General features: G+C 64.2%; 102 protein-coding genes, 1 tRNA gene and 1 pseudogene. 75 read left to right on the forward strand and 29 right to left on the reverse strand.

Translation table 11 applies throughout. From position 1 onward, the window contains the following. Positions 1 to 10 precede the first annotated feature (10 nt). From ACVWY1_RS06995 to ACVWY1_RS07005, 3 genes are all read left to right on the forward strand, one after another. Complete coding sequence (locus ACVWY1_RS06995) at positions 11 to 214, forward strand: ParD-like family protein (RefSeq protein ID WP_046856862.1); 204 nt, start codon at positions 11 to 13, stop codon at positions 212 to 214. Beyond that, positions 211 to 1,023 carry a type I methionyl aminopeptidase gene (map, locus tag ACVWY1_RS07000; protein WP_111531746.1) on the forward strand — a complete coding sequence of 271 codons (813 nt, stop codon included), beginning with the start codon at positions 211 to 213 and terminating at the stop codon, positions 1,021 to 1,023. The genes ACVWY1_RS06995 and map overlap by 4 nt, the downstream gene beginning before the upstream one ends. 79 nt (positions 1,024 to 1,102) lie before the next feature. Continuing rightward, a complete protein-coding gene (locus ACVWY1_RS07005; RefSeq protein WP_457378016.1) occupies positions 1,103 to 2,209 on the forward strand; it encodes an NADH:flavin oxidoreductase/NADH oxidase in 1,107 nt (368 codons plus the stop codon). Between the two features lies 1 nt (position 2,210). On the opposite strand, the gene ACVWY1_RS07010 is transcribed toward ACVWY1_RS07005, so the two are convergent. From ACVWY1_RS07010 to ACVWY1_RS07020, 3 genes and pseudogenes are all read right to left on the reverse strand, one after another. After that, positions 2,211 to 2,543: a type II toxin-antitoxin system HicB family antitoxin gene (locus ACVWY1_RS07010; protein WP_102681598.1), complete on the reverse strand. Its 333-nt coding sequence runs from the start codon at positions 2,541 to 2,543 to the stop codon at positions 2,211 to 2,213. Further along, positions 2,540 to 2,674: pseudogene (locus ACVWY1_RS07015) on the reverse strand (type II toxin-antitoxin system HicA family toxin); the annotation flags it as partial. The gene ACVWY1_RS07010 and the pseudogene ACVWY1_RS07015, both read right to left, overlap by 4 nt. Before the next feature lie 420 nt (positions 2,675 to 3,094). Then, positions 3,095 to 4,519, reverse strand: coding sequence for a gamma-aminobutyraldehyde dehydrogenase (locus tag ACVWY1_RS07020; RefSeq protein ID WP_102681599.1), 1,425 nt, complete (start codon positions 4,517 to 4,519; stop codon positions 3,095 to 3,097). Between the two features lie 183 nt (positions 4,520 to 4,702). Between ACVWY1_RS07020 and ACVWY1_RS07025 the strand changes: the two genes are divergently transcribed. The 12 genes from ACVWY1_RS07025 (at position 4,703) to ACVWY1_RS07080 (ending at position 16,312) form a co-directional block, all read left to right on the forward strand. Next, on the forward strand, positions 4,703 to 5,386 hold the full coding sequence (locus ACVWY1_RS07025) for a tellurite resistance TerB family protein (RefSeq protein WP_110697738.1): 684 nt from the start codon (positions 4,703 to 4,705) through the stop codon (positions 5,384 to 5,386). A gap of 128 nt (positions 5,387 to 5,514) precedes the next feature. Next, on the forward strand, positions 5,515 to 7,137 hold the full coding sequence (locus tag ACVWY1_RS07030; protein ID WP_038705554.1) for a methyl-accepting chemotaxis protein: 1,623 nt from the start codon (positions 5,515 to 5,517) through the stop codon (positions 7,135 to 7,137). Positions 7,138 to 7,142: 5 nt separating this feature from the next. Continuing rightward, positions 7,143 to 7,664, forward strand: a complete 522-nt coding sequence (locus tag ACVWY1_RS07035) for a chemotaxis protein CheW (RefSeq protein ID WP_457378017.1) — start codon at positions 7,143 to 7,145, stop codon at positions 7,662 to 7,664. Continuing rightward, on the forward strand, positions 7,661 to 8,905 hold the full coding sequence (locus ACVWY1_RS07040; protein WP_102681602.1) for a CheR family methyltransferase: 1,245 nt from the start codon (positions 7,661 to 7,663) through the stop codon (positions 8,903 to 8,905). Before ACVWY1_RS07035 ends, ACVWY1_RS07040 begins: the two co-directional genes overlap by 4 nt. Next, a complete protein-coding gene (locus tag ACVWY1_RS07045) occupies positions 8,902 to 9,567 on the forward strand; it encodes a chemotaxis protein CheW (RefSeq protein WP_256591220.1) in 666 nt (221 codons plus the stop codon). The genes ACVWY1_RS07040 and ACVWY1_RS07045 overlap by 4 nt, the downstream gene beginning before the upstream one ends. After that, positions 9,564 to 11,864, forward strand: a complete 2,301-nt coding sequence (locus tag ACVWY1_RS07050; protein WP_457378018.1) for a response regulator — start codon at positions 9,564 to 9,566, stop codon at positions 11,862 to 11,864. The genes ACVWY1_RS07045 and ACVWY1_RS07050 overlap by 4 nt, the downstream gene beginning before the upstream one ends. Further along, on the forward strand, positions 11,861 to 12,874 hold the full coding sequence (cheB, locus tag ACVWY1_RS07055; protein ID WP_110697746.1) for a chemotaxis response regulator protein-glutamate methylesterase: 1,014 nt from the start codon (positions 11,861 to 11,863) through the stop codon (positions 12,872 to 12,874). Before ACVWY1_RS07050 ends, cheB begins: the two co-directional genes overlap by 4 nt. Positions 12,875 to 12,925: 51 nt before the next feature. Then, positions 12,926 to 13,930, forward strand: coding sequence for a response regulator (locus tag ACVWY1_RS07060; protein ID WP_102681604.1), 1,005 nt, complete (start codon positions 12,926 to 12,928; stop codon positions 13,928 to 13,930). A 137-nt stretch (positions 13,931 to 14,067) separates the two neighbouring features. Beyond that, entirely contained in the window at positions 14,068 to 14,790 is a 723-nt protein-coding gene (locus ACVWY1_RS07065) for an FKBP-type peptidyl-prolyl cis-trans isomerase (RefSeq protein WP_038705560.1), read from the forward strand. Between the two features lie 281 nt (positions 14,791 to 15,071). Then, positions 15,072 to 15,512 carry a YkvA family protein gene (locus ACVWY1_RS07070; protein WP_102681605.1) on the forward strand — a complete coding sequence of 147 codons (441 nt, stop codon included), beginning with the start codon at positions 15,072 to 15,074 and terminating at the stop codon, positions 15,510 to 15,512. Positions 15,513 to 15,602: 90 nt separating this feature from the next. Further along, positions 15,603 to 15,947 carry a helix-turn-helix domain-containing protein gene (locus tag ACVWY1_RS07075; protein ID WP_102681606.1) on the forward strand — a complete coding sequence of 115 codons (345 nt, stop codon included), beginning with the start codon at positions 15,603 to 15,605 and terminating at the stop codon, positions 15,945 to 15,947. After that, the gene (locus ACVWY1_RS07080) at positions 15,944 to 16,312 is read left to right on the forward strand and encodes a hypothetical protein (RefSeq protein ID WP_023629774.1); all 369 of its coding nucleotides are present in this window, start codon (positions 15,944 to 15,946) and stop codon (positions 16,310 to 16,312) included. The genes ACVWY1_RS07075 and ACVWY1_RS07080 overlap by 4 nt, the downstream gene beginning before the upstream one ends. Positions 16,313 to 16,366: 54 nt before the next feature. On the opposite strand, the gene ACVWY1_RS07085 is transcribed toward ACVWY1_RS07080, so the two are convergent. Continuing rightward, positions 16,367 to 18,124, reverse strand: a complete 1,758-nt coding sequence (locus tag ACVWY1_RS07085) for a bifunctional diguanylate cyclase/phosphodiesterase (protein ID WP_457378019.1) — start codon at positions 18,122 to 18,124, stop codon at positions 16,367 to 16,369. A gap of 108 nt (positions 18,125 to 18,232) precedes the next feature. Further along, positions 18,233 to 20,314: a carboxy terminal-processing peptidase gene (locus ACVWY1_RS07090; RefSeq protein WP_172670906.1), complete on the reverse strand. Its 2,082-nt coding sequence runs from the start codon at positions 20,312 to 20,314 to the stop codon at positions 18,233 to 18,235. Between the two features lie 144 nt (positions 20,315 to 20,458). Between ACVWY1_RS07090 and ACVWY1_RS07095 the strand changes: the two genes are divergently transcribed. Beyond that, the gene (locus tag ACVWY1_RS07095; RefSeq protein ID WP_102681608.1) at positions 20,459 to 21,421 is read left to right on the forward strand and encodes an NAD(P)H-quinone oxidoreductase; all 963 of its coding nucleotides are present in this window, start codon (positions 20,459 to 20,461) and stop codon (positions 21,419 to 21,421) included. Positions 21,422 to 21,514: 93 nt separating this feature from the next. Here ACVWY1_RS07095 and nadB read toward each other — a convergent pair whose 3' ends face one another. Next, entirely contained in the window at positions 21,515 to 23,128 is a 1,614-nt protein-coding gene (gene nadB / locus ACVWY1_RS07100) for an L-aspartate oxidase (RefSeq protein ID WP_046856844.1), read from the reverse strand. A 436-nt stretch (positions 23,129 to 23,564) separates the two neighbouring features. On the opposite strand from nadB, the gene rpoE reads away from it, so the two are divergent. The 10 genes from rpoE to pdxJ all read left to right on the forward strand — a co-directional run bounded on the left by rpoE (position 23,565) and on the right by pdxJ (position 33,632). After that, a complete protein-coding gene (rpoE, locus tag ACVWY1_RS07105) occupies positions 23,565 to 24,146 on the forward strand; it encodes an RNA polymerase sigma factor RpoE (RefSeq protein ID WP_010220971.1) in 582 nt (193 codons plus the stop codon). A gap of 31 nt (positions 24,147 to 24,177) precedes the next feature. Continuing rightward, a complete protein-coding gene (locus tag ACVWY1_RS07110) occupies positions 24,178 to 24,768 on the forward strand; it encodes a sigma-E factor negative regulatory protein (protein ID WP_102681609.1) in 591 nt (196 codons plus the stop codon). Positions 24,769 to 24,780: 12 nt separating this feature from the next. Beyond that, positions 24,781 to 25,743, forward strand: coding sequence for a MucB/RseB C-terminal domain-containing protein (locus ACVWY1_RS07115; protein ID WP_457378020.1), 963 nt, complete (start codon positions 24,781 to 24,783; stop codon positions 25,741 to 25,743). Positions 25,744 to 25,944: 201 nt separating this feature from the next. Further along, complete coding sequence (locus ACVWY1_RS07120; RefSeq protein WP_371918089.1) at positions 25,945 to 27,351, forward strand: DegQ family serine endoprotease; 1,407 nt, start codon at positions 25,945 to 25,947, stop codon at positions 27,349 to 27,351. A gap of 270 nt (positions 27,352 to 27,621) precedes the next feature. Continuing rightward, on the forward strand, positions 27,622 to 29,421 hold the full coding sequence (gene lepA, locus ACVWY1_RS07125) for a translation elongation factor 4 (RefSeq protein ID WP_038705563.1): 1,800 nt from the start codon (positions 27,622 to 27,624) through the stop codon (positions 29,419 to 29,421). Between the two features lie 5 nt (positions 29,422 to 29,426). Continuing rightward, entirely contained in the window at positions 29,427 to 30,281 is an 855-nt protein-coding gene (gene lepB / locus ACVWY1_RS07130) for a signal peptidase I (protein ID WP_110697764.1), read from the forward strand. 160 nt (positions 30,282 to 30,441) lie between these two features. Continuing rightward, the gene (gene rnc / locus ACVWY1_RS07135) at positions 30,442 to 31,131 is read left to right on the forward strand and encodes a ribonuclease III (protein WP_023630413.1); all 690 of its coding nucleotides are present in this window, start codon (positions 30,442 to 30,444) and stop codon (positions 31,129 to 31,131) included. Continuing rightward, on the forward strand, positions 31,124 to 32,026 hold the full coding sequence (gene era, locus ACVWY1_RS07140; RefSeq protein WP_031315023.1) for a GTPase Era: 903 nt from the start codon (positions 31,124 to 31,126) through the stop codon (positions 32,024 to 32,026). The genes rnc and era overlap by 8 nt, the downstream gene beginning before the upstream one ends. A 137-nt stretch (positions 32,027 to 32,163) precedes the next feature. Continuing rightward, positions 32,164 to 32,847 carry a DNA repair protein RecO gene (gene recO, locus ACVWY1_RS07145; protein ID WP_102681613.1) on the forward strand — a complete coding sequence of 228 codons (684 nt, stop codon included), beginning with the start codon at positions 32,164 to 32,166 and terminating at the stop codon, positions 32,845 to 32,847. A gap of 62 nt (positions 32,848 to 32,909) precedes the next feature. After that, a complete protein-coding gene (gene pdxJ / locus ACVWY1_RS07150) occupies positions 32,910 to 33,632 on the forward strand; it encodes a pyridoxine 5'-phosphate synthase (RefSeq protein ID WP_457378041.1) in 723 nt (240 codons plus the stop codon). Positions 33,633 to 33,704: 72 nt separating this feature from the next. Here the strand turns inward: pdxJ and ACVWY1_RS07155 are convergent, their stop codons facing one another. Both ACVWY1_RS07155 and ACVWY1_RS07160 read right to left on the reverse strand, forming a co-directional pair. After that, entirely contained in the window at positions 33,705 to 35,090 is a 1,386-nt protein-coding gene (locus ACVWY1_RS07155) for a heavy metal sensor histidine kinase (RefSeq protein ID WP_457378021.1), read from the reverse strand. Further along, positions 35,087 to 35,761 carry a heavy metal response regulator transcription factor gene (locus ACVWY1_RS07160; RefSeq protein ID WP_457378022.1) on the reverse strand — a complete coding sequence of 225 codons (675 nt, stop codon included), beginning with the start codon at positions 35,759 to 35,761 and terminating at the stop codon, positions 35,087 to 35,089. Before ACVWY1_RS07160 ends, ACVWY1_RS07155 begins: the two co-directional genes overlap by 4 nt. A 276-nt stretch (positions 35,762 to 36,037) precedes the next feature. Here ACVWY1_RS07160 and ACVWY1_RS07165 point away from each other — a divergent pair, with 276 nt between their 5' ends. Continuing rightward, a complete protein-coding gene (locus ACVWY1_RS07165; protein WP_102681617.1) occupies positions 36,038 to 36,241 on the forward strand; it encodes a hypothetical protein in 204 nt (67 codons plus the stop codon). Between the two features lie 70 nt (positions 36,242 to 36,311). Here ACVWY1_RS07165 and cmoB read toward each other — a convergent pair whose 3' ends face one another. The 7 genes from cmoB to ACVWY1_RS07200 all read right to left on the reverse strand — a co-directional run bounded on the left by cmoB (position 36,312) and on the right by ACVWY1_RS07200 (position 47,307). Further along, a complete protein-coding gene (gene cmoB, locus ACVWY1_RS07170; RefSeq protein ID WP_102681618.1) occupies positions 36,312 to 37,268 on the reverse strand; it encodes a tRNA 5-methoxyuridine(34)/uridine 5-oxyacetic acid(34) synthase CmoB in 957 nt (318 codons plus the stop codon). Next, the gene (gene cmoA / locus ACVWY1_RS07175; protein WP_277503072.1) at positions 37,265 to 38,008 is read right to left on the reverse strand and encodes a carboxy-S-adenosyl-L-methionine synthase CmoA; all 744 of its coding nucleotides are present in this window, start codon (positions 38,006 to 38,008) and stop codon (positions 37,265 to 37,267) included. Before cmoA ends, cmoB begins: the two co-directional genes overlap by 4 nt. 89 nt (positions 38,009 to 38,097) lie before the next feature. After that, on the reverse strand, positions 38,098 to 38,490 hold the full coding sequence (locus ACVWY1_RS07180; RefSeq protein WP_457378023.1) for a protease inhibitor I42 family protein: 393 nt from the start codon (positions 38,488 to 38,490) through the stop codon (positions 38,098 to 38,100). 169 nt (positions 38,491 to 38,659) lie between these two features. Then, positions 38,660 to 41,080, reverse strand: a complete 2,421-nt coding sequence (lon, locus tag ACVWY1_RS07185) for an endopeptidase La (protein WP_277503073.1) — start codon at positions 41,078 to 41,080, stop codon at positions 38,660 to 38,662. Between the two features lie 154 nt (positions 41,081 to 41,234). Beyond that, positions 41,235 to 43,646 carry a glucose/quinate/shikimate family membrane-bound PQQ-dependent dehydrogenase gene (locus ACVWY1_RS07190; RefSeq protein WP_457378024.1) on the reverse strand — a complete coding sequence of 804 codons (2,412 nt, stop codon included), beginning with the start codon at positions 43,644 to 43,646 and terminating at the stop codon, positions 41,235 to 41,237. A gap of 31 nt (positions 43,647 to 43,677) precedes the next feature. Further along, positions 43,678 to 45,024, reverse strand: a complete 1,347-nt coding sequence (locus ACVWY1_RS07195; RefSeq protein ID WP_457378025.1) for a carbohydrate porin — start codon at positions 45,022 to 45,024, stop codon at positions 43,678 to 43,680. A 234-nt stretch (positions 45,025 to 45,258) separates the two neighbouring features. Then, positions 45,259 to 47,307, reverse strand: a complete 2,049-nt coding sequence (locus ACVWY1_RS07200) for a TonB-dependent receptor (protein WP_457378026.1) — start codon at positions 47,305 to 47,307, stop codon at positions 45,259 to 45,261. A 321-nt stretch (positions 47,308 to 47,628) separates the two neighbouring features. Here ACVWY1_RS07200 and ACVWY1_RS07205 point away from each other — a divergent pair, with 321 nt between their 5' ends. Together ACVWY1_RS07205 and ACVWY1_RS07210 are read left to right on the forward strand one after the other, a co-directional pair. Further along, the gene (locus tag ACVWY1_RS07205) at positions 47,629 to 47,850 is read left to right on the forward strand and encodes a VF530 family protein (RefSeq protein ID WP_102681624.1); all 222 of its coding nucleotides are present in this window, start codon (positions 47,629 to 47,631) and stop codon (positions 47,848 to 47,850) included. Continuing rightward, positions 47,850 to 48,476 (forward strand): Pr6Pr family membrane protein, encoded by a 627-nt coding sequence (locus ACVWY1_RS07210; protein ID WP_102681625.1) that lies wholly within the window; start codon positions 47,850 to 47,852, stop codon positions 48,474 to 48,476. The genes ACVWY1_RS07205 and ACVWY1_RS07210 overlap by 1 nt, the downstream gene beginning before the upstream one ends. A 430-nt stretch (positions 48,477 to 48,906) precedes the next feature. Here the strand turns inward: ACVWY1_RS07210 and fdxA are convergent, their stop codons facing one another. From fdxA to ACVWY1_RS07225, 3 genes are all read right to left on the reverse strand, one after another. Then, on the reverse strand, positions 48,907 to 49,230 hold the full coding sequence (fdxA, locus tag ACVWY1_RS07215; protein ID WP_023629582.1) for a ferredoxin FdxA: 324 nt from the start codon (positions 49,228 to 49,230) through the stop codon (positions 48,907 to 48,909). Between the two features lie 139 nt (positions 49,231 to 49,369). Then, a complete protein-coding gene (gene mutS / locus ACVWY1_RS07220; protein WP_457378027.1) occupies positions 49,370 to 51,943 on the reverse strand; it encodes a DNA mismatch repair protein MutS in 2,574 nt (857 codons plus the stop codon). Between the two features lie 121 nt (positions 51,944 to 52,064). After that, positions 52,065 to 52,268, reverse strand: coding sequence for a hypothetical protein (locus ACVWY1_RS07225; RefSeq protein WP_198754688.1), 204 nt, complete (start codon positions 52,266 to 52,268; stop codon positions 52,065 to 52,067). Positions 52,269 to 52,380: 112 nt separating this feature from the next. Between ACVWY1_RS07225 and ACVWY1_RS07230 the strand changes: the two genes are divergently transcribed. The 40 genes from ACVWY1_RS07230 to recX all read left to right on the forward strand — a co-directional run bounded on the left by ACVWY1_RS07230 (position 52,381) and on the right by recX (position 83,057). Next, positions 52,381 to 53,127, forward strand: coding sequence for a LexA family transcriptional regulator (locus ACVWY1_RS07230; protein WP_046856822.1), 747 nt, complete (start codon positions 52,381 to 52,383; stop codon positions 53,125 to 53,127). 467 nt (positions 53,128 to 53,594) lie between these two features. Further along, on the forward strand, positions 53,595 to 54,248 hold the full coding sequence (locus ACVWY1_RS07235; protein WP_277503078.1) for a hypothetical protein: 654 nt from the start codon (positions 53,595 to 53,597) through the stop codon (positions 54,246 to 54,248). Then, entirely contained in the window at positions 54,249 to 54,587 is a 339-nt protein-coding gene (locus tag ACVWY1_RS07240) for a hypothetical protein (RefSeq protein WP_102681629.1), read from the forward strand. Positions 54,588 to 54,616: 29 nt separating this feature from the next. Further along, positions 54,617 to 54,970 (forward strand): phage holin family protein, encoded by a 354-nt coding sequence (locus tag ACVWY1_RS07245; protein WP_102681630.1) that lies wholly within the window; start codon positions 54,617 to 54,619, stop codon positions 54,968 to 54,970. Between the two features lie 13 nt (positions 54,971 to 54,983). Continuing rightward, complete coding sequence (locus tag ACVWY1_RS07250) at positions 54,984 to 55,166, forward strand: hypothetical protein (RefSeq protein WP_102681631.1); 183 nt, start codon at positions 54,984 to 54,986, stop codon at positions 55,164 to 55,166. An 84-nt stretch (positions 55,167 to 55,250) separates the two neighbouring features. After that, a complete protein-coding gene (locus ACVWY1_RS07255; protein WP_102681632.1) occupies positions 55,251 to 55,742 on the forward strand; it encodes a phage tail tube protein in 492 nt (163 codons plus the stop codon). 14 nt (positions 55,743 to 55,756) lie between these two features. Continuing rightward, entirely contained in the window at positions 55,757 to 56,107 is a 351-nt protein-coding gene (locus ACVWY1_RS07260) for a phage tail assembly chaperone family protein, TAC (RefSeq protein WP_457378028.1), read from the forward strand. A 29-nt stretch (positions 56,108 to 56,136) separates the two neighbouring features. Next, on the forward strand, positions 56,137 to 56,391 hold the full coding sequence (locus tag ACVWY1_RS07265; RefSeq protein ID WP_277503080.1) for a phage tail assembly protein T: 255 nt from the start codon (positions 56,137 to 56,139) through the stop codon (positions 56,389 to 56,391). A gap of 66 nt (positions 56,392 to 56,457) precedes the next feature. Beyond that, positions 56,458 to 57,723 carry a phage tail tape measure protein gene (locus tag ACVWY1_RS07270; RefSeq protein ID WP_457378029.1) on the forward strand — a complete coding sequence of 422 codons (1,266 nt, stop codon included), beginning with the start codon at positions 56,458 to 56,460 and terminating at the stop codon, positions 57,721 to 57,723. A 15-nt stretch (positions 57,724 to 57,738) separates the two neighbouring features. After that, positions 57,739 to 58,071, forward strand: a complete 333-nt coding sequence (locus ACVWY1_RS07275; RefSeq protein ID WP_277503082.1) for a phage tail protein — start codon at positions 57,739 to 57,741, stop codon at positions 58,069 to 58,071. Between the two features lie 18 nt (positions 58,072 to 58,089). Next, the gene (locus ACVWY1_RS07280) at positions 58,090 to 58,842 is read left to right on the forward strand and encodes a phage minor tail protein L (protein ID WP_277503083.1); all 753 of its coding nucleotides are present in this window, start codon (positions 58,090 to 58,092) and stop codon (positions 58,840 to 58,842) included. Positions 58,843 to 58,845: 3 nt separating this feature from the next. Then, complete coding sequence (locus ACVWY1_RS07285; RefSeq protein ID WP_277503084.1) at positions 58,846 to 59,610, forward strand: C40 family peptidase; 765 nt, start codon at positions 58,846 to 58,848, stop codon at positions 59,608 to 59,610. Positions 59,611 to 59,674: 64 nt separating this feature from the next. Beyond that, positions 59,675 to 60,292, forward strand: coding sequence for a tail assembly protein (locus tag ACVWY1_RS07290; RefSeq protein WP_277503085.1), 618 nt, complete (start codon positions 59,675 to 59,677; stop codon positions 60,290 to 60,292). 22 nt (positions 60,293 to 60,314) lie between these two features. Then, positions 60,315 to 60,437, forward strand: coding sequence for a hypothetical protein (locus tag ACVWY1_RS07295; protein WP_277503086.1), 123 nt, complete (start codon positions 60,315 to 60,317; stop codon positions 60,435 to 60,437). A 61-nt stretch (positions 60,438 to 60,498) separates the two neighbouring features. Next, positions 60,499 to 64,326 carry a phage tail protein gene (locus ACVWY1_RS07300; RefSeq protein ID WP_457378030.1) on the forward strand — a complete coding sequence of 1,276 codons (3,828 nt, stop codon included), beginning with the start codon at positions 60,499 to 60,501 and terminating at the stop codon, positions 64,324 to 64,326. After that, a complete protein-coding gene (locus ACVWY1_RS07305) occupies positions 64,323 to 64,616 on the forward strand; it encodes a hypothetical protein (protein WP_277503087.1) in 294 nt (97 codons plus the stop codon). The genes ACVWY1_RS07300 and ACVWY1_RS07305 overlap by 4 nt, the downstream gene beginning before the upstream one ends. After that, complete coding sequence (locus ACVWY1_RS07310) at positions 64,613 to 65,347, forward strand: hypothetical protein (RefSeq protein WP_277503088.1); 735 nt, start codon at positions 64,613 to 64,615, stop codon at positions 65,345 to 65,347. The genes ACVWY1_RS07305 and ACVWY1_RS07310 overlap by 4 nt, the downstream gene beginning before the upstream one ends. A gap of 129 nt (positions 65,348 to 65,476) precedes the next feature. Next, on the forward strand, positions 65,477 to 66,088 hold the full coding sequence (locus ACVWY1_RS07315) for a hypothetical protein (RefSeq protein WP_431196993.1): 612 nt from the start codon (positions 65,477 to 65,479) through the stop codon (positions 66,086 to 66,088). Between the two features lie 2 nt (positions 66,089 to 66,090). After that, complete coding sequence (locus ACVWY1_RS07320) at positions 66,091 to 66,633, forward strand: tail fiber assembly protein (RefSeq protein WP_277503089.1); 543 nt, start codon at positions 66,091 to 66,093, stop codon at positions 66,631 to 66,633. A gap of 29 nt (positions 66,634 to 66,662) precedes the next feature. Next, on the forward strand, positions 66,663 to 67,160 hold the full coding sequence (locus ACVWY1_RS07325; RefSeq protein ID WP_277503090.1) for a hypothetical protein: 498 nt from the start codon (positions 66,663 to 66,665) through the stop codon (positions 67,158 to 67,160). Next, complete coding sequence (locus ACVWY1_RS07330; RefSeq protein WP_277503091.1) at positions 67,157 to 67,714, forward strand: phage baseplate assembly protein V; 558 nt, start codon at positions 67,157 to 67,159, stop codon at positions 67,712 to 67,714. The genes ACVWY1_RS07325 and ACVWY1_RS07330 overlap by 4 nt, the downstream gene beginning before the upstream one ends. 46 nt (positions 67,715 to 67,760) lie before the next feature. Then, complete coding sequence (locus tag ACVWY1_RS07335; protein WP_277503092.1) at positions 67,761 to 68,972, forward strand: phage tail fiber protein; 1,212 nt, start codon at positions 67,761 to 67,763, stop codon at positions 68,970 to 68,972. 103 nt (positions 68,973 to 69,075) lie between these two features. Then, positions 69,076 to 69,402, forward strand: coding sequence for a GPW/gp25 family protein (locus ACVWY1_RS07340; RefSeq protein WP_277503093.1), 327 nt, complete (start codon positions 69,076 to 69,078; stop codon positions 69,400 to 69,402). After that, positions 69,399 to 70,280: a baseplate assembly protein gene (locus ACVWY1_RS07345; protein WP_277503094.1), complete on the forward strand. Its 882-nt coding sequence runs from the start codon at positions 69,399 to 69,401 to the stop codon at positions 70,278 to 70,280. The genes ACVWY1_RS07340 and ACVWY1_RS07345 overlap by 4 nt, the downstream gene beginning before the upstream one ends. A 1-nt stretch (position 70,281) precedes the next feature. Continuing rightward, on the forward strand, positions 70,282 to 70,890 hold the full coding sequence (locus ACVWY1_RS07350) for a phage tail protein I (protein WP_277503095.1): 609 nt from the start codon (positions 70,282 to 70,284) through the stop codon (positions 70,888 to 70,890). After that, entirely contained in the window at positions 70,883 to 72,517 is a 1,635-nt protein-coding gene (locus ACVWY1_RS07355) for a phage tail-collar fiber domain-containing protein (protein WP_277505562.1), read from the forward strand. Before ACVWY1_RS07350 ends, ACVWY1_RS07355 begins: the two co-directional genes overlap by 8 nt. Before the next feature lie 8 nt (positions 72,518 to 72,525). Beyond that, positions 72,526 to 73,233, forward strand: coding sequence for a tail fiber assembly protein (locus tag ACVWY1_RS07360; RefSeq protein WP_277503096.1), 708 nt, complete (start codon positions 72,526 to 72,528; stop codon positions 73,231 to 73,233). A gap of 102 nt (positions 73,234 to 73,335) precedes the next feature. Then, on the forward strand, positions 73,336 to 74,502 hold the full coding sequence (locus ACVWY1_RS07365) for a phage tail sheath family protein (protein ID WP_277503097.1): 1,167 nt from the start codon (positions 73,336 to 73,338) through the stop codon (positions 74,500 to 74,502). Between the two features lie 13 nt (positions 74,503 to 74,515). Beyond that, complete coding sequence (locus ACVWY1_RS07370; RefSeq protein WP_457378031.1) at positions 74,516 to 75,025, forward strand: phage major tail tube protein; 510 nt, start codon at positions 74,516 to 74,518, stop codon at positions 75,023 to 75,025. A gap of 12 nt (positions 75,026 to 75,037) precedes the next feature. Continuing rightward, positions 75,038 to 75,340 carry a phage tail assembly protein gene (locus tag ACVWY1_RS07375; RefSeq protein ID WP_277503098.1) on the forward strand — a complete coding sequence of 101 codons (303 nt, stop codon included), beginning with the start codon at positions 75,038 to 75,040 and terminating at the stop codon, positions 75,338 to 75,340. Positions 75,341 to 75,676: 336 nt separating this feature from the next. Beyond that, positions 75,677 to 77,431 (forward strand): hypothetical protein, encoded by a 1,755-nt coding sequence (locus ACVWY1_RS07380; RefSeq protein ID WP_457378032.1) that lies wholly within the window; start codon positions 75,677 to 75,679, stop codon positions 77,429 to 77,431. Positions 77,432 to 77,442: 11 nt separating this feature from the next. Next, on the forward strand, positions 77,443 to 78,288 hold the full coding sequence (locus ACVWY1_RS07385; RefSeq protein WP_277503100.1) for a phage tail protein: 846 nt from the start codon (positions 77,443 to 77,445) through the stop codon (positions 78,286 to 78,288). Beyond that, entirely contained in the window at positions 78,263 to 78,469 is a 207-nt protein-coding gene (locus tag ACVWY1_RS07390; RefSeq protein ID WP_277503101.1) for a tail protein X, read from the forward strand. The genes ACVWY1_RS07385 and ACVWY1_RS07390 overlap by 26 nt, the downstream gene beginning before the upstream one ends. A 16-nt stretch (positions 78,470 to 78,485) precedes the next feature. Further along, positions 78,486 to 79,520, forward strand: a complete 1,035-nt coding sequence (locus tag ACVWY1_RS07395) for a phage late control D family protein (RefSeq protein ID WP_457378033.1) — start codon at positions 78,486 to 78,488, stop codon at positions 79,518 to 79,520. Positions 79,521 to 79,612: 92 nt separating this feature from the next. Next, entirely contained in the window at positions 79,613 to 79,822 is a 210-nt protein-coding gene (locus ACVWY1_RS07400; protein ID WP_102681660.1) for a Com family DNA-binding transcriptional regulator, read from the forward strand. Beyond that, positions 79,809 to 80,360 (forward strand): glycoside hydrolase family 19 protein, encoded by a 552-nt coding sequence (locus ACVWY1_RS07405; protein ID WP_102681661.1) that lies wholly within the window; start codon positions 79,809 to 79,811, stop codon positions 80,358 to 80,360. Before ACVWY1_RS07400 ends, ACVWY1_RS07405 begins: the two co-directional genes overlap by 14 nt. 32 nt (positions 80,361 to 80,392) lie before the next feature. After that, complete coding sequence (locus tag ACVWY1_RS07410; protein ID WP_102681727.1) at positions 80,393 to 80,854, forward strand: lysis system i-spanin subunit Rz; 462 nt, start codon at positions 80,393 to 80,395, stop codon at positions 80,852 to 80,854. A gap of 59 nt (positions 80,855 to 80,913) precedes the next feature. Continuing rightward, a complete protein-coding gene (locus tag ACVWY1_RS07415; protein ID WP_102681662.1) occupies positions 80,914 to 81,396 on the forward strand; it encodes a CinA family protein in 483 nt (160 codons plus the stop codon). Between the two features lie 104 nt (positions 81,397 to 81,500). After that, a complete protein-coding gene (gene recA / locus ACVWY1_RS07420) occupies positions 81,501 to 82,577 on the forward strand; it encodes a recombinase RecA (RefSeq protein ID WP_028690616.1) in 1,077 nt (358 codons plus the stop codon). Between the two features lie 9 nt (positions 82,578 to 82,586). After that, on the forward strand, positions 82,587 to 83,057 hold the full coding sequence (gene recX, locus ACVWY1_RS07425; RefSeq protein ID WP_102681663.1) for a recombination regulator RecX: 471 nt from the start codon (positions 82,587 to 82,589) through the stop codon (positions 83,055 to 83,057). Between the two features lie 69 nt (positions 83,058 to 83,126). On the opposite strand, the gene ACVWY1_RS07430 is transcribed toward recX, so the two are convergent. Next, the gene (locus ACVWY1_RS07430; protein WP_094010100.1) at positions 83,127 to 84,245 is read right to left on the reverse strand and encodes an LOG family protein; all 1,119 of its coding nucleotides are present in this window, start codon (positions 84,243 to 84,245) and stop codon (positions 83,127 to 83,129) included. Positions 84,246 to 84,548: 303 nt separating this feature from the next. Here ACVWY1_RS07430 and ACVWY1_RS07435 point away from each other — a divergent pair, with 303 nt between their 5' ends. Further along, complete coding sequence (locus ACVWY1_RS07435; RefSeq protein WP_457378034.1) at positions 84,549 to 84,755, forward strand: hypothetical protein; 207 nt, start codon at positions 84,549 to 84,551, stop codon at positions 84,753 to 84,755. Between the two features lies 1 nt (position 84,756). Here ACVWY1_RS07435 and ACVWY1_RS07440 read toward each other — a convergent pair whose 3' ends face one another. Beyond that, complete coding sequence (locus ACVWY1_RS07440; RefSeq protein ID WP_046856783.1) at positions 84,757 to 85,176, reverse strand: quorum-sensing-regulated virulence factor family protein; 420 nt, start codon at positions 85,174 to 85,176, stop codon at positions 84,757 to 84,759. A 214-nt stretch (positions 85,177 to 85,390) separates the two neighbouring features. On the opposite strand from ACVWY1_RS07440, the gene ACVWY1_RS07445 reads away from it, so the two are divergent. The 3 genes from ACVWY1_RS07445 (at position 85,391) to ACVWY1_RS07455 (ending at position 87,452) form a co-directional block, all read left to right on the forward strand. Continuing rightward, on the forward strand, positions 85,391 to 86,101 hold the full coding sequence (locus ACVWY1_RS07445; RefSeq protein WP_457378035.1) for a tRNA-uridine aminocarboxypropyltransferase: 711 nt from the start codon (positions 85,391 to 85,393) through the stop codon (positions 86,099 to 86,101). Between the two features lie 257 nt (positions 86,102 to 86,358). Next, entirely contained in the window at positions 86,359 to 87,009 is a 651-nt protein-coding gene (erdR, locus tag ACVWY1_RS07450; protein WP_023631045.1) for a response regulator transcription factor ErdR, read from the forward strand. Positions 87,010 to 87,086: 77 nt separating this feature from the next. Beyond that, the gene (locus tag ACVWY1_RS07455) at positions 87,087 to 87,452 is read left to right on the forward strand and encodes a diacylglycerol kinase (protein WP_023631044.1); all 366 of its coding nucleotides are present in this window, start codon (positions 87,087 to 87,089) and stop codon (positions 87,450 to 87,452) included. Between the two features lie 3 nt (positions 87,453 to 87,455). On the opposite strand, the gene finR is transcribed toward ACVWY1_RS07455, so the two are convergent. Next, positions 87,456 to 88,382, reverse strand: coding sequence for a LysR family transcriptional regulator FinR (gene finR, locus ACVWY1_RS07460; RefSeq protein ID WP_023631043.1), 927 nt, complete (start codon positions 88,380 to 88,382; stop codon positions 87,456 to 87,458). Positions 88,383 to 88,502: 120 nt separating this feature from the next. On the opposite strand from finR, the gene fpr reads away from it, so the two are divergent. Continuing rightward, positions 88,503 to 89,282: a ferredoxin-NADP reductase gene (gene fpr / locus ACVWY1_RS07465; RefSeq protein WP_046856781.1), complete on the forward strand. Its 780-nt coding sequence runs from the start codon at positions 88,503 to 88,505 to the stop codon at positions 89,280 to 89,282. A gap of 130 nt (positions 89,283 to 89,412) precedes the next feature. On the opposite strand, the gene tsaA is transcribed toward fpr, so the two are convergent. From tsaA to rimO, 5 genes are all read right to left on the reverse strand, one after another. Then, the gene (gene tsaA / locus ACVWY1_RS07470) at positions 89,413 to 90,105 is read right to left on the reverse strand and encodes a tRNA (N6-threonylcarbamoyladenosine(37)-N6)-methyltransferase TrmO (RefSeq protein ID WP_277503102.1); all 693 of its coding nucleotides are present in this window, start codon (positions 90,103 to 90,105) and stop codon (positions 89,413 to 89,415) included. 6 nt (positions 90,106 to 90,111) lie between these two features. Then, positions 90,112 to 90,573, reverse strand: a complete 462-nt coding sequence (locus ACVWY1_RS07475) for a YehS family protein (protein WP_046856779.1) — start codon at positions 90,571 to 90,573, stop codon at positions 90,112 to 90,114. A 50-nt stretch (positions 90,574 to 90,623) separates the two neighbouring features. Next, the gene (locus tag ACVWY1_RS07480) at positions 90,624 to 91,334 is read right to left on the reverse strand and encodes an rRNA pseudouridine synthase (RefSeq protein WP_277503103.1); all 711 of its coding nucleotides are present in this window, start codon (positions 91,332 to 91,334) and stop codon (positions 90,624 to 90,626) included. A 121-nt stretch (positions 91,335 to 91,455) separates the two neighbouring features. Beyond that, positions 91,456 to 91,914 (reverse strand): GNAT family N-acetyltransferase, encoded by a 459-nt coding sequence (locus tag ACVWY1_RS07485; protein WP_277503105.1) that lies wholly within the window; start codon positions 91,912 to 91,914, stop codon positions 91,456 to 91,458. An 88-nt stretch (positions 91,915 to 92,002) separates the two neighbouring features. Next, complete coding sequence (gene rimO, locus ACVWY1_RS07490; protein ID WP_102681668.1) at positions 92,003 to 93,334, reverse strand: 30S ribosomal protein S12 methylthiotransferase RimO; 1,332 nt, start codon at positions 93,332 to 93,334, stop codon at positions 92,003 to 92,005. A 235-nt stretch (positions 93,335 to 93,569) separates the two neighbouring features. On the opposite strand from rimO, the gene ACVWY1_RS07495 reads away from it, so the two are divergent. Then, complete coding sequence (locus ACVWY1_RS07495; protein WP_457378036.1) at positions 93,570 to 95,480, forward strand: potassium transporter Kup; 1,911 nt, start codon at positions 93,570 to 93,572, stop codon at positions 95,478 to 95,480. 102 nt (positions 95,481 to 95,582) lie between these two features. Here ACVWY1_RS07495 and ACVWY1_RS07500 read toward each other — a convergent pair whose 3' ends face one another. The 3 genes from ACVWY1_RS07500 to ACVWY1_RS07510 form a co-directional block, all read right to left on the reverse strand. Beyond that, a complete protein-coding gene (locus ACVWY1_RS07500) occupies positions 95,583 to 96,875 on the reverse strand; it encodes a virulence factor family protein (protein ID WP_457378037.1) in 1,293 nt (430 codons plus the stop codon). Then, positions 96,875 to 99,517: a bifunctional lysylphosphatidylglycerol flippase/synthetase MprF gene (gene mprF, locus ACVWY1_RS07505; protein WP_457378038.1), complete on the reverse strand. Its 2,643-nt coding sequence runs from the start codon at positions 99,515 to 99,517 to the stop codon at positions 96,875 to 96,877. Before mprF ends, ACVWY1_RS07500 begins: the two co-directional genes overlap by 1 nt. A gap of 247 nt (positions 99,518 to 99,764) precedes the next feature. After that, positions 99,765 to 99,841, reverse strand: a tRNA-Met gene (locus tag ACVWY1_RS07510). Positions 99,842 to 100,025 lie beyond the last annotated feature (184 nt).

The following is a 100,025-nucleotide window of genomic DNA, read 5'->3' on the forward strand; positions in this document are numbered from 1 at the left end:
GTAATCGCACATGGGCATCGTCAAGATCGCCGACGACCTCCACGAAGACCTGCGCGTGGCCAGCGCCGCGCTGTCGCGCTCGATCAACGCCCAGGCCGAGCACTGGATCCGCATCGGCATGCTGGCCGAGTTGCACCCGCAGGCCACCTACCAGGAACTGCTGCGCCAGTTGCTGCGCCAGGAGCAGGCCAATCTCAAGGAGCTGCTGCAATGAGCAAGGTCATCCTCAAGGACGCCGCCCAGCTCGAATTGATGCGCCGTGCCGGCCAGATGCTGGCCCGGGTGTTCGCCGACCTCGACGGTTTCATCCGCCCCGGCGTGACTACCATGCAGATCAACGACCGCGCCGAGGCCTTCATCGTCCAGACCCTCAAGGCGCGGCCGGCGAGCAAGGGCCAGTATGGTTTTCCCTTTGCCCTGAACACCTCGGTGGACCATGTGGTCTGCCATGGCATGCCCAAGGCCGACGAGGTGCTGAAGGAGGGTTCGATAGTCAACGTCGACATCACCCTGGAGCAGGGCGGCTATATCGCCGATTCGTCGAAGATGTACAGCATCGGCCAGATCGGCGAAGAGGCCCGGCGGCTGGTGGACACCACCTATGCCGCGCTGTGGAAGGGCATCGAGCAGGTGCGCCCCGGCGCGACCCTCGGTGATATCGGCCACGCCATCCAGGCCCACGCCGAGGCCGCCGGCTACAGCGTGGTGCGCGAGTATTGCGGGCACGGCATCGGCACGCAGATGCACGAGGCGCCGGAGGTGCTGCACTACGGCCAGCGTGGCACGGGCATGAAGCTGCAACCAGGGATGGTGTTCACCATCGAGCCGATGATCAACCAGGGTGGGCGCGGGACCCGCGGTTTGCGCGATGGCTGGACGGTAATTACCCGTGACCGGAGCCTGTCGGCGCAATGGGAGCACACCGTGGCGGTGACGCAGAGTGGCGTCGAGGTGCTGACCTTGCGCGAGGAGGAACGAGCGGCGCAGGGCGATGGGCAAACGCCCCTCGGAGCCATGGTCTAGGCTGAAACCTACCGGTACCGGCCCACGCCCCACTACAAATGCCGGCCCGGCAACCATTGGAGTCCCTGGGAGGTGCGCCATGAGCCTGCTGCTCGAACCCTACACCCTGCGTCAGCTGACCCTGCCCAACCGTATCGCCGTTTCCCCCATGTGCCAGTACTCCGCCGTCGACGGCCTGGCCAATGACTGGCACCTGGTGCACCTGGGCAGCCGCGCTGTCGGTGGCGCCGGCCTGGTGATCAGTGAAGCGGTCGCGGTCACCGCCGATGGGCGCATCACTGCAGAAGACCTCGGCCTGTGGAACGACGAGCAGATCCCCGCGCTGCAGCGCATCACCCGCTTCATCACCGCCCAGGGCGCCGTCCCCGGCATCCAGCTGGCCCACGCCGGACGCAAGGCCAGCACCCACAGGCCGTGGCTGGGCAAGCACGGCAGCGTCAAGCTTGAAGACGGCGGCTGGCAGCCGGTAGGACCCTCCAGGATTGCCTTCGACCCCGAGCACACCGTCCCCCATGAACTGAGCAAGGACGAGATCCAGCAGGTCGTCAGCGCGTTCGTCGCCGCCACCGAGCGGGCGTTGAAGGCCTGCTTCAAGGTCGTCGAGATCCACGCTGCCCACGGCTACCTGCTGCACCAGTTCCTCTCGCCGCTGAGCAACCAGCGCCGCGACGAGTACGGCAGCTGCTTTGAAAACCGTATCCGCCTGACCCTGCAAGTCGCCGAGGCGGTGCGCCAGGCCTGGCCACAGGAGCTGCCGCTGTTGGTGCGGGTGTCGGCCACCGACTGGGTCGAGGATGGCTGGAACCCGGACGAGACCGTGGAACTGGCCCGCCGGCTACGCGCCTTGGGCGTCGACCTGATCGACGTGTCGTCGGGAGGGACCTCGGTCAATGCAGAAATCCCCACTGGCCCCGGCTACCAGACCCGTTTCGCCGAGCGGGTGCGCAAGGAGTCGGAGATCGCCACCGGCACCGTCGGCATGATCACCGAGCCGGCCCAGGCCGAGCATATCCTGCGCACCGGCCAGGCCGATGTGATCTTCCTGGCCCGCGAACTGTTGCGCGACCCTTACTGGCCATTGCACGCCGACGACGACCTGGGCGGCAACAAGGCGACCTGGCCGGCGCAATACCAACGCGCGACAAGCCGGGCCAACCCGATCCACGAATCGGACCTGCGCGACTGACTCAGCTGCAGGCGGCCTGGCTGAGGATGTCGCTGACCCACTGGTTGATGCTCTTCTGCGCCAGCTCGGCCTTGGCCGCCACGCTGGCGTGGAGAGCAGGCTCCAGGCGCAGGCTGAGTTTGCCGGAGTAAGTTTTCTGCGGTTCACGCCCCAGGCGCCGACAGGTTTCGAGGTAGTCGTCGACAGCTTCCTCGAACGCCTGGCGCAATTCACTGATCGACTCGCCATGGAAGCCGATCACGTCGCGGATCCCGGCGACATGGCCGATCAGCAACTGGTCTTCGTCGCTGTATTCGATGCGCGCCGAGTAGCCGCGGTAATTCATCACATTCATGGTGTAACTCCTGCCTGCTCCAGGAACTGGCGGGCATCGCGCACCTGATAGGGTTTGGCGTGCCGGTCGGGGTGAGGGCGATGAAAGGTCGCAACCTCACCGTTGAGTTCGAAGCGCACACGCGAGCCTCGACGCTAGTGTGGTGTTTCACAAATAACGACCATAACTCGCGGCGCTTTTTGCGCTCATGCAGCGTTGTCGCTCCTCGCCGTAGCTGGGCTACGACTCGTCGCGACGCCTTGCCTGAGCGCAAAAATCGCTCACGAGTTATTGGTCGTATTTGCAAAACACAACACTAGATAACCCGGGCACCGAGCGAGACCAGCAGGGACTCCAGGCGCGACCAGTCCAGCGTTCGGGGAACGGGCTTGTTGAAGACAAGTTCGAGTAACGCACGTTGACGATTATTCATGGTATCAGTCTGTGATACCAGCGCCATTGAACTCAATAGATCGGCGGTAGGGTGTAGTTCAGGCGATAGGCAGGAAAAATCGCGTTGCTTTGCAGGAAAAAAGCCGGTGGGTGTTTTGCCCCCACCGGCTAGTCATGCATCAGTGCTTGAACATCACATGGCGCACACAGGTGTAGTCCTCCAGCCCGTACATCGACATGTCCTTGCCATAGCCGGAATGCTTCTGCCCGCCGTGCGGCATCTCGCTGACCAGCATGAAATGCGTGTTGACCCAAGTGCAGCCATATTGCAGCCGTGCGGCGAGGCGGTGGGCGCGTCCGCTGTCACGGGTCCACACCGACGAGGCCAGGCCATACTCCGAGTCGTTGGCCCACTCCAGCGCCTGGGCTTCGTCGCTGAAGCGGGTGACCGACACCACCGGGCCGAACACCTCGTGGCGGACGATTTCATCGTCCTGCAGCGCATCGGCCAGCACGGTCGGGGCGAAGAAGAAGCCATCACCGGGCAGTGCCTTGCCACCGGTGACCAGGCGGATGTGCGGCTGGGCGATGGCGCGGTTCACCAGGCCGGCGACCTTGTCGCGATGCTGGGCGCTGATCAACGGGCCGAGTTCGGTGTCGGCCGCCTGCTGTGGGCCTGGCTTGATGCTCGCCACCGCCGCGCCCAAGCGTTCGACGAAGCGTTCGTAGATGCCGTCCTGCACGTACAGCCGGCAGGCGGCGGTGCAGTCCTGCCCGGCGTTGTAGAAGCCGAAGGTGCGGATGCCATCGATGGCAGCGTCGAGGTCAGCGTCGTCGAACACCAGCACCGGTGCCTTGCCGCCCAATTCCATGTGCATGCGCTTCACGCTGTCGGCGGTGGCGCCAATGATGTGCGCGCCGGTGGGGATGGAGCCGGTCAGCGACACCATGCGCACCTTGGCATGGGTGACCAATGGGTTGCCGACGGTCTGGCCACGGCCGAAAAGGATATTGAGCACGCCGGCCGGCAGCAGCTCACGGACCAGCTCACCAAGACGCAGGGCGGTCAGCGGGGTGAGCTCCGATGGCTTGATGACCACGGTGTTGCCGGCGGCCAACGCGGGGGCAATCTTCCAGGCCAGCATCATCAGCGGGTAGTTCCAAGGCGCGATGGAGGCGACCACGCCCAGCGGGTCGCGGCGGATCATCGACGTGTGCCCGGGCAGGTACTCGCCCGCCGCCAGGCCACCCAGGCAGCGTGCGGCACCGGCGAAGTAGCGGAACACATCGGCGATGGCCGGGATCTCGTCGCCGAGCGCCGCGGCATAGGGCTTGCCGCAGTTGTCCGATTCCAGCCGGGCCAGTTCCTCGGCGTGTCGTTCGATGACCTCGGCAATGGCCAGCAATGCGCTGGCGCGCTCCTTCGGCGTGCTCTGCGACCAGTGCTCGAAGGCTTGGTCGGCGGCGCGCACGGCGATGTCGACCTGGGCCTCGGTGGCCTCGTTGATCTGTGCCAGGGCACTGCCCTTGGCCGGGTCGAGCACGGTCCAGGCCGGGCCTTCGCCGTTCACCAGGTGACCGTTGATCAGCATTCGGGTTTGCATGGAGCGGTTCTCCTTGTGGTACTCGAGCGCACTGTGCCGCAGTGACGCTACAGATTAGAAGCGACTGGCCGTGGCAACAAACCGAGGAGGGCAACATTCGGATGCAAATGCGTTAAGCGAGGCTTCAGCTTGTCGGCCTACTCTGGGGCCTTCTCAACCGTGAATGTTTGCGAGGCCTGTCAGATGAACACGCGTGGTCTGCTCGATCAGCTTTTGAAAACCGGTCAATCCCTGCTGCAGAACCAGCAGGGCAAGGGCGTCAGCGACAAAGGTTCGGGGAACCTTGGCAGCCTGTTGTCCGGTGCGGGCGGTGGCGCGTTGGCAGCGGGGGCCATGGGCTTGCTGCTGGGCAACAAGAAGGCCCGCAAGTACGGCGGCAAGGCCCTGACCTACGGCGGCCTGGCCGCGCTCGGGGTGCTGGCCTACAAGGCCTATGGCAACTGGCAGGCACGCCAGGGCGCCGGCGATCAGCAGCCGCAGACGCTGGATCGCCTGCCGCCGGCCCAGGTCGAGCAACACAGCCAGGCAGTGCTGCGGGCGCTGGTGGCGGCAGCCAAGTCCGACGGCCATATCGATGACCGTGAGCGGGCCCTGATCGAAGGCGAGTTCACTCGCCTGGACAGCGACCGCGAGTTGCAGCACTGGCTGCACGCCGAACTGAACAAGCCGCTGGATCCGGCCGAAGTGGCCCGCGCCGCGCAGACGCCGGAAATGGCCGCCGAGATGTACCTGGCCAGCGTGATGATGGTCGACCAGGAGAATTTCATGGAGCGCGCCTACCTCGACGAACTGGCGCGCCAGCTGCGTCTGGACCCTGCCTTGCGCCTGGAGCTGGAGAACCAGGTCAGGCTTGCCGCGGATCAATGAGCCTGCAATTGGCCATATCAATGGGCACGGAGGCCTGAATACAGCAGCATTCAGCCGCAAATACGTAGGAAGCCTGGGCTATACTTCGGCGATTTTTCCCGCTCGTATCGAATTCCTGAGGGCTGAATGTGAAGAACTGGACCTTGCGCCAACGGATCCTGGCAAGTTTCGCCGTGATCATCGCCATCATGCTGCTGATGATCGTGGCCGCCTACTCGCGGCTGGTGGCGATCGAGTCCAGCGAGGAGGCGGTAGGGTCCGACAGCATTCCCGGGCTCTACTACAGCTCGATGATCCGCAGCGCCTGGGTCGACAGCTACGTGACCAGCCAGCAACTGGTCGGCCTGTCGAACCACCGCGAGTTCACCACGACCGATGCCGAGTTGTTCAAGAGTTTCGACGACCGTCTGAAGCAGCATATGGCCAGCTACCAGGGCACTATCCGCGACCCGGCCGACCAGGCCGCGTTCGACGATTTCACGCGCCAGGAAGAGGCTTACGTCAAGATCGTCGATCAGGTCCTGGAAACCTATCGCCAGAAGAACTACGCCGAAGCCCAGCGCTTGATCGCCGAGGTGCTGACGCCCGCCTGGAGAGAAGGGCGCCTGCATCTGAACGAAGTGATCGAGCGCAACCGGGAGTCGGCCGACAACGCCACCAATGAAATCGTCAGCGCCGTGGCCACCGCCAAAGGCAGCATGATCGTCTCGCTGCTGCTGGCAATCGTCGCCGCCGGCGTTTGCGGCCTGCTGCTGATGCGCGCGATCACCGCCCCCATGCAACGCATCGTGCATGCCCTCGACGGCCTGCGTTCGGGAGACCTGAGCATGCGCCTGAGCCTGGACCGCAAGGATGAGTTCGGCGCGATCGAGGGTGGCTTCAACGAAATGGCCGAATCCCTGGCCAACCTGGTGTCGCAAGCCCAGCGCTCGTCGGTGCAGGTGACCACCTCGGTCACCGAGATCGCCGCCACCTCCAAGCAGCAGCAGGCCACCGCCACCGAGACAGCCGCCACCACCACCGAGATCGGCGCCACCTCGCGGGAAATCGCCGCGACCTCGCGGGACCTGGTGCGCACCATGACCGAAGTCACTTCGTCGGCCGACCAGGCCTCGAGCCTTGCCGGTGCCGGCCAGCAGGGCCTGGCGCGCATGGAGGAGACCATGCACCAGGTGATGGGCGCCGCCGACCTGGTCAACGCCAAGCTGGCGATCCTCAACGAGAAGGCCAGCAATATCACGCAGATGGTGGTGACCATCGTCAAGGTTGCCGACCAGACCAACCTGCTGTCGCTCAACGCCGCCATCGAGGCAGAGAAGGCCGGTGAGTACGGTCGCGGTTTCGCCGTGGTCGCCACCGAAGTACGCCGGCTGGCCGACCAGACCGCCGTGGCCACCTATGACATCGAGCAGATGGTGCGCGAGATCCAGTCGGCGGTGTCGGCCGGGGTGATGGGCATGGACAAGTTCTCCGAGGAAGTGCGCCGCGGCATGTTCGAGGTGCAGCAAGTGGGCGAGCAGCTCAGCCAGATCATCCATCAGGTACAGGCGCTGGCGCCGCGGGTGCTGATGGTCAACGAGGGCATGCAGGCCCAGGCCACCGGCGCCGAGCAGATCAACCAGGCACTGGCCCAGCTCAGCGATGCCAGTACCCAGACCGTGGAATCGCTGCGCCAGGCCAGCTTCGCTATCGACGAACTGAGCCAGGTAGCCGCCGGGCTGCGTGGCGGTGTTTCGCGGTTCAAAGTCTGACGACGATGAACGAACCGTCCCCTCGCGAGGATCGCGAATCAGCCGGCAAGGGCGTGCTGTACCTGCAATTTCGCATCGCCGACCAGCGCTTCGCCCTGGACGTGCGTGAGGTGATCGAAGTGCTGCCGTGCCGTACCCTCAAACCCATCGCCCAGGCGCCGGGCTGGGTGGCCGGCGTGCTCGCCCACCGTGGTGCGTTGGTACCGGTGATCGACCTGTCGGCGCTGAGCTTCGGCATGCCGGCACAGTCGCGCAGCAGTACGCGGATGGTCCTGGTGCACTATCGCGCTGACCCGCGCCGTCCTGACCTGCAACTGGGGCTTGTCCTGGAGCAGGCCACCGATACGCTGCGCTGTGCCCCCGAGGAATTCCAGCCATACGGCCTGGACAATGCCGACGCGCGCTATCTCGGGCCGGTGCGCCAGGACGCCCGCGGTTTGTTGCAGCGCATCCAGGTGAATGACCTGTTGTCGGACACGGTGCGTGAGCTGCTGTACCCCGTCGAGCCCGGGCAGGAGCCAGCATGAGCGAGCAACGTTTCTTCCGTTTCCTGCAGGAACGTATCGGGCTGGACGTGGAGTCGGTCGGCGCAGCGATGGTCGAGCGCGCACTGCGCCAGCGCTGCACGCTCGTGCAGGCTGCGGATCTCGACGACTATTGGCTGCGTTTGCAGCAGTCCAGCGATGAGCAGCAGGCCTTGATCGAGGCGGTCATCGTTCCGGAGACCTGGTTCTTCCGTTACCCCGAATCCTTCACCGCGCTGGCGGGGCTGGCGCACAAGCGTGCGGCAGAACTTGCCGGCGCACGGCCCTTGCGTATCCTCAGCCTGCCGTGCTCGACGGGCGAGGAGCCCTACTCGATCGCCATGGCCTTGCTCGACGGTGGCCTGAGCCCGGGCGCTTTCCGCGTCGATGGCATTGATATCAGCCCCAGTTCGGTGGCCAAGGGCGAGCAGGCGCTTTACGGGCGCAACTCCTTCCGCGGCAGCGAGCTGGCCTTTCGCGAGCGGCACTTCAGCCCAAGCGGCGATACCCATCGCCTGGATGAGCGGGTGCGCCAGCAAGTCAGCCTGCAGGCGGGCAACGTGCTCGACCCGGCGCTCAAGGCGCGTGAAGGGTTGTACGATTTTGTGTTCTGCCGCAACTTGCTGATCTACTTCGATGTTCCGACCCAGCAGCGGGTGTTCGAGGTACTCAAGCGCCTGATCCACGCCCAGGGCGTGCTGTTCATCGGCCCCGCCGAGGGCAGCCTGCTGGCGCGCCTGGGCATGCGCCCGCTGGGGATTGCCCAGTCATTCGCCTATGTGCGCCAGGATGATGCCCCACCGCCTGTTGCCAAGCCGTTGCCGGTTGCGCGCCAGCCGGTCGCGCCGCCGCCGCCGCGTCTCGTGGCACTGCCGCCCCGAGCCGCCAGGTCGAGCGCCGTGCCAGCGGCGCCGGTCCCGGCGCAGGGCGAAGCGCAGTTGCTGGCCCTCATTGCCCGGCAGGCCAATGCCGGTGAAAACCAGCAGGCCAGGGCGGACTGCGAACGCTATCTGCGCCAGTTCGCCCCCAAGGCGCAGGTCTATTACTGGCTGGGGTTGCTCAGTGACACCGAAGGCGATGCCGCGCAGGCCATCACCCATTATCGCAAGGCGCTCTACCTCGAGCCGCAGCACCCTGAGGCACTGATGCACCTGGCCATGCTGCTGGCCGCGCAGGGGGACGATGCCGGTGCCCGGCGCCTGCAGGAGCGTGCCGCCCGAGCTGGCAGGGAGTCTGAACGATGAGCGGCGGATACCATATGCAACTGATCGCCAATGACGACCAGCCCATCGATGATTGCTGGAACCGCATCGGCGTGCATGGCGACAAGCAGTGCCCGTTGCTGGAGCGGCATGTGCACTGCCGCAATTGCGAGGTGTATGCCGACGCGGCCACGCGCCTGCTGGACCGCTATGCGCTGGTCCAGGACGAGCAGGTCGAAACGGCCATCGTGGAGGAATGCGCGGTCGGCCGCTCGATGCTGCTGTTCCGCCTGGGCGAGGAGTGGCTGGCCCTGGCCACCGCCTGCCTGGCCGAGATCGCCCCGGCGCAGCCGGTGCACTCGTTGCCGCACCAGCGCTCGCGTGTGCTGCAGGGCGTCGCCAATGTGCGCGGTGCGCTGGTGCCTTGCCTGTCGCTCGCCGACCTGCTGGGCGTGCCGACGCAAGCGGGCGCGGAGCGCACCGGGCGGAGCATGCCGCGCATGCTGATCCTGGCGGCCGAGGGCGGGCCGGTGGTGGTGCCGGTGGACGAGATCGACGGCATCCATCGTCTTGACCTTGCGGGCCAGGACAACGGCCGCGATGCGGCGCATTTCACCGCTGCCGTGTTGCAGTGGCGAGGGCGCAGCGTGCGAGTGCTGGATGAACAACACCTGATGTCAGCCGTGAAGCGGAGCCTGTCATGACCCCGGAGCAAATGCGCGATGCGTCGCTGCTCGAGCTGTTCAGCCTGGAGGCCGAGGCCCAGACCCAGGTGCTCAGCGCCGGCTTGATGGCGCTGGAGCGCAACCCTGCGCAACCCGATCAACTCGAGGCCTGCATGCGTGCGGCGCACTCGCTCAAGGGGGCGGCGCGCATTGTCGGCATCGATGCCGGGGTCAGCGTCGCCCACGTCATGGAAGACTGTCTGGTGGCCGCTCAGGAGGGCCGCCTGCTGCTGCGCCCGGAGCATATCGACGCCTTGTTGCAAGGTACCGACCTGTTGATGCGTATCGCGACCCCTGGAGATCAGGGCGGCGAAGCCGCCGTGGCGGTGTTCCTGGCACAGATGACAACACTGCTCGACCCTTCGGCTCCCGTGTCGGTGATCGCGCAGGCTGGCGTTCCAAGCGCGCCGCCCGCTGCCATGCCAGCGCGGCCAGAACCCGAGCCAACGCTCCAGGCCCCCACGGAGCCTGAACCGGAAGCTGAGCCCGTGCCTGCCCGCAAGGCCGGCAAGCGCGGTGGCGAGGGGGGAGAGCGGGTATTGCGGGTGACCGCCGACCGTCTGAACAGCCTGCTGGACCTGTCGAGCAAGTCGCTGGTCGAGACCCAGCGGCTGAAACCCTACCTGGCCACCTTGCAGCGCCTGAAGCGCATGCATGGCCAGGGCATGCGCGGCCTCGATGGCCTGAAGGCCCAGCTGGAAGAGAGCGGGCAGGGGCCGGAGGTGCTGGAAGCGCTGGCCCAGACCCAGCAGTTGCTGGCTGAAACCCAGCAGATCCTCTTGCAGCAGGCGGCCGATCTCGACGAATTCGGTTGGCAGGCCAGCCAGCGCGCGCAACTGCTGTACGACACGGCGCTGGCCTGTCGCATGCGTCCGTTCGCCGATGTGCTCACCGGCCAGAGCCGGATGGTCCGCGACCTCGGGCGCTCACTGGACAAGCCGGTGCGCCTGTTGATCGAGGGCGAGAAGACCCAGGTCGACCGTGACGTGCTGGAAAAGCTCGAGGCACCGCTGACGCACCTGCTGCGCAACGCGGTCGATCATGGCATCGAACTGCCCGAGCAGCGCTTGCTGGCCGGCAAACCGAGCGAGGGCACCGTGCGCCTGCGCGCCTCGCACCAGGCCGGGCTGCTGATCCTCGAACTGTCTGACGACGGTGCCGGCATCGATCTGCAGCGCTTGCGCGAGAGTATCTTCGAGCGCGCATTGTCACCGGCCGAGACGGTGGCGCAGATGAGCGAGGCCGAGCTGCTGACATTCCTGTTCCTGCCGGGGTTCAGCCTGCGCGACACGGTCACCGAAGTGTCCGGGCGCGGTGTCGGCCTGGATGCGGTGCAGCACATGGTCCGTGAGCTGCGCGGCTCCATCGAGTTGACTCAGGTGGCCGGCCAGGGATGTTGCTTCCATGTGGAAGTGCCGTTGACCTTGTCGGTGGTTCGCAGCCTGGTCGTCGAGGTGGGCGGCGAGGCCTACGCCTTTCCGCTGGCGCATATCGAGCGCACCGTCGACGTGGCGGCCGAGGCCATCGTGCAGATCGAAGGGCGGCAGCACTTCTGGCACGAAGGGCGACACATCGGCCTGGTGGCCGCCAGCCAGCTTCTCAACCGGCCGGCGGCCCAGGGCGACGAACAGAGCCTGCGGGTGGTGGTGATCCGCGAGCGCGAGCAGCTCTATGGGGTGGCCGTCGAGCGGCTGATCGGCGAGCGGGTGCTGGTGGTGATGCCGCTGGATCCCCGCCTGGGCAAAGTCCAGGACATCTCCGCCGGGGCCTTGCTCGACGACGGTTCGGTGGTGCTCATCGTCGATGTCGAGGACTTGCTGCGCTCGGTGGACAAGCTGCTCAGCACCGGCCGCCTGGAGCGTATCGAGCGCGGTGGGCGGGGCGCCAAGGGTGCGGTGCGCAAGCGCATCCTGGTGGTCGACGACTCGCTCACCGTGCGCGAGCTGCAACGCAAGCTGCTGGGCCACCGCGGCTACGAAGTGGCGGTGGCCGTGGATGGCATGGACGGCTGGAACGCGCTGCGCAGCGATGATTTCGACCTGTTGATCACCGACATCGACATGCCGCGCATGGACGGGATCGAGCTGGTCACCCTGGTGCGGCGCGACAACCGCCTGCAATCGCTGCCGGTGATGGTGGTGTCCTACAAGGATCGCGAAGAAGACCGGCGTCGTGGACTGGATGCCGGTGCCGACTATTATTTGGCCAAGGCCAGCTTCCATGACGATGCGTTGCTGGATGCGGTCGAGGAGCTGATCGGAGGTGCCCAGGGATGAGAATCGCCATTGTCAACGACATGCCCATGGCCGTCGAGGCCCTGCGCCGGGCGTTGGCATTCGAGCCTGCGCACCAGGTGATCTGGGTCGCCGGCAATGGCGCCGAGGCGGTGCGCCTGTGCGCCGAGCAGACGCCGGACCTGATCCTCATGGACCTGATCATGCCGGTCATGGACGGCGTGGAAGCGACCCGGCGAATCATGGCCGAAACCCCCTGCGCCATCGTCATTGTCACCGTGGATCGCAAGCAGAATGTGCACCGGGTGTTCGAGGCCATGGGCCATGGCGCCCTGGATGTGGTCGACACCCCGGCATTGGGCGCGGGCGATGCACGCGAGGCAGCCGCGCCACTGCTGCGCAAGATCCTCAATATCGGCTGGCTGATCGGCCAGCAGCGGCCCAGCACCGCTCGGGCCGTGGCCGTGCCGCTGCGCGAGGCCTCGCAGCGTCGCGCGCTGGTGGCCATCGGCTCGTCCGCGGGTGGGCCGGCTGCCCTGGAGGTACTGCTCAAGGGGCTGCCGCGCAGTTTTCCGGCGGCCATCGTGCTGGTCCAGCATGTTGACCAGGTATTCGCCGCCGGCATGGCCGAGTGGCTCAGCAGCGCCTCTGGCCTGCCGGTGCGCCTGGCCCGCGAGGGTGAATCGCCGCAGCCGGGGCAGGTGCTGCTGGCCGGCACCAACCACCATATTCGCCTCCTTAAGAATGGCGAGCTGGCCTACACTGCCGACCCCGTCAACGAAATCTACCGGCCCTCGATCGATGTGTTCTTCGAGAGCGTGGCGCGTTGCTGGTCCGGCGATGCGGTGGGCGTGCTGCTCACCGGCATGGGGCGCGACGGCGCCCAAGGTCTGAAACTGATGCGCCAGCAGGGTTTCCTGACCATCGCTCAGGACCAGCAGAGCAGCGCGGTGTATGGCATGCCCAAGGCCGCCGCGGCGATCGACGCGGCGGTGGAAATACGTCCGCTGGAGCGAATCGCCGGACGACTGATGGAAATCTTTCCGAAATGACGATATGTATTGAGTCGTGCCGCGTGGCCGGCAGTAGACGGGTGATTACGCATGAATGATCTACCGATCGAAGGTTTCACGACCATCAACGAAAGTGCGGCGATGGTCCTGCTGGTCGACGATCAGGCCATGATCGGCGAAGCGGTGCGCCGTGGCCTCGCCCATGAAGAGAACATCGACTTCCACTTCTGCGCCGACCCGCACCAGGCGGTGGCCCAGGCCATGCGCATCAAGCCCACGGTCATCCTCCAGGACCTGATCATGCCGGGCCTCGATGGCCTGACCCTGGTGCGCGAGTACCGCAACAATCCGACCACCCAGGACATTCCGATCATCGTCCTGTCGACCAAGGAGGACCCGCTGGTCAAAAGTGCGGCCTTCGCCGCCGGGGCCAACGACTACCTGGTCAAGTTGCCGGACACCATCGAGCTGGTGGCGCGTATCCGCTACCACTCGCGCTCCTACCTCACCCTGTTGCAGCGCGACGAGGCCTACCGCGCGCTGCGCGTGAGCCAGCAGCAGTTGCTCGACACCAACCTGATGCTGCAGCGGCTGATGAACTCGGACGGCCTGACCGGGTTGTCCAACCGCCGTCACTTCGACGAGTACCTGGAGCTGGAATGGCGCCGGGCGATTCGCGAGCAGCAGCAGTTGTCGCTGCTGATGATCGACGTCGACTATTTCAAGGCGTTCAACGACAGTTTCGGCCACCTGGCCGGCGACGAGGCCTTGCGCAAGGTGGCCGAGGCCATTCGTGGCTGCTGCTCGCGTCCTACCGACCTGCCGGCGCGTTATGGCGGCGAGGAATTCGCCCTGGTGCTGCCCAACACCTCGCCCGGTGGCGCGCGCCTGGTGGCCGAAAAACTGCGCCAGACCATCATGGGCCTGAAGATCGCCCATACCGTGCCCGAGGCTGCGTCGCACCTGACCGTGAGCATCGGCCTGGCGACCCTGACCCCGAGTGTCGGCAGCCATTGCCGGCAGCTGATCTCGGCGGCGGACAAGGGGCTGTACCTGGCCAAGAACAGTGGGCGCAATCAGGTCGGGATCGCCTGAGTCAGTTCCTGCAGGGGCTCACCCAGGAACTTCCAGCCCCCAACCCGCTCTTATGCCGGTAGCCATTGGTCGCGGCCGCCTGCTAAGCTCGCGGCTTTACCCTGATTGCCCTCATGGCGCATGAACAAGGAAATTACATGAAACAGCATCGTTTGGCGGCCGCGGTTGCCCTGGTAGGCCTGGTCCTCGCCGGTTGCGACGCCCAGACCAGCAGCGTCGAGCTGAAGACCCCAGCACAGAAGGCCTCCTACGGTATCGGCCTGAACATGGGCAAGAGCCTGGCCCAGGAAGGCATGGACGACCTCGACTCGAAGGCCGTCGCCCAAGGCATCGAGGACGCTGTTGGCAAGAAGGAACAGCGCATCAAGGACGAAGAGCTGGTCGAAGCCTTCACTGCCTTGCAGAAGCGCGCCGAAGAGCGCCTGACCAAGGCCAGCGAGGAAGCAGCCGCCGCCGGCAAGAAGTTCCTCGAGGAGAACGGCAAGAAACCTGGCGTGATCACCACCGCCTCGGGCCTGCAGTATGAAGTGGTGAAGAAGGCCGATGGCCCGCAACCCAAGCCGACCGACGTCGTCACCGTCCACTACGAGGGCAAGCTGACCGACGGCAAGGTATTCGACAGCTCCGTCGAGCGCGGCAGCCCGATCGACCTGCCGGTCAGCGGCGTGATCCCGGGTTGGGTCGAAGGCCTGCAACTGATGCATGTCGGCGAGAAGTACAAGCTGTACATCCCGGCCGAACTGGCCTACGGCGCCCAGAGCCCGAGCCCGCTGATTCCGGCCAATTCGGTCCTGGTGTTCGACCTGGAACTGCTGGCTATCAAAGACCCGGCCAAGGCCGGCGAAGCACCGGCCAAGTAACAGCCGTCGTGTTGCATGAAGACGCCCCGTTTCGACGGGGCGTCGTCGTTTTCAGCAGCGCTTGACGCGAACCGTTGGCGTCATTCACTGTCGCAAGCAGTGTCCGGCCTGAATACAGGTGCCTTTGTCGCAAAACGTTTGCGCGCTTGAAACGGTTGTGTAAAAAACGCCCGATTCGTACCCGGCCCTTGCCCGGTGGGCACCACGCGGCATCAATGCCGCCCTGTTCACAAGGTTATCCACAATAAATGTGGATAACCTCCGGCTCCCCTGGAGGCCCCATGAGCGCACCTTGGAATTTCACCCGCTTCCTGCCCCTTGCCGAACGCTTGCTCAGCCGCGGCAGGCTGCCGGCATTGCTGTTCGCAGTGGCGCGCAAAGGGCCGAGGCTGGGCCAGCTGCGCGAGGACCTGCGCCTGATGCAGGCGCTTTGCCTGGCCTGGTGGCGTGGCGAGTACCGCGCTGTCAGCCCCAAGGCACTGGTGACCATCGTCGCCGGGCTGCTCTACTTCGTCAGCCCACTGGATGCCATCCCCGACTGGCTGCTGGGTGTCGGCCTGCTCGATGACATCGCCGTGCTGGGCTGGGTGCTCAAGACCGTGGCTGATGAGCTGGGCCGCTTCAAGGCCTGGCGCGACAGCCAGGCGCCGGAGCGGCTGCGCGTGGTCGAACGGTTGCCGGAAACCCCCGAAGCGCTGCGCCTGGAACGGCCCGGTAGCTGATTCCGCACAGACCCCCGAGGTTGGTAATATAATTGGCATAAGGGTTATGCCTACGGATTACATGCCGTAATCCAACGTCAAGGGGGTTGTATGGGTATTCAGGTCATCAGCCGGGACGGTCAGCCCGAGTACGCAGTGGTTCCCTGGGAGCAGTATCAGGCGTTGCTCGCGGCCGCAGGCCAGGCACCGGCCAGCGCACCCGTCACCGAAAGCAATGTTGCCAACACTCAACCAAGCGCCAGCCTGTCCTCACTGGCTGAGCTGGCGTCCTTGCGTCAGGCCAAGGGGCTGGCGCCGGAGCAGTTGGCACGCAGTGTCGGCATCAGCCCGGCATACCTGGCCATGATCGAGTCCGGGGAGCGCCGCCCCGACGCGGCCATTCTACGCAGCCTGGCGTGGCACTTGGGCGTGGCCGGCTGGAGCGAGCCGTCATGAGCCAGGTCAGGATCAGCCGTCAGCAATGGCAGGGCCTGCTGAGCGAGCTCGACCTGGCCCGCCGGCAACGCCATCTGCTGACCTACCGGGCACTGCTTGAGCGTTTGCAATTGCCCAGCCCGGCCATGCAGACCTTGACCGCGGCCCTTGAGTACCTGGCGGTGCTCGACGCCCGGGCCGAGCAGCCGCTGCGCAGTTCGCTGGTGATCAGCCAAGGCGCCAGCCGCCTGCCACGCACCGGGTTTTTCGAGTGTGTCGAGCGCCTGGGACGGTTTTCCGGGCCGGTGGACGGCATGGAGGCGGCGTCCTGGCATGCCTCGGAAGTGGTGCGGGTGTTCGAGTATCGCTACCCGGAAGAGGCCTGAAACCGGGGGAGAGGGCTACCTGGCGCGGTAGCGGTTGCCGGAGCCTGCCAGGGTTTACTCCAGTACCGTTGTGTCGATCAGGCTCAGGCTCGCCCCGCCGGTTTCCTTGGCCTTTCTTTTCGCCTGTGAGGCGAGCTCGGCCAACTGGCCGGCATCCAGCCCGGCGCAGCTTCCAGACTTGAGCCAGACCACGCCGATCGACAGCGACAGCAGTTCGAAGGTTTCCCGTTGACCCTGACGGTTATGGGCAATAAAGCATCCGGCCTCCAGGTGTTCACCGCGGTAGAAGCGCCGACATTGCCGGGCAAATGCTTCCAGTAGCAGTTCAAGCCGCGCTCGCCAATCTGCCGAGCCCAATACCAGCATGAAATCATCCCCACCGATATGGCCGACGAAATCCCTGCTGGGGTCGACGCAGTCGCTCAGGCACTGCGCCAGGCACAGCAGCACTTCGTCGCCACGGGCATAGCCATAGATATCGTTGAAGGGTTTGAAGTTGTCGATGTCCACGTAGCATACGGCGGCCTCGCGCCGTTGCAGCAGCAGGCGCGCCAGGCACTGCTGGATCGGCACGTTGCCGGGCAGCAGGGTGAGTGGGTTGGCGTGCCTGGCCTGCTGGATCTTCTGTTCGGTGATCAGCTTGAGTACGTCGATCACCCGCCCCAGGCCCAGGTAACGCCCACTCTGGGTGATGATGAAGTCTTCCTCGATACGCTGGCGGGCGCGGCTGGTAAGCAGCCGGCTGACCTGCTGCAGCGACTGGCTGCGCTCGACGGCGAGAAAGTCCTGGCTCATCAACCGGCTGATCGGCTTGCGGGCGAACAGGTCGGTACCAAAAGGCTTGAGCAGGGCGTCGGCAAGTGAATGGCGGTGGACGATGCCACAGGGTTTGCCACGTTCATCCAGCACTGCGAGCGAATTGAGGTTGGCTTGGCGGTGGAACGCCTCGAGCACCTGCTGGATGGGAGTATCGCGCGTGACCGAGGGTTGCAGGATGAGCAGGGCGCTGAGATCGCTGCTGTCCTCGTCCAGCGCCACGGCGGTATCCGGCGCCGGGGGCAGCAGGCCGAGGCTGTCCCCCGGGGGAAACTCCTGGGGGCGCCCCAGCAGGTAGCCCTGGACCAGGTCCACGCCCATGTCACCCAGTATCGCCAGTTCCTCGCCCAACTCGATACCTTCCGCGATCACCTGGGCACGGGAAGCACGGGCAATCTGCAGGATCGAACCGACGAACTCACGCTTGAGCGGGTCCTGGTGGATGCCGTCGATGAAATGGCGGTCGATTTTCACGTAGTCCGGGCGCAGCTCCGACCACAGTCGCAGGCTGGAGTAACCAGCACCCAGGTCATCCAGGGCGATGGAAAAACCCATGTCGCGATAATGGTGCAGGGCGTTGTACAGCAGCTGGAAGTCTTCGGTGGGCGTCTGCTCGGTCAGTTCGATGACCACCCGGCTGGGGGCCAGGCCGACCTGTTCGAGCATTTGCAGGGTGCGCCCGGAAGGGTAGTTGGGTTCTACCAGGGACTCGGGCGAGACGTTGAGAAACAGCTGGCCCGCCAGATTCAGCTCGCTGAAGCGTCGGCAGGCGGTTTCCCTGCACAGCACTTCCAGTTCACCCAGGCGACCGGCCTGGCGGGCGATGGCGAACAGGTTCAGGGGTGAGTGCAAAGGGCTGTTGGAGGGGCCGCGGCTCAGGGCCTCATAGCCGAGGATGCGCCGTTCGGAGAGGCAGACGATGGGTTGGAACAGACAGTGGATGCTGCGTTGAGCCAGGATGGCACTCAATGCGCTGAGCTGTTCGGTGACGGTCATGGACTGCTTCCTGAATTGAAAAGGGCCAAACGCTTGCACGTTCGGCCCTTCCATTTCACGACAGTCCGATGACTGTTTGATGACAGGTCACATTATTTTGCCATCACTTCAGTGCTTGGCCACCGAGGTGCTGAGGCTCAGGTAGTCGAGCAGGATGCGACCGGTCTCGGACAGGTAGGCATCGTCCTCGGGCTTGGTGTCGTCCGGCTCGGCGGGCAGGGCGTCCTCGTCCTCTTTCTTCAGTTCCTTGAGCGGCTCTTCGCCCTTGGCCTTGCGCCGGATGTTCTCCAGCGCCAGCTGCTTGGCTTCGATCTCGTCGTGGCGGGCGCGACGCTGCTGCTCGTTAAGGCTGACGGTCTTCTCGTTCATCAGCTTCTGGGTCAGTGCCAGGCGGTCGCGGATGTAAACGAACTCGGCATCCTTGTCACTGCGCGCTTCATGCTGCGCTTTGAGCTGGGCGAGGAACGGCTTGAACGGATCGGAGGCAGGCTTGACCACTGGACGGATGGTGTCCCACGGCATGGCTTCAGGCAGGGCGCTTTCACCGATTTCCTTGGTGTCGATGATCGACGGGTAGGCGATGTCCGGCAGCACGCCCTGGTGCTGGGTACTCTGCCCGGAGACCCGGTAGAATTTGGCCAGCGTCAGCTTGAGTTCGCCATGGTTGAGCGGCTGGATGGTCTGCACGGTGCCTTTGCCGAAGGTCTGGCCACCGATGATCAGCGCACGGTGGTAGTCCTGCATGGCGCCGGCGAAAATTTCCGAGGCGGACGCCGACAGGCGGTTGACCAGCAGTGCCAGCGGGCCTTTGTAGAAGGCGCCGGGGTTCTCGTCCTCGAGCACGTCGACGCGCCCGTCGCTGTTGCGCACCAGCACGGTCGGGCCCTTCTCGATGAACAGGCTGGTCAGCTCGGTGGCTTCTTGCAGCGAGCCGCCACCGTTGTTGCGCAGGTCGATGACCACGCCGTCGACTTTCTCTTTCTGCAGCTCGGTGAGCAGCTTCTTCACGTCGCGGGTGGTGCTCTTGTAATCCGGATCGCCAGCGCGGTATGCCTTGAAGTCCAGGTAGAAAGCCGGGATCTCGATGATGCCGAGCTTGTAGTCACGGCCATCCTGCTTGAGCTTGAGCACCGACTTCTTCGCCGCCTGCTCCTCGAGCTTGACCGCTTCGCGGGTGATCGAGACGATCTTGCTGGTCTGGTCGTTCGGCGCGTTGCTGGCCGGGATGACCTCCAGGCGCACCACCGAGCCTTTCGGGCCGCGGATCAGCTTGACCACTTCGTCAAGGCGCCAGCCGACCACGTCGACCATTTCCTTGTTGCCCTGGGCGACGCCGATGATCTTGTCGGCCGGCGCCACCTGTTTGGTCTTGGCGGCCGGGCCGGCCGGTACCAGGCGTACGATCTTGACCTGGTCGTTGTCGCTCTGCAGCACCGCGCCGATGCCTTCGAGCGACAGGCTCATGTTGATGTCGAAGTTCTCGGCGTTGTCCGGCGACAAGTAATTGGTATGCGGGTCGTAGGACTGGGCGAAGGTGTTGATGTAGGCCTGGAAGATGTCTTCCGCGCGGGTCTGGTCCAGGCGCGCCAGCTGGTTCTTGTAGCGCTTGGTCAGGGTTTCCTGGATCTGCTTGGGATCCTTGCCGGCAATCTTCTGGCGCAGCACTTCGTCCTTGACGCGCTTGCGCCACAGGTCGTCGAGCTCGGCCTGGTTCTTCATCCACGGGGCGTCCTTGCGGTCGACCAGCAGGTCTTCCTTCACCGTGAAGTCGATCTTGTCGGCACCCTTGGCCAGCTCCGCCAGGGCGAAGTCCAGGCGCGACTTCACGCGGTCCAGGTAACGCTTGTAGATGGTGAAGCCCGGCTCGAGGTTGCCACTTTTCAGGAAGTCGTCGAACTGGGTCTTCCATTTGTCGAATTCGGCGATGTCGGCTGCGGTGAAGTAGCTGCGCGAAGGGTCGAGCAGCTTGATGTAGCTGTCATAGATGATGACCGAACGGGCGTCGTCCAGCGGCGGCTTGCTGTAGTGGTGGCGCTTGAGCAGCTCGACGATGTTGAGGCTGGCGACCACTTCGTCGCGGTCCGGCTGCAGGCTGTCCCACTTGTTGGCGGCGGCCGCATTGCCACCGAGCGTGAGGCTGCCCAGGCCGATCATGAGGGCGAGGGCGGTGCTGGGGAGGAAATGCTTCATGCTGATTCGACGTGGAGGCAATTGATCACGCATAGTAGGCCGTCTTATCCGTTCGCCGGTTCCATCGGAGCCGGACGCATACTGCAAAAAGCCTGGGACTTGGCGTGCCCAGGCTCGGTCATATGATTCAACTATGGAGGCACTGTGAAGGCATTGCAAGGCGTTGACGGACATGTGGCGTGGGTCGAGGCCGAGCGCCCGGCCTGCGATGCCGGGCAGGTACGTATCCGCGTGGCTGCCGCGGGCCTGAACCGCGCCGACCTGCTGCAGCGGGCGGGGCTGTACCCGCCGCCTCCTGGTGCCAGCCCTTATATGGGGCTGGAATGCGCCGGCGTCGTCGAGGAAGTCGGAGCGGGTGCCGATTGGCGTGTGGGCGACCGGGTCTGTGCATTGCTCGCCGGTGGTGGCATGGCCGAGGAGGTGGTGGTCGACGCCCGTCATGTGCTGCCGGTGCCCGAAGGGTTGAGCCTGCAGGAAGCCGCTGCGATTCCCGAGGTGTATGCCACGGCCTGGCTGAACATCTTCCAGCTGGGGGCATTGAAGGCTGGCGAGAAGGTATTGGTGCATGCCGGGGCCAGTGGTGTGGGCTCGGCGGCGATCCAGCTGTGCAAGGCCTTCGGCAACCCGGTGTGGGTCAGCGTCGGCTCGCCGGAGCGGCTGGCCTACTGTGAGTCGCTGGGGGCCGCAGGTGGCGTGGTGCGCAATGGCAACCTCGATGATCTCAAGCAGCTTGGTCCATTCGATGTGATTCTGGACCCGGTGGGCGCCAGTTATGCGCCGCTCAACCTGCAGCTGCTGGCCCGTGACGGGCGTTGGGTGATCATTGGCCTGATGGGCGGACGCAAGGTCGAGCTGGACCTGGCGCTGGTGTTGGGCAAGCGCCTGGAAATCACCGGCTCCACGCTGCGCAACCGTGATGACGGGTTCAAGGCCGAATTGTTGCGCGAATTGCGCCAGCAGGTGTGGCCGTTGTTCGCCGAGGGGCGACTGTCGCCACAGTTGGTCGATACCTATCCGGTCGAATTCGCCGAAGCGGCCTATGCGGAACTGGCAAGCAACCAGGTTTCCGGGAAGCTGGTGCTGGTGATCGATCCAACCCTCGTTTGATGGCGGTTCGTGGGAGCGGGCTTGCGCCGCGATGACGATACAGAGGCTGTCATCTCTTCGCGGTGCAAGCGCGCTCCTGCGCCTGTCCAGGCCTTACTCGTGGTTCGGTGGCACCAGGATCGTGTCCCTGGCCTCAGGCAGCATCCCTGGATAATCCAAGGTGTAATGCAGGCCCCGGCTTTCCTTGCGCTGCATGGCCGAACGGATCATCAACTCGGCCACCTGCGCCAGGTTGCGCAGCTCGATCAGGTCACGGCTGACCTTGTAGTTGCTGTAGAACTCGTCGATTTCGTCCAACAGCATGCGCACCCTGTGCTCGGCCCGTTGCAGGCGCTTGCTGGTGCGCACGATGCCCACATAGTCCCACATGAAGCGCCGCAGTTCGTCCCAGTTGTGCGCGATGATCACGTCCTCGTCCGAATCGGTGACCTGGCTTGCGTCCCAGCAGGGCAGGGCGCGGGGCATGGCGACCTGGTCCAGGCGCGCCTCGATATCGGCGGCGGCGGCGCGGCCATAGACGAAGCATTCGAGCAGCGAGTTGCTGGCCATCCTGTTGGCGCCATGCAGGCCGGTGAAACTGGTTTCGCCGATGGCGTACAGGCCAGGCACGTCGCTGTGGCCGTGCTCGTCGATCATTACCCCGCCACAGGTGTAATGGGCCGCAGGCACCACCGGGATAGGCTGGCGGGTGATGTCGATACCGAAGGTCAGGCAGCGTTCGTAGACCGTCGGGAAATGGCTCTTGATGAAGTCGGCCGGCTTGTGGCTGATATCCAGATAGACGCAGTCCACCCCCAGGCGCTTCATCTCGTGGTCGATGGCGCGGGCGACGATATCCCGTGGCGCCAGCTCTTCACGTGGGTCGAAGCGCGGCATGAAACGCTCGCCGTTGGGCAGGCGCAGCAGGGCGCCCTCACCGCGCAGGGCCTCGGTGATCAGGAAGCTCTTGGCCTGCGGATGGTACAGGCAGGTTGGGTGGAACTGGTTGAACTCCAGGTTGGCCACCCGGCAGCCGGCGCGCCAAGCCATGGCGATGCCGTCGCCGCAAGCACCGTCGGGATTACTGGTATAGAGGTAGACCTTGGCCGCGCCGCCGGTGGCCAGCACGGTGAAACGGGCACCGAAGGTGTCCACCTCGCCGGTGTTGCGGTCCAGGACGTAGGCGCCAAGGCAGCGATCTCCGTCCAGGCCCAGGCGCCGCTCGGTGATCAGGTCGACGGCCACGCGCTGTTCCAGCAACTGGATGTTCGGCCGCTTGCGCGCCTGCTCCAGCAACGTGGTGAAGATAGCGGCACCGGTGGCGTCGGCGGCATGGATGATGCGCCGGTGGCTATGGCCCCCTTCGCGGGTCAGGTGGAACTCGAATCCACCGTCGTCGACGCTGTAGTGTTCGTCGCGGGTAAACGGCACGCCTTGCTCGATCAGCCACTGGATGGCCTCGCGGCTGTGCTCGACGGTGAAGCGCACGGCATCTTCATGGCACAGGCCGCCACCGGCGTTGAGCGTGTCCTCGACATGCGACTGCACGGTATCTGTGTCATCGAGCACCGCGGCGACACCGCCCTGGGCCCAGAAGGTAGAACCGTTGGCCAGGTCGCCCTTGCTCAGCACGGCAATGCGCAGGTGGCCGGGAAGGTTCAGTGCCAGGCTGAGACCGGCGGCACCGCTACCGATCACCAGGACATCATGTTGGAATTGTTGGCTCATGTCGGGACACTAGTAATCTTTGGAGGGGGCACGGCACAATAGTCGGGCGCCGATGGCATTGTGAAACTATCGTGAAACCGGGTCGGGGTGCCTTTATAGCAGCCCCGGGCGCCTGATTTCCAATGGCACTTGCGGGTGGGTGGCGATCTTTGTGGGAACTTTCCGATACCCCTGGAAATCCTATACAGGCTGCCCGTACGCCACAGGTTGCTGCGGCGACGCAAGGCGCCGGCTCTATTCTGGGCTGGCACCTGCGTAACGAAAACTGATTATCGGCGCAGCCGGCCGTGACCGCGTTGCGTCTTCCGTGCGAGCCGACCAAGGGCCGCAGGAAACTTGCTTGGAGGGGAGAACTTTTGCGAAAAGCCCGAGTCTATGGTTGCAAGCCTGAACGATGGCTGTTGCAACGCTCCTTCGAGATCACTGAGGAGTGTTCATGCTAACCCAGGAAGAGGATCAGCAGCTTGTCGAGCGCGTGCAGCGTGGCGACAGGCGAGCGTTCGATCTGTTGGTGCTGAAGTATCAGCACAAGATTCTCGGGTTGATCGTGCGTTTCGTACACGACACCCATGAAGCGCAGGACGTGGCGCAGGAAGCCTTCATCAAGGCATACCGTGCGCTTGGGAATTTTCGCGGTGATAGTGCGTTCTACACCTGGCTGTACCGCATCGCCATCAATACGGCGAAGAACTACCTGGTATCCCGTGGAAGACGGCCACCAGACAGCGATGTGAGCTCCGAGGATGCGGAGTTTTACGACGGCGATCATGGTCTCAAGGATCTCGAGTCCCCAGAGCGCGCGTTGTTGCGGGATGAAATCGAAGGCACTGTCCATCGAACCATTCAGCAACTGCCCGAGGACTTGCGCACGGCACTGACCCTGCGCGAGTTCGACGGACTGAGTTACGAAGACATTGCCAGTGTCATGCAATGTCCGGTGGGTACCGTGCGCTCTCGAATCTTCCGCGCTCGGGAGGCCATAGACAAAGCCCTGCAGCCTTTGTTGCAGGAAACCTGAGACAGCGGCGATAGCCAAGAGAGGAACCGCCATGAGTCGTGAAGCTTTGCAGGAATCGCTGTCCGCGGTGATGGATAACGAAGCGGACGAACTGGAACTGCGTCGCGTGCTGAACGCCGTCGACGATGCCGAAACCCGTGCCACCTGGTCGCGTTACCAGGTTGCCCGTGCAGCCATGCACAAGGAGCTGCTGCTGCCCAAGCTGGACATCGCCTCGGCGGTTTCCGCGGCGCTGGCCGACGAGGCCGTGCCGGCCAAGGTCAAGCAGGGCCCGTGGCGCAGCATTGGCCGCCTGGCCGTGGCCGCTTCGGTGACCGTTGCCGTACTGGCGGGCGTGCGTTTCTACAACCAGGACGAGATCACTGGCGCCCAGCTGGCCGCCCAGCAGCCAGCCCAGCAGGGCCTGAGCATGCCGCAGGTGCAAGGCCCGGCCGTATTGGCAGGCTATAGTGAAGGCAACGAGCAACCGACCGGGCCGATGGCCAACGGTGTGCTGCAGAACCAGGCCGGCTGGGATCAACGCCTGCCAGGCTACCTGCGCCAGCACGCCCAGGAGTCCGCGCTGAAGGGCAACGAAACCGCGCTGCCTTACGCCCGCGCCGCCAGCCTGGAAAACCGCTAAGTAAGGAGGATCATGCGCGCGCTACCTCTCCTGTCGCTGCTGCTTGGCAGCAGCCTGACGGTACAGGCCCTGGCCGCCAACTCTTCGCCCGAGGCGAGCGAGTGGCTCAACAAGCTGGCAAGGGCCGAGCAGCAGAGTTACCAGGGTTCCTTCGTCTACGAACGTAACGGCAGTTTCTCATCCCACGATATCTGGCATCGCGTCCAGGACGGCAAGGTCAGTGAGCGGCTGCTGCAGCTCGACGGCTCGGCCCAGGAAATCGTGCGGGTCGACGGCAAGGTGCAGTGCGTCAGTGGCAACTTGGTCAGTAGCGTGAGCGCCGCGCCGGACACTGCCGCGCGGGTGCTCGATCCCCTGAAACTGATGAGCTGGTATGATCTGAGCGTGGCAGGCAAGTCACGCGTCGCCGGGCGCGACGCGGTGATTGTCTCGCTCACCCCGCGTGACCAGCATCGCTATGCCTTCGAATTGCACCTGGATCGGCGTACCGGCCTGCCTCTACGCTCGTTGATGCTCAACGACAAGGGCCAGTTGCTCGAGCGCTTCCAGATGACCCGCCTGGACACCGACGACGTGCCGACCGACGCCGACCTCAGCGCCGGTGCTGCCTGCAGGCCGGTCGAACAGGTCGCCTCCGGCACCTCCGAAAGCGCTGCCGGGTGGCGTTCCGACTGGTTGCCGCCGGGTTTTGAGCTGGTCAACAGCTCGGTGCGGCGCGACCCCGAGCGCAAGAGTACCGTCAGCAGCCTGATGTATGACGATGGCCTGGCCCGTTTTTCGGTGTTCCTCGAGCCGATCGGCAACGAGCCCGGTATCGACACCCGTGCCCAGCTCGGCCCTACTGTCGCAGTGTCGCGGCGCCTGACCACGCCCAAGGGCAAGGTGATGGTCACGGTGGTCGGCGAGATTCCGCTGGGCACTGCCGAGCGTGTCGCCTTGTCGATGCGGGCCCAGGATGCCCAGGCGCGTCAATGACTGAGCAGTGCCCTGACAGCTCTTGTTACACAGAGCTGACATGAAATTAAGGCATTGTCATTTGCAATCCTGCCGCAAATTTTCTATAGGTCAGGCTTCTCGGAGTCTGGCCTTTCCTGCGTCTGCGGGAACCTTACTGCTAACTACGCTCGTTGTGACGGGAGCCGTATGTCAATACCACGCTTGAAAACCTACCTATCGATGTTCGCTGCCGTGCTGATGCTCGGCCAGGTGCTCAGTGCCCAGGCCGAGGAGTCCCTGCCGGACTTCACCACCCTGGTCGAGCAGGCCTCGCCGGCGGTGGTCAACATCAGTACCAAGCAGAAGCTGCCGGACCGCCGTGTCGCCGCCGGGCAGATGCCCGACCTGGAAGGCCTGCCGCCGATGTTCCGCGAGTTCTTCGAGCGCAACATGCCGCAGCAGCCGCGTTCGCCGCGCGGTGATCGCCAGCGTGAGGCGCAGTCGCTGGGGTCGGGCTTCATCATTTCCAGTGACGGCTACGTGCTGACCAACAACCATGTGGTGGCCGACGCTGACGAGATCATCGTCCGCCTGTCCGACCGCAGCGAGCTGCAGGCCAAGCTGGTGGGTACCGACCCACGCACCGACGTGGCGTTGCTCAAGGTCGACGGCAAGAACCTGCCGACCGTCAAACTGGGCGATTCGGAAAAGCTCAAGGTCGGTGAATGGGTGCTGGCCATCGGTTCGCCGTTCGGCTTCGACCACTCGGTGACCAAGGGTATCGTCAGCGCCAAGGGCCGCACGCTGCCCAACGATACCTATGTGCCGTTCATCCAGACCGACGTGGCGATCAACCCGGGCAACTCCGGTGGGCCGCTGTTCAACATGAAAGGCGAGGTGGTGGGCATCAACTCGCAGATCTTCACCCGTTCCGGCGGCTTCATGGGCCTGTCGTTCGCCATCCCGATCGACGTGGCGATCGATGTATCGAACCAGTTGAAGAAAGACGGCAAGGTCAGCCGCGGCTGGCTGGGCGTGGTGATCCAGGAGGTCAACAAGGACCTGGCCGAGTCGTTCGGCCTGGACAAGCCGGCCGGTGCCCTGGTGGCCCAGGTCCTGGAAAACGGCCCGGCAGCCAAGGGCGGCCTGCAGGTGGGCGACGTGATCCTGAGCATGAATGGCCAGCCGATCGTCATGTCCGCCGACCTGCCGCACCTGGTGGGCAGCCTGAAGGATGGCGAGAAAGCCAAGCTTGAGATCATCCGCAATGGCAAGCGCCAGAACCTGGATGTGACCATCGGCGCATTGCCCGAGGATGACGCCGACATCGGCATGGGTGCGGGTGCCGATGGCAGCGCCGAGCGCAGCAGCAACCGTCTGGGCGTATCTGTCGCCGACCTCAGTGCCGAGCAGAAAAAGTCGCTCGAACTCAAGGGCGGGGTGGTCATCAAGGAAGTCCAGGATGGCCCGGCGGCCATGATCGGCCTGCGTCCGGGCGATGTGATCAGCCACCTGAACAACCAGGCCATTGCCTCGGCCAAGCAGTTCACCGAGATCGCCAAGGAACTGCCGAAGAACCGTTCGGTGTCCATGCGCGTGCTGCGCCAGGGGCGTGCCAGCTTCATCACCTTCAAACTGGCTGAATAAGCGGATTGCAAGGTAGGAAAGGGCAGCCTCGGCTGCCCTTTTTCTTGAGCAAGCAGGAGTAAAGGTCCTGCGTGGGAGCGGGCTTGCCCCGCGATATTGTCAGATCAGGCAACAATTTCAACTGATCGGACGCCATCGCGGGGTAAGACCGCTCCCACGCTAACCGATAGGCAGGTGACAAGGGTTCTCCCATATCCCTGCGGCTTGAGGTACAATTCCCGGCTATTTTTCGGCGGGCGTCCGGCTCGCAGCCTTTTCGAGTGTTGACCTGTGAGTGATTTGAGTCATATCCGCAATTTCTCCATCATCGCCCACATCGACCATGGCAAGTCGACGCTGGCCGACCGTTTCATCCAGATGTGCGGTGGCCTGTCGGCGCGCGAAATGGAAGCCCAGGTCCTCGATTCCATGGACTTGGAGCGCGAACGCGGTATCACCATCAAGGCCCACAGCGTCACGCTGCACTACAAGGCGCAGGATGGTAAAACCTACCAGCTGAACTTCATCGACACCCCCGGCCACGTTGACTTCACCTATGAAGTCTCGCGCTCGCTGGCGGCGTGCGAGGGCGCGCTGCTGGTGGTCGATGCCGGCCAGGGCGTCGAGGCGCAATCGGTGGCCAACTGCTACACCGCCATCGAGCAGGGCCTGGAAGTCATGCCCGTGCTGAACAAGATGGACCTGCCCCAGGCTGACCCGGACCGCGTCAAGGACGAGATCGAGAAGATCATCGGCATCGACGCCACCGACGCCGTGGCTTGCAGTGCCAAGAGCGGCATGGGCGTCGACGAGGTGCTCGAGCGCCTGGTACATACCATCCCCGCTCCGACCGGTGAGATCGACGCCCCGCTGCAGGCGCTGATCATCGACTCCTGGTTCGACAACTACCTGGGCGTGGTCTCGCTGGTGCGTGTGCGCCAGGGCCGCGTCAAGAAAGGCGACAAGATCCTGGTCAAGTCCACCGGCAAGGTGCATCTGGTCGACAGCGTTGGTGTGTTCACCCCGAAACACACCCAGACCGCTGATCTGAAAGCCGGTGAAGTGGGCTTCATCATTGCCAGCATCAAGGACATCCATGGTGCGCCGGTGGGCGACACCCTGACCCTGTCCAGCACCCCGGAAGTCGAAATGCTGGCGGGCTTCAAGAAGATCCAGCCGCAGGTTTACGCGGGCCTGTTCCCGGTCAGTTCCGACGACTTCGAGGACTTCCGCGACGCCCTGCAGAAGCTGACCCTGAACGACTCGTCGCTGCAATACATGCCGGAAAGCTCCGACGCCCTGGGCTTCGGCTTCCGTTGCGGCTTCCTCGGCATGCTGCACATGGAGATCATCCAGGAGCGCCTGGAGCGCGAATACGACCTGGACCTGATCACCACCGCGCCAAGCGTGATCTACGAGCTCGAGCTCAAGACCGGTGAGACCATCGTCGTCGACAACCCATCGAAGCTGCCGGACGTCTCGTCCGTCACCGACTTCCGCGAGCCGATCGTCACCGCGACCATCCTCGTGCCGCAGGAGCACCTGGGCAACGTCATCACCCTGTGCATCGAGAAGCGTGGCGTGCAGCGCGACATGCAGTTCCTCGGCAGCCAGGTGCAGGTGCGCTACGACATGCCGATGAACGAAGTGGTCCTGGACTTCTTCGACCGGCTCAAGTCCACCAGTCGCGGCTACGCGTCGCTGGACTACCATTTCGACCGCTACCAGTCGGCCAACCTGGTCAAGCTGGACGTGCTGATCAACGGCGACAAGGTCGATGCCCTGGCCCTGATCGTGCACCGCGACAACGCCGCCTACAAAGGCCGTGCGTTGACCGAAAAGATGAAGGAACTGATCCCTAGGCAGATGTTCGACGTGGCGATCCAGGCAGCTATCGGCGGCCAGATCATTGCGCGGACAACCGTCAAGGCGCTCAGAAAGAACGTACTGGCCAAGTGCTACGGTGGCGACGTCAGCCGTAAGAAGAAGCTGCTGGAGAAGCAGAAGGCCGGTAAGAAACGCATGAAGCAGGTAGGTAACGTGGAGATTCCACAGGAAGCCTTCCTCGCTGTGCTCAGGTTGGATAGCTAGGTCCTATGTCGCTAAATTTCCCGCTGTTGCTCGTCATCGCCGTCGCTGTCTGCGGTCTGTTGGGTCTGATCGACCTGCTGTTCCTGGCCCCGCGCCGGCGGGCGGCGATCGCCAACTACCAGGGCAGCGTCAGCCAGCCTGAAATGGCCGTGGTCGAACGCCTGAACAAGGAACCCTTGCTGGTTGAATACGGCAAGTCGTTCTTCCCGGTGCTGTTCATCGTGCTGGTGCTGCGTTCGTTCCTGGTCGAGCCGTTCCAGATCCCTTCGGGGTCGATGAAGCCGACGCTGGAAGTGGGCGACTTCATCCTGGTGAACAAGTTCTCCTACGGCATTCGCCTGCCGGTGATCGACAAGAAGGTCATCGAGGTGGGTGATCCGCAGCGCGGGGATGTGATGGTGTTCCGCTACCCGAGCGACCCCAACGTCAACTACATCAAGCGTGTGGTCGGCCTGCCGGGCGACGTGATCCGCTACACCGCCGACAAGCGGCTGTTCGTCAATGGCCAGGCGATTGCCGAGCAGTTGGTCGGCAGCGAGCCGGGCACCCTGGGCAGCGCCGAGCTGTACAAGGAAAAGCTCGGTGAAGCCGAGCACCTGATCCGCAAGGAAATGACCCGCTATCGCATGCCGCCGGACCAGCAGTGGACCGTGCCGTCCGGTCACTACTTCATGATGGGTGACAACCGCGACAACTCCAACGACAGCCGCTTCTGGGATGATCCGAACATTCCCAAGGAACTGCATGGCATGGTTCCGGACCGGAATATCGTCGGCAAGGCCTTTGCGGTCTGGATGAGCTGGCCAGAGCCGAAACTCAGCCACTTCCCGAACCTGTCGCGGGTCGGGCTGATCCATTGAGTAACGACGGCGCTGTCCACGGACGGCGCCGATTGCATTTCTGACATAGGCTGTGTTCTCAGGGAGCGAGGCTTTCGCCGTTTCCGGCGTCTGACCACAGTCAAACCGTCTTTCAGGATGTTGATTTGAACAACGCGTTGAACATTGCCGGGGTCGCCCCATGAGTGGTTCCCTTGCACGCCTGGAGCGCAAGCTCGGCTATACCTTCAAGAATCAGGACCAGATGCTGCTGGCCCTGACCCATCGCAGCTACGCCGGGCGCAATAACGAGCGCCTGGAGTTCCTGGGTGATGCCATCCTCAACTTCGTGGTCGGCGAGGCGCTGTTCGAGCGCTTCCCGCAGGCGCGTGAAGGCCAGTTGTCGCGTCTTCGCGCCCGCCTGGTCAAGGGCGAGACCCTGGCGCGGCTGGCCCGCGGCTTCGACCTGGGCGAATACCTGCGCCTGGGTTCGGGTGAGCTGAAAAGCGGTGGCTTCCGTCGCGAGTCGATTCTTGCCGACGCTCTCGAGGCCCTCATCGGTGCGATCTACCAGGACGCCGACATGCAGACCGCACGCGAGCGAATCCTCGCCTGGCTGACCGACGAGTTCGATGGCCTGACCCTGGTCGACACCAACAAGGACCCCAAGACGCGCTTGCAGGAGTTCCTGCAGTCGCGTGCCTGCGAGTTGCCACGTTACGAAGTGGTGGATATCCAGGGCGAACCGCACTGCCGGACCTTCTTCGTCGAATGTGAAGTGGTCCTGCTGAACAAGAAAAGCCGCGGCCAGGGCGTGAGCCGGCGTATCGCCGAGCAGGTCGCCGCCGCCGCCGCATTGATCGCCCTGGGCGTGGAGAATGGCAATGACTGAGAACACTTCGACCCGCTGCGGCTATGTGGCCATCGTCGGTCGCCCCAACGTGGGCAAGTCCACGCTGCTCAACCACATCCTCGGCCAGAAGCTGGCGATCACCTCGCGCAAGCCGCAGACCACCCGCCACAACATGCTCGGCATCAAGACCGAGGGTGACGTGCAGGCGATCTACGTCGACACCCCCGGCATGCACAAGGCCAACGACAAGGCGCTGAACCGCTACATGAACCGCAACGCCTCGGCAGCCTTGAAGGACGTCGACGTGGTGATCTTCGTGGTCGACCGCACCAAGTGGACCGACGAGGACCAGTTGGTGCTGGAGCGCGTGCAGTACGTGACCGGCCCGCTGATCATCGCGGTCAACAAAACCGACCGCATGGAAGAGAAGGCCGAGCTGATCCCGCACCTGCAGTGGCTGCAAGAGCAGCTGCCGAACGCCGAAGTGATGCCGATTTCCGCGCAGCAGGGGCACAACCTCGAAGCGCTGGAAGCACAGATCGCCAAGCACCTGCCCGAGAACGATCACTTCTTCCCCGAAGACCAGATCACCGACCGTAGCAGCCGCTTCCTGGCCGCCGAGCTGGTGCGCGAGAAGATCATGCGTCAGCTCGGTGCGGAGCTGCCGTACCAGATCACCGTGGAGATCGAGGAATTCAAGCAGCAGGGCCATGTGCTGCACATCCATGCGCTGATCCTGGTTGAGCGCGACGGCCAGAAGAAGATCATCATTGGCGACAAGGGCGAGCGCATCAAGCGCATCGGCTCCGAGGCGCGCAAGGACATGGAAGTACTGTTCGACTCCAAGGTCATGCTCAACCTGTGGGTCAAGGTGAAGGGCGGCTGGTCCGACGACGAGCGCGCCCTGCGTTCGCTGGGTTACGGCGACCTGTAAACCCTTCGGCGGCACTGCCTCTGCTCCTGTGGGAGCGGCGATGCGGCGGCCCGACTTGCCTCGCGGTGGTGAACGCGGGGCAAGTCGGGCTCCTCAACGCCGCTCCCACAGTCATGTCCGATATCGAGTGGTCTGTGATGGAACAACCCACCCCCCAGCCGGCCTACGTGCTGCACAGCCGCGCCTACAAGGAAACCAGTGCGCTGGTGGACTTTCTTACCCCGCAAGGCAAGGTACGCGCCGTGCTGCGCCGGGCGCGGGGCAAGGGCGGTAGCCTGGTGCGGCCGTTCGTGCCGCTGGAGGTGGAGCTGCGCGGGCGCGGCGAGTTGAAGAACGTCGGCCGTCTGGATGCCGTCGGTATTTCAGCCTGGTTGCACGGTGACGCGCTGTTCAGCGGGTTGTACCTCAACGAACTGCTGATGCGCCTGCTGCCCGCCGAGGCGCCGCATCCGGCGCTGTTCGAGCACTACACCCTGACCTTGCAGGCCCTGGCCGCCGGGCGTGCGCTGGAGCCGCTGTTGCGCTCCTTCGAATGGCGCCTGCTGGATGAGCTGGGTTATGCCTTCACCCTGGACCATGACGTCAACGACAGCCCTGTGGTCGCCGAAGGCCTTTATCGCCTGCAGGTGGATGCGGGCCTTGAGCGGGTCGAACTGTTCCAGCCCGGTTTGTTCAAGGGCGGCGAACTGCTGGCCCTGGCCCAGGCCGACTGGGAGGCGCCTGGCGCCTTGCTTGCCGCCAAGCGCTTGATGCGCCAGGCACTGGCGGTCCACTTGGGGCCTAAGCCATTGGTCAGCCGGGAACTGTTTCGCAAGCGCTGAGCACGACGTATGCTGTGGCCCTCAACTTTCAGGAGTGCCCCTTCGTGACTCACAGCAACCGCATGCTTCTCGGCGTCAACATCGACCACGTGGCGACCCTGCGCCAGGCCCGGGGCACCCGCTATCCAGACCCGGTCAAGGCCGCCCTGGACGCCGAGGAAGCGGGTGCCGACGGCATCACCGTGCACCTGCGCGAAGACCGCCGGCACATTCAGGAGCGCGACGTGCTGCTGCTCAAGGACGTGCTGCAGACCCGCATGAACTTCGAGATGGGCGTCACCGAAGAGATGATGGCCTTCGCCGAGAAGATCCGCCCGGCGCATATCTGCCTGGTGCCGGAAACCCGCCAGGAACTGACCACCGAAGGCGGCCTCGATGTCGCCGGCCAAGAGGCGCGGATCAAGGCGGCTATCGAACGCCTGTCGCGCACCGGTGCCGAGGTGTCGCTGTTCATTGATGCCGACGAGCGGCAGATCCAGGCCTCGCGCCGTGTCGGCGCGCCGGCCATCGAGTTGCACACCGGCCGTTACGCTGATGCCGAGACACCGACCGAAGTGGCAGAGGAACTCAAGCGCATCGTCGATGGCGTGGCGTTTGGTGTTGGCCAGGGCCTGATCGTCAATGCCGGTCATGGCCTGCATTACCACAACGTTGAGGCGGTGGCCGCGATCAAGGGCATCAACGAGCTGAACATCGGCCATGCGCTGGTGGCCCATGCGCTGTTCGTCGGCTTCAAGGCCGCGGTGGCCGAGATGAAAGCGCTGATCGTCACCGCTTCGCGCTGAGTCAATCGCGAGGTAAGTCCCTCCCACAGGCTTGCTGGAGCTTCTGTGGGAGCGGGCTTGCCCCGCGTAGCTTTACTCGGCCTTGAATACCAAGGTGAACCGCGTCGGCCCTTCGACCCGGCTCCTCACCTCGACCCGCCCCCCATGCAATTGCATGATCGACTTGACGATCGCCAACCCCAGCCCGGTTCCGCCCTCCAGCCGTGAACGCCCGGCTCCTGCCCGGTAAAAGCGTTCGAACAGGTGCGGCAGGTGCGTCTCGTCTATCCCCGTGCCCTGGTTCTGCACCCACACGGCAATCTCGTTGCCCAGCCGCTCGATACCCACGGCGACCGGCTTGCCCTCTGGTGCATGGCGAATCGCATTGCTCAGCAGGTTCGACAGCGCCCGCTGGAACATCAACCGGTCCACCAAAGCCGTGCCCCAGCCTTGCAGGTGCAGGGAAATGCCCTTGAGCTCGGCACTGAAGGCGAACAGTTCACTCACCCGGGCCACTTCGTCCGCCAGCGTCAGTGGCGTCAGGGCAACCTGGGTCTGCGGCTGGCTGACCTGGGCGAGGAACAGCATGTCGTTGATGATGCGGTTGAGGCGGGTCAGTTCCTCGACGCTGTCTTCGAGCGCTTCGCGGTACTTGTCGCCGTCACGCTCGCGGGCCAGGGTCACCTGGGCCTTGCCCATCAGGTTGCCGATCGGTGTACGCAGCTCGTGGGCCAGGTCGTCGGAGAACTGCGACAGTTGGCGCACGCCCTGGTCGAGCCGGTCGAGCATGACGTTGATGGCGCGCGCCAGGTCGGCCAACTCACTGGGCAGACCTTGGTCGGGCAGGCGGTGTGCCAGGTCCTGGGCCGAAACCTGCCCGGCGATCCGGCGAAAGTGCCGCAACGGGCGCAGGCCGCGCTGCACCAGTTTCCAGGCGGCGATGCCGATCAGCACCAGCAGCAGCGGCAGGGCCAGCAGGGTCGAGTGCAGGTAGGCTTGCAGCAGGCTGTTGTCATCGCTGCGGTTGAGTGACATCAACACTTTTACCGGGGTGTCGTCGCGCAGGCGCATCAAGCGGCTGGCGGTGAGGATCTGATTGTCGCCGTCGTCGCGCCAGGCATGGAAGGTCAGCCGTTCGTCCGCTTCGAGGTTCAGCAAGTGCTGGGACTGCATGGCCGGGCCAAGGCTGAGCAGCGCTGGATGGCGGCCATTGACGGCCAGCACGCTGAGGCTGAGGTTGTCATGGCCCATGACCAGGTCGAGCAGGGGGTGGGCCCGGGCGCTGAGGTCGTCGCTGCGCAGGTCCACCCGCAGGTTGTGCTCGACCTGCTGCATCTTGCGCGTCAGGTCCTTGCGTGCCCGGCTATCCAGTTCATGGTCGAGGGCGAATACCGCCAGGCACGCCAGCAGCAGCACCAGCGCCGCGCCCAGCAGGGTGACGCCCAGGCCCAGGCGCAACGACAGGCTGGGGCGCTTCACGCCCGCGCCTCGAGCACGTAGCCGACGCCGCGCAGGGTATGGATCAGCTTGTCGTCGAAGGGGTCGTCGATCTTCGCCCGCAGGCGGCGGATCGATACCTCCACCACGTTGGTGTCGCAGTCGAAGTTCATGTCCCACACCAGCGAGATGATCTGGGTACGTGACAGTACTTCGCCGCTCTGGCGCATCAACAGGTGCAGCAAGGCGAACTCCTTCGCCGTCAGATCGATGCGCTGGCCGTTACGCCAGGCGCGGTGTCGGCCGGGGTCGAGCTCAAGGTCGGAGACCTTCAATGTGCTCGGCTGCAGGCGCTGGTCGTTGCGCCGGAGCAGGCTGCGGATACGCGCCAGCAGTTCGGGGAATTCGAACGGCTTTAGCAGGTAGTCGTCCGCGCCCAGGTCCAGCCCCTTGACCCGATCGGCGAGCCGGCCGTGGGCGGTGAGCATCATGATCCGCGTGGACGACTCGGCGCGCAGGCGCTGTAGTACGCCCCAGCCATCGAGCCCGGGCAGGTTGACGTCGAGGATCACCAGGTCGTAGGGCTGCTGGCGGGCCAGGTGCAGGCCGTCGGTGCCGGTGTAGGCGCAGTCGACCACATAGCCGTTTTCGCGCAGGCCTTGCTGCAGGTAGTCAGCGGTACGGGGTTCGTCCTCGATGATCAGTAGGCGCATGGTCGGGCTCTGTGTGGAAAGGGGGCGATTCTCGACCCTGTAGTGACATCAGGGTCAAGCGGCGAGGATGTTACTGGATGCGAATGGCGATAAGAGGAGGATTGCTGATTTGTAATCTGCAGGTCATATGGGCGACAGGCTTGTCGTCATCGCGGGGCAAGCCCACTGCCACGAGTTTCTGTGGGGATTTCAGGACTGTAATGTCCGCCTCACCTTGCTGTTAGCTGCGCCTTGCCATGATGGCCCTGTCGATACGGTTATCACGAGGAAAGCACGATGAACCTGACCAAGTACTTGCTGCTGGCGATCCTCGCCCTGGGCAGCACCAACGTTTTCGCCGAGGGTGGCGCGGAGCGTTCCAAGCAATTCTGGCAAGCCTTCCGCGAGGACCAGGCGCGCCTGCATGGCGACAAGCAGCAGGCCGTGGCCGAGCGTGAGCGCAAGGCCGAAGAGAAGGCCCGCGAGCTGGCCAAGGATTGAGCACCACACGCCTGCGCCGCGACAGCTCCTCGGCGCAGGTGAGCCTGGGCGCCCGAATGGGCGCCTTTTTTTATTTGCGCGCCAGCAATGTGGCGCGGCGTGGCGCCGGCAGGCCTTCAATGGTCTTGCCGTGGTCATTGGGGGCGAGGAAATCGCCAAGCGACTGGTAGCGCATCCACTCGGTGCTGCGTTGTTCCTCGACGCTGGTGACGCTGACATCGACGCAGCGCACATCGCTGAAACCGGCGCGGCGCAGCCAGCGCTCCAGGGCCGGCACCGACGGCAGGAACCATACGTTGCGCATCTGCGCGTAGCGGTCCTCGGGCACCAGCACCTGGTTTTCGTCGCCCTCGATCACCAGGGTTTCCAGTACCAGCTCGCCACCCTTGACCAGGCAATCCTTGAGCGCCAGCAAATGCTCGATGGGCGAGCGGCGGTGGTAGAACACGCCCATGGAGAATACGGTGTCGAAACCTTCGAGGTTGGCCGGCAGCTCTTCGAGGGCGAACGGCAGGTGCCACGCCGGCAGGTCCGGCAGGTACTGCTGCACGGCCTGGAACTGGCAGAAGAACAACCAGTTGGGGTCGACGCCGATGACCATGTCGGCGCCGGCACCGAGCATGCGCCACTGGTAGTAGCCGTTACCGCAACCCACGTCGAGCACGCGTTTGCCCTTGAGATCCAGGTGCGGGCCGACCCGCGACCATTTCCAGTCCGAGCGCCATTCGGTATCGACATGCACGCCGAACAGGTCGAACGGGCCCTTGCGCCAGGGCGAAAGGCCCATCAGCGCCTGGCGCATCTGCGCCCGGGTGGCATCGTCGCAGGCGCAGTCCAGGCGCAGGCCGTCGACCAGGTCGATTTCGCTCGGGGTCAGCTGCGGCAGTGCGTCGAGGGCGCCGCGCCAGCGATCGAGGTCGCCGTGGCCCTTTTCCAGCTTGCTTTCGAGTTGTGCCTGCAGGCCTTGGGACCAGGTGGCAAGGGGCGTGCCGGCCAGGCGGCGGACGAGGGGGGACAGATCGATCATGGCAGGGCTATCAGCGAGGCGAAGTTGAGGCATTGGAACCAGGGCACGACCTTGGAGAAGCCGGCAGCGCGCAGGCGCTTTTCATGGGTTTCCAAGGTGTCGGGTTTCATCACGTTCTCGATGGCGCTGCGTTTCTGGGCGATTTCCAGTTCGCTGTAGCCATTGGCACGCTTGAAGTCCAGGTGCAGTTCGTTGAGCAGTTCCTGCTCCTGGGCGTCGGTGAAGCGCAGTTTCTCCGAGAGAATCAACGCGCCGCCCGGCAAAAGTGCCTGGCGGATGCGGCCAAGCAGGTCCAGGCGCTGTTCGGGGGCGACGAACTGCAGGGTGAAGTTCATTGCCACGACCGAGGCCGGCTCGAAGGGCAGGGCCAGAATATCGGCCTCCAGCACCTGCGCCGGCAGCAACTCCTGGAACATCGAGTCCTGGGCTGTGAGGTACTGTCGGCAGCGCTCGACCATGGCCGCCGAGTTGTCCACCGCGATCACCCGGCAGCCGTCTGCGCGCACATGGCGACGCAGCGCCTGGGTCACTGCGCCCAGCGAGGCGCCGAGGTCGTACAGCGCGGAGTTGGGTTGGGCGAAGCGCGCGGCAAGCACGCCGAGGTTCTCGACGATGGTCGGGTAACCGGGCACCGAGCGCTTGATCATGTCCGGGAACACCTGCACCACGTCTTCGTTGAAGACGAAGTCGGGCACCTGCTCCAGGGGTTGGGCGAATAGGCGGTCGGGTTGTTTGCTCACGGTGGGTCCAGGCGGCTGGCAATCTACAGGGGCGGCATTCTAGCCAAACCACGGCAAGCTTGCATGACTGGCTGACCGGCGCCGTGCGCTCAGTTGACCCGAATGGCGCAATCGAAGGTCTGTACGGGACGTACTTCCGGGGCCCAGGGCTGCTGGTAGACCAGGATCAGGTGGCCCTCACCAGCGGCCTTGGCCTGGAAGCGCCAGCTGGACAGGCCGCCGCTGCCGACGATGCCGGCTTGCTCCGGAGAGCTGTACACCTCAGGGCCGAGGCTGCGCAGGATCTCCGAAGCCGGGTTCTGCACCAGCCAGCGGTAGCCGGTGGTGGGGTTGCTTGGCAAGGTGAGGGTCAGGGTCTGGCCGACCTCCAGGCGCTTGGGGCATTCGCTTTCGCCGTCCAGTTCGACGGTGCGTTGCGGTTGCTGGGCGCAGGCGGTGAGCAGGGCCAGGGCGGCGGGGACGAGCAGGCGAGGGAGGGACATGTTGGCTCCTGAAGCTGGAATGGCCTGAGGATAACCGAAGCTGTCGGAAGTTTGTGTGGTCTGCGCGGGCTCTATCGCCGGCAAGCCGGCTCCCACAAGTAGGATACATGCCGCACTGTGTGGGAGCCGGCTTGCCGGCTATAAGGGCCGCAACGCGGCCCGGTCCTCTTTAGAACAATACTTTCGCCACGTCGGCGAAGCGCTTGGCGAAATGTACGCTCAGCCCGTCCTTCAGATACTCGGGCAATTCTTCGAAATCGCCACGGTTGGCCTCCGGCAGGATCAGTTCGAAGATCTTCTGTCGCCGCGCGGCGATCACTTTCTCGCGGACCCCGCCGATCGGCAGCACCTGGCCGGTCAGGGTCAGCTCGCCGGTCATGGCCACGCCTTTCTTCGGCGGCTGGTCGCGAGCCAGCGACAGCAAGGCACTGGCCATGGTCACGCCGGCGCTGGGGCCATCCTTGGGGGTTGCGCCCTCGGGCACGTGCAGGTGAATGAACGCCTCGTTGAAGTAGCCGGGCGTGCCACCGAACTGCTTGAGGTTCGAGCTGATGAAGCTGTATGCGATCTCCGCCGATTCCTTCATCACGTCACCCAACTGCCCGGTGAGCTTGAGACCGCGGTTGAGGCTGTGGATGTGGGTGGCCTCGATCGGCAGGGTGGCACCGCCCATGCTGGTCCAGGCAAGGCCGGTGATAACGCCCTTGCCGGCCAGCACCTGCTCGCTGCGGAACACCGGCATGCCCAGTGCGGGCTCGAGGTCCTTGGCGGCAATCTTGAGCTTGGCGTCCGGGTCTTCCAGCAGTTTGACCACCGACTTGCGCACCAGCTTGCCCAGCTGTTTCTCCAGCTGGCGCACACCGGCTTCGCGGGCATAGCCCTCGATCACCGCGCGCAGCGCGGCGTCGTTGATGCTCAGGCTGGTCTTGGCCACGCCGGCCTTGTCCAGCTGCTTGGGCCATAGGTGGCGCTTGGCGATGGCCAGCTTCTCTTCGGTGATGTAGCCGGAAAGGCGGATCACTTCCATGCGGTCGAGCAAGGGGCCGGGGATCGAGTCCAGGGTGTTGGCGGTGCAGACGAACAGCACCTTGGACAGGTCCAGGCGCAGGTCCAGGTAGTGGTCGAGGAAGTCGACATTCTGTTCCGGGTCGAGGGTTTCCAGCAGCGCCGAGGCTGGGTCGCCCTGGTAGCTCTGGCCCATCTTGTCGATCTCGTCGAGCATGATCACCGGGTTCATCACCTCGACCTCCTTCAGCGCCTGCACCAGCTTGCCCGGCTGGGCGCCGATGTAGGTGCGGCGGTGGCCCTTGATCTCGGCCTCGTCACGCATGCCGCCGACGCTGAAACGGTAGAACGGCCGGCCCAGGGATTCGGCGATGGACTTGCCGATGCTGGTCTTGCCTACCCCGGGCGGACCCACCAGCAGGACGATGGAGCCGCTGATCTCACCCTTCCAGGCGCCGACGGCAAGGAATTCGAGAATGCGTTCCTTGATGTCGTCGAGCCCGGCGTGGTGGCGGTCGAGTACCTTGCGCGCGTGCTTGAGGTCGAGCTTGTCCTTGCCGTACACACCCCAGGGCAGCGCGGTGGCCCACTCCAGGTAGTTGCGGGTGACGGCATACTCCGGCGAGCCGGTCTCGAGGATCGCCAGCTTGCCCATCTCCTCGTCGATGCGTTTTTTCGCTTGCTCGGGCAGGGTCTTGCCCACCAGGCGCTGCTGGAACTGCTCCACATCGGCGCTGCGGTCGTCCTTGGTCAGGCCCAGCTCCTGCTGGATGACCTTGAGCTGTTCCTTGAGGAAGAATTCGCGTTGGTGCTCGCCGATCTGGCGGTTCACCTCGGCTGAGATCTCGTTCTGCAGGCGGGCGACCTCGACCTCCTTGCGCAGCATCGGCAGGACCTTTTCCATGCGCTTGAGCATGGGCACGCAGTCGAGCACTTCCTGCAGCTGGTTGCCGGTGGCCGAGGTGAGGGCGGCGGCGAAGTCGGTCAGTGGCGACGGATCGTTGGGGCTGAAGCGGTTGAGGTAGTTCTTCAGTTCTTCGCTGTACAGCGGGTTGAGCGGCAACAATTCCTTGATCGCGTTGATCAGGGCCATGCCGTAGGCCTTCACTTCGTCGGTGGGCTCCGCCGGCTGGCGTGGGTAGTCGACCTCCACCAGGTAGGGCGGGCGGTGGTGCTTGAGCCAGGTGCGGATGCGCACGCGGGTCAGGCCCTGGGCGACGAACTGCAGCTTGCCGCCTTCGCGGCTGGCGTGGTGGACCTTCACCAGGGTGCCGTATTCGGGCAGGGCCTTGGTGTCGAAGTGGCGGTGGTCCTCCGGTGGGGTGTCCATGAAGAACAGCGCCAGGGAGTGGTGCGGGGTCTTGGCGACCAGATCGAGGGTTTCGGCCCAGGGTTCTTCATTGACGATCACCGGCAGCACTTGCGCGGGGAAGAACGGGCGGTTGTGGATCGGGATCACGTAGACCTTGTCCGGCAGTTGCTGGCCGGGCAGGGCGAGATGGTGACCGGGGGCGGTCGCGGGATCGAGATGTTCGACTTCGCTGTGTTCGTCGGGGTGTTCCGGGAAATCCTGCTGGTCGCTCATGGGGCACCTGCGTGAATGGCTATGGTGCTTAGATGGGGCGGTGGTTGGCAGGTTTCAATGGTAGACGAAGGGGGGAGAACTGCGGAGGGAAACAATAGCGGGGCAAGCCCGCTCCCTCGATGGGAGTGGGCTTGCCCCGCGACAGGCGTGATGCTTACTCAGCCAATTTGTAAGCGATGATGTAGTCGCCCATTTTCGTGCCGAGCGAGCCATGGCCGCCTGCAGTCACCAGCACGTACTGCTTGCCATCCTTGCCGGTGTAGCTCATCGGCGTGGCCTGGCCGCCTGCCGGCAGGCGAGCCTTCCACAGCTCCTGGCCGTTCTTCACGTCGTAGGCGCGCAGGTACTGGTCGAGGGTGCCGCTGAGGAAGCCGACACCGCCGGCAGTGACGATCGAGCCCCCCATGCTTGGCACGCCCACCGGCATGCCGATCGGTACCGGGGTGCTGTCACGGGTGGTGCCGTTCTTGTGCTTCCACACCACTTTGTTGGTGAACAGGTCGATGGCTGCCACGTAGCCCCAGGCCGGCGCCTGGCATGGAATGCCCAGCGGCGACATGAACGGATGCATGGTCACGGCGTACGGCGCACCGGTGTTCGGCTGCACGCCGCTGGTTTCGCTCTCGCGCTTGCTGCCTTCGGCGACCTGCTCGCGTGGGACCATCTTCGACACGAAAGCCATGTAGTTCGGCGAGGTGAAGAGGATCTGGCGCACCGGGTCGACCGAGACGCTGCCCCAGTTGAACACGCCGACGTTGCCCGGGTAGACCAGGCTGCCCTGCTCGGAGGGCGGGGTGTACTGGCCTTCGTAGCGCAGGCTGCGGAACTGGATGCGGCAGAGCATCTGGTCGAACGGCGTGGCGCCCCACATGGCCTGTTCGGTCAGGTCAGGGCCGAGCAGGTTGAGGTCGGAACGGGCCTGGGTCGGTGCGGTGTGGTCGCCCTTGACCGCGCCTTGGGGGACCGGGATCTCGCGGATCGGCACGATCGGCGTGCCGTCGCGGCGGTCGAGTACGTACAGGCTGCCTTGCTTGGTCGGCACGATGACCGCCGGCTTGACGCCGTCGTCGGTCTTCAGGTGCACCAGGGTGGGCTGGCTGCCGACGTCCATGTCCCACAGGTCATGGTGGGTGAACTGGTAGTTCCAGCGCGCCTTGCCGGTGGCCAGGTCCAGGGCGACGATGCCGGCGCTGTACTTCTCGGCGCCAGGGGTGCGGTCGGCACCCCACTGGTCGGGCGTCTGGTTGCCCAGCGGCAGGTAGATCATGCCGAGGTCTTCGTCGACGCTGGCGATCGACCACATGTTGGCCGAGTTGCGGCTGTAGAACTTGCCGTCGGCCAGGGGCTTGGTGTCTTCGGGGTTGTTGCTGTCCCAGTTCCACACCAGATGGCCGTCGTGCACGTCGTAGGCGCGGATCACGCCGGACGGTTCGTTGGTCGATTCGTTGTCGGTCACATGGCCGCCAATGATCACCAGGCTGCGGGTGATCGCGGCCGGCGAGGTGGAGTAGTAGCCACCGGCGGTGAACGGGCCGATGCCGCGGGTCAGGTCGATCACGCCCTGGTTGGCGAAACCTTCGCAGACCTTGCCGGTGTCGGCGTTGATGGCGATCAGGCGGGCGTCGGCAGTAGGCAGGTAGAGGCGGCGCGGGCAGGCCTGGGCCACGGCCTGGCCTGCGTCGGTGATCTTCGGCGCGGGGCTGCCATCGCGGCTGACGTAGCTGTTCTCGTCATAGTACGAGACGCCGCGGCAGGTCATGTGGGCGAAGCCCTTGAACGTGCCGGTGGGGCTCTTGACCTGCGGGTCGTAGCGCCAGATCTCGGCGCCGGTGTCCGGGTCCAGCGCCAGCAGGCGGCTGTGGGCGGTGCAGGCGTAGAGCATGCCGTTGACCTTCAGCGGCGTGTTCTGGTTGGTCAGCTCCACCGGGTCGTTCTCGGTCGGCAGGTCGCCGGTGCGAATGCGCCAGGCTTCTTCCAGGCGGTAGGCGTTCTGCGGGGTGATCTGGCGCAGCGGCGAGTAGCGGTCGCCATGCTCGGTGCGGCCGTAAGCCTGCCATTCACCGTCGGGCATGGCCGGGGCGGCGCTGCCCATTTCGCTGTTGTCGCGGGTGAACTCGCCACGGATCTCGCCCGGGTGGGTGAACTGGCTGGCCAGGGCGGTGGCGCCGGAGGCGACCACGGCGACGCTGAGCAGGGCAGTGTTGACCTTCGATGCAGGGCCCACCAGTGGGCGGCGCGCCCACGGCAGCAGCAGGACCACGCCGATGGCGAACCAGATGGCCAGGCGAGGCACCAACTGCCACCAGTCAAGGCCCACTTCCAGCAGCGCCCAGGCGGTGCTGCCCAGCAGTACCAGGCCATACAGGCCCAGGGCAATGCGACGCTTGGCCAGCAGCAGGATGCCGGACAGGGCGAAGCCGATACCGGCAATCAGGTAGTAAAGCGAGCCGCCCAGCTGGCTCAGCTTGATGCCGCCGGCCAACAGGGCCAGGCCCATCATCAGCAGCAGCACGCCCATCAGGCGCGGTAGCCAGCGGGTTCCATTCTTGGCACCGTCAGTGCTCATCGTCTGTTCTCCGTAGTGTGAAAGGGTCGGGTTAGAAAGTGCTCTGGATCTTCAGGCCGCCGATCAACGCGTCGTCGACCCGCGACACCCCGCCCGGATGGCGGATGTACTGCAGGTTCGGGCGTACGGTGAGCCAGTCGGCCAGGTGGATGCCGTAATAGAGTTCGGCGCTGTACTCGGTGTCCTGCACGGGCAGGAAGCCGGGGTTGTCGTAGTTGTCCAGACTGTTTGCCTGGTTGATGAGGCGGGCGTTCTTGCGGTAGCCGGGGTTGACGTGCACGCGGGCCAGGGCGAAACCGATGTCGTCCTTGGCGCGGGCATCGAACGGCCCTTTGTAAACCACACCTGCCTGCACATAGTTGTCGATGGCATTGGTCTTCTTGTCGTGCATCGTGGCGTTGGCGAACAGGCTAAGGCCGCGCGACTGGTCGGAGGCCAGCGCGGTCACCTGCTGCTGGGCACCGAGCCACAGGCCGTGCTTGCTCGAGCTGCTGCGATAGGCGGCGCCGCTGATGGCGGCCGGCGTACCGTTGCTGTCCTTGAGTACATCCTGTGCCTTGGCATTACTGTAGTAGTAGCCGGCGCGATATTCCCCTTTCAGGCCATTGACCCGTGGGCTCCAGACCAGTTCGATCGGCATCACCGCGCCCTGGGTGCCGCTGCCGCTGAGCTTGAAGCCGTTGCCGCTCTCCAGGTTCGAAGGGTTCTGCTCGAACACGCCGACCTGGGCGTAGAGCGCCTCGTTCAGGTTGTAACGCACGCGCAGTGCCCACTGGCTGACCGGCCAGTTGTACCAGATGCCGCCGACCCAGTTGCCCACCTGCGAGCCGCAGAACGCCAGGTTCTGGAAATCGCAGGGGAAGCTGTTGAAGTCCTCGCCTTCGCCGAAGCGGCCGAATTTCACGTCCAGCGCGCCATCGAAGTATTTCTGCTTGATCCACATCTGCGTCAGTCGCCAGGTCTGGCCACGGCCCCAGACTTCCTGGGCCGAGGTGAAGCCGCCGACGCGCGGGTCATTGATCCGGTCGTTGCTGATGTTGTTGCCGTGGCGTTCGGTGACGGTCAGCTGCACCTCGGTGTCGTGCCAGCCGAGGATCTTCTGCAGGTCCATGTTCACGCCGAAGGTGAACTGGTCGCTGTAGCGTACGGCGCGGTCGTGGCTGTAGCCACCGTGCAGGTTGCTGCCCATCTCGCCGGTGTAGCCAAGGGTGAAGTCGTAGCCCCTCTCCAGCAGTTCGCTGCGGGTACCGCCCCAGTCGCCGAGCATCCACTTCGAGTCCTTGGCGAACATTTCGCTGGCACTGGTGGTAGGGGACAGGGCACCGAGCAGGGTGGCGAGGGCGAGGCCGGAGTAACGGGTATTGGGCAGCTGGAGCATGAGATAGCGCTATCTTTTGATTGTTGAGGAAACGGCAAGCGCAACGAAGTACGAGGTCTTCGAAGGAAATGGCTGCGATGGGTATCGAGTGAAGCGATTCAGCTTGCGGCGGGGAGGATATAGGGGAAGTTGTAAGAAAAAAAGACAAAATGTCGCAGGGGATTGTTGCTGATGGGGTAACAGTTCATCGGCCCATCGCGGGGCTAGCCCGCCCCACGGTGGGCTGCGATGCCGTCAGAACGAGGTGCGCAATCCAACCTGCACACTACGCCCCGGCGCCGGCGCGATATCGCGCAGGATCGAGCTGGCATAGCGCACGGTCTGGTCGGTGAGGTTCTCGCCGCGCACGAACGCCAGCCATTCACTCTGGCCGATGTCGAAGCGATACCCCAGGCTTGCGCCAAGGGTGGTGTAGCCGTCGGTGCCGGTTTCGTTGGCCGGTTTGCGCCGTTGCGACGCGGCATGCTGCACATCGACCCGCGCTTGCCAGCGATCCAGTTCCCAGACCAGGCCGCTGTTCAGGCGCAGCGGTGCGATACGCGGCAGTGGCTCGCCGCTGTCGAGGTTCTTGGCCCGGGTGTAGTCGCCGGACAGTTCCAGGGCGAAGCTGCCGTAGCGATTCTCCAGCAATTTCCAGCGGTCCTGGGCCTCGATACCGTAGAAGCGTGCGCGCACACCCTGGTAGGCATACTCGGGGATATCACCGTGATCGTGATCATGGTCGTGGTCATGATCGTCGCCATGGTCGTGATCATGGCCTTCACGCAGGTTGCCGGTGCCGATCAGGCCGATGTAGTTGCGAAAATGGCTGTAGAACACACCGACGCTGCCCTTGTGGGTGCCGTTGTCGAAGCGCAGGGCCAGGTCGCCGGAGATGGCCTTTTCCTTGTTCAGGTTCGGGTCACCGATCTCGTAGGCGCCGGTCGCCACGTGGGCGCCGTTGGCATACAGCTCGTAGAAAGTTGGCGCGCGCTCGGTGTAGCCGAGGTTGGCGGCCAGCGACCAGATCGGGTCGAGCTGGTACACCGCGCCCGATGATAGGCTGAAGGCGTTGAAGCTGCTGGCGCTGTCGGCTCCGGCAAAGGTTTCGTTGCCCTTGGCATCCGGATCGACCCGGGTGTGTTCCATGCGCGCGCCCAGGCTCAGGTTCAGGCGCTCGCTGGCCTGCCATTGTTCGAGCAGGAACAGCGCCAGGCTGTCGGTGTCGGTGTGCGGGACAAAGGCTTCCTCGCCCAGTGCGGAGAACTCGTTGCGGCTGACCTGAGCACCGATCACGCCCTCGACCGGCCCCAGCGGCTGGTGGCGTGCCTCTATGCGTGCCTCGTAGCCCTTGTTCTTGAAGGTGGTGTGCACTTCACCGCTTTCGATCTCACGGTGCTGGTAGTCGGTGTAGCCGGCATCGACCTTCACCGAGCTGAATGGTCCGTCGAGATCGCGCAGTTCCGAGGCGAAGCCGTAGTGGTCCTGCTGCATGTCCAGGCGTACGCCGGGCTCGGCTACCGAGCCGTAGTTGCTGTCATAGCGGCTGTAGGACAGACCGGTATACCCGTGATCCCAATGATAGGAACCACCGATCGCGCCGCCGTCCTGGCGTCCGTCGCTGTTCTTCAGGCGGTGCTTGCTGCCGGGCTCGTCGGCGTCGCGCACCTTCGAGCTGCGGGCATAGCCGGGGATGCGCAGGTCGTTGAACTGGCGGCTGTTGGCATCCAGGTGCAGGGCGAAGACGCCGTTGCCGGCCTCCAGTTTGCCGGCACTGCTGCGCGTGGTGTCGGCGCCGCCGTAGCGCAGTTCGCCCGCGCCATGGATGCCTTCAATGGGCGAGTCGGGGATACGGTTGTCGAAGGTGTTGACCACGCCACCGATGGCGTTGCCGCCGTAGAGCAGGGCGGCCGGGCCGCGGACGATCTCGATCCGCTCGACGGTCACCGGGTCCAGCGGCACGGCGTGGTCGTAGGACAGCGACGAGGCGTCCAGGGCACCGACGCCGTTGCGCAGGATACGAATGCGGTCACCGTCCAGGCCGCGGATCACCGGGCGGCTGGCGCCGGGGCCGAACCAGGTGGAGGCGACACCAGGCTGTTTGTTGAGGGTCTCGCCGAGGCTGCCCTGTTGCTGCTGCAGTAGGTTGTCGCCTTCAAGGACGGTGCTCGGGGCAGCCAGCTGGGCGTTGCCCAACGGGTTGGCGGTAATCACCTGGGGTTGCAGTTCCACGGCCTGGCTGGAAGTCGAGGCCAGCCAGAGCGCTATGGCAAGCGGGGAGAGGTGCAGCGGCATGTGACGCATGGGGATGTGGCGTTCCTTGGCAGATTCTTTGTGTTGTTACAATATAACATCACTATTTCAGCACAAGGCTTCCCGTGCTTGCCAGTGGTTTTTGTCCAGTGCTCCGGTCGTGCCGCTTGGGAGCCTCTGAATCGCGGCGGGCAACCATGGCCCATCAGGTTCGGCACGTTGCAACGAATGTAGGAGCGGATTCATCCGCGATGCGCCGCGTGGGCGGCGCTCGATTGTCCGGACGCCGCAGTTTTGTCGACGAACGCATCGCGGATGAATCCGCTCCTACACTCATGTAAGGTGCGCACCTTCCCGAACCTGGAGCACTGCATGAGCACGGCCAACCATAACGCGCTGCACGGCAAGACCCTCGAACAGATCCTCACCGAGCTGGTGGCGCACTATCAGTGGCAGGGTCTGGCCGAACGCGTCGACATCCGCTGCTTCAAGAGCGATCCGACGATCAAGTCGAGCCTGACCTTCCTGCGCAAGACCCCATGGGCACGGGAGAAGGTCGAGCAGCTGTACGTGAAGCTGCAGCGCAAAGGCTGATGCCGCGCCGGCCTTGGCTTGCCCTGGCGGCTGTGCTCGGCTGGGCGGGGCTGGCGATCCAGCTGTACCTGGTACTGCTGGCACGTTGGCAGGAGCAGGCCAGCCTGGTCGGCGGGATGGTCAACCTGTTCTGCTATTTCACCGTGCTGAGCAACACGCTGGTGGCCACGGTGCTCAGCCATGCCGCATTCGGCCGCGACTCGCCGGCCAGGCGCTGCTTCCTTTCACCTGTGGTCAGCTCGTGCGTTGCAGCCAGTATCGTGCTGGTGGCGCTGGCCTACAGCCTGCTACTGCGCCACTTGTGGCAACCCCAGGGCTGGCAATGGCTGGCGGACGAACTGCTGCACGACGTGATGCCGCTGCTGTTCACCCTGTACTGGTGGTTCGAGGTGCCCAAGGGGCGGCTGCGGCTCTGGCATCTGGCAGCCTGGGCACTGTACCCGATGCTGTATTTTGCCTTCGTGCTGCTGCGCGGGCATGAGATCGGGGTGTATCCCTACCCGTTCGTCGACGTTGCGCGGCTGGGCTATGGGCAGGTACTGATGAATGCAACAGGGGTGCTGGCTGGGTTCTGGGCGATCGGGCTGGTGCTGCTGGGGCTGGACCATTGGCGAGGACGGCATTGAGGCAGCAGCACCCTCGGCAAAACTGTTTATTTCGCCACCCTCGTAGTATCGCGTGTAAGCATTCGCTTACTCGTTATGTAAGTGATTGCTGTAGGGATCAGTAAATCAATGTCGTTTCCAGTGGCGTAATTTTTCCAAGTAATTGAAATATATATTTTTTATAAATATCAGAAGATGTTACGCCTGAATCATCCTGAGATATTCGTTGCTTGTCCCAAGGCGGGGAATCGCTAGTATTCGAACTGTGTCTACGGACTGACACAGGCTCTCACGGATGATGGCCAAGGACATCGCGGGATGCGATTCATCAGGACGATGATTGGGACATACAGGGACTACGGAAAAAATGTGGGCGGGTCAAACCGCCCCTTTTTTTGTCTGCTGAAAATGAAAAAAGGCCCTCGCGGGCCTTTTTCGTACCTGGGCGCTGTCAGCGCTCCAGATCGGCAATCTTGCCAGGCTTGCCATCCCACTCTTCGGCGTCCGCCAGGGCGTCTTTCTTCTCGGTGATGTTCGGCCAGATTTCGGCCAGCTCGGCGTTCAGCTCGATGAAGTTCTCCATGCCGGACGGCACTTCGTCTTCCGAGAAAATCGCCTGGGCCGGGCACTCAGGCTCGCACAGCGCACAGTCGATGCATTCGTCCGGGTGAATCACCAGGAAGTTCGGGCCTTCGTAGAAGCAGTCCACCGGACAGACTTCCACGCAGTCGGTGTACTTGCATTTGATGCAGTTGTCGGTGACGACGAAGGTCATTTCTAATTCTCTCCTCAGGCGACGGCAGCTTGCCCTTCCTTCCAGGGCAGCGCGGTTCACGGTGCTGGCTGCAGACCAGGCTAATAACCTGCAGCCTTCGCAAACCGCGCCGGATTCTACCAGCTTGCGCGGTGGGCCGTTATAACAGGTTTTTCAGTTGATATAGCATTTCGATAGCTTGGCGCGGCGTCATGTCGTCCAGCTCCAGCTTGCCCAGCTTCTCGATGGCCGGGTGTGGCAGGCTGGCGAACAGGTCGCTCTGGTGCGGCACGTGAGGCGTATTGTCGCGCGGCATTGCAACCGGCGCTTCATGGGGCAGGCTGGTGGTCTCCAACCGGCCCAGGTGCTCGCGGGCACGCTGGATCACCGCCGCCGGCACGCCCGCCAGTTGCGCCACGGCCAGGCCGTAGCTTTGGCTTGCGGGGCCCGGCAGCACATGGTGCAGGAACACGATGCGTTCATTGTGTTCGGTGGCATTCAGGTGCACGTTGGCCACCAGCGGCTCGCTGTCCGGCAGCACGGTCAGTTCGAAGTAGTGGGTGGCGAACAATGTGTAGGCGCGCAGCTGGGCCAGGCGCTCGGCGGCGGCCCAGGCCAGCGACAGGCCATCGAAGGTGCTGGTGCCGCGGCCGACTTCGTCCATCAGCACCAGGCTGCGGTCGGTGGCGTTGTGCAGGATGTTGGCGGTTTCGCTCATCTCGACCATGAAGGTCGAGCGCCCGCCGGCCAGGTCGTCGCTGGAGCCGATACGGGTAAAGATACGGTCCACCGGCGACAGCTCGCAGGCGGCTGCCGGGACGAAGCTGCCGATGTGCGCCAGCAGCACGATCAGCGCGGTCTGGCGCATGTAGGTGGACTTACCGCCCATGTTCGGGCCGGTGATGATCAGCATGCGCGTGCTGTCGTCCAGGCCCAGGTCGTTGGCCACGAATGGCGTGGTCAGCACCTGCTCGACGACCGGGTGGCGGCCCTGCTCGATGCGCAGGCACGGCTCATCGACGAAGCTTGGGCAGTTCAGGTCCAGGTTCAGGGCGCGTTCGCCCAGGTTGCTCAGCACATCCAGCTCGGCCAGCGCCGCGGCGCTGTCCTGCAGTGGCGCCAGGTGCCCGATCAGGGTTTCGAGCAAGGCATCGTAGAGCATCTTCTCGCGCGCCAGGGCACGGCTCTTGGCCGACAGCGCCTTGTCCTCGAACGTTTTCAGCTCGGGGGTGATGAAACGTTCGGCGCCCTTGAGCGTCTGCCGGCGGATATAGTCGGCGGGTGCCTGTTCGGCCTGCTTGGTCGGCAGCTCGATGAAATAGCCATGCACGCGGTTGTAGCCGACCTTGAGGTTGGCCAGGCCCGTGCGGGCCTTCTCGCGGGCTTCCAGGTCGATGAGGAACTGGCCGGCGTTCTCGCTGATCGACAGCAATTCGTCCAGTTCGCTGTCGTAGCCGGTCTTGAGCACGCCACCGTCGCGGATCACCGCCGGCGGGTTATCGATGATCGCCCGCTCCAGCAGGCCGGCCAGCTCCGGGTAGGTGCCGGTGATCGCGGCCAGGCGCGCCAGGTGCGGTGCCTCCAGTTCGGCCATGGCGTTCTGCAGCTCGGGCAGGGCGCCGAGGGCGTCGCGCAGGCGCGCCAGGTCACGCGGGCGGGCGTTGCGCAGGCCGATGCGCGCGAGGATCCGCTCGATGTCGCCGATTTCCTTGAGCTGCGGCTGCAGCTTTTCGAAGCGATAGCCGTCGAGCAGGCAGCGGATCGAGTCCTGGCGCGCCTTGAGCACCTTCAGGTCGCGCAGCGGACGGTTCAGCCAACGGGTCAGCAGGCGGCTGGCCATGGCGGTCTGGCAGCGGTCGATCACCGATTGCAGGGTGTTGTCGCGACCACCGGCCAGGTTGATGTCCAGCTCCAGGTTGCGGCGGCTGGCGGCATCGAGGATGACGGTATCGTCAAGGCGCTCGTGGCGCAGGCTGCGCAGGTGGGGCAGGGCGGTGCGTTGGGTTTCCTTGGCATAGCTCAGCAGGCAGCCGGCGGCGCCGATGGCCAGGGTCAGCTTGTCGCAGCCAAAGCCCTTGAGGTCCTGGGTGGCGAACTGCTGGCAAAGGCTCTTGCGTGCCGAATCACGGTCGAAGTCCCACGGGGCGCGGCGCCGTGCGCCACGGCGCTTCTCCGCTGGCAGGCCCTGCGGCCAATCATCCGGGATCAGCAGCTCCACCGGGTTGATGCGCTCGAGCTCGGCCAGCAGGTTCTCCCAGCCCTTGATCTCCTGCACGGTGAAATTGCCGCTGGTGATGTCCAGCACCGCCAGGCCGAACAGCCGCTCGTCGCCGAGCAAGGCGGCAATCAGGTTGTCGCGACGCTCGTCGAGCAACGCCTCGTCGCTGATCGTGCCCGGGGTGATGATGCGCACCACCTGGCGCTCCACCGGGCCCTTGCTGGTAGCCGGGTCGCCGATCTGCTCGCAGATCACCACCGACTCGCCGAGCTTGACCAGCTTGGCCAGGTAGCCTTCGAGCGAGTGGAACGGAATCCCGCACATGGGAATCGACTGGCCCGCCGACTGCCCGCGGGCGGTCAGGGTGATATCCAGCAGTTTCGCGGCTTTCTTCGCATCTTCGTAGAAGATCTCGTAGAAGTCGCCCATGCGGTAGAACATCAGCTGGTCCGGGTGCTGGTTTTTCAGCTTCCAGTACTGCTGCATCATCGGGGTGTGTGCGGAGAGATCAGACATTCAGGGCCTTACAGCGGGTGGTCTGGTGGCAAATTTCGAAACCGTCAATGGTACAGGCTTTTTCCGCTGGGCGCAGGTTGGATGGGTGGGGCAAATCTGCGCGGGCTGTCAGGCGTTGGCCTCAGCCCGGGTGGCCAAAGAACTGGTTGAGGAGGATCAGTTCCATGATCACCACCAGTACGCAGAACATCACGAAGCCTCGGCTAAAGACCCGTCGTGGCCTTTCAAAGGACGGCCAGTCCTGTATGTTCAGGGCTCCCATCAACGCAATGATCAACCCGACAAACAGGTAGGTGGGCCAGCGGCGTCGCGGCGAAAGGTCCATGCCGTTTTCCGATCCATGGTGAGAAATCGCGACGATAGCGATGGCCCGTGGGAGGGGCAACCTTTGTTTTCTGCTTGCCTGGCCATTGCATTTGCGCTGCCACGGATGCATTATGCGTATTATGCAAAAACGCAACGTAGCCTCCGTACTCAGAGAACTGCTCGCCCGCCACGGCCTGTCCCCCACAGAGCTGCATCGGCGCACGGGTGTACCTCAATCCACCCTGTCGCGGATTCTCAGCGAGAAGATCGTCGATCCTTCGGACAAGCACGTCTCGAAGATCGCCGAGTACTTCGGCGTGAGCACCGACCAGTTGCGCGGCCGCGTCGAACTGGGCGAATCCCGTGACGCGGCCCCTCTCACTCAAGGCCATGCGGCCCTGAGCGACATCAGCCTGTGGGACGATGAAACACCCGTCGAGGACGACGAGGTGTCCGTGCCTTTTCTTCGTGAGGTCGAGTTGGCAGCAGGATCAGGAAGATTCGTCATCGAGGAAAGCGAGAATGCTCGCTTGCGTTTCGGCAAACGCAGCCTGCGCCACAATGGCGTGCAGTTCGACCACGCCAAGTGCGTGACGGTGCGTGGCAACAGCATGTTGCCGGTGCTGCGCGACGGCGCCACGGTCGGGGTCAACACCGGTAAATGCACCATCGGTGACATCATCGACGGCGACCTTTATGCCATCAACCACAACGGCCAGCTGCGGGTTAAACAGGTATACCGCCTGCCTACCGGCATTCGCCTGCGCAGCTTCAACCGCGACGAACACCCTGACGAAGACTACAGCTTCCAGCAGATGCAGGAAGAACAGATCAGCCTCCTCGGCCACGTCTTCTGGTGGGGCATGTACGCTCGTTGATACCGATCCTCGATAAAAACCCGCCTCGGCGGGTTTTTTTTCGTCCTCAGAAAAACCCTACACACCGCATCCGATAAGGCCTTCATGCATTTCGGCAAATGCCCGTGCATAAATATTTCTAGAAATGCATTGACTGCATATGCATGCATGCATAATCTGTGTCTCAAGCCGGTCAGCAACCGGTTGTTACACAGGCAGCGATGAACAGGCCTCGACTGTTCAGAGGGTTGGCAACTGGCCCGGGTGTGCAGCGTAAAGCACCACGATCAGTTATCCGGCGGGCAGGCGGCCGCGGTCGGAGTCACTAATTTGAAGCGGAGCCGTGCGGCGTCACCAGTCGTGGCCGGCGGTTCGACAACGCATTACTGAAAAGCCTGCGAAGCGGGTTTTTTGGAATGCCGAGGCAAATGCGCGGGTCAACACCCCGCCAGCTTCATTCCTACGGAATTCATCGCAACGGAGGTGAAATGGGTTTCGAAATCATCAACATGGGCACGGCGCCCACGGGCGTCGGCGGCGACACGGTGCGCACCGGCTTCGACAAGGTCAACCGTAACCTGGCGCTGATCAGGGATCGAGCGTTGCAGGCGAACTACTCACCACTGGTGGGCCAGCTATACCGTGAAGTGGGCGTGGCGGCGTCACACACCATCGTGTCCAGCTTCACGCTGCGGACAAAAATGCCTGCCGAGGATGGAATTGCTCCGCTGGTAAGGCTGCATGGCTGTGTGAACGGTTATACCTCGCCCATCACCATCGATATGAGCTGGTACTTCTATCTGGGCCAGGTCAATACCGCGGTGGCCTTGGTCAATACGTCGTCGCCGAACATAGGTTCCCTGGCATCTGGGGGCGGGCTGAAGATCACCGTCTACGCCGAGAACGGCAAGGCAAATCTGCACTTCAAGCTGCCTATGGGCATTTACCTGCCGCGCTTTGCCGTGAGTTGTACCAACCCTGGGGCATTGTCCGTGGACAACGGTCTGGAGGCGGGCTGGACCGTCGTCTTCGATGCCCCTGCGCCACCCAGCAACCTGGTGCAGGCACCGTTTAACGTCGTCACCACCCTCAACACAGCCAACTGCAAGGTTGGCAACGATGGCACGATCAAGGTGGCCTGAATGCGCGCAATCATCACGCTGCTCAATGATGGCAGCACCCACGATATCACCCCTGCCGACGCCCTCCTGGCTTCGACACTGGTTAGTGAAGGTGTCTTCCGGGTGACTGGCAGCCTCGGCCTGGTGCCTTTCCCCCCCGTCAGCGTTGGCTGGGGCTACTCGCTCAGCCAGATGGACAGCAAGGCTGACGTGGCGGTTGAACATGATGAAGTCTCCGGCGACCTGCTGGTGACCGTGACCCGCGACGGCCAGCCCTATCGGCTGGTCAGCACGTTGATGCTGCATGTCCTGGCCGAGGATCTTCCCGTCGTGCCGATCATCCAGTCGATGGAGGGTTGAGCGTGGCTTTATTTCAAGGAGACAGGACTTTGACAAGTGAACAACAGGCATTGCTCGACATGCCGCTCTGGCTGGTGATCGTCCTGGCATTGCTGGGCGGCCTGTCAGGCGAAATGTGGCGGGCCGACAAGGCCGGTGCTCGTGGCTGGGCATTGCTGCGCCGCCTGGCGCTGCGCTCCGGCGCCTGCATGGTCTGCGGCGTGTCGACGGTAATGCTTCTGTACGCCAGCGGCATGTCGATCTGGAGCGCCAGTGCCTTCGGCTGCCTCACCGCCATGGCTGGCGCAGACGTCGCCATTGGCCTTTACGAGCGCTGGGCGGCTCGCCGCCTGGGCATCGAACAACCGGTGTCAGGCGTAGACGCTGACGATCGCCGGCCGTGAGCAGGGAGTTTTCATGAACGAAACACAACTGGCGCAACTGCTCGCCGCACTAAACAACCAGGCAGCGGTGCAGACGGCCCTGGGGCAGTCGATCGAACGCCTGGCGCTCAGCAACGAGCAACTCGTGGCATATCTGAAAAGCCGTGAGCCTGATCCTGACGCCCCTCCTTACCTAGATGGCTCCAAGCCAGCCTGAATTCTTTCCGTACTTGCAGCTGCTGTACCCGCCCGTCCGGGATTCCCCGCGACGGCTTTCATCATGTTCAAGGAGAACACCCTTATGTCGATTCTTACCCAAGGCACCCAGATCTATGCACTGGTTCCGCCGGTTTCCGGTACTGGCCCGCTCAGCGTGCTGGAAGTCGAGCATGTGACCTCGTTCGAGCCGGGCGGTGCGCCGGCGGAGCAGATCGAGGACACCACCCTCGATGCCGCAGAGCGTACCTACCAGAAAGGCCTGCGCACCCCGGGTACCGCCACCCTCGGCTTGAACGCCGACCCGACCAATGCCAGCCACATTCGCCTGCACCAGCTGTCCGAGGCCAAGGGCAGTACCACCGTCAAGTGGGTAGTGGGTTGGTCCGATGGCAAGGACGTGGCGCCGACCGTCAACAGCAAAGGCGATGGCTTCGAGCTGCCGGCCACCCGCACCTGGTTCGCCTTCGAAGGCTACGTAGCCGACTTCCCGTTCAACTTTGCGCTCAATTCGGTGGTTACCACCTCGGTGAGCATCCAGCGCACCGGCGGCTCCACCTGGGCGAAAAAGGCCTGAGCCCGGAGGACTGAATGAACATCAATCAACTCAAGGCCCTGGGCGGCATCGTCGACAGCCAGCGGGTACGCAAGGAAGTGGTCTGGAACCGGCCTGATCCGCAGACCGGGGAAATGCTGGCCCAGACCCTGGTGGTGCATGTGCGCCGTCATTCGTTCGGGGTGATCGAGCGTCTGTTCGCTGAACAGGCGTCGTCCCATAGCCGCAACGCGCATTACCTGGCCGCGTCCATCAGCCTCGGCGAGGAGGGGGAGGAGCCGTTAGGCGTCGAAGACGCGTTCAACCTCGAACCCTCACTGGGCTTCGTGCTGCTCAACACCATCAACGAAGTCAATGGCACCGGTAATACCCCGGCAAAGAACTGACGGCCGCCGATGAGTTCTGGCATGAGCTGGTGCTCAATGGCATCGGCGGCCGCACGATCAGCGAAGCCAAGGAACGGCTGAGCTACGCAGAAGCCAGGGACTGGGCGCAGTACATTCAGCGCCATGGCTCGTTGCACGGCGGTCGCCGGCTGGAGGCCAGCATCGCCATGTTGGCGCTGCAGGCCAACCATCAAGCCGGCGGCACCGCCGAGTTGATCGATTTCATGCCTCACGAGCGGCGCCAAGGCGTCTCGCTCGAGAGTGCCATGCAGCAGTGGTGCTGATGATCGGCACCACCTTCTTCACGAAGCCCGCCACGGCGGGTTTCACCATGATCAGGGAGTAGGCCCATGGCAACCAACCTTGCCAGTTTCAGCCCGACGATCGACCTCTCCAGCCTCGAACGGGCACTGTCCAGGGCCTCGGCCCTCAGTGACCGCACCCTGCGCGAGATGCAGAAGAACGTCGAGGCTTTCAATACCAAGTACCTCAAGAGCGTAGGCGCGGTCGCCGATTCGAGCCTGGACATCTCGAGGAGAGCGCTGGATCGCTTCCAGTCCGCCTACGCGCCACCGAGCTGGGAGCAGGCCGTGCAGGATGCCCCCGAGCGGCCCTACAGCGAGGCGCTGCGCAAGCAGCACGCCAGCGTCGAGCTCGAGGTGGCGAAGATGAGCATGAGCAAGCGCCAGGGCGGGTTGGCCGACCAGCTGTTCAAGGTGGACGAAGGCTACTACGCCGAACGGGCTCAGTTCGAGCAGGCCAACCCGCTGGGCGCCGCAGGCCCCGATGGCGCGAATTACCAGCAGCAGTTGGAGGACATGCGCGCCCGGCATGCCGACATGACCAACCAGGTACTCAACGACTACGACATGATGAGTCAGGCGCGTGGCGACTGGATGGTCGGCGCCTCTGCGGCTTGGGAGGAGTATCTGGAGACCTCCGGCAACGTCGCGGCGCAATCGCAAGCGGTCTTTGCCAGCGTCTTCGATCGCATGGGCAATGCGGTGCAGACTTTTGCCACTACCGGCAAGCTGTCGTTCTCTGACTTCGCCAAGTCGGTGATCGCCGACATGGCCGCGCTGGCCGCCAAGACTGCAGCCTCCAAGGCTCTGAGCAGTCTGCTCGGGTTCGGCATGAACCTGGTCGGTTCGTGGTTCAGCGGTGGCGCCGCGCCAACCGCCACCAGCATGTCCGTGGGTGGCACCAGCACCACCTTCACCCCGCAACTCAACGCCTCAGGTCTGACCTATGGCGGCTCCGCCTTCGCCAAGGGGGGCGCCTTCACCAACAGCGTTGCCAGTACGCCGACCTTGGCGCCCATGGCGCTGTTCGGCGAAGCCGGGCCGGAAGCCATCATGCCGCTGACCCGTGGCGCCGATGGTGCATTGGGTGTGCGTGCGCTCGGTGCAGGGGGCGGTGCCGGCCATACCAGCGAAGTGGTGATTCAGCAGACCATCAACGTCCCGGCCGCCAGTGGCTCGAACTCCGGCGGTGAGGCGGGTGCCCAGCGCCTGGCCAGTGCCTACGCCGGAGCCGCCCGGCAGGGCGCCAGCGACCAGATTTCCCGCGAACTGATGCCCGGTGGGCAGATCTGGGCGGCGATCCACGGCCGCTGATCAAGGAGAGTATTCATGGAAACCTTTACCTGGAGCCCCAGGATCGAACCGGTGGGCAGCGTTGAATACCGTGTACGCACGGTGCAGTTCGGCGATGGCTATCAGCAGGCGGTGGGCGACGGTATCAACAACCGTAGCCAATCCTGGCCACTGATATTCACCGGTGATGAAGCAAAGATCCGTGCCATCGCGGCCTTTCTCGACCGTCACGCGGGCAGCCGCGCCTTTCGCTGGACAGCCCCGCTGGGCGACCCCGCGCTCTACCGCTGCAAGGGTTATCAGCCGACCGCCAAGGGTGGTGGTCTCTATAGCCTCAGCGCGACGTTCGAGCAGGCATTCCATCCATGAGCCGGGAGGGCTTGAGCCTTGGCTTTGATCACTGATATCCAGACACTCGAACCCGGCGCGCAGGTTGTCCTGTTCGAGATCGATGGTAGCGAATTCGATGCCGACACGCTGCGTTTCCACGGCCATGCCATTGCCCATGAGCCCGGCGAGCTGCTTGCCGTGGGCGATGATGTCGCCCAGTTGCCGGCCCGGTCGATCTGGTGGCAGGGGCTGGAGTACAAGGCCTGGCCAGTACAGATCGATGGCATCGGCGCCAACAGCAATGGCCGGGCAACCCGGCCAACGTTCACTGCTGGCAACGTCGATGGTCGTGTCACCGCCCTTTGCCTGGCGTTCGAAGACCTGCTCAAGTTCAAGCTGACCGTGCGCCAGACCCTTGGCCAGTACCTGGACCCTCGCAACTTCGTTGCCGGCAACCCCCTGGCCGACCCGACCCAGGAGGCGCTGGAGATCTGGTTTCTCGACCAGAAGACCCAGGAGGACGATGAGCAGGTGCAGTGGCAGCTCTCGTCACCCGGTGAGATCGACAGCCATGGCCTGCCCGGACGGCAGATGACCGCCTACTGCCATTGGGCGATGACCAACGGCTATCGGGGCCCTAACTGTGGTTACACCGGCAGTCGTCTGTTCGATGACGAGGATCGGCCAGTGGATGACCCGGCGAAGGATCGCTGCAAGGGGGGGCTGAGTTCGTGCACGTTACGCTTTGGCGAGGCGGCGGAGCTACCCCATGGCGGCTTCCCAGCCGTCTCGCTGATCGCCCGGAACTGAGCCATGGACGCCCAGTTGCTTGAAGCGTTGCGCGAGCATGCGGCAGCCGACTACCCCCGTGAAGCCTGCGGCCTGGTGGTTGAGCGCGCGGGGCAGCAGCAGTACCACCGCTGTCGCAATACCGCGGCCGAGCCCAGCGAAGAGTTCCGCATCGACCCGCGCGATTATGCGGCGGCGGAAGACCTGGGTGAGGTGGTCGCGGTGGTGCACTCGCACCCCGATGCCAGCAGTCGGCCATCCAGTCGGGACCTGGCCATGTGTGAGGCCACTGGTGTGCCCTGGCACATCCTGTCCTGGCCGGAGGGCGATCTACGGACGCTGTTGCCACAGGGCGGCACCCCCTTGCTGGGGCGGCCCTTTGTCCATGGCTTGTGGGATTGCTGGCAAGTCTGCGCCGATTGGTATCGGCGCGAATGGGGGCTGACGTTCCCAGCCTACGAGAGGGAAGACGGCTGGTGGGAGCAGGCCGATGGCCCGAGCCTTTACGAGCAAGCCTACGAAGTGGCCGGGTTCGTCCGGGTTCAGGCACCTCAGCGTGGCGACCTGATCGTCATGGCCATCGGCCGAACGGCACACCCCAATCATGCTGGCATCTACCTGGGCAGCGACCCGCGGTTGCCGGACGAGCCGTGGTCGCCCTGTGGTGCCGGACCGTTCCTGCTGCACCATCTTTATGGTCGCCCCTCGGAGGTCATCGTTTTCGGTGGCCCCTGGCTCGAACGTACCCGCCTGGTGCTGCGCCATCGCGATGCCGCTGCGGCGGACTGAGCGTACGCAGCCGTTTCTCATCTTCGCGGCCCAGAGGCCGCCGCTTCGTGCAGAAGGAGTTGCAATGTCAGCTGCAGCCATTATTCACCCACCGCTGACCACTGTCCGGCTCAGCGGCCAATTGCGCCAGTTCGGCAAGACGTTCGAACTGGCAGTGCGCACCCCGCGCGAGGCGATCAAGGCGCTGTGCGTCCAGTTGCCGGGGTTCGAGCGTTTTCTCGCCAATGCAGGTTCCCGTGGCCTGGCGTTCGCCGTCTACAGCGACAAGCGCAATGTCGGCGCGAGTGAGCTGGATTTCCAGGCCCGGGAAGAGGTGCGGATTGTGCCGGTGGTGGCCGGCAGCAAGCGCGCCGGGGGCCTGCAGACCATCCTTGGCGTGGTCATGATCGCGGTGGCCTCGATTGCTACCGGTGGCGTAGGGGCGGCCTTTGCCGCCCCGGGTGCCTGGGGAGCGGTCGCCGCGATGGGAGCATCCATGGCCCTGGGCGGTGTGATGCAGTTACTCAGCCCGCAGGCCAAGGGCCTGAGCATGAGTGCCGGGCCCGAGAATACCCCCGGCTATGCCTTTGGCAGTGCCCGCAACACCACGGCATCGGGTAACCCGGTGGCCCTGTGCATCGGGCGCCGGCGGTGGGGCGGGGCGATCATCAGCGCCGCCATCTACGCCGAGGATCGACTATGAGCGCGTATGCTCAGGAAGTTTCATGCTCATGCAGCAAGTAAACCTGGGCACCCCGTCCGGTGCGGTCGATGGCGACAGCGTACGCACCAAGGATATCGCCCTGAGGCGTGCGCAAGCGCGTGAACAGATGGAGGCCCTGGCCTGATCGCCAGCCGCCTTGCCTACCCACCGCCCCAGAGGCGGTTTTTTTACGCCTGGAGGAACACATGGGCGAAACCAGAAAACCTGTGATCGCCGGTCGCAAAGGTGGTCAGAAACAGCCGAAGGCGCCGGTGGAGGCGCCAGACAGCCTGCGTTCCGTGGCAGTCGCCAAGATGCTCATCGCCGTGGGGGAAGGGGAGTTCGCTGGAACGCCCGGTGCCCAGGATATCTTCCTGGACGGCACACCGCTCATGGATGCCAACGGCAACTACAACTTCCCGGGTGTCAAATGGGAGTGGCGCCCAGGTTCGCTCGAACAGGCCCATATTCCGGGCATTCCTTCGGTGGACAACGAAATTACCCAGGGTATCGAGCTACGTAGCGACAAGCCCTGGGTGCGTGCCATCGATGACCCTCGGTTGTCGGCAGTGCGCCTGCGCTTTGCGTGGCCGGCGTTGCAGGCCATCGACGGCGGCGGCAACGTCAATGGCTATCGCATCGAATACGCAGTGGATGTGGCCACCGATGGCGCGGCTTACCAGGAGGTACTCAAGGACGCCGTGCACGGCAAGAGCACCAGCACCTACGAGCGTACCCGGCGCATTGACCTGCCCAGGGCAGAACGTGGCTGGAGCTTGCGGGTACGCCGCCTGACGGTGAACCAGAACTCCAACAAGGTCGCCGACACCATGCAGATCGCCGGCCTTACCGAGGTGATCGATGCCAAGCTGCGTTACCCCAACACCGCGTTGCTGTACATCGAGTTTTCCGCCGAACAGTTCCGCAACATTCCAGCCGTAACGGTCGAATGCAAGGGGCGCAAGTGGCCGGTGCCGAGCAACTACGACCCTGAGACACGCACGTATCAAGGCGTGTGGGACGGCACCTTCAAGCAAGCCTGGTCCGACAACCCGGCCTGGGTAACCTATGGCATTACCACCAACGACCGTTTCGGCCTGGGCCGGCGGATCAAGCCGTGGATGGTGGACAAGTGGGAGCTGTACCGCATTGCGCAGTACTGCGATCAGTTGGTGCCCGACGGCAAGGGAGGGCAGGAACCCCGCTTCACCTGCAACCTCAACCTGCAGGGCAAGGCCGATGCCTGGTCGCTGCTGCGCGACATCGCTGGCATCTATCGTGGCATGACCTACTGGGCCCAGGGCCAGCTCTATAGCCTGGCCGATATGCCACGCGCCGCCGACTTCGACTTTGCCTATACCCGCGCCAACGTTGTCGATGGCAAGTTCGCCTATTCCAGTGGCTCCGAACGCAGCCGCTACAGCCGGGCGCTCGTCAGCTACGACAATCCGCTGAACAACTACGACACCGACGTGACCGTGGTGGCCGACGACAAGCTGCTGCGCCGTTATGGCGACAACCCGCTGGAGCTCAGTGCCATCGGCTGTACCCGTGAGTCCGAGGCGCAGCGGCGTGGCAAGTGGGCGCTGCTGACAAACTCGCGCGACCGAGGCATCAGCTTCCGGGTCGGCCTGGACGGGCGCATCCCGTTGCCTGGCTACGTGATCCCGGTGGCCGACGAACTGCTTGCCGGGCGCGCGGTGGGCGGTCGTATCAGCCGGGTCAGCGGTCTGCAGGTCACCCTTGACCGCGATACCCAGGCCAAGGCTGGCGATCGGTTGATACTCAACCTGCCCGACGGCTCATGCGAGGCACGCACCGTAGCCGCGGTAGACGGGCGCCGGCTGACGGTGACCACCGCGTACTCCAGCAAACCGCAGGCCGAACTGGTCTGGGCCCTGGACGCGCAGGAGCTTGCCATCCCGTTGTACCGCGTCACCAGCGTTTCGTGCCCCGAGCCCGGTATCTACGAAATCAATGCGGTGCAGTACGACCCCAGCAAGTTCGCTCATATCGATACCGGCGCACGCCTCGAAGAGCGGCCGATCAGCGTGACGCCGATCAACCTCGTGCCAGCGCCGACGAGCGTTACGCTCAGCAGCAGGCATGTGGTCAGCCAGGGCCTGGCGGTCAGCACGCTGACCATCGCCTGGCCTGCGGTTTCTGGTGCGGTGGCGTACGGCGTGGAGTGGCGCAAGGACGATGGCAACTGGATCAGCCTGCCGCGTACCGGGGCTACCAACCTGGAGGTAAACGGTATTTACGCCGGTGCCTATCTGGCCCGGGTGCGTTCGATCAGCGCCAGTGAGATCAGCTCGATCTGGCGGGTTTCCTCGCTTACCCCGCTCACCGGCAAGGTCGGTGCCCCACCGGCGGTGGCGCAGTTGCTGGCCACCAGCAAGGTGTTCGGTATCGGCCTTTCCTGGCGCTTCCCGGAGGGCGCCGAAGACACTCAACGTACCGAGATCTGGTATTCGAGCACTCCCTCACGGGAACAGGCGAAAAAACTGGGCGATTTTGCCTACCCCCAAGCGACTCATGCGATCGAAGGGCTGAGCGCTGGCGTCAGCTTCTTCTACTGGGCGCGCCTGGTGGATCGTAGCGGTAACGTGGGTGCCTGGTTCCCCGCTGCCGAGGGGGTTCATGGCCAGTCGAGCACCGATCAGAGTGAGTACGCCGCCTATTTTGCCGGCCAGATCAGCGAGTCGGCGTTGGGCAAACACCTGGCCGAGCGTATCGACCTGGTCGATGGTACGGGCGCCGGCTCGGTGGGCCAGCGCATTCAAGCGCTGGACACGCAACTGCGCCAGCGCATAGATGCACTGGGCAGTTTTGTCGACGCCCTGGAGTACGCACCGGCCAGAACCTACGCCCTGGGCGACATGGTGCGCCAGCAGCAGCGCTTGTACCAGGCGCTCAAACCGGTGCCTGCCAACACCCCGCCACCTGCGCCGGACTACTGGCTTGACGTGGGTATGGTGGTGCGTGACGCCAATGGCGTGGCGGCGCGCATCAGCAAGGCTGAAACCCGCCTGGGCGAGGTTGAGGGCGTGAACACGGCCCAGTCCACACGCTTGGACGGCGTACAGTCGGCGCTGAACAAGAAGGCTGAGGCCAGTGCCTTGAGCAGCCTTGAAGGCAAAGTCAGCGAAGCCAGTGGCAGGATCGACAGCCAAGGCAGCGCCCTGACCAGCCTGACCAACCGCATGATCGCTGCCGAGGGTGTGAACACTGGCCAGGCCACTGCAATCAATGCTTTGGATACCAGGGTTACTCAGCAGGGAGCCACACTGACCTCTCAAGGCAGCAGCCTGACCCAGCTCACTTCGCGCATCACGGCGGCCGAGGGGGTCAACGCCGGGCAGGCCACGGCCATCAGCTCGCTGGATACCGCCGTCAAGCAAGTCGATGGCAAGGTGAACGCCCAAGCCACACGTGTCGATGGCATCTATGCCCAGGTCAACCCGCCGATGGCCGGTGCCGCCGGTGACCTGGCCGGTTCCACCCAGACCCTGGTCGGGGTCTGGTCGGAGCAGTCGGCACGGATCGAGGACGGCCTGGCCATGGCCAAGCGTGTCGATAGAGTGGAGGTGCAACAGGGGCAGAACGCCGCCTCTGTCCAGCAGGTTAGCCAGGCCCAGGCAAGCACCGACGGCAAGCTGTCGGCGATGTGGTCGGTGAAGATGCAGCTCAACGCCCAAGGGCAGTACGTTGCGGCAGGTATCGGGCTGGGGATCGAGAATACCTCGGCCGGGCTGCAGAGCCAGTTTCTCGTCAATGCCAACCGATTCTCGGTGGTCAATGACGTCAATGGCACCTTGTCAGCGCCGTTTACCGTGCAAAACGGCCAGGTGTTCATGGACTCGGCCTTGATCAAGGACGGCACCATCAGCAGTGCCAAGATCGGCAACTCGATCCAGTCCACCGCGATAAGCAGCAATGGCTTGCCCATCTGGTTACTCGACAAGGCTGGAACCTTCACCATCCGAGACAACAACGGTGTGGTTCGGGTGCAAATGGGAGTACTGGCATGACCACATACGGCATGAGGACGTTCAAGGAAGATGGTAGTGTCGCGGTTGAGGTTTCCGACTGGATGCTGCGGGTGGTGCATACCCAGCATCTGGGGGCTGGCACCTCGGGCACCTTGGCGCTGCCCGCGTTCAATGACAGCAATGCCACGGCCTACGTGATGACGCATGTCTCCAACAAGCGGCCGCCTTGGGCAGTGATGGGCAATGGCCTTGTCAGCTGGGGCGTGGAGAGTTGGTGGCCGGCAGGTGACCAATGCGCCGGTACCCTGTTCGTGGTGGCCAAGCGATGAGCGATTACGGGCTGCGGGTACGCAATCAGGGTGGGGATGTCGTCATCGACTCCCAGTACCGCAACATGGCATTGCTGCTGGAGCAGCAACTGGATGTGCGCACGGAGGTCGGTTACTACACGATCAACTTTGCGCCTGTTACCACAGATGCGCCCCCCGTGCTTGCGTTACGGCGCTGGAGCGATCCTGCGCTGTTCTTCTCGACCGTGGACTACCTCGGTGGCCCGGGCTACTGGACAGGTGTGCGCCTGACATTCAGTGGCCTGGATCGGCATGCCGCGGCCAAAGTGTGGGTGCGGTTGTATGCCTACGACCTGCCGCCAATGCCTGGCTACGGGATGAAGATCAGCAATGCAGCTGGCCAGTTGGTGTTCGATTCGGCGCGCCTGCCGCTGACCTTCATTGGCGAACTGGGCGGGCGCCCGCAGGACTGGACCTGGACCTCGGGCCGACCGCTGGCCAATGCCGGGCGCATGGACTTGTATCGGCCCGCTGTGTGGAATCATCTTGGCGATGTGTACATCGCCGTCGGGCTGGCGCTCGATCTGGAACTGGGCGTGGTGCGTGTCAATGGCAACCCCTTTCGGGCGTTGGTGGCGATCCTGTGGGGGTTCTCTGGCGATGGGGCGCCAATCCTCTGGCAATACGCTAGCGCCAATGTCCCCAATGCCCCGGCCATCCCGGCGGCGGTGTACTACAGCATGCCAGCGTTACCGATCATTCGCGTCTGATGCCCGCGTGCGGGCGCAGCGTGGCCTCTGATCAGGCTGTGAATGCCCCGCTAAGAGCCCCCAATCATCTATCTTGGCGCGCCCCCCGATTCGCGGAGGCCGCCGCACGACCGTGTGTGGAGCGTTTACATGACCAAGCAAACCATCAACCTGGGTACCTCCCCCAATGGCGCGGGGGGAGATACTCAGCGTTCAGCCTGGGTCAAGGCCGCAGGCAATTTCGACGAGCTCTACCAGGCGGATGCCAACCTGCAGACAGGCAAGGCGGCAGCGGGCAACAACGCTGATATCACGGCATTGAGCGGCCTTGTCACACCCCTGACCCTCGCCCAGGGCGGCACAGGCGGCAAGAGCGCCGTCGAGGCCCGCACGGCCTTGGGCCTGGGTGCGGCTGCGACCCGCAACGTCGGGCAGGCGGCAGGTAACGTGCTGGAGGTCGGGGCGTTCGGGGTGGGCGGCAAGTCGTCCCCTTACAGCGATTCGATCAACCGCATGGAGGGTGGCTTCTCCCTCATCACACCCAACACCCAGTATGTCGGAGCCACCGGCATCAGTTACGGATCGGTACTGACGGTGCCCTACAGCGAAGGTGAGTTCCGGGGCGGGCAACTGTTTTTCGGACAAGCGCCGGAGGCCCGCCTGGTGTTGCGTTCGGGTAGCTTCGCCACGGCAACGTTCAACGTCATCTACCACACCGGCAACACTACCCGTGCCGCCGACGGCACCCTCAAGGCGATCTGACCATGACCCGAGCCGCAATCAACCTCAACGGCCCGACGGGCGAGGTCATCGACGTGACCTCCCTGGGGCGCAACACGATCAGCAGCCACAAGGCGGGCATCGGTGAGTACCGGGTACAAGGCACCCTCGGCATGGCGCCGCCACCAGAGGGTTGGGGCTACGTCATCAACCCGCTGGATGCCGGTGTCGAGGTGCGCATCCAGCATGTCGCGCCGACCTTGGAAATCAGCGTCAGCCGCGACGGTGTGGCCAGCGACCTGCAGCACAGCCTGACCTTGCACGTGGCCGTCGAGGCCTTGCCGATCGAACCGCTGCCCGAGCCTGTACCCGACCTGCTGGCCAGTGTTCTGCGCGGCATTGCCCGTTGCCGGGCCCAAGCCGACCAGGCCATTGCCCCCCTGCAGGATGCCGTCGATCTCGACGAGGCCAGTGAGCTGGAGCAACAGCATCTGCGTGCCTGGAAGCGCTACCGCGTGGCGCTTAACCGCCTGCCGGATCAGGACGGCTTTCCCGACAACCTGCAGTGGCCCGCTGCCCCACAATGATCGCTGCCCGTTTGCAGGAGGAATCGCCTATGAGTGAACTGTCCGCACTTGGTGCCGCACTGACCGCCAGGGTGCGCGAAGCGCTGCCGATGCTGGCCTCGGTCGACAGCCATGACAACACCCACGCCACCACAGCTCTTCCGGCCTTGCGCCACGGCATCGTGCGCATGACCGCCGACGCTGCACCACGCGATGGTCGCTCGGTGCTGGTCGCCACCTTCGAAGCCGATATCACGCCCGACACTTCGCACCCCCAAGCGCGCCTGCAGGGCAGTGAGCTGGCCGCGCAACTGATGGACCTGCTGCGCCAGCAACTGTGGGGCCTGGACTTCGTAGAGGCCTCCCGCAACGTACAGGCGCAGTACGAAGGGAGCGGGTGGAAGGTGTGTTGGGAGCAGCCGATCCTGTTCGGCGAGCCGCAGTGGGCCTGGCCAGACCAGCCCCCTGGCAGCCTGATGCTGGGTTTTGCCCCGGATACAGGCCGGGGCTTTGAGGACCACTATCTGGCACCGGAGGACCTGGCATGAGCTACGCCAGCGCAATGCACGACCGCATGCTGGCCAGCCTGGTGATTCCCTGTGCCGTAGTGGCGGTCGACCTGGCTGCGGCCCGGGTACGGGTGTCCGACGGCGACTGGACCAGCGCCTGGGTGCGCTGGCACAGCCAGGCGGCCGGCAAGGCTCGCCACTGGCGGGCACCGAGCCTGGGCGAGCAGGGCGTGTTGATCAGCCCCAGCGGGGAGCCGGCCCAAGGCACCTTCGTGGCGGGTCTCTACGGCAATGCCGGCGCCGTGCCGGACAACCGCGACCATGTGGAGATCTGGCGTTTCGACGACGGCGGCTCGCTGAGCTACGACTGGCAGGCCAGGCGCTATGACATCCAGCTGCCCAGCGGCAACGCGACCATCAAGGTCGGCGCCAGCACATTGGTGGTCAATGACGGCGCCATTACGCTCGATTCCGACGCCATCAGCCTGACCGGCAAGGTCACGGTCAATGGGCAATTGCTGGTGAGCGGCGACATCAATGGTGGCGGGCGGATCATCGATACCGCCGGCAATACCGCTAATCACAAGCACTGAATCCTGGCGCATCCATTGCAGCCAGATTCGAACTTGGAGGGCCGAGATGGCCAAGCAGACAATCAACCTGGGCAGCGCACCCAGTGGCGCCGGTGGGGATACCCAGCGCAGCGCTTTCATACGGACGCAGGCGAATTTCGACGAACTCTATGCCGCGCTGGGCGGCGACAACCTCCCCGCGGCATTGCCAATCGTCCGTGGTGGAACTGGAGCGCAAAGTGTGGAGGGCGCTCGCGCAGCGCTCGGCTTGGGCACCGGCGCCACCGCGAACACAGGGGATCAGCCTGGCCAGTTGATGGTCGTTGCGCCTGGTGGCTGGCTCTGCCCGTCGATCAATGAGCCAGGTGATCTACAAAACGCACGCCCCACCGGTCTGTATGGCAGTTATCTCGGCAAGAATGCGCCTTATCTAACCGTGCAGGTGTTGTCGACTCGATGGGGACCAGATGTCCGTTGGCAGTCCCAGCTTGCGTTGGGTATTTCGGAAAATCGGGCGTTCTTCCGTTCGGTCATACCAGACCAGGGAGGTACTGCCTGGGCGGAGCTCTACCACACAGGCAATACCACGCGCGGTTCGGGGGGCGTGCTCTCGACAGCATCACCGATTGTGCGCATCACCGATGTCGAGCGCAGTACCCGTATCGACCTGCGGGAGCATACGTTCGAACCTGCCGGTCGCTGGGGCGCCGCCAACGACGAGGCGCGTGGCGTCACAGCCGAACGCCTCGACACCGGTGTTTATCAAGTTCGAGGTAGCCTGGGCCTGGCCCTCGAGGGCTGGCGCATCCAGGACCCTTGCTCGCCGGATGGCGGAAGAGCCCTGGGCCTGACCGAGAGCGAGCAGCACGAGGATGGCACGGTACTGGTCCGCTTGTTCAGGCAGCGCTGGACCCTGGACGATCAGGGTGAGATGCATCTGGGCAAAGGCGAGGCGATTGACGTACCGCTGGACAGCTGGATCGACGTGCGCCTGGTCATGCCGGCCAAGGCCGAACTCAAGGTTCAGCCACCACCCGGGGAGTCCGAGCATAAGCAGGCGTTCCCGAACCGGCAGGATGCCGTGGACCTGTTGACGCACTTGCGCAGCCTGGCCGACCAGACGATTACGCCCCTGCAGGACGCCCTTGATCTTGGAGTCGCCAGTGATGCCGAACTCGATGCTCTGCGAGCCTGGAAGACCTACCGCCTGGGGCTGACTCGGCTGCCCGACCAGGCTGGCTTCCCCAATGAACTCGACTGGCCGATACCTCCCGCCTGACCCGCGGAATCACAAAACACAGCCCGCCCGTGCGGGCTTTTTCATATCAGGAGAACGCCATGCATATACATGAGCAGGATACGCCTGAGTCGGGAGGTGCCCCATGATCGGCATGGACCGCCGCACCGGATTGCCCCTGTCGGGCGTGGCCCACCTGCGTCAATCCATCGAAGACATCCTCACCACCCCACTGGGCAGCCGACGCATGCGCCCGGAGTATGGCAGCCAGCTGCGCCGCTACGTCGACCTGCCGGTCAACGAAGGCTGGAAGAGCGCGGTGCAGGCCGAGGTAGCCCGCGCCCTGGGGCGCTGGGAACCGCGTCTGCAACTGGAGCGGGTCAAGGTGGTGGCCGTGCTCGACGGCCAGGTCAGCCTGGCCCTGAGCGGCCGTTATCTGGGCGATGACGCCCTGGTGGAGGTGACTGTATGAGCCAGGTCGACCTGTCGAAATTGCCCGTCCCTCAACTGCTCGAAGATCTCGACTTCGAGGCGCTGTATCTGGAGGACCTTGCCAGCTTTCGCGCCCATATGGGCAATCGCTGGACCGCCAAACTCGAAAGCGATCCGGTGATCAAGCTGCTGGAGGTTGGCGCTTACCGCAAGCTGCTCAACCGGGCGCGGGTCAACGACGCGGCCAAGGCTTTGCTGTTGGCTTACGCCAAGGAAGGCGACCTCGACCAACTGGCGGCCAATGTCAGCCTGCAACGCCTGGTTATCCGGGCCGCGAACCCGAACACGATCCCGCCGACCGAGCTCCTCCTCGAGTCCGACGACGCGCTACGCGAAAGGGTGCAACTGGTATACGAGGGGCTAACCACGGCCGGCCCGCGCAACAGTTACATCCTCCATGCCCGCAACGCCTCGGGACGGGTCGCTGACGCCACCGCCGAAAGCCCGTCGCCTGCGGTGGTAGACGTCACGGTATTGAGTCTGGACGGTAATGGTATGGCCGGCCCGCCACTGCTGGCGCAAGTCGCCAACTACCTCAACGACGACGATATCCGCCCGGTTGCCGACCGGGTCAACGTGCGCAGCGCCGAGATCTTGCCCTATCGCGTCGAGGCGGTGCTGCACATGGCTGACAGTGGCCCGGAGTACGAAACGATACTCGACGAATGCCGACGGCGCCTGGAGGTGTGGGTCAACCCACGGCGACGATTGGGCGTCGAGGTAGCCCGCTCCGGTGTCGACGCACAGTTGCACATCGAGGGCGTGAGCCGGGTCGAACTGGTGAACTGGACCGATATTCGCCCCACCAAGGCACAAGCAGCCTGGTGCACCGGCATCGACCTCAAGCGCGGTGGCTGACATGGATACGCTCTTGCCGCTCAACCGTACGCCACTGGAATACGCTCTGCAGGCGGCTGCCGAAGAAGACCTCAAGGTCAGCCTGCGTACCCTCTACAACCCGGATACCTGCCCGGCGCACCTGTTGTACCAGCTGGCCTGGGCCTGGTCGGTGGATCGCTGGGACGACCGCTGGAGTGAGTCGATCAAACGCTCGGTGATCCGCTCGGCGTTCTTCGTACACGCCCACAAGGGCACCCTCGGCGCTCTCAGGCGGGTGGTCGAACCGTTCGGCTACCTGATCGAAGTCGAGGAGTGGTGGCAGACGCAGCCTGCCGGGGTGCCAGGAACATTTGCCTTGAAGCTCGGGGTAACTGACGCCGGCATCAGCGAAGAAACATACAACGAACTGTCGTCGCAGATCGACGATGCCCGACCGGTCAGCCGCCACCTGACCGGCCTGGTGATCAGCCTCGAAAGCCGTGGCGCCTTCTACCTGGGCTGCGCGTTGCAGGACGGCGATGAACTCGACGTCTACCCGCCGGCACCCCCTGATCTCATCGTCAGCGGTGCGATCGGACGCGGTGGCCGGGAACACACAATCGATACCTTGGACATTGCACATGGTTGACCAGAATTCACAGTTCTACGCCATCCTCACCAAAGTGGGCGCGGCGAAGCAGGCCAACGCGGATGCCTTGGGCATTCCGTGGAAAATCACCCAGATGGGGGTGGGCGACGCCAATGGCCTCGACCCCACGCCTAATGCCACCCAGACCAGCCTGATCAACGAATGGCGTCGCGCACCGCTGAACCAGCTCAAGGTGGACGACAAGGACAGTTCGGTGATCGTCGCCGAGCAGGTCATCCCCGCAGAAGTAGGAGGGCGTTGGATCCGCGAAGTCGCGTTATACGACGCTGACGGCGACATGGTCGCCGTGGCCAACTGCGCACCCACCTACAAACCGCTGCTTAGCCAGGGCTCGGGCCGCACCCAGGTGGTACGCCTGAACCTGATCGTCAGCACCGCCAGCCTGGTACAGCTGAAAATCGACCCTGCGGTTGTCCTCGCTACCCGTGAATGGGTCACCGAGGAGCTGGCCAGGCAGGACTTCAAGTATTCGGTGCAGGCTGCCACCACCGGTCCCATCACTTTGAATGGGTTGCAGACCATTGATGGCGTCGCGCTGCTGGCTGGTGCCCGGGTACTGGTGAAAAATCAGGCAGCAGCCAAGGACAACGGCTTGTACCAGGTCGGTGCAAGTGCCTGGGTTCGCAGCAGCGATGCCAATACCGATGCCAAGGTCACACCTGGCTTGCTGGTGCTGGTGGAGAAGGGCACGGTCAATGGCGACAGCGGTTGGCAGCTGGTCACCGATGCAACGATCACATTGGGCGTGACGGCTCTGGCGTTCGAGATGGCGTTTGGCCGCACCGGTGTAGTTGAGGGTACGTATCGGAGCGTGCAGGTCGATAAGTATGGTCGTGTCGTTTCGGCGAGCAATCCGACCACCGTGGCGGATTACGGCATCACCGACGCCTATACCAAGAACGAAGTCTTCACCCGGGCGGAAACCTCGAATGCCGTGGCACAGGCGGTTGCGGCCCTGGTTGGTTCGGCACCGGCCGCGCTGGACCAGCTCAACGAACTGGCGGCCGCGATCGGCAACGATCCGAACTTTGCCGCCACGATGGTCAACGAGCTGTCGAAGAAAGCCACCATCGAACAGGTGAATGCCATTGCAGGTCTGACCGCCGGGCATGTCGCCCACTTCGCGATGAGTGTGCCACCGGCGGGCTGGCTGAAGCGTAACGGCGCAGCGATTTCGCGCGTGACCTATGCGCGCTTGTTCGCGGTCATCGGTACCCAGTTTGGCGCCGGTGATGGCTCGACGACGTTCAACCTGCCCGATGATCGTGGTTATTTCGACCGTGGTTGGTCGGATGGTCGCAATGTCGACCCTGGCCGGGCGCTTTTCACCGACCAGGCCAGTCAGAACCTCGAACACGCACACTCCGGGGCCACTTCGGCCGCAGGCGCCCACGCGCACGTGTCCCTGCTGGTGAGAGAACGTATCGCTGCGGCAATGGTCACCAGTGGCGGTAACGCCGTGCTCGGTGATGAGATGGGCGATGGCGTGAACGCAGTCAACACCGACACGGCGCCGGCCCATGCCCACAGCTTCGTCACCAGCGTCAGCGGCGGCAACGAATCCAGGCCATTCAACCGGGCCTATCTGGCCTGTATCAAATATTGAGAGTGCCCATGACCGATCAAATCAATCAAGGCGCAGTGGCTGCGGTGCAGTTCTACCCAGCTGCCGCCGCCGCTTGGTGGCAACAGGCCGGTGTCGTTGCACCCCTGGTGTGTAACGTCGACCCTGCCAGTGGTGAGTTTCTCGGAGCCTGCGCGGCCGATCCCAGCCCGCTCGAGCCCGGAATCTGGCTGATACCGGCCCATAGCTATTCCATACAACCGCCTGAGTTGAAGGCCGGTTTCGCCGCCATCGTCACGCAAGACGGCAAGCACTGGGACCAAGTGGTCGATCATCGAGGCGTAACGGTGTATCGCACCGCCGACGGTGAGGCGCAGGCCTGGACCAGGCTGGGTGAGCTGCCTGAAGACTTCACGCTGCAAGCACCGACCTCGGACTTCGACATCTGGAACGGCAGTGCCTGGGTTGTCGACCAGGTGGCCAGAGGCAAGGCGCTACGCCAATCGGGCGCCCACAAGCAGGCACTGTTGGTCCGATATGCCACGCTGCGCATTTCCACCTTGCAGGACGCCGTTGCGCTGGAAATGGCAACAGATGCCGAAGCAACGGCGTTGACAGCCTGGAAACGCTACCGGATCGAACTGAACCGGTTGGACCTCTCGGACGCGGTGCCAACTGCCGAAAGTTGGCCGTCGAGCCCTGACGAGACGGCGGCTGCCGACTGGCTGACCAGCCAAGGCTTCGAAGAAGTCGCCTGAATCTGAGCGCCCGCAGCGCCGGGTGTTTTCCTACACCGATCCACCCCTTCCAGGCCCTGCACCCGCAGGGCCTTTTCACACCTGAACCTGGAGCAAACCTACATGAGTGGATTCTTCCACGGCGTCACCGTGACCAATGTCGACACGGGTGCCCGCAACATCGCGTTGCCTTCGTCCTCGATCATCGGTCTGGTCGATACCTTCACCGAAGGCCCGGGCGTCACCGCAAAGGCCAATGACCTGATGCTGATCACCAGCGAGCGCGAAGCAGTGTCTGCGTTTGGTGGCAATGCGGCCATCACCAAGGCCTGCCGCGCGGTCTTCGCTCGCGCCAAGGCGGTTATCGTCGCCTGTGGCGTGGCCAAGCTGGATGACACCGCCGAACAGATCTCGGCGATCATCGGTACCGTCGGGATCAACGGCAAGCGTACCGGCCTGCAAGCGTTGCTCGATGGCAAGAGCCGATTCAACGCTCAGCCGCGTTTGCTGATAGTACCGGGCTACAGCTCGGTCGACACCATCGCCACAGCCCTGGTGACCCTGGCCGACAAACTGCGTGGGATCGCCATCCTGGATGGCCCCAACACCACCGAAGAGCAAGTGCTTGCCTACGCCAAGCAGTTTGGCGCCAAGCGGGCCTTCATGGTCGACCCCGGCGTGCGCTACTGGGACAACGAGGCCCAGGCCACCGTCGATGCACCGGCGTCGGCCTGGGTCGCCGGCCTGTTCGCCTACACCGACCGCGAGTACGGCTTCTGGGCGTCGCCGTCGAACAAGGAGTTCGTCGGCATCACCGGCACCACCCGCGCCGTGGAGTTCCTCGATGGCGACGACACCTGCCGCGCCAACCTGCTGAACAACGCCAACATCGCCACCATCATCCGCGACGACGGCTTCCGCCTGTGGGGCAACCGCACCCTGTCGAGCGACCCGAAATGGGCCTTCGTCACCCGCGTGCGGACCATGGACATCGTCATGGACGCGATCCTCTACGGCCACAAGTGGGCCGTCGACCGCTCCATCACTGCCACCTACGTCAAGGACGTCACCGAGGGCCTGCAGGCCTTCATGCGCGACCTGAAGAACCAGGGCGCGATCATCAACTTCGAGGTCTTCGCCGATCCGGAGCTGAACACCGCCAGCCAGCTGGAGCAGGGCAAGGTGTACTGGAACATCCGCTTCACCGATGTGCCGCCTGCCGAAAACCCCAATTTCCGCGTCGAAGTCACCAACCAGTGGCTGACCGAAGTCCTCGATTCCGTCGCTTAAGGAGCGCACTTACATGGCAATGATTCCCGAAACACTGGCCAATTTGAACCTGTTCGTCGATGGCGTCAGCTTCCAGGGTGATGTGCCCAGCCTGACCCTACCCAAGCTCACCCTGAAGATGGAAGAGCACCGCCCCGGCGGCATGGACATGCCCGTCGAGATGGACCAGGGCATGGAGAAGCAGGAAGCGGCCTTCACCACCACCGGCGTGCGCCGCGAGTCGCTGAAGTTCTTCGGCCTGGCCGACGGCACCGCCTTCAACGGCACCTTCCGCGGTGCCTTCAAGGGCCTCAAGGGCAAGATCAACCCGGTCATCGTCACCCTGCGCGGTTCGCTGAAAGAGATCGACATGGGCGACTGGAAGTCCGGCGACAAGGCCGAGATCAAGCACAGCGTCGCCGTCACCTACTACAAGCTCGAAGTCGATGGCCGCCTGGCCTACGAAATCGACGCCCTGGGCATGAAGCGGGTAATCGACGGTGTCGACCAGCTGGCCGCCCAGCGCGCCGCCCTGGGTCTTTAAGGAGAACGTTCGATGGCTCAAGCGAAGAAACTGCCGCAATGGCTGACCGTTAACGCCGAGCGCGTGACCGTGCGCCTGTCGCGTCCCAGCGAAGCCAATGGCGTGCAGGTCGACAGCCTGTCGCTGCGCGCACCGACCGTGCGTGACATCCGCAACGCACAGGCTGGTGGCGTGGCTGACGACGAGCAGCGCGAACTGAACTTGTTCGCCTCGCTCGCCGAGGTTGGCGTCAAGGACCTCGAGGGCCTGGCCCTCAAGGACTACAGCCGCTTGCAGACGGGCTACTTTCGCCTGGTGCAGGACGACGAGGTTTGACCCTGCCCGGCAGAAGGCCGCCGCCAGGCGGCTGGCCAAGGAGCTGAACTTTTCTGCCAGCGAAATCATGACCATGTCGTTCAGCGACATGGTCTGGTGGCTGGCGGATTGAAAGGGGAGACACGGATGGCGAACAGATCAACGACAGCGCTTGGCGCAGTCGGTGTAACCGTCCCGGAACATGCGGGGTCGTTGGAAGGGCTACCTGGCCGCACGGTACCCATGAGGGAGCTGGGGAGGACCCAGCGGCCTGCCGAAGTCGGCGGCGGGGGAAGCAATGCCCCGCCCCCGCAGCGGGCGATGGCGCTACAGGGCAAGGATACGCAGGCCGAGTCCTTGAAAGTACAGCAACAGCAGGTCGGGCTGCTTCAGCAGCACAAGGCACTTCTGGAGCGCTCCCAGGGCCCCCGGTCGACCCAGTCGGGGCCTGAGTTGCTGCCCCAGGTCGGCCAGGCGGCGCGCGATGTCGCATCGTCGCTCCTGATCGCGGGCGGTGGTTACCTGGTGGCTAAGGGAGTCGCCCAGGCACCGGCGGCGATTGGCAAGGTTCGAAATGGGCTGGTCGGCTCGACTGACAGCAATGGACAACCTGGCGCCGCCCAGGGTAGCGCATCTGTCCGTCCGGGTACCCTGTACCTGCCGGCCTTGGTCATTGGCAGTACCGATGGTGCGCCAGGCAGTGAGGATTACCCGCTTGGCGCGGATGCGATGCCGACCCCGCTTCCGCGGAGTGATGGATCAGGGCGTTGGACGCAGGCACTACAGGCCGGGAAGTCGGCTACCGGCATGGCTGGGCTGGATGCGTTGACGAAGTTGGTGTTTACGGCGACCACGGCTTCCACTCCGGAGCAGAGGGGGGAGGGGGTGGGTGCCGCCGCCGGTGGTTTCCTGGGGGCCGTGTCAGGGGCAATGTTGGGCGCGGGCCTCAAGCTGGGCGCCCCTACGGCCTCGATGATGCTCGGCTTTGCCGGCGACAAGGTTGGCGGTGTGGTGGGCAAGGAGCTGATGGCCAGGCCCGACAGCGCAGCGCACAGTGCTTCCGTGGCGGGCGTTGGCAACGGGCAGTCGACGCCGTCAGCAGACGCTGCCCCGCCATCGGCGTCGAGTACATTGTGGGGCACCTTGGCCAGCGCCCTGGGGATAGGCGTGGGGGCTGCAGCCTACAAGCATCGTGGCCGTTTACGCCGTCCTGGACGTGGGGTTGGGCTGGACGAACCTTATCCGCTAGGGGCGGATGCCGGACCGTCACCGTCCGGTATCAATCCACCACCTGGGCGTTGGGCCAGGCTGACGGGAGCTTTCAAGGCGGCTGGCAAGCTGCCTTGGCTGGAGGCCGGGGTAAAGGGGGCTTACACCTATGCCACGGCCAAGACGCCCGAGGAGAAGGGGGCGGGTTATGGTGGTGCGATTGGCGGAGCGGTGGGTACGGTGCTGGGGGGGATGTTTCTCAGTGGCGTTGTCGGTCCGCCAGTTGCGATGCTGATCGGCAACATGGTTGGCGACAAGATCGGTGGTGTGATCGGGGGATGGGCTGGAAAGACATTCTTTAGCGCCTCTGACGAACTTCGCAAGAGTCCCCGGCAAGCAATCTCCCTGGGCGATCCGCGGCAGATCACCCTCGCTCCGAAGGGAGAGGTGCTCGATGGGCAGGTCGGCACACGGATGGCCAGACAGCTACTGGCGCCATCGCAGGTGGCGCATTCCAAGCCTCGGGCGGCAGTCGATGCGCGCGCCGCTGGCGGTGTCGAGGTGCCGCTGACGATTGGGCCTGGAGTGCTGATTGGTGCACCTGTGGGCAAGTATTTCTCCGAGCGCGCCGCCGAGTTCAAACCGCAGGAAACGAGCGTACCTGTTGGGCCGCTGGCGCTGCCCGATGCAGGACCGCGCCCGGTGCAGAGCCAAGGCTTGGCCACGCAGCCCGTCAGCCAGCAGCTCACGTTCACCGCGAACATGCCTATCACCGTGCAGGGCAGCGTGGACGCACCCAACCAGCTCACCCAGCAACTCGAAGAGGCGGTCCGACGTGTCATGCAGGACCTGCAAAGGCAGGCCTACAACGCACAGCTGGCCGATCATCCCAATCCATTCTGACAGGAGGATCCATGACCTATATGGAGCAGCTGCAAGCCACGCTGCACGCCCTGGTCAAGGCAGGAGAAGCAGGGCGTCGGCATGCCGGCGCCATGCTTGATCCGATGAACGACGCGATCGGCCATGTACAGGGCGCGGTCGTCGTGCTGGAGGGGCTGCCAGTGGTCGGCCCGTTCATCGCCGCCAAACTCCAGCGCACGATGCGCGCAATCACGAATGCCCAGGCTCGGGTTGCCAAGGTAGCGGCCAGGTACGAGCAGACGCTGGCCGTGGTACGCCAGGTACGTGATCGCATCGATACCTTCGCCGGGCATATCGCCAAGGCCGGCACCGCCATAAAGCGGTTGGTAAAGGAGTTACCCTCGGCCGTCAACGGCATGCTGTCGACACTGGGCTTCGCGCCTGAGGCGACGCCGGCCGCCGAAGCTATAAAGCCGTTCCCGCACCTACTGGTGCTGCAACCGCTCAAGGCGGGAGCGGCGCCGTACTACTTCAACCTCGACACCGCCGCCTTCGACCAGTTGCGCCGGCAGACCCGCTTCCGCTGGGCCGGCCAGGAGCGGCTAAGCCGCGACACCGCGCAGCAGGCGGTGAGCCTGGGTGAAGAGACCATCAGCATTCGCGGGGCGATCTTCCCGGGTTTCAAGGGTGGCCTCGGCCAGTTGCAGACGCTGCGCAGCATTGGCCGCCAGTTGCTGCCGCTGTCGTTGACCACTGGCTACGGCGAGGTGCTCGGCACTTGGTGCCTGACCAGCATCGAGGAGGAGCAAAGTGTCCTGCTGGCCGGCGGCATTCCGCGCAAACAAGGGTTTTCACTGGAGTTCGTGAGCTATGGCCAAGACTTGCACAACGTCTGAGGGCGACCTGCTCGACACCCTCTGCCAGCACTATTACGGCCATCTTACCGGCACCGTCGAGGCCGTGCTGGATGCCAACCAGGGGCTGGCGGACGAGGCGCAGCCGTTTCGCGCCGGGGTGAGGATCCGGTTGCCGGAACTGCCGATGACGACGAGCGAAACCTTGCAACTGTGGGACTGACATCGGAGCCTCAATCGTGCAACCCCAATTCCGTATCACCGCCGACGGCAACGACATCACCAACCTGATCAACGACCGCCTGCTGCTGCTGCGCACCACCGATAAGCCTGGCCTCGAGTCGGACGAATTCGAACTGCGCATCGATGCCCGTGACGGCAACGTGGCGCTGCCGGCCAGGGGCGCGCTGCTGGAGGTGCACCTGGGCTACGCCGGCCAGCCTTTGAGCCGCCTGGGCCGCTACACCGTCGATGAGGTCGAGCTGTCGGGCCCGCCAGACACCCTGGTGATCCGTGGCAAGGCCAGCGACCTGCGCGGCAGCGGCAAGACCATCCGCAGCGGCAGCTGGGAGAACACAACGCTGCAGCGCATCGTCGCCGAGATCGGCGCCCGCAACGGTTGGCAGGCGGTGTGCCCGGTGGCCGTGCAGGTGCCGCGGGTCGATCAGTACAGCGAATCGGACTTCAACTTCGTCACCCGCCTGGCGCGCCAGCACGACTGCACCGCCAAGCTCGCCAATGGGCAACTGCTGGTGCTGCCGCGCCAAGGCGGGCACAGCGCCAGTGGCAAGCCTCTGGACGTGGTGGGCATTACACGCACCCAGGTCAGCCAGTGGCAGTTCCGCCTGGCCGACAAGAGCACCCACAAGGCCGTCAGGACCCGCCACCAGGACAGCGCCAGCGGGCGCCTGCAGGCGGTGGAACTGGTCAATGGCGATGCCCCGGACGGCCTGCAGCCGGTTTACACCGACCGTCACCTGTACCCCAACCGTGCGGCGGCGGAACAGGCCGCCCGTGCCCGCCTGGCCAGCTTCAACCGCGACACTGCCAGCGTGCGCCTGGACATGCCTGGGCGTACCGATCTGTTCGCCGAACGCGCCATCGATGTCCAGGGTTTCCTTGCCGGGCTCGATGGCCTTTATCTGATCGAGTCGGTTGAGCAGGTGTTCACCAGCAGCGGCTGGCGTACCACCGTGCAATGCAATGGCGGTCGCCAGGGCAAGGCCAGGGCCAAGGGCTCCGCGCCCAGGCGGGCGGGGACGCTCAAGGCCTGAGGCAGGGTGGAGATGGTTTCCCGGTGCCTGCGGGCAAACGCGCTTCCTATAGTCGCCTGTTGGTACTCAATCCGCTTCAGGATCATCGTCATATGTTCATCGACCTTCGTTGTGGCCAGTGCCACAAGCTGCTGGCCCGCGTCACCCCGGTTTCCGAGCTCCAGATCAAATGCGGCCGATGCCGTACCTTGAATCATGTGAAAGCCACGCGCTTCGAGCCATCGCCCATGAGCGAGCCACTGGCGGCACTGGCCGCCGTTCGATCCGATCGCAATGGAGAATGCGCCGATGTCGCTCACTGAACAGCAACTCAAGCAGATCTACCCACTCGCCGGCCAACGCGTCGCCGCGTTTTTGCCGGCGCTGAACACGGCCATGGCCAACTGGGAGATCGACCACCCCAAGCGCGTTGCCGCGTTCCTGGCCCAGGTCGGCCATGAGTCCGGCCAATTGCGCTATGTGAAGGAGCTGGGCAACGACAAGTACCTGGCCCGCTACGACACCGGCACCCTGGCCCTGCGCCTGGGCAACACGCCCGAAGCCGACGGCGACGGCCAGCGCTATTGCGGCCGTGGCTTGATCCAGGTGACCGGGCGCAACAACTACCAGGCCTGCAGCCGTGCGCTGTTTGGCGACGAGCGCCTGCTGGCGCAACCGCAGATGCTCGAGCAGCCGCGCTGGGCCTGCGAATCGGCGGCCTGGTTCTGGCACTCGCGTGGGCTCAACGCCCTGGCCGACCAGGGCGAGTTCAACCGCATCACCCGGCATATCAACGGTGGCCTGAACGGCTTGTCCGAACGCCTCGAACTGTGGGCGCGGGCGCGGGAGGTGCTGTGCTGAGCCGCCTGCAACTGGCGGTGTGCGTTGGGTTGATGGTGTTGTCCGCTGCCGTGGCCTGGCAGGCGCAGGGCTGGCGCCTTGGTCGCCAGCTGGCCGCACAGGAACAAGCGCTGGTGCAGCAGCGCCTGGACCAGGCCGAGGCGCTGCACGGCATGCTGCTGGCCGAGCGCGAGCAGCGCCAGGGCCTCGAACAACGCCTGCACGACAGCGAAACCAAACATTTCCAGGAGTTGACCGATGCCCAGCACACTCAGGCTCGCTTGCGTGACCGCCTTGCTACTGCCGATCTGCGCCTGTCGGTCCTGGTCGAGCGCGACACCGCCTGTGCCCCAGTGCCTGCCGCCACCGGCGCCGCCAGCGTGGATCATGGCTCCGTACGCGCCCGACTTGACCCGGCGCATGCTCGACGAATTATCGCCATCACCGACGACGGCGACCGCGGACTGATCGCCTTGCGGGCGTGCCAGGCCTATATCCGTGCCCTGGCCCCCTGAGCGCTTGCCAGAAGGGGCGGGAGTGGTAGGGTAGGGCGCAGTCTTGCCAGGAGCCCATCATGGACCCGATCACTGTTCTCTCCACCCGCCTGGGCGAACACCTGCGGCGCTTCAATGCCCAGGTTACCACCGCCGAGTCCTGCACCGGCGGCGGCATCGCCGAGGCTATCACCCGCATCCCCGGCAGTTCGGCCTGGTTCGAGGCCGGCTACGTCACCTACTCGAATGCCCAGAAAACCCGCCAGCTTGGTGTACCCGGGGTGTTGTTCGCCGAGGTGGGCGCGGTCAGCCAGGAGGTGGTCGAGGCCATGGTACGCGGCGCCCAGGCCGCCAGCGGCGCGCGCTTTGCGGTCGCGGTCAGCGGCGTGGCCGGCCCCGACGGCGGTTCAGCCGCCAAGCCGGTGGGCACGGTGTGGCTGGCCTGGGCCGACGGCGACCACGTGAGCAGCGAGCGCCGGCACTTCGACGGTGACCGCGAAGCGGTGCGCCGACAGACGGTGATCGCCGCGTTAGACGGCTTGTTACAGCTTGGTGCGGAGTAATTCGCCCGACGGGGGTTTGCGGAAACGAATCCCTGTGGAATAATACTGGCTACTTATACAGTTATTCCGGCCGTCAGGGCCACGTCGAACACGTGAGGATTTCAATGGACGACAACAAGAAGCGCGCCTTGGCTGCGGCCCTGGGTCAGATCGAACGCCAATTCGGCAAAGGCGCGGTCATGCGTATGGGCGACCACGAGCGCCAGGCGATCCCCGCCATCTCCACCGGTTCGCTGGGCCTGGACATCGCCCTGGGCATTGGCGGCCTGCCGAAAGGCCGTATCGTCGAGATCTACGGTCCGGAGTCTTCGGGTAAAACCACGCTGACCCTGTCGGTCATCGCCGAAGCCCAGAAGAACGGCGCCACCTGCGCCTTCGTCGACGCCGAGCACGCCCTCGACCCTGAATACGCCGGCAAGCTGGGCGTCAACGTCGACGACCTGCTGGTCTCGCAGCCAGACACCGGCGAGCAGGCCCTGGAAATCACCGACATGCTGGTGCGCTCCAACGCCGTCGACGTGATCATCGTCGACTCCGTGGCCGCGCTGGTGCCCAAGGCCGAGATCGAAGGCGAGATGGGCGACATGCACGTCGGCCTGCAGGCCCGTCTGATGTCCCAGGCGCTGCGCAAGATCACCGGTAACATCAAGAACGCCAACTGCCTGGTCATCTTCATCAACCAGATCCGCATGAAGATCGGCGTGATGTTCGGTAGCCCGGAAACCACCACCGGTGGTAACGCCTTGAAGTTCTACGCCTCCGTGCGCCTGGACATTCGCCGTACCGGCGCGGTCAAGGAAGGTGACGAGGTGGTCGGTAGCGAAACTCGCGTCAAGATCGTCAAGAACAAGGTCTCGCCGCCGTTCCGCCAGGCCGAGTTCCAGATCCTCTACGGCAAGGGCATCTACCGCAACGGCGAAATCATCGACCTGGGTGTTTCCCAAGGCCTGGTTGAAAAATCCGGTGCCTGGTACAGCTACCAGGGCAACAAGATCGGTCAGGGCAAGGCCAACGCCGCCAAGTACCTGCAAGAGAACCCGGCCATTGGTAGCGAGATCGAGAAGCAGATTCGCGACAAGCTGCTGACCGCCGGTGCCGCCGCCGCTGCAGCAGCGGCCGCCAAGGCCGGTGCCGCCGAAGCTGATGCCGATGATCTGGCTGACGCCGACGCCGGTTATTGATCTGCCTCCATGTCCGTCGTACTCGACACCCCCGTCGCCGTTCGGCGGACAGCCATGGACCTGCTCGCACGCCGCGAGCATGGTCGTGTGGAGCTGACCCGCAAGCTGCGTCAACGCGGTGCTACCGATGAGTTGATCGAGCCCGCGCTTGATCGGCTTGCCGAAGAGGGGCTGCTCAGCGAGGCCCGCTATCTTGAAAGCTTCATACGCTATCGTTCCGGCTCAGGCTATGGCCCTGGGCGTATCCGTGAGGAGCTTGGCCAGCGAGGTCTGGACCGAGGCGATATCGACCAGGCACTGCGTGACAGCGAAGTGGACTGGGCGGTGCGGTTGAAGGAGGTGTGGCAGCGCAAGTTCTCTGGGCAACTCCCCCATGACCCGCGCAGCCGCGCACAGCAAACGCGCTTTCTCGCCTACCGTGGGTTTTCCATGGAAATGATCGGTCGGCTGCTCAGCGGGCGCGATCTTGACGATTATTGAAGCGTGACCAGCATTGATGGCCCACATGGCTGACCCCGACCGGGGCCGGCCATGTGGGCCATTTTGCGTTCAGTTCACCCGCAGGGCTTCCCGGGCTCGTTGGGTGGTGTGCATTGGCTGGGGTTTGGCCCAGTTCTCCGACAGGTTGATGAAGTCCACCAGTTCGCGCAGGCGACCCTGGTCACGGCCGTTGAAGGCAAAGGTCAGGCGTGTCAGGTGGCTGAAGTTGCCTTCTTCGTGCTCCGCGCCACTGTCAGGCTGCTGGTGATACCTGCCGCTCAGGCGCAGGTCGGCAAAACCTTCCTCCACGTCATGCAGCGCGGCCTCGCTCAAGGGGTGGTGCATGCGGATGACGAACTGGTTCTTCAGCCATCGGCTGGAGTGGTAGTTGCTGTAGAACTGGTTGATTTCCTCCACCGCCTCGTCGGCACTGTGCACCAGGCGCACCAGCTTGAGGTCGCTGGGCAGGATGTAGCGGTTCTCTTCCAGTTGGCGGCTGATGAAGGCCAGGGCGTCCTGCCAGAAACTACCGCCGGGCGAGTCGAGCAGCACCACCGGAACCAGCGGGCTCTTGCCGGTCTGGATCAGGGTGAGTACTTCCAGCGCCTCATCAAGGGTGCCGAAGCCTCCCGGGCAGAGCACCAGCGCATCGGCCTCCTTGACGAAGAACAGCTTGCGAATGAAAAAGAAATGGAACGGCAGCAGCTTGTCGGTGCCATTGACGGTGGCATTGGCATGTTGCTCGAAGGGCAAGGTGATGTTGAAACCCAGGCTGTGATCGCTGCCGGCGCCTTCGTGGGCGGCGGCCATGATGCCGCCTCCGGCGCCGGTGATCACCATCAGGTCGGAACGTGCCAGCGTTGCGCCCAGCTCCCGGGCCAGCGCATACATGGGGTGCTCCAACGGCGTTCGTGCCGAGCCGAACACGGTGACTTTGCGCCGCCCCTTGTAGTGCTCGAGGGTGCGGAACGAATGGTCGAGCTCACGCAGGGCCTGCAGGGTGATCTTGGCGTTCCAGCGGTTGCGGTCGTCGTGGGCCATGCGCAGCACGGTCAGCAGCATGTCGCGGTACAGCGGCAGGTTGGGGCTGTTCGGGGCAACCAGTTGCAGTTGCTCGTCGATCTTGCTCAGGTCGATGCCGTGGTCCCTGAAATGGTTGAACAGCAGCTCGTTCGATTGGTAAGGCATTCAACGTCTCCTTCTGCAGCAAAACCTCTGACCGGGTCGATGGCAGGTCCCGGCCGCGACACTGCGTGTGTCGCTGGCTGCTGTGGCTCGAGTGTGCCCCCGAGCGTTGCAGTAGGCCTTCAAGGCCATTGTTGCAGTGGCAGTTCCATCGCGTTGTCGTTGTTATGGGTACTCGTTATCAATCTAGACGCTGGGGCGCACTCGTGCCGCCACAGGCGTGCAATACCGCCTGTCAGACTGGATCCGATGATGGCAGCGCTTTGGTTAACTGGAGGCGGAAGAGTGATGCAGCGAGGTGGCGGTATGCACCGGCTGGTGATCGAGGTGGACGGGCAACTGTTGCAGTTGCTCGAGCGCGAGGCGAAGGTTCATCACCTGAGCCTGGAGGGGGAGTGCTTGCGTCGGCTGCAGGGGGGCGAGGGGCACTCGCCTTATCTGCTGGCCCTGTTGGCCGAGTTGCGCGCCGATGATGAGCAGCGGCGCGCCAGAGACAGCGATCAGCTGGTCTGAATCACTTTTTCTTGTTGCCAGCTGCGCAGCTGGCAGCGTCGAATGCCTGGTCCATGACTGGTTGGTTGGTCTTGTACACGGTGAAGCGGTAGACCATCACCGCGCCCTTGGACATCAGCTGACGGTAACCATTGTTACGGCAAACGCTATCACCCAGCTGGCTGCGCACCTGCGCGGGGTTGGCCTGCATGCCTTGCGCATGCTCCTGGCGCACGCTCAGGTGATTGACCAGCGCCTTGCCTTCGACGGTATAGCCCTGGTCGAGGATGTCTTCGTTGATGGCCCGGGGGGTACCGACGCTGCTTTCCTTGGCGACCTTCTGCAGCATCTGGGTCAGCTCGTATTCCTGCTTGGAGGCAGCCTGGGCGGCCAGGGGCAGGGCGAGCAACAGGCTCAGGGTCGGGACGATAAGACGCAGCATGAATCTCTCCTGGTTCGATGACTGGCGCTTTGACCTGCGCCGGCGGGCGGCGTTCCATGAAACTGCTGGGGTTCCCCGGCCGCCTGAGCCGCTGATTATAAAGGAGCGGCCGCAAGGGCTGCACGGCAAATGACGCGTGCTCTGGTAGACTCGCGTTTTGTTTTCACCGAGTCGTCGTCGTGCCCCTTCCATCTTCCTGCCAAGGCCTGCAGCCATGAGCCACGCGGTAGCGCGGCTGCGCGCCGAGCGCCTGGCGCGCAGCATCAAACCCTTTGTCGCCCGCGGCTCGCGAGCCGAGCGCTGCCCGGATTGCCGGGTGATCGCCACGCACTGCCTGTGCGCGTGGAAACCGCGGGTGCCGGCAGACGCCGGCATGTGCCTGCTGATGCATGACACCGAGCCACTGAAGCCGACCAACACGGGGTGGCTGATTGCCGACGTGATCGAGGATACCTCCGCCTTCGGCTGGCTGCGTACCTCGGTGGACGAAGGCCTGCTGGCGTTGCTGGACGATCCGCGCTGGCAGCCTTACATCGTCTTCCCCGGCGAGTTCGTCAAAGAGGACCGTGTGGTCAGCGAGGTGCTGTGCGAACCGGGCAAGCGCCCGCTGTTCATCCTGCTCGACGCCACCTGGACCGAGGCGCGCAAGATGTTCCGCAAGAGCCCTTATCTCGACCGTTTCCCGGTGCTGAGCCTGCAGGCCGAGCAGATGTCGCGCTACCGCCTGCGCCGCTCCAAGCGTGACGACCACTTCTGCACCGCCGAAGTTGCCGCCATGTGTCTGGAGCTGGCCGGCGACAGCCAGGCCTCGCAGGCCCTGGATGCCTACCTGGATGTGTTCAGCCTGCACTACCTCAGTGGCAAGCGACGCTTGGCGCTGGATGAGCAGGACGAGGTCCACCAGCGTTTGCATACCTTCCTATAGTCCAAGGGGCAGGCGCGGCGGATTGGTACATACTGTCGGGGCTGGCAGCCAGGGTAGGCGGGGACGACCGGGCAATTGGCTTGACCACCCGGGGCGTGCTCGGCATCCTTGGCGCCGCTTCGGGCACGACGAAGCTGCTGTTACCCCGGACTTCGCCGTGCCATCCCGGCCGGCGGCCCTGCCGTTCGCGCCATGAGTTACCCGCCAGGCGTCTCCCGTACCCCCTGCGCCTGGTACAGAACAGGATCCCTAGATCGATGGCCACATACGAAATCCTGATTGCCGATGACCACCCACTGTTCCGTAGCGCACTGCGCCAGGCCGTTACCCTCGGCCTGGGCCCGGATGTGCGCCTGGTCGAGGTGGCGAGCATCGCCGAACTGGAAACCAGCCTGACCGAAAAAGCCGACTGGGACCTGGTCCTGCTGGACCTGAACATGCCCGGTGCCTATGGTTTCTCCGGCCTGGTGCTGCTGCGTGGCCAATACCCGCAGATCCCGGTGGTGATGGTCTCGGCCCAGGAAGAGGCGGCCGTCGTGGTCAAGTCTCGCGAATTTGGCGCCAGCGGTTTCATCCCCAAGTCCAGCGAGCTGAGCAAGATCCAGGAAGCCGTGCGCAATGTGCTCGACGGCGATGTCTGGTGGCCGCCGCAGGCGTTCGAGAAGGTTGACGTGTCTGCCGAGGCCAAGGCCGCCAGCGAAGGGCTGGCTAGTCTCACCCCGCAGCAGTTCCGCGTGCTGACCATGGTCTGCGAAGGGTTGCTGAACAAGCAGATCGCCTATGAGCTGAGTGTCTCGGAAGCGACCATCAAGGCTCACGTGACGGCGATCTTCCGCAAGCTGGGCGTTCGTACCCGGACCCAGGCCGCGCTGTTGTTGCAACAACTTGAATCGGTTTCGGCCAGCTAAATCCCTGCGCCTTCACGCTTTTTTGACTGCGGTTGAACTAGCCTGCTGGCCTTTTTTCGGTGAAGTGACTGACACACATGTCGCCATTCAAGGGCCAGACCGGCCTCAAACGTATCTTCAATGCCGCCGGCTACTCGCTGGACGGCCTGCGTGCCGCGTTCAAGGGTGAGGCCGCGTTTCGCCAGCTGGTGCTGGTCAACGTGCTGTTGATCCCCACAGCCTTCTGGCTGCCGGTGAGCCGCGCCGAACGGGCGATCCTTATCGCCGTGTGCCTGCTGGGGCTGATCGTCGAGCTGCTCAATTCGGCGGTGGAGGCGGCGATCGATCGTATCTCCCTCGACCGTCACCCCTTGTCGAAGAACGCCAAGGACATGGGCAGTGCCGCGCAACTGGTGGCCATGAGCATGGTCGCGCTGGTCTGGGGCGTGATCCTGCTCGGCTGACGTTCAGGCGATCGGCGGCAGCACGATCTCGTCGCTGCGCTGCACGCCAGCGGTGAAACTGCGGCACAGCTCGAGGAACTCGCGCATGGCCGAAGTCTGGTACTTCTGCTTGTGCCAGATAAAGTAGAACTGCCGCGACAGGTCCAGTGCCGGAGTTTCCACCGGTACCAGGCTGCCGCGGCGGAAAGCGTCGCGCAGGGCCAGGCGCGAGATGCAGCCGATACCGAGGCCCGACTCCACGGCCCGTTTGATTGCTTCGGTATGTTCCAGCTCCAGGCGGATGTTCAGGTTGGCGCGATGATGACGCATGGCCTGGTCAAAGGTCAGGCGGGTGCCCGAGCCTTGTTCGCGCAGGATCCAGGCTTCATGGGACAGCTGCTCGATATCGGCATGGCCGGCTTTGGCCAGCGGATGCTGCGGCGCGCAGAACACCACCAGTTCATCCTCCACCCAGGGCTGCACCTCCAGATCGGGGTGGTTGCAGTCGCCTTCGATTAGACCCAGGTCAATTTCGTAATGGGCAACCTGTTGCACGATATGCGCAGTGTTCTGCACGTGCAGTTTGACCTGGCTTTCCGGATGCACCTGCATGAAGCTGCCGATCAGCAAGGTGGCCAGGTAGTTGCCGATGGTCAGGGTGGCGCCGACGGCCAGCGAGCCGAACCCCGACTTGCCGTTGAGCAGGTCTTCGATTTCCTTGGCCTGGTCGAGCAGCGCCACGGCCTGGGGCAACAGTTGATGGCCCAGGGCGTTGAGGCTCAGGCGTTTACCAGCACGGTCGAACAGCTGGCAGCTGGACTGGCGCTCCAGTTCGGTGATCGAGGTGCTTGCCGCAGATTGCGACAAGGCCAGTACGCCCGCGGCCCTGGACACACTCTGGTGCTGGGCGACGGCGACAAAGACCTGGAGCTGACGAAGTGTGAATCGCATATCTATATAACCGATAACACATATCTTGATAATTCAGTTAACAGATATTGTCGCTGCCCCTAAACTATCGCGCAACTGCGCGTCTTGCGCGCGCCGCGTTTTCCTTCAGGAGCCCCATCGATGAGCAACATGAACCACGAACGTGTCCTCAGTGTGCACCACTGGAACGACACTCTGTTCAGCTTCAAGTGCACCCGTGATCCGGGCCTGCGCTTCGAGAACGGTCAGTTCGTGATGATCGGCCTGCAGCAGGACAGCGGCCGTCCGCTCATGCGCGCCTACTCCATCGCCTCGCCGAACTGGGAAGAGCACTTGGAGTTCTTCAGCATCAAGGTACCGGATGGTCCGCTGACCTCCCAGCTGCAGCACCTGAAGGAAGGCGACGAGATCATCATCAGCAAGAAGCCCACCGGCACCCTGGTGCTGGACGACCTGAACCCGGGCAAGCACCTGTACCTGCTGAGCACCGGTACCGGCCTTGCGCCGTTCATGAGCGTCATCCAGGACCCGGAGACCTACGAGCGCTTCGAGAAAGTGATCCTGGTACATGGCGTTCGCTACGTGAACGAAGTGGCCTACCGCGAGTTCATCACCGAGCACCTGCCGCAGAACGAGTTCTTCGGCGAGTCGGTGCGCGACAAACTGATCTACTACCCGACCGTGACCCGCGAGCCTTTCGAAAACCAGGGCCGCCTGACCGACTTGATGCGCAGCGGCAAGCTGTTCAGCGATATCGGCCTGCCACCGATCAACCCGCAGGACGACCGTGCCATGATCTGCGGCAGCCCGAGCATGCTCGATGAAACCAGCGAAGTGCTGGACAGCTTTGGCCTGAAGATCTCTGCGCGTATGCGTGAGCCGGGCGATTACCTGATCGAGCGAGCGTTCGTCGAGAAGTAAGGCCAGCGGCATGAATGAAAAAACGCAGGCTTGGCCTGCGTTTTTTTGTGCTCGGAGAAAAGGTTTGCCGTGTTGGCCCTATCGCGGGGCAAGCGACTTGCCCCGCGATAGGGCCCGCAACCACACCGGATCACTCCGGCGCCACCTCCAGCACCCGGATCACATCCGGTTGCGGATAATGCCAGCGCACCTGCACATCCCAGAACTTCACCCCATAGACCCGCTCGGGCGGCGGCACCTGGTAGGCTGGGCGTGGGTCCTGGGCCAGGCACTGGTCGATCAGCTCGACCAGCGGTTCGCCCAGGCGCAGTGCGTGGGTGCGGGCCTGAGGCAGTGCGCCCTCGCTCCATTGCACGCTGATCGGCTCTGGTGCATCACTGGCCATCAGGTTCGATGCCTCGGCGACGCTGTCCGCATACGGCACATAAGGCTTGATATCCAGCACCGGGGTGCCGTCCAGCAGATCGATCCCTGACAGCAGCAGACGCCCCGGTTCGACGCCATCCAGGCGTACCACCGACTGGCCGATGCCGTTGGGCCGATGGGTGGCCCGGGTGGCGAACACCCCCATGCTCCTGTTGCCGCCCAGGCGCGGTGGGCGCACCTTCAGGCGTGGCTTGTCTTCCAGTGCCTGGTGGAACAGGAACAGCAACCACACATGGCTGACCTGTTCCAGGCCTTCGACGGCATCGCCCTGGTCAAAGGGCGGCAGCAGCTCCAGCACGCCACGGGCAGCCGGCGCCAGCTGGGGTTGGCGCGGGATGGCGAACTTCTCCTTGAAGCAGGAGCGAACGATGCCGACCGGCGAGACGGTATGCTGCATCCTGGCTCAGCCGCGCACGCGAAGGGTCAGGCCCTTGAGGAAGTTGCGCAGCAACTGGTCGCCGCAGGGGCGGTAGTTGTCGTGGCCAACCTTGCGGAACAGCGCGCTCAGCTCTGGTTTGGACACCGGGAAGTCGACGGACTTGAGTACCGCATGCAGGTCGTCCTCCTTCAGCTCGAAGGCCACGCGCAGCTTCTTGAGCACGGTGTTGTTGGTCACCGGCACTTCGATCGGCTGCGGCGGGCGGCTGTCGTCGCGGCCGCGACGGTGAATCACCAGGCCGTCGAGGAAATGCGCCATGACCTTCTCCGGGCAGCGGACGAAGCCGGGTTCCTCTTCCTTTTTTACATAGGTGGCGATGGCCTCGGCGGAAACCTCGAGGCCCGAGAGCTTGATGATCTCGGCCATTTTCTGGTCGTTGGCCTTGAGCATGTAGCGCAGGCTGCGCAGTACATCGTTGTGGTTCATTGCGGCGAATCCTGTTCTGTTGCCGCGTCAGTCATTGCGCGGCGGTAATGCTAGAAGCGTTCTGTAGCGGCCACGTAGCGCCACTGGCCCAGCGGCAGTTTGCCCATCGACACCCCGCCAAGGCGAATGCGGCGCATCGCCAGGACCTTGAGGCCAGCGGTTTCGCAAAGCTGTTCGATCAACCCCGGTTGCGGGTTCTTCAGCACGATGCGCAGGTGTTGCTCGTTCTGCCAGCTGGCCTTGGCCTTCGGCAGTTCGACACCCTTGCGTTCCACGCCGCGGGCCAGTCGCTCGAGGGCGCCGGGTTTGGCTTCACCACTGACCTGGACGATGTATTCCTGCTCCATGCGGCGCAGGTCGGCCTCCAGCTTGCGGGTTACCCGCCAGTCCTGGGTGAACAGCTGCAGGCCACTGGCGCCGGGCAGCAGCGGGACGATGCAGGCCTGGCGGGCGAAATGCCCATGCAACGGGCGCACGCCCTCGCGGTGCGCTTCGCTGAGGCTGGCCATGCTGATGCTGGCCAGGGCGCCTGCGGTGTTTTGGCCGGGCTGCTGGTTGAGCAGCAGGGTGACCGGTTCGAGTGAGTCGGCACGAGCGCCCGGGAGCAGCTCGACCTGCTGTTCGGTGATTTTGAACTGGGGTTGTTCGACCACCACGCCATCGACCGTGACCCAGCCACCCTCGATGTACAGTTCGGCCTCGCGGCGGGAGCAGCCAAGCTGTTCGATGAGGCGTTTGGAGAGACGAATGGGTTCGGACATGGACACGGGCATCACGTGGTAGGGAAAGCCTTCATTGTACCTGCCTGGGCGAGGTAGCGGCTGCAAATCGATGTCATTTGCGCCATTTCGGAGCGGGGTAGTGGTTTCCTGAGCTTGCGTACTAGGACGTTGTCCGAACAAGCCTCATATGTAGTAGGGGATAGGGCTGCCCTAGGCCGTCGGTTTCCGAACGGCCATAGATCTCGAAGCCTTCATGCAGGTAGAAACCCAGGGCTTGCGGGTTCTGTTCGTTGACGTCCAGGCGCTCGGCGTTCAATTCGTGCACCGAGTGGCGCAGCAGGCGCCGTCCGATGCCCTGGCCACGGTGTTCGGGCGCGACGAAGAGCATATCGACCCGGCCGTTTGCCACCCCGGCAAAGCCGAGGATGTGCCGCTTGCTGTCCTTGCAGCAGACCAGCATCACGGCATCGAGGTATTTGCGCAGCACGTGCTCGCGCAGCAGCAGGATGTAGCCCTCGGGCAGGAAATCGTGGGTGGCGCGAACCGACGCCTCCCACACCCGGACCAGCTCGGGATAATCGCTCAGATGAGGTGTGTGCAGCGTGACGGCGGGCGACATCCTGTGATCCTCCGGGAGGCCATTGAGGAAAACATAGATGCAAAAAAATACCCCGCCAGCGGGCGGGGTATTTTCAGGCGGGTTTCGCTCAGATGGGCTCGGCCCACATGTCGTACTCGTCGGCGTCGACGATGCGGCAGCGGACCTTGTCGCCCGGCTTGAAGCCGTGGTCGCCGTCGATGAACACGCTGCCGTCGATCTCCGGCGCGTCGAAGAAGCTGCGGCCCACCGAGCCCTGTTCCTCGACTTCGTCGATCAATACCTCGATTTCCTTGCCGATGCGCTGTTGCAGGCGCGCGGCGCTGATCGCCTGCTGGTGGGCCATGAAGCGGTCCCAGCGGTCCTGCTTGACGTCGTCCGGCACCTCTTCCAGGCCCAGGTCGTTGGCCGGGGCGCCTTCGACCGGCGAGTACTGGAAGCAGCCGACGCGGTCGAGCTGGGCTTCGGTCAGCCAGTCGAGCAGGTACTGGAAGTCTTCTTCGGTTTCGCCGGGGAAGCCGACGATGAAAGTCGAGCGGATCACCAGTTCCGGGCACTGTTCGCGCCAGTTCTTGATGCGCGCCAGGGTGCGGTCTTCGAAGGCCGGGCGCTTCATCGACTTGAGCACCTTGGGGCTGGCGTGCTGGAACGGGATGTCCAGGTACGGCAGGATCTTGCCGGCGGCCATCAGCGGAATCACGTCGTCGACGTTCGGGTACGGGTAGACATAGTGCAGACGCACCCAGGCGCCCAGGCTGCTCAGCGCTTCGCACAGCTCGAGCATGCGGGTCTTGACCGGGCGGCCGTTCCAGAAATCGGTCTTGTACTTGACGTCCACGCCGTAGGCGCTGGTGTCCTGGGAGATCACCAGGATCTCCTTGACGCCGGCCTTGACCAGGCGCTCGGCCTCGCTCAGGACTTCGCCGACCGGGCGGCTGACCAGCTTGCCGCGCATCGACGGGATGATGCAGAAGCTGCAGCTGTGGTTGCAGCCTTCGGAAATCTTCAAGTAGGCGTAGTGGCGCGGGGTCAGCTTGACGCCCTGGGGCGGCACCAGGTCGATCAGCGGGTTGTGGTCCTGGCGCGGTGGCACCACTTCGTGCACGGCATTGACCACCTGCTCGTACTGCTGCGGGCCGGTGACCGACAACACGCTCGGGTGCACGTCACGGATGCTGCCTTCTTCGACACCCATGCAGCCGGTGACGATGACCTTGCCGTTCTCCTTGATGGCTTCGCCGATCACTTCCAGCGACTCGGCCTTGGCGCTGTCGATGAAGCCGCAGGTGTTGACCACCACCACGTCGGCATCCTCGTAGGTAGGCACGACTTCATAGCCTTCCATGCGCAGCTGGGTCAGGATGCGCTCGGAATCGACCAGGGCCTTGGGGCAACCCAGGGAGACGAAGCCGACCTTTGGGGTGGCGGGAGTGGTGGACATGGCTAACCTCGGTATTGAATACAGGTCGCCCGGCCGGTAACGGGGGCGATCCTGGCGGGCGCTTTCGGCGCCTCTGATCAAAAAGTGCGCAATTCTAGCGAGCACAAGGTCGCTTTACCAGCAGAAATACGACGAACGCTGCGCTATGCTTCGCGCCGTTGTGCCGGGGTATCCGGGAGGGCCCGGCGCGGGTAGGCATTCAACCGGTCTAATAGGCCGTCTGCGGGAGTGGTCGATGGTTCAGGCAAGCAGTCATGCCGAAGGCGGGCACGCGGGGAAGCAGGGGGCAGCACGGCCGCTGGGCCTGCTCGTGGCGGCCGTTGGGGTGGTCTATGGCGATATTGGCACCAGCCCGCTGTATACCCTCAAAGAGGTCTTTACCGGTGGTTATGGCGTACAGGTCAACCATGATGGAGTGCTGGGCATCCTGTCGTTGATCCTCTGGTCGCTGCTGTGGGTGGTTTCGTTCAAGTACGTGATGTTCATCCTGCGCGCCGACAACCAGGGCGAGGGCGGCACCATGGCCCTGACCGCGCTGGCGCGGCGGGCCACGGCGCAGTATCCGCGGTTGCGCATGCTGATGGTCGGTTGCGGCCTGATTGGCGCCTCGCTGTTCTACGGCGACAGCATGATCACCCCGGCGGTGTCGGTGCTGTCGGCGGTGGAGGGCATGGGCCTGGCGTTCGAGGGTATCGACCACTGGGTGGTGCCGATTGCACTGGTGGTGCTGGTGGCGCTGTTCCTGGTGCAGAAGCATGGCACCGAGAAGATCGGCAAGGCGTTTGGCCCGATCATGGTTGCCTGGTTCCTTGCGCTGGCGGCGCTCGGTGTCCATGGCATCTTGCAGAGCCCGGAGGTGCTGAAGGCGTTCAACCCGGGCTGGGCCTTGAACTTCTTCATCGTCCACCCCGGCATGGGCGTGGCCATTCTTGGTGCCGTGGTGCTGGCGCTGACCGGTGCCGAGGCCCTGTACGCCGATATGGGCCATTTCGGCCGCAAACCCATTGCCCGTGCCTGGTTCGCCCTGGTGCTGCCGGCGCTTGTGCTCAACTACTTCGGCCAGGGCGCCATGCTGCTGCAGAATCCCGAGGCGGCGCGCAACCCGTTCTACCTCTTGGCGCCGTCCTGGGCTTTGCTGCCGCTGGTGGGGCTGGCCACGATGGCCACGGTGATCGCCTCCCAGGCGGTGATCTCGGGGGCCTTCTCGCTGACTCGCCAGGCCATCCAGCTGGGCTATGTGCCGCGCATGCAGATCCAGCACACCTCCAGCGACGAGCAGGGGCAGATCTATATCGGCGCAGTGAACTGGGCGTTGATGGTCGGCGTGGTGCTGCTGGTGATCGGCTTCGAATCCTCCGGCGCCCTGGCGGCGGCCTACGGCGTGGCAGTGACCGGCACCATGCTGATGACCACCATCCTGGTCTCGGCGGTCATGCTGCTGTTGTGGAAGTGGCCGCCGGTATTGGCTGTGCCGCTGCTGCTGGGCTTCCTGTGCGTAGACGGGCTGTTCTTCGCCGCCAACGTGCCGAAGATCGTGCAGGGCGGTGCTTTCCCGGTGCTGGCGGGTATCGTGCTGTTCGTGTTGATGAGTACCTGGAAGCGTGGCAAGCAGATCCTGGTCGATCGCATCGATGAAGGTGCGTTGCCGCTGCCGCTGTTTATCAGCAGCATCCGCGTGCAGCCGCCGCATCGGGTCGAGGGCACCGCGGTGTTCCTGACCGCGCGCTCCGATGCCGTACCGCACGCGCTGCTGCACAACATGCTGCATAACCAGGTGCTGCACAGCCAGGTGGTGCTGCTGACGGTGGTCAGCGAGGACCGGCCGCGGGTGCCGGAGCATGAGCGCTTCGAGGTGGAAGCCTATGGTGACGGGTTCTTCCGGGTGCTGCTGCACTTCGGCTTCATGGACGAGCCGGACGTACCGGCGGCGCTGAAGCTTTGCCACTTGGACGAACTGGACTTCAGCCCGATGCGCACCACCTACTTCCTGAGTCGGGAGACGGTGATCGCCTCCCGCCTGGAGGGGATGTCGCGCTGGCGCGGGAACCTGTTCGCGTTCCTGCTGAAGAATGCCAACGGCAACCTGCGGTTCTTCAACCTGCCGCTCAATCGGGTGATCGAGTTGGGGACGCAGGTCGAGATCTGAGGGCACAAACATCGCGGGGCAAGCCCGCTCCCACAAGGATCACACAAGCCTTGTGGGAGCGGGCTTGCCCCGCGATGGGCCGCAAAGCGACCCCTTTCCCTATCATTTCTCAGCGACGTTAGCCTTTCCCTGGCGGGTCTCGATCTCACCGATCAGGCGCTTGGCCAGCGCCGGGTAGTTTTCGTCGAAGTGGTGGCCGCCGGGCAGTTTCATGCGCTCACCCACGGCGGTCTTGTCGGTGCAGCCGCTTTCGTCGGTCTCTTCCACACCATAGATGCACACCACCTTCGCCGCCGGCAACCTGGCCATCTCCGGCCCGGTCGGGGCTTCCTGGCCTTCCTTGCCGAGCCAGCCCTCCACCTCGATCTCGAAACTGCCGCTGCGGGCGAACGCCAGCAGGATCACCGCATCGATGCGCTTCTGGTCGTCTGCGGACAGGCGGTTATAGATAGCCGGCAGCACGTCGGCGCCGAACGAGTAGCCGGTCAGCACGAAGCGCTTGGTGCCCCATTTCTGGCGATAGTGCTGCATCAGCTCGGCGAGGTCGGCGGCGCTCTGCTCCGGGGTCTTGTGCTGCCAGTAGTAGCGCAGGGTGTCGATGCCGACCACCGGGTAGCCAAGCTTGGCCATCTCGCTGGCCACATCGCGGTCCAGGTCGCGCCAGCCGCCGTCGCCGGAAAGGAACAGGGTGACGGTGTCGGTGGTCTGCCCGGCCGGGACTTCCACCACCGGGATGGCCAGGGCGTTGCCATCGTGGCCGACCAGGGCCTGGGTCAATTGCGCCTTGAGTACCTGGGGCAGGTGGATGTCGTAGTCGGCGATGCTGGTTTCGGCGTTGGCCTGGTCGCGCACGAAGGCGGCACTGGCGTCATCCGGGTTGTCGTTCCAGGCCACGTTCCAGTGGCCGTGGGCGGCGGACTTGGGCAGGGCGGCCTGGCAGCCGGGCTGCTCGACGGTGAAATCCACCGAGATGGCTCGCGCCCTGTCGTCGCTTTGTGCGGCCAGCCAGCGCCAGGCCTGGGCAGCGCCCGGGCCGATACCGGCAACCAGGGTCGGTTTGTCGGCCAGTCGAGTCAGGGCCTGGTCCATCGCGACCTGCTGCTTGGCGCAGTCGGCCGGTGGCAGGATCACCTGCACCAGTTGCGCCTCGCCGGCCTGGCTCAGGTCGAGCAGTTGCTTGTCGGTCAGGGCTTGGTCCTGTGGCACGCCGATGGCCACTCGGGCCTTGGCATGCACGCCGGGCGTGGCGCGGGTCAGGGCGCTGCCGTCGTCGAGCGTGAGGTGCTCCAGGCGTGCCTCGGGGGCCGGGCGGGTCCACAGCCAGAAGGCCGCACCGCCGGCCAGTACGGCGAGCAACAGGGGAATCAGTACGTACAGCCAATAGCGTCGGATCATCAACGTTTCACCAATCCAGTCAGGCCGCCAGCGATCAGGGCGGCGGTGTCAGCCAGTGCAACCAGCGGGTCGAGCCCGGCCGGCACGGCCATGTAGCGGGGTTCCCAGTCCGGCTGGAACTTGTCCTTGAAGCGCCGCAGGCCCTGGAAGTTGTAGAGCTGTTCACCGCGCTGGAACACCATCGAGCCCAGGCGCTGGGTCAAGGGGGCGCCACGCCGCGGCTGCAAGCCGGAAAGGGGGACCATGCCCAGGCTGAAGCGGCCGTAGTCGTGGCTTTTGTAGTGCAGGATCAGACCGACCATCATGAACTCCATGGTCAGCTTCGGTGCTTCTGGATGCGCGCGCATCAGGTCGAGGCTGGCCAGCTCGTTGCTGTGGGTCTCCAGCAGGTTGGCGAAGGCCACCGGACGGCCTTGGAAGCGGATCAGCGCGATGCGGAAATGCTGCAGGTACTCGGGGCTGAAGCGGCCGAGGGAGAAACCTTTTTCGCGCACGTTCTTGCCGCTGAGCCAGGCGTCGGAGATCTCCTTGAGTGCCTCCAGCGGGGCGTGGCCAGGCTCATGGATCTCCAGGGCCAGGCCGTCGCGGCCGCCGCGGTTCCAGGTGTAACGCAGGTCCTTCATCTCCTTGCCCTTGGCGTCGATATCGAAGCGGCGCAGGTCGACCCGCGCTTCCTCGCCGAGCTTGATCGCGGTCAGGCCGATGTCCATGTAGAACGGCAGGTTCTCCGCCCGCACCTGGTAGAACACCGGGCGGGCATGGTGCAAGTCGCACAGGTCGCGGAACTGCCAGATCATTTCGGCGCGTTCCTGCGCCGGGCCGATCGGGTCGTACAGGGCTACCAGGCTGCGGCCGCGACGGGCATACATCAGGAAGGCGTTGTCGTTGGGGTGGAACAGCAGCGCCTTGTCACCGGTCAGGGCCAGCCCGCCATCGGGCTGGTCGGAGGCGAGCAGGATGCGGTTGGCGCGCTGCAGTTCGTCTTCGCTGGGCAGATGGATTACTGGCCGGGCGGTGCGCAGCAGCCAGGTCAGGGCGACGATCACCAGCAGCACGGCGCTGCCCAGCGCGGCGCGCAAGCCCCGCGGCGCATCGGCATCAAGGGTGAACTGCCACCACAGCTTGTGGGTGTAGGGCACGTCCTGGTAGGCGAACAGCAGCAGCCATACCGAGGCGCCGACCACGCAGGCGCTGGCCACCAGGTACACCGGCGAGAACGGCAGCTCCAGCAGGCGGCTGGGACGGTAGAACGAGCGGCGGAACAGGGCGAGCAGGGCGGCGGTGAAGCACATCAGGCTGGCTTCTTCCCAGTCGAAGCCCTTGAGCAGCGACAGCACCGCGCCCACCAGCAGCAGCACGGTGGTCAGCAGCCAGGCGGCAGACAGGCGCCGGCGCAGGCCCTGGGCGAGCAGCAGGCAGAGCACGCCGATCAGGCTGGCGCCGAAGTGCGAGGCATCGATCAGGCGGTGTGGGATCAGGAAGCCCATGTGCTCCAGACGGCTGTCGATCTCCGGGGTAGCGCCGGAGAACAGCAGCACCACCCCGGAAAGGAACACCAGGATCGCCAGCACCGGCGCGGCCAGGCCCGAGGCTGCGCGGATCGCCTGCTGGGTGACCATCAGCCGGCGGGCTTCGTTGGCCAGCAGCAGTACGCAGGCCACCAGCAACGGCAGCACCACGTAGATCAGCCGGTACAGCAGCAGGGCGGCCGCCAGTGGTGCCGCGCCCAGCTGGTTGGCGAACGCGGCCAGCAGGATCGCCTCGAATACCCCGACGCCACCCGGCACATGGCTGAGCACCCCGGCGGCGAGGGCAAGCAGGTAGACCAGCACGAACGCGCCAAAGGGCGGGGCTTCGGGCAGCAGCAAATAAAGCACGGTGGCCGCAGCGGCGACATCCAGGGCGGTGATCAGCAGTTGCAACGCAGTCAGGCGTGCGCCTGGCAGGCGCAGGGTGCGGCGCCCGAACTGCACCAGCAGGTTGTCGGCCAACGGCTGTTCAGGCAGGCGACGGCGGTACAGGCCCATGACCAGGGCTACCGCCGCGCCCAGCACGGCGACGGCGATGCCGCCCAGCAGCGGTGCAGGCAAACCCAGCGCCGTTGCCGCTGCCGGCAGGTCGCTCAGGGTGGCCAGTGCGGCCAACGGCGGCAGCGCGCAGCCCAGCGAGAGGCTGGCGAACACTGTCATGCGCGCGACTTCCGCGGCGCCCAGGCCTTGCCGGGCATAGAGGCGATAACGCACCGAGCCGCCCGACAGCATCGACAGGCCTATTGCGTTGCCAATGGCGAAGGCACTGAAGCCCCCGAGCACCAGGGTACGGGGTGGCAGTTGCACGGCGGCGTAGCGGCTGGCCGACCATTCGTAACCCAGCAGGATCACGAAGCCGGCCAACGTGGCCAGCAGCGCGCCGAGCAGCGACTGGGTCGGTACGCTGAGCATCGCATCATGCAGGGCGTAGATATCCAGTTCGCTCAACAGATGGCGGCAGGCAATCAGGCCCATGGCGAACAGCAGCAATGTCAACGCCAATCCCAGCGGCTGACGGTACTTGCTCAGGCGTTCCAGCCAGGGCAGGCGCTGCGCCGCCGCCGGCAAGGCCGTGGTCAACGGTGCCTGGGGCTCAGGAGTGGGGGCGGTCATGGAGTGCCTCGTGCGCAGCGCGCGAGGTAAAGGCAAGGTGCGGCCAAGTGAAAGTCCCTTTGGAAAAACGTATCCGAATATTACTCCGCGCCGGCGGCTTAATCTGTTTCAGGATAGTTAAAGATAGTTCATTCAGCCGTCTGCAAGGGCTGGAACCAGGGCTTGGCGAGGAAGAGTCAAAGGGTAGGGGCTGAATGCAACAAACCCCGCACTGTCTTGCGACAGGCGGGGTTTGTTCTGACGAATATGGTTGCGGGAGCCGGATTTGAACCGACGACCTTCGGGTTATGAGCCCGACGAGCTACCAGGCTGCTCCATCCCGCGTCAGAGGGGCGCATTCTACGCATTTGGCATGGCTTGTCAAGGCTTGATATGCCATTGGTTGCGATTGGAAAAACAGCGGCCAATAAAAAAGGTTCTTCACGGAATCCCGGGAAAGACAGAAACAAGAACGCCGGTTTGATGGATGATGTTCGTGCGAGCAAACACATCTACAAACCGGCGTTCT

The sequence above is a fragment of the Pseudomonas sp. TE6288 genome (assembly GCF_054062095.1).

Excerpts from the sequence above, each read along its gene's own strand:
- ACVWY1_RS06995 (WP_046856862.1), top strand. The coding sequence starts at position 11 with ATGGGCATCGTCAAGATCGCCGACGACCTCCACGAAGACCTGCGCGTG.
- map (WP_111531746.1), top strand. The coding sequence starts at position 211 with ATGAGCAAGGTCATCCTCAAGGACGCCGCCCAGCTCGAATTGATGCGC.
- ACVWY1_RS07005 (WP_457378016.1), top strand. The coding sequence starts at position 1,103 with ATGAGCCTGCTGCTCGAACCCTACACCCTGCGTCAGCTGACCCTGCCC.
- ACVWY1_RS07010 (WP_102681598.1), bottom strand. The coding sequence starts at position 2,543 with ATGAATGTGATGAATTACCGCGGCTACTCGGCGCGCATCGAATACAGC.
- ACVWY1_RS07020 (WP_102681599.1), bottom strand. The coding sequence starts at position 4,519 with ATGCAAACCCGAATGCTGATCAACGGTCACCTGGTGAACGGCGAAGGC.
- ACVWY1_RS07025 (WP_110697738.1), top strand. The coding sequence starts at position 4,703 with ATGAACACGCGTGGTCTGCTCGATCAGCTTTTGAAAACCGGTCAATCC.
- ACVWY1_RS07035 (WP_457378017.1), top strand. The coding sequence starts at position 7,143 with ATGAACGAACCGTCCCCTCGCGAGGATCGCGAATCAGCCGGCAAGGGC.
- ACVWY1_RS07040 (WP_102681602.1), top strand. The coding sequence starts at position 7,661 with ATGAGCGAGCAACGTTTCTTCCGTTTCCTGCAGGAACGTATCGGGCTG.
- ACVWY1_RS07045 (WP_256591220.1), top strand. The coding sequence starts at position 8,902 with ATGAGCGGCGGATACCATATGCAACTGATCGCCAATGACGACCAGCCC.
- ACVWY1_RS07050 (WP_457378018.1), top strand. The coding sequence starts at position 9,564 with ATGACCCCGGAGCAAATGCGCGATGCGTCGCTGCTCGAGCTGTTCAGC.
- cheB (WP_110697746.1), top strand. The coding sequence starts at position 11,861 with ATGAGAATCGCCATTGTCAACGACATGCCCATGGCCGTCGAGGCCCTG.
- ACVWY1_RS07060 (WP_102681604.1), top strand. The coding sequence starts at position 12,926 with ATGAATGATCTACCGATCGAAGGTTTCACGACCATCAACGAAAGTGCG.
- ACVWY1_RS07065 (WP_038705560.1), top strand. The coding sequence starts at position 14,068 with ATGAAACAGCATCGTTTGGCGGCCGCGGTTGCCCTGGTAGGCCTGGTC.
- ACVWY1_RS07070 (WP_102681605.1), top strand. The coding sequence starts at position 15,072 with ATGAGCGCACCTTGGAATTTCACCCGCTTCCTGCCCCTTGCCGAACGC.
- ACVWY1_RS07075 (WP_102681606.1), top strand. The coding sequence starts at position 15,603 with ATGGGTATTCAGGTCATCAGCCGGGACGGTCAGCCCGAGTACGCAGTG.
- ACVWY1_RS07080 (WP_023629774.1), top strand. The coding sequence starts at position 15,944 with ATGAGCCAGGTCAGGATCAGCCGTCAGCAATGGCAGGGCCTGCTGAGC.
- ACVWY1_RS07085 (WP_457378019.1), bottom strand. The coding sequence starts at position 18,124 with ATGACCGTCACCGAACAGCTCAGCGCATTGAGTGCCATCCTGGCTCAA.
- ACVWY1_RS07090 (WP_172670906.1), bottom strand. The coding sequence starts at position 20,314 with ATGAAGCATTTCCTCCCCAGCACCGCCCTCGCCCTCATGATCGGCCTG.
- nadB (WP_046856844.1), bottom strand. The coding sequence starts at position 23,128 with ATGAGCCAACAATTCCAACATGATGTCCTGGTGATCGGTAGCGGTGCC.
- rpoE (WP_010220971.1), top strand. The coding sequence starts at position 23,565 with ATGCTAACCCAGGAAGAGGATCAGCAGCTTGTCGAGCGCGTGCAGCGT.
- ACVWY1_RS07110 (WP_102681609.1), top strand. The coding sequence starts at position 24,178 with ATGAGTCGTGAAGCTTTGCAGGAATCGCTGTCCGCGGTGATGGATAAC.
- ACVWY1_RS07115 (WP_457378020.1), top strand. The coding sequence starts at position 24,781 with ATGCGCGCGCTACCTCTCCTGTCGCTGCTGCTTGGCAGCAGCCTGACG.
- ACVWY1_RS07120 (WP_371918089.1), top strand. The coding sequence starts at position 25,945 with ATGTTCGCTGCCGTGCTGATGCTCGGCCAGGTGCTCAGTGCCCAGGCC.
- lepB (WP_110697764.1), top strand. The coding sequence starts at position 29,427 with ATGTCGCTAAATTTCCCGCTGTTGCTCGTCATCGCCGTCGCTGTCTGC.
- rnc (WP_023630413.1), top strand. The coding sequence starts at position 30,442 with ATGAGTGGTTCCCTTGCACGCCTGGAGCGCAAGCTCGGCTATACCTTC.
- era (WP_031315023.1), top strand. The coding sequence starts at position 31,124 with ATGACTGAGAACACTTCGACCCGCTGCGGCTATGTGGCCATCGTCGGT.
- recO (WP_102681613.1), top strand. The coding sequence starts at position 32,164 with ATGGAACAACCCACCCCCCAGCCGGCCTACGTGCTGCACAGCCGCGCC.
- pdxJ (WP_457378041.1), top strand. The coding sequence starts at position 32,910 with ATGCTTCTCGGCGTCAACATCGACCACGTGGCGACCCTGCGCCAGGCC.
- ACVWY1_RS07160 (WP_457378022.1), bottom strand. The coding sequence starts at position 35,761 with ATGCGCCTACTGATCATCGAGGACGAACCCCGTACCGCTGACTACCTG.
- ACVWY1_RS07165 (WP_102681617.1), top strand. The coding sequence starts at position 36,038 with ATGAACCTGACCAAGTACTTGCTGCTGGCGATCCTCGCCCTGGGCAGC.
- cmoB (WP_102681618.1), bottom strand. The coding sequence starts at position 37,268 with ATGATCGATCTGTCCCCCCTCGTCCGCCGCCTGGCCGGCACGCCCCTT.
- ACVWY1_RS07180 (WP_457378023.1), bottom strand. The coding sequence starts at position 38,490 with ATGTCCCTCCCTCGCCTGCTCGTCCCCGCCGCCCTGGCCCTGCTCACC.
- lon (WP_277503073.1), bottom strand. The coding sequence starts at position 41,080 with ATGAGCGACCAGCAGGATTTCCCGGAACACCCCGACGAACACAGCGAA.
- ACVWY1_RS07190 (WP_457378024.1), bottom strand. The coding sequence starts at position 43,646 with ATGAGCACTGACGGTGCCAAGAATGGAACCCGCTGGCTACCGCGCCTG.
- ACVWY1_RS07195 (WP_457378025.1), bottom strand. The coding sequence starts at position 45,024 with ATGCTCCAGCTGCCCAATACCCGTTACTCCGGCCTCGCCCTCGCCACC.
- ACVWY1_RS07200 (WP_457378026.1), bottom strand. The coding sequence starts at position 47,307 with ATGCGTCACATGCCGCTGCACCTCTCCCCGCTTGCCATAGCGCTCTGG.
- ACVWY1_RS07205 (WP_102681624.1), top strand. The coding sequence starts at position 47,629 with ATGAGCACGGCCAACCATAACGCGCTGCACGGCAAGACCCTCGAACAG.
- ACVWY1_RS07210 (WP_102681625.1), top strand. The coding sequence starts at position 47,850 with ATGCCGCGCCGGCCTTGGCTTGCCCTGGCGGCTGTGCTCGGCTGGGCG.
- fdxA (WP_023629582.1), bottom strand. The coding sequence starts at position 49,230 with ATGACCTTCGTCGTCACCGACAACTGCATCAAATGCAAGTACACCGAC.
- mutS (WP_457378027.1), bottom strand. The coding sequence starts at position 51,943 with ATGTCTGATCTCTCCGCACACACCCCGATGATGCAGCAGTACTGGAAG.
- ACVWY1_RS07225 (WP_198754688.1), bottom strand. The coding sequence starts at position 52,268 with ATGGACCTTTCGCCGCGACGCCGCTGGCCCACCTACCTGTTTGTCGGG.
- ACVWY1_RS07230 (WP_046856822.1), top strand. The coding sequence starts at position 52,381 with ATGCGTATTATGCAAAAACGCAACGTAGCCTCCGTACTCAGAGAACTG.
- ACVWY1_RS07235 (WP_277503078.1), top strand. The coding sequence starts at position 53,595 with ATGGGTTTCGAAATCATCAACATGGGCACGGCGCCCACGGGCGTCGGC.
- ACVWY1_RS07240 (WP_102681629.1), top strand. The coding sequence starts at position 54,249 with ATGCGCGCAATCATCACGCTGCTCAATGATGGCAGCACCCACGATATC.
- ACVWY1_RS07250 (WP_102681631.1), top strand. The coding sequence starts at position 54,984 with ATGAACGAAACACAACTGGCGCAACTGCTCGCCGCACTAAACAACCAG.
- ACVWY1_RS07255 (WP_102681632.1), top strand. The coding sequence starts at position 55,251 with ATGTCGATTCTTACCCAAGGCACCCAGATCTATGCACTGGTTCCGCCG.
- ACVWY1_RS07260 (WP_457378028.1), top strand. The coding sequence starts at position 55,757 with ATGAACATCAATCAACTCAAGGCCCTGGGCGGCATCGTCGACAGCCAG.
- ACVWY1_RS07270 (WP_457378029.1), top strand. The coding sequence starts at position 56,458 with ATGGCAACCAACCTTGCCAGTTTCAGCCCGACGATCGACCTCTCCAGC.
- ACVWY1_RS07275 (WP_277503082.1), top strand. The coding sequence starts at position 57,739 with ATGGAAACCTTTACCTGGAGCCCCAGGATCGAACCGGTGGGCAGCGTT.
- ACVWY1_RS07285 (WP_277503084.1), top strand. The coding sequence starts at position 58,846 with ATGGACGCCCAGTTGCTTGAAGCGTTGCGCGAGCATGCGGCAGCCGAC.
- ACVWY1_RS07290 (WP_277503085.1), top strand. The coding sequence starts at position 59,675 with ATGTCAGCTGCAGCCATTATTCACCCACCGCTGACCACTGTCCGGCTC.
- ACVWY1_RS07295 (WP_277503086.1), top strand. The coding sequence starts at position 60,315 with ATGCTCATGCAGCAAGTAAACCTGGGCACCCCGTCCGGTGCGGTCGAT.
- ACVWY1_RS07300 (WP_457378030.1), top strand. The coding sequence starts at position 60,499 with ATGGGCGAAACCAGAAAACCTGTGATCGCCGGTCGCAAAGGTGGTCAG.
- ACVWY1_RS07305 (WP_277503087.1), top strand. The coding sequence starts at position 64,323 with ATGACCACATACGGCATGAGGACGTTCAAGGAAGATGGTAGTGTCGCG.
- ACVWY1_RS07310 (WP_277503088.1), top strand. The coding sequence starts at position 64,613 with ATGAGCGATTACGGGCTGCGGGTACGCAATCAGGGTGGGGATGTCGTC.
- ACVWY1_RS07315 (WP_431196993.1), top strand. The coding sequence starts at position 65,477 with ATGACCAAGCAAACCATCAACCTGGGTACCTCCCCCAATGGCGCGGGG.
- ACVWY1_RS07320 (WP_277503089.1), top strand. The coding sequence starts at position 66,091 with ATGACCCGAGCCGCAATCAACCTCAACGGCCCGACGGGCGAGGTCATC.
- ACVWY1_RS07325 (WP_277503090.1), top strand. The coding sequence starts at position 66,663 with ATGAGTGAACTGTCCGCACTTGGTGCCGCACTGACCGCCAGGGTGCGC.
- ACVWY1_RS07330 (WP_277503091.1), top strand. The coding sequence starts at position 67,157 with ATGAGCTACGCCAGCGCAATGCACGACCGCATGCTGGCCAGCCTGGTG.
- ACVWY1_RS07335 (WP_277503092.1), top strand. The coding sequence starts at position 67,761 with ATGGCCAAGCAGACAATCAACCTGGGCAGCGCACCCAGTGGCGCCGGT.
- ACVWY1_RS07340 (WP_277503093.1), top strand. The coding sequence starts at position 69,076 with ATGATCGGCATGGACCGCCGCACCGGATTGCCCCTGTCGGGCGTGGCC.
- ACVWY1_RS07345 (WP_277503094.1), top strand. The coding sequence starts at position 69,399 with ATGAGCCAGGTCGACCTGTCGAAATTGCCCGTCCCTCAACTGCTCGAA.
- ACVWY1_RS07350 (WP_277503095.1), top strand. The coding sequence starts at position 70,282 with ATGGATACGCTCTTGCCGCTCAACCGTACGCCACTGGAATACGCTCTG.
- ACVWY1_RS07355 (WP_277505562.1), top strand. The coding sequence starts at position 70,883 with ATGGTTGACCAGAATTCACAGTTCTACGCCATCCTCACCAAAGTGGGC.
- ACVWY1_RS07360 (WP_277503096.1), top strand. The coding sequence starts at position 72,526 with ATGACCGATCAAATCAATCAAGGCGCAGTGGCTGCGGTGCAGTTCTAC.
- ACVWY1_RS07365 (WP_277503097.1), top strand. The coding sequence starts at position 73,336 with ATGAGTGGATTCTTCCACGGCGTCACCGTGACCAATGTCGACACGGGT.
- ACVWY1_RS07370 (WP_457378031.1), top strand. The coding sequence starts at position 74,516 with ATGGCAATGATTCCCGAAACACTGGCCAATTTGAACCTGTTCGTCGAT.
- ACVWY1_RS07375 (WP_277503098.1), top strand. The coding sequence starts at position 75,038 with ATGGCTCAAGCGAAGAAACTGCCGCAATGGCTGACCGTTAACGCCGAG.
- ACVWY1_RS07385 (WP_277503100.1), top strand. The coding sequence starts at position 77,443 with ATGACCTATATGGAGCAGCTGCAAGCCACGCTGCACGCCCTGGTCAAG.
- ACVWY1_RS07390 (WP_277503101.1), top strand. The coding sequence starts at position 78,263 with ATGGCCAAGACTTGCACAACGTCTGAGGGCGACCTGCTCGACACCCTC.
- ACVWY1_RS07400 (WP_102681660.1), top strand. The coding sequence starts at position 79,613 with ATGTTCATCGACCTTCGTTGTGGCCAGTGCCACAAGCTGCTGGCCCGC.
- ACVWY1_RS07405 (WP_102681661.1), top strand. The coding sequence starts at position 79,809 with ATGTCGCTCACTGAACAGCAACTCAAGCAGATCTACCCACTCGCCGGC.
- ACVWY1_RS07410 (WP_102681727.1), top strand. The coding sequence starts at position 80,393 with ATGGTGTTGTCCGCTGCCGTGGCCTGGCAGGCGCAGGGCTGGCGCCTT.
- ACVWY1_RS07415 (WP_102681662.1), top strand. The coding sequence starts at position 80,914 with ATGGACCCGATCACTGTTCTCTCCACCCGCCTGGGCGAACACCTGCGG.
- recA (WP_028690616.1), top strand. The coding sequence starts at position 81,501 with ATGGACGACAACAAGAAGCGCGCCTTGGCTGCGGCCCTGGGTCAGATC.
- recX (WP_102681663.1), top strand. The coding sequence starts at position 82,587 with ATGTCCGTCGTACTCGACACCCCCGTCGCCGTTCGGCGGACAGCCATG.
- ACVWY1_RS07430 (WP_094010100.1), bottom strand. The coding sequence starts at position 84,245 with ATGCCTTACCAATCGAACGAGCTGCTGTTCAACCATTTCAGGGACCAC.
- ACVWY1_RS07435 (WP_457378034.1), top strand. The coding sequence starts at position 84,549 with ATGCACCGGCTGGTGATCGAGGTGGACGGGCAACTGTTGCAGTTGCTC.
- ACVWY1_RS07440 (WP_046856783.1), bottom strand. The coding sequence starts at position 85,176 with ATGCTGCGTCTTATCGTCCCGACCCTGAGCCTGTTGCTCGCCCTGCCC.
- ACVWY1_RS07445 (WP_457378035.1), top strand. The coding sequence starts at position 85,391 with ATGAGCCACGCGGTAGCGCGGCTGCGCGCCGAGCGCCTGGCGCGCAGC.
- erdR (WP_023631045.1), top strand. The coding sequence starts at position 86,359 with ATGGCCACATACGAAATCCTGATTGCCGATGACCACCCACTGTTCCGT.
- ACVWY1_RS07455 (WP_023631044.1), top strand. The coding sequence starts at position 87,087 with ATGTCGCCATTCAAGGGCCAGACCGGCCTCAAACGTATCTTCAATGCC.
- finR (WP_023631043.1), bottom strand. The coding sequence starts at position 88,382 with ATGCGATTCACACTTCGTCAGCTCCAGGTCTTTGTCGCCGTCGCCCAG.
- fpr (WP_046856781.1), top strand. The coding sequence starts at position 88,503 with ATGAGCAACATGAACCACGAACGTGTCCTCAGTGTGCACCACTGGAAC.
- tsaA (WP_277503102.1), bottom strand. The coding sequence starts at position 90,105 with ATGCAGCATACCGTCTCGCCGGTCGGCATCGTTCGCTCCTGCTTCAAG.
- ACVWY1_RS07475 (WP_046856779.1), bottom strand. The coding sequence starts at position 90,573 with ATGAACCACAACGATGTACTGCGCAGCCTGCGCTACATGCTCAAGGCC.
- ACVWY1_RS07480 (WP_277503103.1), bottom strand. The coding sequence starts at position 91,334 with ATGTCCGAACCCATTCGTCTCTCCAAACGCCTCATCGAACAGCTTGGC.
- ACVWY1_RS07485 (WP_277503105.1), bottom strand. The coding sequence starts at position 91,914 with ATGTCGCCCGCCGTCACGCTGCACACACCTCATCTGAGCGATTATCCC.
- rimO (WP_102681668.1), bottom strand. The coding sequence starts at position 93,334 with ATGTCCACCACTCCCGCCACCCCAAAGGTCGGCTTCGTCTCCCTGGGT.
- ACVWY1_RS07495 (WP_457378036.1), top strand. The coding sequence starts at position 93,570 with ATGGTTCAGGCAAGCAGTCATGCCGAAGGCGGGCACGCGGGGAAGCAG.
- ACVWY1_RS07500 (WP_457378037.1), bottom strand. The coding sequence starts at position 96,875 with ATGATCCGACGCTATTGGCTGTACGTACTGATTCCCCTGTTGCTCGCC.
- mprF (WP_457378038.1), bottom strand. The coding sequence starts at position 99,517 with ATGACCGCCCCCACTCCTGAGCCCCAGGCACCGTTGACCACGGCCTTG.